Source organism: Pseudidiomarina woesei (genome assembly GCF_001418345.1).
GTDB lineage: Bacteria > Pseudomonadota > Gammaproteobacteria > Enterobacterales > Alteromonadaceae > Pseudidiomarina > Pseudidiomarina woesei.
Genome location: NZ_LIPW01000005.1, coordinates 57,672 through 149,313, shown reverse-complemented (window position 1 = coordinate 149,313; position 91,642 = coordinate 57,672). Strand labels below are relative to the sequence as shown.

Sequence of the window (91,642 nt, the reverse complement as noted above, 5' to 3'; positions counted from 1 at the left end):
GTACCGTTTTGCGCTTGAACGCTCAATTCACGGATACGTTGTAAGTTGTCGTTCACTTGGTTCAAAGCACCTTCAGCGGTTTGCGCGACAGAGATACCGTCGTTGGCGTTACGCTGTGCTTGGCTTAAACCAGTGATTTGTGAAGACATACGGTTTGCAATGGCTTGGCCGGCTGCGTCGTCTTTAGCGCTGTTGATACGCAGGCCTGAAGACAAACGCTCCATAGAAGTTGCTAATGCTGATTGCGACTTCTGTAGGTTTTGCTGACCAATCATCGAAGTGATGTTTGTATTGATAACTGACATAGTCTTATTCCTTCTGTTTCCAAAATAGGCTGGCGTTTACCGGCCGTCACATTCAGTTATCGGGTGAACCTACCGAAAGCTTTAATGTTTTTTTGAAATTCTTTTTTACAGCAGGCTAATTTTTGCTTAAACATTGGCATATGGCTGCTATATTAAGGGCAGCACGTTAAAGGCACCGAACGAAGTGCCGATAAATGGAACCAGAACATAACTAAGGAAAGGAGCATCGCGTGAGCGAGGCCGGTCAAGCAGCCCAAGCCGCTGAAAACGAATTTACGCCAATTAATAGCGTGGTTGAACTTGCGACATATTATGACGCATTAAGTCAGCCGGGCGTGGCTGTATTGACGCTAGTGGGCGCTGGTGAAAAAGACCATCCGGTGGTGCTGGTTGAGCAGCTAGAAGAAGATTACCTGCTGTTTGACCTTACCGCGATTCGTGATGTGGCCCCACCGCTGCGCCGCGGTGGTAAGTTTATTCTTTCTGGTTTTACCCCCGGTGGCTTAGTGCGCACCAACCCCATGTCTATTCGCGAGTTCACCACCGTAGAAAGCCGTTTGTTGGCGTATGCCGATTGGCCCACGGAAATTCATGTGAAGCAACGTCGCGCTAGTTTCCGCGCCAGTTTGCGTATAGGCATGAACGTGGGTGTGCATGTTCGCAGTAAAGACAATGACAAAGAAGAGCTAGTAGAACTGCAGGGCGACTTAAAAGATTTGTCAGCAACCGGCTGTTTAGCTGAATTTTTTATGCAAGATGGCGTGTCACGCGTATTGCCAGATATTGCCACCGAAATTGAATTGTATTTTCCCAACGGCACCTCGTTTGAAGTGAAGGCTAAGGTTCGGCATTTAAAAACCGACAATGATCGCCAGGTGCTTGCGGTTGGGTTTGAATTTGAAGATGTCAGTAAGCCGCAAGAGCGTGAAATTTGGGGCTATGTGCGCGAAATAGAACGCGAAGCCTCGCGCAGTGCGGGCAATGGCGATAGTCGCAGTGAGTCGGAGTTATTCCGGGTGCGCGATGAGAACGATAAAAAGCTCAGTCGCCGCCATGGCCACACGTATGCCACGCCCATGGCGAGAAAAATGGCGCGTATTGCTGGTTATCTTGATAGCCAAATGGTGGTGATGAAACAGGGCCAACAGGTGAACTCGTCGCAACTTTCACTGCATGCTGACCGTATTCTAGACATGTTAGAAGACGACCGCCAAGAAACTTTATTCTCGGTGCACTGTATTCATCGCGAGTCGCGTTGGGTAAAGCATGGCCTAGCGGTTGCGGTGCGTTTAGCCGATTTGCTTAACGCCGCAAAAATGCCGCGTGATTTGCGTAAGGCGGTAGTGGCAGCGGCTATGGTGCATGACTTAGGTAAAGGTACGTTACCTCCGGAAATTTGGCGGGCCACCACCTTAAGTACTGACGTTTACGAAGAAATGCAAAGCCACGTTGAAGCTATTCTAGAGAAGCTGGAAAACGTGAAGTGGCTAGCCCCCGTGGTACGCGACAACGTGATTGCACAAATAAATGAACGGCTTGATGGTTCAGGCTACCCCAATGGCTTGAAGGATAAGCAGCTAGGGCAGTTAGCACGCGCTGCTGCGGTAGTAGACGCGATTGATGCGATTCAGCGCAACCGACCCGATCGACCAGCCATGAGCCCGGTTGCGGCGGCGAAGTCAATGCAGACCCGTACTGATCAATTTGATGAGGCCTGGGTGAAACGTTATATCGCACATTTTGGCCCGTTACCGATTGGGTCGTTACTTCGCTTTGAAAAAGGCCAATTCGGTTGGGTTGTTGGTTTAGACGCGAAGAAACGCGTAAACCGTATTCGCATTTCTCCTCACAAACTTGCGCCGGATGACAAACTTGGTCCACCTATTGAAGGTGCAGCTTTGGCAGAGTTTGGTCGCATTCGCGATGTATTGGTGCCGGAAAGTTGATCTTTCGCGCCAACCGGCGTATCAAAAATAGTTAAATTAAAAACACTAAAGTTGAATAAATATTGGCCGATAAAAGAGAATAGGCGTGTTTTGCGTCGCTTTTTATCGGTTTTGAATTGAATTTATTCATGCAAACTGACTGATATAGAAATAGGGGTTAGCACCATGGCATCCATTGCAGCATTAGGTATCGGTTCGGGCCTAGACCTGAACGGCTTACTGACTCAGCTTGAATCGGCTGAGCGTCAGCGACTGCAGCCGTTGGTTGAACAACGGGCATCGTATCAGGCTCGTATTTCAGCTTACGGGAAACTTGAGGGCTCGTTATCAGCGTTGCAAACCTCGTTATCGTCGTTAGGTAAACCCGAAACATTTCAAGCGGTGTCGAGCGCGGTAGCCGGTGAAGGCATTACTGCAGCGGCATCGTCAACCGCAGTGCCGGGTAGTTATTCGGTAACTGTGAATGCGTTAGCGAAAGCCTACAGCAGTGCCACCGTAGGCATTGACGACAAAGCACGCGACCTAGGCGCAGGTTCGGTTAGCTTTACGCTTGGCGACGGCACCAGCCACACGATTGATATTGATGCAGGTTCGAGCTCGCTTGAAGACATTCGCGACGCGATTAACGCACAGCAAGGCGACGTGACAGCGTCGATTGTGAACGACGGTGACCCAACCAACCCGTATCGCTTGGCATTAACGTCTTCGAAAACCGGTACTGACGCGGCGGTTGATACGCTAGCGTTCTCAGGTTTTGGTACTGAATTAGCGACAGATGCAGGCTCGGTACAAACCGCGCAGAACGCATCGATTACGGTAAACGGCATTAATGTAAGCAGCCAGGGTAACCAAGTTGCCGATGCCATTCAGGGTTTAACCTTAAACCTTGAAGAAGAAGGTGCGACAGCAACAGTCAACGTCACGCGCGACGAAGAAGCCATTATGAAATCGGTGGAGACCTTCGTCAGTGCATACAACAATTTGCAAAACACCATTAAAGATTTAAGCAAGTACAACCCAGAAACCCAAACCGCTGGCCGGCTGTTGGGTGACAGTGGTTTACGCACGGTTGAAACCCGCTTACGGGGCATCTTCTCTGAGGCGGTGCAAGGTGGTGACTTAAATACCTTGTCTGAGCTGGGTATTACCCGCCAGTTAAACGGCACGTTAGAAATTGACAAAGAGAAGCTGCAAACCATCACTTCAGAACAGCTGGGTAAATTACAGCAATTCTTTGCGGGCGACGAAGATAACGGCATTGAAGGCTTCTCGTCGTTAGCAAACAAAACCGTGGAACAGTTGTTGGACGAAAACGGCCCAATTACCACCGGTACCGAGGGCATGAAGAGTGCCATTACGCGCTTAGAAGAACGTTACGCGCGTGAAGAAGTGAGTATTGCCCGTACGGTTGAGCGCTACAGAACGCAATTTGCACGCTTAGACAGCATGATTGCCAATATGAACTCAACGAGCAGTTATTTGACCCAACAGTTTGACGCCTTAAGTGCGCAGCTGGGGCAGAAGAAGTAATTAGGAGAATATGACAATGTACGGTATGCGAGGCGCAGCAGCGTATGGACGAGTTGACGTAGAAAGCCACGTGCTTTCAGCCAGTCCGCACAAGTTGATCAATATGTTATTTGACGGTGCTTTAAAAGCCATTAAAGCTGCCAAGTTACATATGGAGCAGAAAAACGTGCCAGCCAAAGCGCAGTCAATTGCTAAAGCGCTGGACATTGTGAATATGGGTTTAGCTGCGGCGTTAGATAAAGAAAAAGGCGGCGAGTTAGCCGAACGACTCGAGCAGTTGTATAGCTACGTTGCGGAGCTGTTATTGCAAGCCAACTTAAAAAACGACGTTGCAAAATTAGACGAAGCGGCAGAGTTGTTAGAGCAAATAGGCTCTGCTTGGAAAGAAATTCAACCACAGGTTGAAGGAGCGTAAGGCTCGTGGCCGCGCAACCGCAATTAAAAAGTGACTATTTAATGTCGCCGACGGAGGTCATTATGTCGTATCAGACGCTACTGGAGCATTCGAACAAAATGCTCGCCAGTGTGCGCAACGAAGACTGGGAAGCCTTAATCGAAACGGAAGTTGAGTACGTTCGTGAGGTTGAGCGGTTGAGCCACGCCGAAGCCGGAGTTGAGCTGTCTGAGGATCAACAGCTTAGCAAGTTACAACTTTTGAGCACCATCATGGATCAGGACCGTGAAATTCGGGAGCGCTTAGTCGCGCGTCGCACCATGTTGGAGCAAACGTTGCTCAGCATGCAGAAAAAGCAAAAGCTTGAGCACAGCTATCGCAATTGAGCAGCATAACGCCACTATTGGATACTCTGGTCCACCAGGTTGCTAAGCAACGTTCAACGGTGGACCTTCTTCCTCGCCACACCCTACCCGTGGCACCCATACAAGCTACAGCAAGTACCACCGAATTTAGCCAAGCTGGGCAACAAATTGCGCGTTTGGTGCAGTTAATTCAGTCATTTCAGCAGCAGTTATCAGCGCAGTTTTCACAAGGTTCTCAGTTAGGTAATCAGCCCGGTGCCCAGCAAATGGGCGGACATATAAAGCTTAACACGCCAATATTTCCTGCAACAACGCAGCTTGACGCATTAACCTTAATGGGCCGATTGCAGACAATTGTGAAAGACTCGGGATTATTCTACGAGGCGTTATTGGCGCGTTGGGCAGCCGAGAAAGTCCCATTCGCGCAGGTACGCCAGCAGCCACACAACCTCGGGCAATTTCGGGCTAACTCACCGCAAATTCAGCAGATTTTAGGCCAGCAACTTGAGCTATTAAATTCGGGTATGATTCGTGTTGATACAGAGTTGTGGCCGAACGCTCATTTACAGTGGCTTGTGCAACCCGACGTGAACCCATTAGTACAACGCTGGCGCGACGAACAACGGCGCAAGCAGGGCGAAGAGCCTGAGCCGCCGGCTTGGAGTAGTGAATTGAAACTAACTTTACCGAATGTGGGCGAAATTCGTGCGCAAATGCGGTTGTCACAAAAGCGACTTACCATGCAGTTACAATGCGCAGAGCCGTTGGTTGCATCATTAAAAGAAGCAACGTCAAGGTTATCAGCAAGATTGCGCTTGGGTGCGGGAGTGGAAATTGACGAGATTCCAGTATCGAGGTTGCCGCAATGAGTGATGAAAAGCCAAAAACACAAAAAGCGGTCGCGTTGCGGTATCAGGAATTTGAACCCGCACCAAAAGTTGTGGCAAAAGGCGAAGGTTTGATCGCGGATAAGATCATTGCGCTTGCAAACGAGCATAATGTGTTTGTGCACGATTCGTCGGAATTGGTCGATCTTTTGTCGCAAATTGATCTCGATGACTATGTACCGCAAACGCTTTGGCTTGTTGTTGCAGAATTGTTGATTTGGGCGAAGGGTGTTGACTCAAGTCATTGATTTATTGTTTTCAAGGATACATTAGTTAACGAAGAATAAACAATTCTGTATGAAATGTAGACTGTAAAGATTGATCATTTTTATTGACCAACAATGTTAAGATTTGCTAAAGATCACGTTAAGAACGAAAAACAATCAGCAGTGTTGGAGAAATGCCCCCATGAGTCACAGTAAAACTATTTCTGAACTTCAAGAATTAAACTTGAGTTACCTGATGTTGGTTCAGAAATTAATCGTCGAAGATCGTGATACCGCAATTTTTCGGTTAAAAATCGATGACGACCTTGCTGATCTCATCGCCGATATGTCATCGAAAGAATTAACGATGCTAGCGCGGCAGCCGCAAAGCTTATTGCAGCCAAATTTAGGTTCGGTAAGTCAGTTAAAAGCAATTTTAACTAATAAACGTGATACCGGAATGCAGGCAACTCATTTAGCTATGCATATGGCGTCGGCTTAATACTTAAGTACCAATAAGAAGAACCGTAAATGACCGCGAAGAAACTTCTTGAAGAACTGAACCAAGTGCAGCTTGCTATTGAGCTGATTGAGCTTGGTGCGCGTTTGCAAGTTCTCGAGTCAGAAGTGAGTTTGAATCGTGGCCGATTAGTTCGGTTGTATAAAGAAGTTGCAGGTAAGTCGCCGCCCAAAGGTATGCTGCCGTTTTCAACCGATTGGTTTATGACTTGGCAGCCTAACGTGCACTCATCGTTTTTCTACAACATTTATGCTCGCTTGCGTGAAGGCCAGAAACTTGAACGTATGCAGGCTTTTATTAAAGCGTACAAGCTGTACCAAGAGCATATTCAATTAAGCGGCGAAGAAGAAGTGCTGGCACTTACGCGAGCCTGGACGTTGGTTCGTTTTTTTGAAAGCGACATGTTCCAGTTGTCTAAGTGCAACTGCTGCGGATTAAATTTCGTCAATCACGCCCATACGCCAGACCAAGATTACATGTGTGGCGTGTGCCAACCGCCTTCTCGAGCGGGTAAGCCGCTCAAACAAAAATCTTCAAAATCTCGAAAAGAAATTTAAGTCTTAACCCTCAGCGCCGATATACTTCGTAGATGTGTTTTTAAAGAAAAGGAAGCGGCCGTGTTAATAGCAATCGGTTTTGTGGTAGTTATATTCTCCGTTTTTGGGGGCTTCGTGCTTGCCGGCGGTGCATTAGGGCCGATATTTCAGCCGCTTGAGTTATTGATTATTGGCGGTGCTGGTGTTGGTTCGTTTATAGCCGCAAATAACGGCAAAGCGATCAAAGCCACCCTGCAGTCGGTTAAACGCTTTAAGCGTTCCACCACCTACAACAATGAAACCTACCTTGAACTTCTAGCTGTCATTTACAAACTGCTTAACAAAATGCGCCGCGACGGTATGTTGGCCGTTGAACGCGATATTGAGAGCCCTGAAGAAAGCGCGATTTTTCAAGAGCATCCGGAAGTACTTGAAGACACCATGATGCTGAATTTCATTGCCGATTACTTGCGCTTAATGATCAGCGGCAATATGAACCCCCAAGAGCTCGACGAGCTTATGTTGCACGAAATTGAAACCTTTGAAGCCGAAGCTGAAATTCCAGGTGACGCCTTGCATAAAGTGGGTGATGCCATGCCAGCGTTCGGTATCGTAGCTGCGGTATTGGGTGTGGTACGCGCACTGAGTACGGCTGACGTGCCGCCGGACGTTATGGGAACCATGATAGCCCATGCTTTGGTGGGTACTTTCTTGGGTATTTTATTAGGTTATGGTTTTATCAACCCGCTAGCGAGTCGTGTTGAGCGTCAAGTAGCAGAGCTGGTAAAAACCTTACAAGTTATTCGCGTCACTTTGTTGGCCAGCATGCACGGCTATGCGCCGCAATTGGCGGTCGAATTTGGTCGTAAAGCATTGCACACTTCCGAGCGTCCAACCTTTACTGAATTAGAAGACCATGTTCGTGGTGCCAAAGCGGAGCAGTAACCATGGCTGAAGAACATCGCCCGATAATCATCAGACGCAAAAAGATAGTCAAAAAGCACCACGGCGGTAGTTGGAAAATCGCTTTGGCTGATTTTATGACAGCGTTAATGGCGTTGTTCTTGGTGATGTGGATATTGTCGATGTCGAGTGAAAAAGATCGGCAAAGTATTTCTGAGTATTTCCGCACGCCGCTTTTAGTTTCTATGGCGGGAGGCGAGCGTTCAAGTAATGCCGCAAATGTTATTCAAGGCGGTGGTGCAGACCCAACCCATATGGACGGCGAGCAAGCTCGTATTGATTTACGCCGGGAGTCACGGCCTGCTGATGTGCGTCGTCATTTTAATGAGATTCGCCGCCGCGTTGAGGCGGCTATAGACGCCGACCCAGTGCTCAAGGCGTTGAAAGCACAGCTTCGTTTTGATGTGACGCGCGAAGGCTTGCGCATTATGATGCTTGATACCGAAACCAAGCCCATGTTTGAAATTGGTAGCGACCGTATTGCGCCATATATGGAGCGCTTATTACGGACGTTAGCGCCGTTGCTTAACGAAATTCCCAATGAAGTTACTATAAGCGGCCATACCGACAGCTTACCTTACGCTGGTGGCGAGCGTGGCTATAGTAACTGGGAGCTTTCTGCTGACCGTGCGAACGAATCACGTAAAGCATTAATGGCCGGTGGTTTTGACCCAGAGCGTTTGCTGCTAGTGATGGGCGCGGCCGATAGAATTCCACTAGACGGCACTGAGCCTGATGACCCTCGAAACCGACGCATTACCATTGTGGTACACACGTTTGAGTCGGCTGAGTTTATTAAACGGCAAGGCTTTTTCCCACAAGACGAGCAAGAACTGGAAGCAAGTTTGGAGCCCGACGTTGGGCTGCTGACTGAACAGTTTCAAGAAGCCACTCGCGCAACCGACCAAACAAAACAGAAATAAGGGGTTCTAAACCCCTTTTTCGACCCTTCGCTATTGTTTGCCATACGCCATAATTGGTGACATGGCAGAAGAACAATCTCAAGATCAAGAAAAAACAGAAGAACCCTCCGCCCGAAGGCTACAAAAGTCGCGGGAAGAAGGTCAGGTCGCGCGATCACGCGAGCTGACCACTTTTGTGATCTTGTTTGGCGGCGTTTTAATGCTTTGGGCATTAGGTAGTGCCATGTATCAAAACTTGGGACTGGTTATGGAGCAGGCGTTTTTATTTGAACGCTTGCAGGTATCAGAACCAGGCCCCATGCTGCAGAACGTACTTGAGCTTGGCCAGTCAGCGTTGTTGTCGTTACTGCCTTTATTTGCGGTGATGATGTTACTGGCATTGGTCGCCCCCGCACTGTTGGGTGGCTGGGTGGTTTCTGCTAAAGCTATGGCCCCCAAACTAAGTAAGTTGAACCCGATAAAGGGCCTAAAGCGCGTGTTTTCAACACAGGCGCTGGCTGAACTTGGTAAAGCAATTGCCAAGTCGGTGTTGGTTGGTAGCGTATTGATGTTGTTTTTGTGGGATCAAAAAGCAAATTTCTTACGGTTAATGAGTCTTGAGGTAAAGCAGGCGTTAGGTGAAGCCATGAGTATGGCTGCACTTGCGTGCTTTTTGATGATTTTGACACTGCTGGTGGTGGTGGCGTTTGACGTACCGTTTCAGTTATTTACGCACACAAAGAAACTGCGGATGTCGAAAGAAGAAGTAAAACGCGAGAATAAAGAAACCGAGGGTGACCCTCATGTAAAAGGCAAAATTCGCCAACAACAACAAGCCATGGCGCGCCGCCGCATGATGAGCGAAGTGCCACAAGCGGACGTGATTGTAACCAACCCAACGCATTATGCGGTGGCATTAAAATACGATGATAGTAATATGGGCGCTCCGCGGGTTGTTGCCAAGGGCACCGACCTGGTAGCACAGCGCATACGTGAGCTAGGTGATGAACACAAAGTGCCACGCTTAGAAGCTCCACCGCTAGCCCGGGCACTGCATACGCACGTTGATTTGGGCCATGAAATTCCGGCGCCGTTGTATACTGCCGTGGCCGAAGTTTTAGCGTGGGCATTTCAGTTAAAACGCTCACGTGATGGCGCCGCAATAACGCCGCCCACCCCAACAAATATTACAGTTCCTGACGATTACGAGGTACCGGCATCATGAAATTAAGCATGAACGCGCTAGCAGGGAGCATGAGCTCGGCACGCTTGCAGGTGCTTGTTGGTCCCGTACTTATTTTAATGATTTTGGCAATGATGGTATTGCCATTACCGCCGTTTATTCTCGATTTTCTATTCACATTTAATATCGCGCTGTCGTTAATGGTGTTGCTAGTCAGTATGTTTACTGAAAAACCATTAGAGTTTGCGGCCTTTCCGGCGGTATTGCTGTTTTCAACCTTACTACGCTTGTCACTTAACGTAGCATCAACGCGGGTTGTGCTCATGGAAGGCCACAACGGCGGCGACGCAGCGGGTAAAGTCATCGAAGCTTTTGGCCAATTCTTGGTGGGCGGTAATTTTGCCGTTGGTTTGGTGGTGTTTCTGATTTTGGTAGTGATTAACTTCATGGTTATTACCAAAGGTGCAGGGCGTATAGCTGAAGTTGGCGCGCGCTTCACACTTGATGCGATGCCAGGTAAACAAATGGCAATTGACGCGGACTTGAATGCCGGTCTTATTGGTGAAGAAGAGGCACGTCGTCGCCGTCAAGAAGTAGCCCAAGAAGCGGAGTTTTATGGCTCTATGGACGGTGCGAGCAAATTTGTTCGCGGTGATGCCGTTGCCGGCATGATTATTATGGTGGTCAATATTATTGGCGGCTTAATGATTGGTGTTATGCAGCATAACATGAGCGCTGGCGCCGCTGCAGAAACCTACGTGTTGTTAACTATTGGTGACGGTCTGGTAGCACAGATTCCAGCGTTAATCATTTCAACCGCGGCTGGTGTGACCGTGTCGCGCGTGAACACCGAGCAAGATGTTGGTCAGCAACTCATTAAACAGTTATTCGTTAGCCCGAAAGTGCTGATGCTAGCCGCTGGGGTTATCGGTTTGCTTGGTTTAGTACCGGGCATGCCAAACTTTATCTTCTTGCTATTTACCGCCATGTTAGGTGGCTTTGCGTGGTATTTGCACAAGCAGCAAACCGCGCAAAAAGTTGCCGCTGCGCAGTCTGAGCAAGCTGCACCGGCGCCGTCGTTTAGTGCCCCAGAGGCGAGCTGGAATGATGTACAACTGGTTGATACCTTGGGTATGGAAGTGGGCCATCGGTTGATTGCTTTAGTGGATGATAACCAGCAAGGTGAATTGCTCGGCCGTATTAAAAGTGTACGCAAAAAATTCGCGCAAGAAGTCGGCTTCTTGCCGCCAGTCGTGCACATTCGCGACAACTTAGAGCTCAAACCCAATACCTATACAATTACCTTAAAGGGCGGCGAAATTGGTCGTGCAGAAATTTACCCAGACCGTTGGATGGCGATTAACCCTGGTCAAGTAACGGGGGATGTAGAGGGTATTGATACCACAGATCCAGCGTTCGGACTTCCGGCAAAATGGATAAATCAAGATCAGCGCGAGCATGCACAAATTTACGGATACACGGTGGTAGATGCCAGTACTGTGGTTGCAACGCACCTGAATCATTTATTGCAACGTTATGCGTCAGATTTGTTAGGGCGCCAAGAAGTACAGCAACTTGTTGACAAACTTTCTGAGGAAAACAAAGCCTTAGTTGAAGATGTGGTGCCGAAGTGTGTTACCGTGACCACCTTGCAGCGAGTGTTGCAGAATCTACTTGAAGAAGACGTGTCAATTCGCGATCTACGTACCATTTTTGATACTCTAGCTGAGTTTGAAGGGCAACAAGCCGACGCGCATGAATTAACAGCGCGTGTACGTTTGGCGCTAGGGCGAAATATTACCCAGAAGTGGTTCGGTGGTGAGCGCGAGCTACAGGTTATAGGTCTTGATGCATCGCTAGAAAACATGTTGTCGCAGGCCATGCAACAGAATAGCTCACTAGAGCCAGGCTTAGCCATGACGTTAAGCGAGCAAACGCAAAAGGCGTTGCACCATGCGGAAACCATGGGGCTGCCGCCGGTATTAGTGGTGCCACATCAATTACGTCCACTGTTGTCACACTTCTTGCGACGTCAGTTACGTGATTTAGTGGTATTATCACAAGCAGAAATTCCGGATGATAGAACCATTAAAGTTGTGAGTGTTATTGGAGGGTCACAATGACCATAAGGCGCTTTCGAGCAGCCAGCCATAAAGATGCGATGCGTAAAGTCCGTGATGCACTGGGCGATGATGCCGTTATTGTGTCGTCGCGAAAAACAGCGCAAGGCGCAGAGATTTTTGCAATTGGTGAGGGCGAACTTGCTTTATTGCATGAGAGCGAAGACGCGCCGAGCACCCCTGATTTTTCAGGGCTAGCACAACAACTATTAAGTGACGTACAAGACATGCGCGCTATGCTGCACCAACAGCAGGGCGAAAAAGTACCAGACGACAACCGTAAACGCTTGTATCGACAGCTTCGTGCTGGCGGTTATAGCGACCAGTTAAGTCGCCAGTTGGTGGCGATGTTGCCTTCGCAGCTTAATCATTCAAATAAAACCTTCCCTGAAGCGTTAAAATGGTTGCAGCAACAACTCGTGGCTCGGGTGTCCCATCAGTCGAATATGCAAGCCAATGATTGGGAGCTTTTGCAACACCAAGGCGTGATGGCGCTAGTAGGCCCAACCGGGGTAGGTAAAACCACCACCACCGCGAAATTAGCGGCGAATTATGTCATGCAGCATGGTAACGACAGCTTGTTGTTAGTAACCACAGACAGCTACCGAATTGGTGCCCAGCAACAGCTCGCCATTTATGCTGAGTTGCTTGACGTAGAAATGCATGCGCTTGCCGATGGCGATACGCTAGATGCGTTAGCGCAAAAAATGCAAGGAAAGCGACTAGTCTTGGTGGATACCGTCGGTATGAGCCAACGCGACCAGCGTCTAGCACAAAAAATTGCGGCGCTAAATAGCGAACAACATGCTCATACAACACGAATCGTGTTGTTGCTCAATGCTGCGGCACAGCAAGAAACTTTAGATGAAGTGGCGCGTATTTATCAGCGCATTGCTGCAGAAAGTGAGTTAACAATTAGTGATGCTATTCTTACCAAGCTAGACGAAACTGCGCGTTTGGGTGGGGTGTTGGACACAGTCATTCGTCATAAGCTGACGGTACAGGCGGTGTCGTCTGGGCAGCGCGTACCCGAAGATATTCAGGTGCCTGATATTGAACAGTTGGTGGCGGACTCTTTAGCTGCCGAAGTAAGCGACTCTATGCTTGCCGCGAGCGAATGGGAGCAGTCAACGGAGAAGCTTGAGCCTTCACACGTATTCACGCATGGTCATTTAATTCAGTCGAGCATGCAGGCGCTGCGAAACCAAATTCCGCATTTTAGCGAGCTGGTGCAGGCGCTTAAACAAAAAGAGCTACCTGAAAGCTGGCAAAACACGGCGTTTCCAGACGAATTGAATATGATTCGTTGGGCGGCGCCACAGCCTTTGCAGGGCTGGAACCATTTAACCCCGCATTTAGGGCTGAATAAACATGGCTTGCCGCTATTGCCACCGGTAATGCACGATAGCGAAGCCCCGGTGTTACCAGACATGGCATTGGCTCCGGTTCAGTTATTTGATTACCTACCGGAAACGGCGTTGTTGGATATTTTTTCCGAGCACCAAACCGGTTGGTTAGCGACCTTGAATGTGAACCACAAAGTACAAAGCCAAGGGCACACCCTTGTGGTGAGCGAGCTGGTTAAAAAGCACGGTATTCCGTTAAGCAAACACACAATTGTGTACCGCGGTGAGCGGCGTCGGCTTGAGCTTACGGTGGCCGCAGCTGAGTCTGACCAAAGTCAGCAGTTGTACCAAGTGGTGTATGGCGAGCTGCATGGCGGGCCAAGCAAAAACCCGATACAGCGTCGGTATTGGATGATGGATGGGCACTGCACCGCGGAACAAGTTGTCGAGCGGGTGCGAAGCATGATGCAGTTAGAAGAATATGCGCGATTAACGCGTTTTGCATGGCGCGCGATTGATAAGCAAAAGCTTGCAACACCAACGCAGTTAGCGCTAGCTGGCGCACTCGCCGCAGTTGCGATGCATGTGGAGTACCACAGCGCGCCGCAATTTGCGGGTTTGCGTGGGGAACTACTAAGTTTAAGCGGAAAGCGTGGGCGGGTTCAGGGTGATAAGCTAGTACCAGCAATTTTACACGTTATTCAAGCCTATGAGTCGTTAGTGGCTGCAGGCCGAGAAGTAGAGGCATAAGTTAAGCATGAGCGATCAGGCAGCGAGTTTGCGACAATGGGCGGCGAAGCGCAATGAAGGCGAGCCGGCCAATGAGATCATTTCGCAACCAGCGTCCGCAGAAACGCCACAAAAAAATGTTGAGCAAGTGGTGGTGTTAGGCTTGCCAAAATTAGACCAAGAGCAAGCAGCGAAAGCAGCAAATGTATTTCATCGCTGGGCAGAACATGGTAAGAAATGGGTAGGAGATGCCGAGCGTTGGCGTGTTATTCCGGTAAGCCAAGAGTATCCAGATTTGCCTAAGTTGGTGGGTACTTACTCGCGCTGGGCGGTCTGGGTTGACGATGATTTGGATAGTTTTATGCGAGTGTACCGTGCGTTGAAAACCATTCAATCGGTTGGAGGGCCAAAGCGCATTATTGCTTTACACCCGCCCATGGCGCGGCAAGGTTTATTGGCTAATGTTCAATACGTAGCACGGCATTATTTTAACATTGAAGTTTTGGTATTTTCGGGCTGAAAACTATGTACACAGCTGAAGGTAAGTTCAACAAAAACAGCATTATCGAACAGTATTACCCACTGGTTCGGCGGCAGGCTTTTAACTTAAAGGTGAAATTGCCGGCCGGCGTAGATGTGGATGATTTGATTCAAGCTGGCGTTGAAGGTTTATTGAGTTGTGTTGATCGGTTTGACCCCGACTCGGGCGTTGCATTTTCGACCTATGCCCATCAACGCATTCGCGGTGCCATGATTGATGAGTTGCGTAGTCGCGACTGGCTTCCGCGCAGCGTTCGCCGCAGTGGACGCGAGCTTGAGCAGACCATTCGGCGACTAGAGCAGCAACTTGGGCGTGTGCCTGAAGAGCGTGAAATTGCTACCGAATTGGGTATGGAGCTCAACGAATATTACCAATTATTGTTAGACACGAATAACGGCTTAGTGTTGTCGTACGACGAAGTGGTTACCGACACGCCTAATGCCGAAACAAATGGCGATGAAGAAGCAGAACCAGAGGCGCAAATAGGCGCTGCGGAACTTAAATCATTACTGGTACAAGCCATTGATTCCCTTCCTGAGCGTGAAAAATTAGTCATGACGCTCTATTATCAAGAAGAGCTTAACCTCAAAGAGATCGGTGCCGTACTCGATGTAACCGAGTCGCGGGTGTCGCAGCTGCATAGCCAAGCCATCAAGCGTATTCGCGCACGAGTTGCCGCTTAACCGCAATCAACGTTTAACCGACGTTTGTGACAAAACTAGAAGGTGCGTGATGAATAACTATAAATTAGAGATTCGCTGGGGTGTTATTTTTAGTGTGGCCATGTTGGTGTGGCTATTAATAGAACGACTGGTTGGTTTACACGATTCACTAATTCACCAGCATATGTTGTGGACGAATTTATTTGCAATTGTTGCCATAGCTATTTATGTGTTGGCGCTGCGGCAAAAACGAGCCCGTGAATTGCAAGGGCAGATGACTTGGAAGCAAGGCTTCATGTGTGGCGTTGGAATTACCATTGTGGTAGCTATTTTAAGCCCACTTACGCAATGGCTAGCACACAGCTTTATAAGCCCTCATTTCTTCAGCAATATGGCTGATTACGCAGTGCGTAGTGGTAATATGACAGAAGCACAAGCGCTTAATTATTTTAATTTACAAAGCTATATGATTCAGTCAGTTATCGGCGCCGTAGTGATGGGCGTGATTACCGCTGCAGTAGTGGCTTTATTTCTGCGCACACGCAAATAGGCAAGCGTTAAATTGGTGCAAACAGGGGCGCAAGTTTTCTTTACTGTGCTAAGGTTAGAGGACTATTAGGCAGGACAAGGAATTTACTGGTATGAAAAAATTAGTCTTAGCAGTTGCTGTTTCATCGTTAGTTGCAACCGGTTGTGCCAATATGACCAACGCGCAAAAAGGCGCGACTATTGGCGCTATCGCTGGCGCCGTTATCGGTAAAGGTACCGGCGACCATGACAAGAGTCGTTATGTTTGGGGTGCAGTAGCTGGCGCCATTGCCGGCGGCGCTATTGGTAGTTATATGGATAAACAGGAACAAGAGTTCCGTGATTCATTGGCCGGTAGCGGCGTAGAGGTTATTCGCGAAGGCGATAATATTCGCTTGCAGCTACCAAGCAACGTGACATTTGCAACCGACAGCTCAAGTATTGCACAAGGCTTTTATCCGGTACTTTCAGATGTGGGCCGAGTGTTAAATCGCTATGAAAAGACGACTATGTTGGTGGAAGGCCATACCGACAGTGTCGGAGACGCGAACTACAACATGCAGCTTTCTGAGCGCCGTGCCTTGTCAGTTCGTAACTACTTAGTTGGTGAGGGTGTTGATCAACGCCGCGTAACCACTGTCGGTTATGGCGAAACTCAACCTATCGCTGATAATAGTACAGCTGGTGGGCGTCAAGAAAATCGCCGTGTTGAATTGCGTATTGTGCCAAACCAAGCAGAGTAAAAAGGCTTAGTAGTAAGGGGTCAGTAGCGAGCCCCAATATTTTACTTAAAAAAAAGCCGCCGATTTTTAACGAATCGGCGGCTTTTTAGTAGCTGCTGCTCCTATATGCTTAAGCTGCAGCTATTTAGCTTTTGAGGCTTCGTTTACCAGTAACGCAATAGCGCCGTCGCCAGTTACGTTACAAGCAGTACCAAAGCTGTCTTGAGCCATGTACAGCGCAATCATGAGGGCAATTGCAGTTTCACCGAAACCCAGCATGGACCCTAATAGACCAACCGCAGACATAACCGCGCCACCTGGCACGCCTGGTGCCGCCAACATCACCACACCGAGCATTAAAATAAACGGCAATATAGTAAAAAACGAAGGGATAGCCAGTGAGCTATGCAAGAACATTACGGCAATGGTGCAGCTGACAATTGTAATGGTTGAGCCCGCCAAGTGAACAGTGGCGCATAACGGCACGGCAAAGTTTGCCACGTCATCGTTCACATCGTTTTCTTTAACACTGCGTAGCGTTACAGGAATAGTCGCTGCGCTAGACATGGTACCCAATGCAGTGAAGTAGGCGGGTAGCATATTTTTTATCAATTTCACTGGGCTAACGCCAGCTTTTAAGCCGGCAATAGTAAACATACTAATGATATACACCCAATGTAGCGCAACAGCTAATAGCAGAATGATACCGAAGGTTTGTAAGGTGCTAAAAACGGTACCTGCTGCGGCCATTTGCGCAAAAACACCCGCAATATAAAACGGCAGCAACGGAATAATAACCTTGCCCAACAGTAGCTCGATAATGTCGCGACCCTGATCACTTAATTGCTTAAGTTGTTCAGCGCGAGTACTAGCAATACCAAGGCCGAAAATAAACGCCAAAACTAGCGCTGTCATCACGCCAAATACTGGCGGCATGTCAATGGTCAAGAAGGGCTGTAAAGTGCTCTCTTGAGCGCTTGCGGTGGTTTTTGTAGCAGCGGTAAGCATAGGCACAATGAAGCTTGCTACAAAGTAGGCCAAAATACCGGCGACAATGGTCGAAAGGTAAGCAATACCGAGTGTACGCGACAGCAGTTTGCCAGAGTTCTGCGGTAGGCCAGCAATACCACTGGTTATGAAGAATAAAATTAATAGTGGAATGGTGAAAAACAGCAATTGGCCGAAAATAGCCTTAAAGGTAATCAGTAGCTGGGTAACCCAGTCAGGTAGATACAAGCCAATAAGCGTACCGGCAACAATGCCCAGTACTAGTTTGATAATTAAACCCATGGATGTTCTCTCGTTGTTGTTATGGTGAGGTTATTTGCCGATACAAAAACTACTAAAAATTCTGCCCAGTAAGTCGTCAGAGGTGAACTCGCCAGTAATTTCATTGAGGTGTTGTTGGGTAATGCGCAGTTCTTCGGCGAGTAACTCGCCGGCCAGGTTCATTTCAAGTTGCTCTTGGCCAATACTCAAATGCTCGCGCGCGCGCTCCAAAGCATCAAGATGACGACGACGGGCCATAAAACTGCCTTCGCTGGTCGCGGTATAACCAACACTGTGCTTCAAATGTTCACGCAATAGTTCAATGCCATGCCCGGTTTTGGCGCTTAGGTGTAGCACGGGAATGCCGCCAATGTCTTCAATAGCTACCGGCTCAGCGTTGAGGTCAACCTTGTTACGAATAACGGTAAATGGCAGGTCATCTGGTAGCTGCTCGAAGAATTCTGGCCAAATATCTGCTGGGTGAACGGCATCGGTTTCGGTGGCATCAACCATAAACAATACGCGGTCAGCGCCGCGAATTTCGTCCCAAGCGCGCGCAATGCCAATACGCTCAACTTCGTCAGGGCTTTCACGTAGGCCGGCAGTATCAATAATATGCAGTGGCATACCATCAATTTGAATGTGTTCACGAAGCACATCGCGTGTGGTACCAGCTATGGCGGTAACAATTGCTGATTCGCGCCCAGCTAATGCATTCAGTAAAGATGATTTGCCTGCGTTAGGGCGTCCAGCAATCACTACTTTCATACCTTCGCGCAACAAGGTGCCTTGTTTGGCTTGCACCATCACTTGCTGAAGACGATCAATAATGGCTTCTAAGTCGCCGGAAACTTTACCGTCGCTGAGAAAATCAATCTCTTCGTCCGGAAAATCAATCGCGGCCTCAACGTACATACGTAAGTGTATGACTTGGTCCACCAGTTGGTCTATTTCGTGCGAGAACCCGCCCTGTAGGCTTTGAAGTGCTGCTTTGGCTGCCTGCTCTGAGGTGGTGTCAATTAAATCAGCAATGGCTTCAGCTTGGGTTAAGTCTAGCTTGTCGTTTAAAAAAGCACGTTCGCTAAATTCGCCAGGTCGTGCGGGGCGCACATCTGGAAAGTCCAGAATTGCCTTAATGATCATATCAATAAGCACTGGGCCGCCGTGGCCTTGTAGCTCAAGAACATCTTCGCCAGTGAAAGAGTTTGGGCCCTGAAAGAAAAGCGCAATGCCCTCGTCGAGCACTGCGCCTTGTAGGTCTTTAAATGGTAAGTATTCGGCTTTGCGCGGCGCAGGGCAGTAGCCCAACATGCGCTCAGCGACAGTTTTTGCCGCAGGCCCGCTAACCCGAACGATACCGACACCGCCACGCCCCGGAGGGGTGGCTTGTGCAACTATGGTGTCGTTTGTTAGCTCTAAGTCCATTGGTTAGTAACCTAGGGTCGTTATTTCTTTTTGCGGCGTTCCATCATGCCTTTTTTCTCAAGGCCACGATAAATCCACTGCATTTGTCCAATGGTGATCAAGTTACTGCTCAACCAATAAAGTACCAAACCTGCAGGGAACCACAGGAAGAACACGGTAAAGATAACCGGCATATACTGCAGTAACTTCTGCTGCATTGGGTCGGTTGCTGGTGTTGGCTGCAGTTTCTGCATCACAAACATCGACACACCCATAAGAATTGGCAAGATGTAGTATGGGTCTTTTGCTGACAAGTCATTGATCCAGAGAAACAATGGTGCGTGACGCAATTCAACACTTTCAAGGAGTACCCAGTACAGCGCTAAGAAAATAGGTAACTGCAGAAGCATCGGTAAACAGCCACCAAGTGGGTTTACTTTCTCTTCTTTGTACATTTTCATCATGGCTTGCGACATTTTCTGACGGTCGTCACCGTAACGCTCACGCAACGCAGTCATCTTCGGCTGAATCATGCGCATTTTCGCCATAGACACATACTGCTTTTTAGTCAGTGGGTACAACAATGTCTTGATAATAATGGTAACGGCGATTATCGAAAGGCCCCAGTTAATGAGTACGCTTTGCACTAACTGAAGTAATTTGAAGATGGGTTGCGCCAACCACCATAAAAAGCCGTAATCAACGGTTAGGTTAAGATCTTCTGCTACCAAGGCCATGGCGTCTTGGTCTTTCGGGCCAACAAACAGTGTTGAACGCAATTCAGCTGTGGCACCAGGGGCAACGGTAGCGGTTGGGTACATCATGCCAATAATGGCCTGATCACCGCCAATAACCCGAGAAAACAACTGCTTGGTACCTTCGCCGCGCGGAATCCAGGCTGCCACAAAGTAATGCTCAAGCATTGCAACCCAACCTTTTTCGGTTGTACGGTTCAAGCGTTGGTCGCGCATGTCGTCAAAGGCATACTTTTCATAACGATCTTCGTCCCATGAGTAGGCGCCACCTTTGTAGGTAGGCATCATCATGTTGCCTGAGCCTTCAGTCATGACTTGCTTAAGCTGCGCGTAAAGTTGCACTTGTTTGTGCGTTGTGGCGGCGTTTTCAATGGTATAAACCACATCTACAGCGTAAGAGCCTTTATTGAAAACAAAGGTTTTTGTGATTTTGCTGCCGTCTTCTTGAGTAAAGTGCAAAGGTACTTCTAAAGTGTCGCCTTTTAACTCATAGCTGCTTTGTTCTACGTGGAACATTGGGCGGCCTTGGGCTGAGTCGGTACCATGTGCACCTACTAGGCCAGATTGGGCAATGTAGAGTTTGTTTGGATCTGCGTGAAGTAACTCAAAACGCTCTGGGCTATCTTGGGTTTGTGCGAACTGCAGTAACTGCGCGTTGACGACATCACCGCCGTGGGTGTCAATAACCACGTCTAACACGTCAGTTTTAACACGAACTCGCTGGCTAGTGCTTGCTGCTGCAGTAGTTGGCATACCAGCATCTGACGCTTCGGGTACAGCGCTATCAGTGGTTGTTGTTATTGAGCTCGCGCTAGGAACACCTGTGTCGTTAGTTGATGTTTGCGATTGTGCAGGTTTTTGTGTGCCCGCTGGTGCGGTATCAATGAGCCAATTTTGGTAGAGGAAAAAGCTAACGACCAAAAAAGCTATAAACAAGATAGAACGTGGCGAATTCATAAGTCCTTCGTCTCTGTTTTACTTTGATTCTTTGTTTCCGCTTCACATGGCTCAGTGCCTGGAACCGGGTCGAAGCCGCCGGGATGCCCCGGGTGGCATTTTAGAATACGCTTACTGGCTAACCAGAAGCCTCGCATCATACCATGCTTTTGGATTGCTTCGATGGCGTATTGTGAACAGGTTGGCGTAAATCTGCACCGTGGCCCTAACAGCGGACTAATAATCAGCTGGTAGAGGCGGATGAAGCCGATAGGTATTGCGCGCAACGCTTGCTTAATGTTCGCCATAAGTAATCCAAACGTTGCTGTAGCTCTTCTTGCGAAAGGTCAACAACACCGCTTTTGCCAATCACGATAATATCGAATGCCGGTATTTTATGCTGTTTTAACCGAAAACTCTCGCGAATCTTGCGTTTTATGCGATTTCGATCAACTGCGCGCTTGGCTCGCTTTTTTGAGAGCGTGACGCCAATACGAGGGTGGTCGAGATTATTTGGGGTAGCGAGCATGGTGAGTTCAGCTGTGACAGCTTTCACCGGGGGATTATCGAAGACTTTTTGAAAGTGCGCGGGAGTTAAAAGACGTAACTCCCGCCCGTAAGAGAGGTTCTGCTTCAATATTATGCAGACAGAACTTTACGGCCTTTGGCACGACGGCGAGCCAACACTTGACGACCGTTTTTCGTTGCCATACGAGCACGGAAACCGTGAGTGCGCTTGCGCTTCAATACGCTTGGTTGAAATGTTCTTTTCATGACGTTACTTCCGTATTCGGGTTACCTAAAAATTTAGAGCGCGAATTCTAACGGTTAAAAGGATCAAAGTCAACGGAAAAAGCTATCCACAAACAGCGAATAAGAATAGTTATTATTGTGGATAAAAGGGCTTAGCGTGTTGGGTAAATTTACCTGAAATGCTAGCGATCCTAGACCTCTTTTAGTACAATCAAATCAGTCCTGCAGGTACAAATTATAAAGGATCGGTTACGATCGATTCGAGACTGCACATAATTAAAGCAACATGCGACAAGAACGGGAGACAGGTGTGAATAAATCGCTTTGGCAATTATGCGCAGATAGACTGCAAAGCGAATTGACCGCTCAAAATTTCAATACTTGGATCCGCCCGTTGCAATCCGAAGTTGAACACGATGTTCTTACCTTGTATGCCCCAAATGCTTACGTTGTTGATTGGATCAAAGACAAGTACCTAAATACTATTAATGAGTATTTATCTGATCTTGCGAAAGAGCGTGGTGAGAAAAATCCGCGTGTTTCATTTCGTGTCGGAGGCGTTGAAAAGAAAGCTCTCGCCAATAATGTAAGTTCAGATTCTGCACGTGAGAACACCAGTTTAGGCGCGTCTGCCGACAAAACGGTTAGCCAACGTAGCAAGCGTGCAACCCCTTGGACGCAAACCGATGCTCCGGCACCGGCATTCGAGTCAAACATAGATGAAGAATATACCTTTGATAATTTTGTTGAAGGTAAGTCAAACCAGCTTGCGTTAGCGGCTGCTCACCAAGTGGCGGAAAACCCAGGCGGTGTTTACAACCCGTTATTTGTTTATGGTGGTACCGGTTTAGGTAAAACGCATTTGTTGCATGCTGTAGGCAATGCAATTCGTGCGCACAAAAAAGACGCTAAGGTTTTTTATATGCGTGCCGAACGCTTTGTTCAAGACATGGTGAATGCGCTAAAAAACGGTACCATAGACGAAATGAAGCGCTACTATCGCTCGGTTGACGCATTATTAATTGATGATATTCACTTCTTTTCGAACAAAAAGGGTACCCAAGAAGAATTCTTCCACACTTTCAATGCGTTACTTGAGGGTAATCAACAAATTATTCTCACCAGTGATTTGTATCCCAAAGAAATTGAAGGCCTTGAAGATCGACTGCGTTCACGTTTTGGTTGGGGTTTGACCATAGCTATTGAACCGCCAGAACTTGAAACCCGCGTGGCTATTTTAATACGAAAAGCACAGGAACGCGGTATTACGCTCCCACATGAAGTTGCGTTCTTTATTGCGAAACGGTTACGCTCGAATGTTCGTGAACTTGAAGGGGCACTGAACCGTTTAGTCGCAAACGTGAACTTAACAGGACGCCAAATTACGATTGATTTTGTGCGAGAAGCACTAAGGGATTTAATTGCTGCCCAAGAGAAATTAGTTACTATTGATAACATTCAAAAAACGGTTGCTGAGTACTACAACATAAAAATGTCGGACATGCTCTCGAAGCGCCGAACGCGTTCAGTGGCGCGCCCTCGTCAGGTGGCTATGGCTTTAGCAAAAGAGTTGACCAATCATAGTTTGCCAGAAATTGGCGATGCGTTTGGCGGACGTGACCATACAACGGTGTTACATGCTTGTCGTACAATTGCTAAGCTCAAAGACGAACAAAACGAATTAAAAGAAGATTACCGTAATTTAATCCGCACGCTTTCGGCATAAGATGTATAACAGAAAGTGGCAGGGACATAACAACAGGGGAATGTGGGCATGAAATTTTCCATCAATCGTGATGCTTTTTTAAAGCCACTTCAGGTTGTCAGTGGTGCTGTTGAGCGTCGTCATACTATTCCAATTTTGTCGAATGTATTAATTCAAGTTGAATCGGACTCAGTGCGCTTAACTGGTACCGATTTAGAGGTTGAGCTGGTTTCTTCGTGCACTATTGAGAGTGGAGAGCAAGGCGCAGTCACTGTTCCGGCTAAAAAGCTAGTCGATATTGTACGTAGCTTGCCAGATGGTGCGGTGGTTGAATTTAGCGCTTCGGCAGATAAAGCGATGATTCGCTCTGGTCGTAGTAAATTCACTTTGGCGACTTTGCCGGCGCAAGACTTCCCTAATATCGATGATTGGGATAGCGACATTCAATTAGTGACGAGCCAGGCGGTGTTAAAAGACCTCATGGAACGCACGCATTTCTCAATGGCAAACCAAGACGTACGTTACTATTTGAACGGCATGCTGTTTGAAACAGACGCCAATATTTTGCGCACTGTAGCTACCGATGGCCATCGACTAGCAATGAGCAGTTGCGATATTGGACAGCCTAACTTAGCTGCGCGACAAGTGATAGTTCCTCGTAAGGGTGTTATGGAGCTATTACGTTTACTAGATGACGCTGATAACGAAGTACGTGTTTTGATTGGGAATAATCATATTCGCGTTGAAACAAACGGTATTGGTTTTACCAGCAAGCTGGTCGATGGCCGTTTCCCTGATTATCGCCGTGTACTGCCTAGCGGGGGCGATAAAGTCGTTGTTGCAGAGCGTGATGTTCTTAAGCAGGCTTGCTCTCGCGCGTCTATTTTGTCGAATGAAAAATATCGCGGGGTAAGGCTTAACTTGAGTTCTGGTGAAATGTGTTTGACGGCAAATAACCCAGAGCAAGAAACGGCCGAAGAAATGTTAGAGGTTGAATACCAAGGAGAGCCATTAGAAATTGGTTTTAATGTGAGCTACCTCATAGATGTATTAAACACGATTCAAGGTGAAAAGGTAAAGTTGACATTGTCGACCTCTGACGCAAGCGGTTTAATTGAAGACAACGATGATAGCTCGTCATTGTATGTTGTTATGCCAATGCGACTGTAGTTGTGGCGTTATTAGCGTAGTATGTATTTAGAGTCGTTAGCCCTTACCACGTTTCGCAACTTTTCATCAGCGAAGATTTCGCCCGGTAAAAGAATTAATATTATCTCCGGGCAGAACGGCAGCGGCAAAACAAGTTTAATTGAAGCGATTTATTGTTTAGGTTTTGGTCGGTCGTTTCGGCCAGGAACTTTTCGTCAGTTAATACAAAATGAACAGCACAAATTTACTGTGTTCGCGCGAGTAACAGAGCAAAACGGTAGCCAACACCAAGTGGGCTACCAGCGCGACATAAACGGCGATGTGCAGTTACGTATTGACCAAACAAAAGAAAAACGGTTTTCAGCGCTTGCGCGTTTAGTTCCAGTACAGTTAATGACGCCCGAAAGCATAGATCTTGTTTTAGGTGGTCCGAAGGTAAGGCGACAGTTCATTGACTGGGGAGTGTTCCACGTGGAACATTCTTTTTATGGCGATTGGGTAAACTTTTCGAAGATACTAAAACAACGCAATAGCTTGCTTAAAATGAAACGCTTTCATCAAGAGCACCAATACTGGGACGAACAATTTGCTAGTTACGGTAAACGGGTTGAGCAGCACCGAGTTAATTACTTGGAAGAGTTTATACCCGTTTTACGTGAGCGATTAAAAGCATTTTTGCCGATGTACTCGTTTGATTTCTCTTTGAGGTCAGGCTGGGAGAAGGGCACAGAACTAAGCGATGCACTAGTAAAGCATCGTGATCAAGATTTACGTTATGGTCATTCAACGGTAGGGCCTCATAAAGCCGAGTTGAAGATTGTAGCGAATGGGGAAGATGTTCGGAATCTTCTTTCCCGAGGACAGCTGAAGTTATTGGTAGCTGCATTAAAACTAGTGCAGGGCGAATATCTTCAGCAGAAAACAGGCGTACAATGTATCTTCTTAGTTGATGATATAACGGCAGAGTTGGACTCTGGTAGCCAAGAAAAATTTTGCAATGCATTAGTTGCATCGAATTCACAGGTTTTTGTATCGGCTATTGATGGTAGCGAGGTTCATTCACTACTCAACATGGACGATACAAAGATGTTCCACGTGGAACATGGAACCGTCAAGGAACAATAGAGAAGCTGATTATGGCAGAAAACAATTACGATTCGTCCAGTATTAAAGTCCTAAAAGGGCTTGATGCAGTACGCAAACGCCCAGGCATGTATATCGGTGACACCGATGATGGTACTGGTTTACACCACATGGTTTTTGAGGTTGTCGATAACTCAATCGACGAAGCGTTAGCTGGACACTGTAAAGATATCTTGGTGACGATTCATTCCGACGGCTCTGTGTCAGTACGCGATGATGGCCGTGGTATTCCGGTCGACATTCACGAAGAAGAGGGCGTGTCCGCAGCTCAGGTTATTATGACCGTCTTGCACGCTGGTGGTAAGTTTGACGATAACTCGTACAAAGTATCCGGCGGTTTGCACGGTGTTGGTGTGTCAGTTGTTAACGCCTTATCTGACAAATTATTGCTGACCATTCAACGCCAAGGCCATATTTATCAGCAATCTTACAACTTAGGCGACCCAATAGCGCCAATGGAGAAGATTGGTGATACTGACAAAACCGGTACCGAAATTCGCTTCTGGCCAAGCCCAACAATATTTAGTGACATTGAGTTCCACTACGATATTTTAGCGAAACGCCTACGCGAGTTATCGTTCTTAAATTCCGGTGTTTCAATTATTTTGAAAGACGAGCGGAACGAGAGACAAGATCATTTCAAATACGAAGGTGGTATTTCAGCATTTGTTGCGTATTTGAATAAATCTAAAAACCCAATTCATCAAAACGTCTTCCATTTTACGAGTGAGCGTGATGATGGAATTTCTGTTGAAGTATCGATGCAATGGAACGATTCATTCCAAGAAGGCATTTACTGCTTTACCAACAATATTCCACAGCGTGATGGTGGTACTCATTTAGCGGGTTTCCGGTCTGCATTAACGCGTACCCTGAACACATATATGGAAAAAGAAGGTTTGAACAAAAAGTTCAAGACCAACGCAACTGGCGATGACGCGCGTGAGGGCTTAACCGCTGTTGTTTCCGTAAAAGTGCCTGACCCTAAGTTCTCGTCACAAACGAAAGATAAGCTTGTTTCTTCAGAAGTAAAAACTGCGGTAGAGCAGGCGATGAATGAGAAGCTCAGCGACTATTTGTTAGAGCAGCCAGGCGACGCCAAAATTATCGTTGGTAAAATTATTGATGCGGCGCGTGCTCGTGAAGCTGCACGTAAAGCGCGCGAAATGACTCGCCGTAAAGGTGCGTTAGACTTAGCCGGCCTACCAGGTAAGCTTGCTGACTGCCAAGAGAAAGACCCAGCATTATCTGAACTCTACATAGTGGAGGGTGACTCTGCGGGTGGTTCTGCCAAACAGGGCCGTAACCGCAAATTCCAAGCTATTTTGCCGTTAAAAGGTAAGATTTTAAACGTTGAAAAAGCACGTTTTGACAAAATGCTTTCTTCGCAAGAAGTAGCAACACTTATTACCGCACTTGGCTGTGGTATTGGTCGAGACGAATATGATCCCGACAAAACACGTTATCATCGCATTATTATCATGACCGATGCTGACGTCGACGGCTCGCACATTCGTACGTTGCTGTTGACCTTCTTCTATCGTCAAATGCCAGAATTGATTGAACGCGGCTATATGTATATTGCCCAACCACCACTTTATAAAGTGAAAAAGGGTAAGCAAGAGACTTACATTAAAGACGACCCAGGTTTGATTCAGTATTTAACCAGCTTGGCGTTAGATAATGCTTCTTTACACGTTAATAAGGACGCACCAGGAATTACTGGTGAACACCTTGAGTCACTGGTCAATGATTATCAGTTGGTGCAAAACGCGATTAGAATGCGATTATCACGCCGTATGCCGTTAGATTTTTTACAGCGCTTGGTATATGCACCGCGACTAACTGAGGAAAAGCTTAAAAATCAATCGGCTATGAACGAATGGGCCACCACTTTGGAAGGTGATTTAACCTCGCGCGAAGTGAACTCAGCGACTTACAAAATCACTGTGCAACATGACGAAGAGCGTGACCTCTATTTGCCTGTGGTGACCGTTCGCCGTCATGGTATTGATACGCCATACCCACTAAGCTTTGAGTTCTTGATGTCACGCGATTACGATCAGCTGGTTTCCATTGGTGAGAAAATCAATGGCTTGATTGAAGCTGGAGGCTTTGTACGCCGCGGTGATAAAGAGAAACCGGTAGAGGACTTTGTCGAGGCGGTTGAGTGGTTAATTAGTGAGTCTAAGCGCGGTATTTACATTCAGCGCTACAAAGGTTTGGGTGAAATGAATCCTGACCAGTTGTGGGAAACCACAATGGATCCTGAAACTCGCCGTATGCTGCGCGTGACCATTGAAGATGCCATTGCGGCAGACCAATTGTTTACCACGTTGATGGGCGATGATGTAGAGCCACGACGAGCGTTTATTGAAACGAACGCACTGAAGGTTGCGAACCTAGATGTGTAGTCGGCACTTAGTGGTCAACAAAAAAGGGAGCCTTTGCAGGCTCCCTTTTTCATTTTTGGAAACAAAGAAACAAGGTCAGTTATCAGTTAACCTGAATCTTATGCGTTTAGTTTAATTTAAAATCGAAATATCCGCAATTTGCAAAAACAACTCGCGAAGTTGATTCAATAAAGCTAAACGATTTTGACGAACCGCGTCGTCATCGGCGTTCACCATCACGTTCTCAAAGAATACGTCGACCGGCTGCTGCAAAGCTGCTAAGGCTTTCAATGCGTCCGCATAGTTGCCTTGCTGTAGCGCAGCCGAAGAGGCATCACGTGCCGCTATAATGGCTTTAGCGAGATCTTTCTCTGGGGCTTCAGACAACAAGGAATCGGTAACAACCTGCGGTAACTGCCCTTCAACCTTGGCGAGAATATTACTTACGCGTTTATTTGCTGCCGCTAATGCTTCGGCCTCTGGAAGTTCGCGGAAGGCCGTGACAGCATGTACACGTTGATCAAAATCAACCGGCGAGGTCGGTCGACGGGCTAATACGGCCTGAATAACATCGACCGCAATGCCTTGTTCTTGATACCACGCGCGGAATCGACCTAATAAGAAGTCAACCACGTCAGCTTTAACGTTATCTGCGGTAAGCATAGCACCGAAACTATCAATCGACACATCCACAAGCTTTTCTAGGTCTAAGCTACGGTAATTGCCTTCCACAATAATACGCAATAAACCAATAGCAGCACGGCGCAATGCAAACGGGTCACGGTCACCTTTCGGTACTTGGCCAATACCAAAAATACCCACCAAGCTGTCCAACTTGTCGGCAATTGCTACTGCAGCACCTGCTTTAGTCGCTGGCAGGTCATCGCCCGAGAACCGTGGTAAGTAATGTTCGAAAATTGCTTCTGCAACGCCTTTGGCTTCGCCATCGTGGCGCGCATAATGCATGCCCATGACGCCTTGCGTTTCAGGGAACTCCAGCACCATTTGCGACGACAAATCGGCTTTACACAATAATCCAGCGCGCGCCGCTACCGTGGCATCAGTTTCAAGCTGCTTGGCAATTTCAGCGGCAACTTGAGCAATGCGCGCTGATTTGTCCTTGATTGAGCCGAGCTGTTTTTGGAATAGAATATTGCCTAGACCATCTACGCGAGCTGCCAGCGTTGTCTTTTTGTCGGTTTCAAAAAAGAACTGTGCATCGGCCAGGCGAGGGCGAACAACTTTTTCATTACCTGAAATTATTTGTGCTGGGTCTTTTGACTCAATATTGGTTATAAAAATAAATGCTGGCAACAAATTGCCCTTGCCATCTTCTAACGGGAAGTAACGCTGATCGTCTTTCATGGTGACAATTAGTGGCTCTTTAGGCACCGCTAAGAATTTCTTGTCGAAGCTCGCTGAGAGGGCAATCGGCCATTCAACTAATGCGGTTACTTCGTCAATAAGGTCATTGTCTTCAATAACTTGCCCGTTGAGTTCGTTGGCCAACGACGCGATGCCTTCGACAATGCGTTGACGACGTTTGTCAAAATCGCCAATCACCCAAATTTTTTCTAACGTTGTTTCGTAGTCATCTGCATGCGCCAGTGTCGCACCTTGTGGTGCGTGAAAACGATGCCCCTGAATGTAGTTACCCGCCTGCACATCGAGCACGGTGCCGGCAATAACTGCGTCGCCAAACATCATGGTGACGGTTTTGACGGGACGAATAAACTGCGCGGTGCCATTACCCCAGCGCATTGGCTTCGGTATTGGCAGCTTTTTCAAGGCTTGGTTAACTAAGTCAGGCAACACTTCGGCTAATGGTTGGCCCTTAACTTCGGCTTTGTATAGCAGCCATTCGCCCTTGTCGGTTACTAAGCGTTCTGCGTCGGCTACGGTAATGCCATTACCGCGAGCCCAACCTTCGGCTGCTTTAGTCGCATTGCCGTTGTCATCAAAGGCAACATTGACAGCAGGGCCGCGTTTTTCTACAACTTTATCTTTTTGCTGAGCACTGAGTTCTTTTACCTGCACGGCTAAGCGGCGCGGTGACGCAAAAGATTTGACCGCAGCGAATGAAAACTCATTGTCATTCAATAAGCTGCTAAGGGCTTCGGTAAATGCTTCGCTAAGACCTTTTAGAGCTTTTGGCGGAAGTTCTTCAGTGCCAATTTCAACCAGTAACGTATTCTGTTGCACGGTTAAGCTCCTTGCTTGTTGGTTGTCGATGACTGCGCGAGCGAAAAGCCTAGTGCTTCTCGTGCGGCAAAATAGGCCTCTGCGCAGCCTTTGGCCATGGTACGGACGCGCAGAATATAGCGTTGACGCTCTGTTACTGAAATTGCGTGGCGTGCGTCGAGCAAGTTAAAGGCATGAGATGCGCGCATGACTTGCTCGTACGCAGGTAACGGTAGATTGTTTGCGAGTAAGTGCTCACATTCTTTCTCGCAAGAGTCAAAACGGGCAAATAAAACGTCAACGTCCGCATGTTCAAAGTTATAAGTCGATTGCTCGACTTCGTTTTGATGAAATACATCACCGTATAAAATCTTGCCGCGCGGGCCGTCGGTCCACACCAAGTCGTAAATGCTATCAACGCCTTGAATGTACATCGCTAAGCGCTCAAGGCCGTACGTAATTTCGCCGGCTACCGGCTTACATTCTAAGCCGCCAACTTGTTGAAAGTAGGTGAACTGTGTCACTTCCATCCCATTTAGCCACACTTCCCAACCTAGCCCCCAAGCGCCCAAAGTTGGTGACTCCCAGTTGTCCTCAACGAAGCGAATGTCATGGACCAATGGGTCGAAACCGAGCATTTCAAGCGAGCCGAGATAAAGCTCTTGAATGTTTGACGGTGAAGGCTTTAACAGTACTTGAAACTGATAATAGTGCTGCAAGCGGTTAGGGTTTTCACCATAGCGGCCGTCGGTTGGCCGGCGACATGGTTGCACATAGGCAAAGCTAGCTGGTTCTGGGCCAACCGAGCGTAAAAAGGTCATGGGGTGAAAGGTACCCGCACCTACTTCCATGTCGAGAGGTTGAACAACGGCGCAGCCTTGCTGTGCCCAATAATCCTGCAGAGCAAGTATTAGCCCTTGAAACGTTTTTACATCGTAACTAGCCATGCGTTATCTCGTGCTGATTTTTAATCCAAAGTGGCGTAAATTATACCCTGTGTTGGCGCGCGGATACAGGATACCTTGTTAAATGAGCGAAACAATTCAACGCTGTACCTGGTGCGGCACCGCAGAAGACTATGTTGCGTACCACGACAATGTGTGGGGACGCCCCGTTGCCGATAGCCAAGAGCTATTTGCCAAGTTGTGCCTAGACGGGCAGCAAGCTGGCCTTAGCTGGATAACTATACTGCGTAAGCAGGCTAATTATGAAGCTGCTTTTTGCAATTTTGACCCTGAAAAAATTGTACAACTACCACCATCGTACCAAGCCGAATTAATGCACAACGCTGGAATTATTCGTAATCGACTGAAAATTGAATCGATATTTAAAAACGCGCGCGCCTACTTGCGCTTGCGTGAGCAAGGTATCGACTTTAACCAATTTCTTTGGCAATTTAGCGATGGAAAGCCGCGAATCTTCGCCCGCAAGGGCGGCGACATACCCACATCAGACAGCGTTTCTGATAACATGGCGAAAGCCTTGAAAAAAGCCGGTTTTAATTTTGTCGGCACGACAATTTGCTATGCATTTATGCAGGCTGTCGGTATGGTCAATGATCATGTTGTTGACTGCCATTGTTACCAAAGCGTTTGCACTGAAATGCGTCAATTTTCCTTATAGATGAGTTTGATATGTTAGAAATAGTACTTGCCGATTATAGCAACCCGAAACATCGTCAAGCAGTGATCGATATGCTCGATGACTACGCGCAAGACCCAATGGGCGGTGGTGAAGCATTACCTGAAGCAACGAAAACCACGCTGATTGACGAAATGGCAAAGCGAGACTATGTTTTTTCGCTGCTCGCATTTAATGACGAACAACCCGTTGGGCTTGCCAACTGTGTCGAAGGTTTTTCAACGTTCGCCGCGAAACCTGTGATGAATATTCACGATATTGCGGTGATCAAAGACTTTCGCGGGCAGGGTATTGCGAAACGCCTACTTGAAGAAGTAAGCACCTTGGCGCAATTTCGCGGCTGCTGCAAGTTAACGCTGGAAGTGTTACAAGGCAATGAGCCGGCCAAAATCGCCTATGAGAAGTTTGGCTTTAAGCCATATCAGCTTGATGCCGAAATGGGCAAAGCCGAATTTTGGCAGAAATATCTGTAGCACGACCGTTAATCGTTAACGGTTATTCGAGGTGAGTGAATGAGTGAAACCACCAACGAGTTAGATACACTCGGATTGCGTTGCCCAGAACCTGTAATGATGCTGCGTGTGGCCATGCGAAAATTAGCGGTGGGTGACGAGTTGACGGTGATTGCAGATGACCCGGCAACAACGCGTGATATTCCGAGTTTTTGCCGGTTTATGGATCATGAATTAGTCAGCGCTCAGACCACTGATTTGCCGTACCGCTACATTATTCGTAAAGGCTCTTAAACTGCAAAAGCGATATTAGCTGTGAACAGCAAAAGCGATATTAGCTATTAGATAATGGATATTAGTTCAGCAGATATTAGGGCAAAAAAAACCGCTAACGGCGATGCCGCTAGCGGTTTTCTAATATCCGATATCCGATAGCTAATATCGAATTTGAACGGCTAAACGCGTTCGAAGACGGTGGCGATACCTTGGCCTAAACCAATACACATTGTTGCCACACCAAGCGTCGCGTCTTTGTTTTCCATTAAGTTAATCAACGTGGTTGAAATACGCGCGCCTGAGCAACCTAATGGATGGCCTAAGGCAATAGCACCGCCGTTCAAGTTAACTTTTTCGTCCATGACGTCCAACAGACCTAAGCCTTTAAGTACCGGCAATGACTGGGCAGCGAACGCTTCGTTTAGCTCCCACAAATCGATGTCGTTAACGCTCAAGCCAGCACGTTTCAAAGCTTTTTGGGTTGCTGGTACTGGGCCATAACCCATAATTGATGGATCACAACCCGCAACGGCCATCGCACGAATACGCACACGTGGAGTTAAGCCGAGCTCTTTGGCTTTTTCCGCAGACATGACCAAACAGGCTGCTGCACCATCTGACAATGCTGATGAGGTACCTGCTGTGACGGTACCATTGGCTGGGTCAAACACAGGGCGTAAAGCACCGAGGCCTTCAACTGTGGTTTCTGGACGAATCACTTCGTCGTGCTTAACCAGGTGTAAAATACCGTCGGCATCATGGCCCTCTAGTGGCAAGATTTCTTTGGCAAAGCGGCCTTCAAGGGTCGCTGCGTGCGCCCGCTGATGCGAGCGCGCTCCGAAAGCGTCTTGCGCAGCACGGTCAATACCAAACTTACGAGCCAATAATTCCGCTGTCATACCCATGCTACCAGCCGCACGCGCCACAGACTTGTTCATGCCTGGGTGGAAGTCAATACCGTGAGTCATAGGTACGTGGCCCATGTGTTCAACGCCACCGGCAATCATGATGTCGCCGTCGCCGTGCATAATTGCACGAGCGGCATCATGAATAGCTTGCATTGATGAACCACATAAGCGGTTTACGGTAACAGCCGATACCTGATGCGGAATGCCGGCAATTAACGCCGCATTACGCGCAATGTTAAAGCCTTGTTCTAGAGTTTGCTGAACACAGCCCCAGTAAATGTCTTCAAGTTCGTTAACATCAACTTGCGGGTTACGCTCAAGCAAGCCTTGCATGAGGTGTGCCGAGAGATCTTCAGCGCGCACGTTGCGGAACACGCCATTTTTAGAACGCCCCATAGGGGTACGAATACAATCGACAATCACTACGTCTTTCATAAATTCCTCCGTTAGCGCTGCGCTATTGATTAACCGGCCAGGTACGATTTGCCTGACTTAGCCATCTCACGCAGACCGTCGGTGACTTGGTACATTTCACCGAGGTGCGCATATTTGTCTGCAAGTGCAATAAAGTTCTCTAAACCAACCGTTTCTAAGTAACGGAATGGGCCGCCGCGGAATGGCGGGAAACCTAGGCCGTAAAGTAGCGCCATATCGCACTCAGCGGCACTGGCCACAATACCTTCTTCAAGGCAACGGACGCATTCGTTCACCATAGGTACCATGCAGCGCGCAATAATTTCGTCGGCTTCAAGTTGTTTATCTGAAATGCCAAGCATGTCATACACTTCAGGGGCTTTTTCTTTGGCGGGGCGACCTTTTTTGTCAACGCCATAATTGTAGAAGCCTTTGCCGTTTTTCTGGCCAAAACGCTCAGCGGCCGCTAGTTTGGCAATAGCGCTGCTGGTATCGCGCGGCATGCGGCTTGGGAAGCCATCAGCCATCACCACGGTACAGTGATCTGCAGTGTCAATACCCACCACGTCGCTTAAATAGGCAGGGCCCATCGGCCAACCAAACTGACGCTCCATCACTTTATCAATACCGGCGAAGTCGACACCTTCGTCAACCATGCCAGCAAAACCTGCAAGGTATGGGAACAACACACGGTTGACTAGGAACCCTGGGCAGTCGTTCACAACAATCGCTGTTTTACCCATGCGTGTGGCATAGGCGACCACAGCTGCAACGGTTTCTTCTGAGGTGTGTTCGCCGCGAATCACTTCAACTAAAGGCATTTTGTGCACAGGGTTAAAGAAGTGCATACCGCAGAAACGTGATGGGTCTTTTAAGTTCTTTGCCAAGCGATCAATAGAAATAGTTGAGGTGTTTGACACAATAATGGTGTCAGCATCAACAACGTCTTCCATTTGTGCCAGTACTTTGCCTTTCACGTCTGGATTTTCAACGACAGCTTCAACCACGATATCAACGCCTTTCACAGCGTCATCAAGCAAGGTTGGTGTAATTGACGACAATACTTGGCCCATTTTTTTATGGTCCATGCGGCCGCGCTCAACCAATTTGCCAAGAATTTTGCTAGCTTCTTTCATGCCTAAATCAAGGGCATCTTGGCGAATGTCTTTCATGACCACCGGCACGCCTTTATAGGCTGACTGATAAGCAATACCGCCACCCATAATGCCTGCGCCAAGCACAGCGGCACGCTTGATTTCTTTGGTCGCTTGTTTCGCTGCTTTTTTGGCTTTACCTTTCACCAATTGATCAGCCATGAAAATACCAACTTGGGCACGGCAGGCGTCGGTTTGAGTTAAACCAACGAAGGCTGCGTTTTCAGCATTCAATGCTTCTTCGCGGCCAAAGCGCGCACCGTCTTCTACCGCTTTAATTGCTGCATGTGGCGCAGGGTAGTGCTTGCCTGCTTGTGCCGCCGCCATTGCTTTGGCGGTAACAAAGGTCATGGTTGACTCGGTTTCATTGGCTTTCAGTGGCTCAAGTTTTGGTTGGCGTTTAGCCTTCCAGTTCAGCTCACCGTTAGCTGCTGCTTTGACAATAGACAGGGCAGCGTCACGTAGTTTCTCAGGCGCAACCACAGAGTCAACCAAGCCAATTTTTAAGGCGTCATCTGGTTTGTTATTCTTACCGGTGGTGATCAGTTCTAGGGCATTGTCTGGGCCAATAATGCGAGGTAAACGCATGGTGCCGCCGAAGCCTGGAATTAAACCAAGTTTTACTTCCGGCAAGCCAATTACAGCGGTGGTATCAACTACACGGTAGTCACAGGCTAAAGTTGCTTCGCAGCCGCCGCCTAGGGCGAAGCCAGCTACAGCAGCTACCGTAGGTACCGGTAGGTCTTCTAGCTGATCAAAAACACGCGAAGCTTTGGCAACCCAAGTCTTTGTTTGCTCAACATTAGCAAATAAAGTCAGGAATTCTGTAATATCTGCACCTACAATAAAGGTAGGTTTAGAACTGGTGACAATAACGCCGCGTAAGTCGGCAGTGTTGGCAAGCTTAGTTAAAGCTTGGCTGAATTCTTCCAAGGTTTTCTGGTCAAATTTGTTAACTGAGCCGGCGGCTGCAAATTGAAGCTCGGCAATACCGTCTTCAACAAATTCAACCCGAATGCTATCACCCTGATAAATCATGTTCGGTCTCCTTGAGCGGTTACTGATAATCAGATTGCTTTCGGTTAAAGTGGTTCTTATAGTCGCCCTAGAGTGTGGCCTGAATGGGCCAAATTTTCAATGATTTTTTAAACGTGCGTTTGAATTATGCTGAAGTTAGTTCAAAGTTTGCAAATTGGTTTGATGACCTGGTTGGGGTTGGTCGGGAGTAATGCGGCCGCAAATGTGCCTGCGACGCAGCAACTAAACCCACAACAGCAGCTTCGTGAACGCTTTATTGACACTGAGCAGCTGCTACAACGGCATGAGCTAAAAGAGTACAAGCTCATGCGGCCAACGCTTGATGGCTATATCTTGGCTGCTTATTTAGATGCACAATACTGGCAACGTTATGCGAAGTTAAGTGACGCTCCACAGGTGCGTGCTTTTATTCGCGAGCACCAGCATTCGCCGCTAGGTTGGCAAACGCGCCAAGCGTGGTTAGATAAGCTAATGGAAGAGCATCATTATGAAGCGTTTATGCATGACTACCAGCTGCCTGCAACCACAGCGCATCAGTGTTTCTATTTGTATTCTCAGTTGGCAACCGGTAGTGGAGATACCACGCCAATATTGCAACAAGTAGACGCGATTTGGTTAACTGGTGAGTCGTTGCCGGATGCGTGTGACCCAATACTAGAAGCTTGGACAAATGCAGGGCGAAGAACCGACGCAATGGTTTGGCAGCGAATAGCGCTTGCTGCTGACGGTGGCAAGCATCAGTTAATTCCTTACTTGCAAAAAATGCTACCACAAGGCATGCAGCCTTTAGCTGAGCATTTTAGGGCCGTGCGGCGCAACCCAAAGGCTGTCACGAATAAAAGCAAGTTGTCGGGGCAATACCCGCAACAAGAAACCGCAATAGTAGCCTACGGGTTGCGTCGGCTTATTTGGCAAGAGCCTGATATGGCGCTGACGTTTATCGAATCGCTGCCAACGCACATTACATTTACGGCGGAACAATATCGAGAAATACGGCAGACCTTTGCCACGGCACTGAGTTTAAAAGGGCATGATCATGCAAGCCGCTGGTTAGCCAGAATTGAACCGACCGAACACACCGACTCAACGTTACATTGGCAATTGGCCGAGTGGCTGCGCCGAGGGGCTTGGTCACAAATAGTTGGCTTGGTACCGCGCTTACCAGATAGCCAACGAGAAACCGATCAGTGGCAGTATTGGTTTGCGCGTGCGCTCAACGAGCTTGGCCACACTCATGTAGCACAGCAGGTTTGGGGGCGAGTTGCGCAGCAGCGTAGCTATTATGGCTTTTTGGCCGCCGCCAAGTTGAATCAACCGCTAAGTTTAGCGCGCGAAGCGCTTGAAATGATGCCGGAAGATATCAGCGCAGTACGGCAATTGCCTGGAGTGCAACGCGCAGCAGAGTTGCGTCAACTTGATCGTCAACTTGAAGCGCGACGCGAATGGAACGCACTGCTTGACCATACCACTGAAGATCAGCAACGTGCGTTAGCTATTATTGCCAGTGAATGGGAGTGGCATGATCAAGCCATTTATACGCTCGGCCGCATTGGCGCATTTGATGCAATCAGCCAACGGTTTCCCACTGCCTTTATAGACGAGCACTTGCGCTTTGCCAATGCTGCCAACATCGATGTGAACTGGGCTTTGGCGGTCTCGCGCCGCGAAAGTGCTTTTCGCAACGATGCGCGCTCGCATGCTGGGGCGTACGGGTTAATGCAGTTATTACCGAGCACAGCAAAGCTAATTGCTCGTAAAGACGTTACGCGCCTAGAGCTTTTTAACCCGAGTTATAACATTAGCTTAGGCACGCGCTACTTGTCGGACTTGCAGCGCCGCTTGGGTGGCAACTGGCTGCTAGCTACCGCCGCATACAATGCAGGTATTTATCGAGTTTATGATTGGTTACCGGCGCAGCCGATTGAAGCAGACCGATGGATAGAAATGATCCCTTATCATGAAACGCGCAACTACGTTAAGAATGTTTTGGCTTATCAGCAGATTTATCGTACCTTGCGAGACAACGACAATTCGCCCGATGTTTTTAAGCAGCTCGAGCCAATGACAATTGGTGTGATTTCATCGCCCCCTTAGCTGTAGCGAGAGTAAAATGGCCGGTTATCTTGTGCCCGTCAAGCACACCGTTAATGAAATAATTATAAAAAACAGCCGATTTATAGCATCGGCACAGGCCGCAGACAGTATGCAGGCGCATCAGCAGCACCTGCTTCAATGTCAGCATGCATGGCCCGACGCAAGTCATTACTGCACGGCAGCCATTGTGGCCGCACCGGGTAATAGTCAGGCTTATGCCATGAGCGACGATGGCGAACCTTCGGGCACCGCAGGCAAGCCAATGTTTCATGTTTTGCAAAGTAGTGGGTTGGGTGAAGTTTCGGTTGTGGTCACTCGCTACTTCGGTGGGGTAAAGCTTGGTACCGGTGGTTTACAGCGCGCTTATAGCCAAGCTGTGGCTGAAGTGCTTAAGCTATTGCCCACACAAGAAAAAATATTACGCAAACTGGCGTATATCAACTACGATTACGCTGATCAAAACGCTATTGAACATTTTATTAAGCGCTATGACAGTGAAATACTTGAACAAGAGTTCACTGAGCAAGTATCAATGCGCTTGGCCGTAGTTGCAGAGTCTGCACTTAGTCTGCAAAATGACATAAAAAACGCTACGCAAGGGCGCGTAGCACTAACCATAATAAACGGGGAAAACTAGTGCGCTTTCGCGGCATCCTTCGCATACTTGGGCTACTAATTTGTTTATTTAGCGCCACTCTAATACCGCCTGGTATTGTTGCGTTAATCTATGAAGACGGCGGCGGCGTCGCATTCTTGCTGTCGTTTATAGTCAGTATTGTCGTCGGATTTGTCGTGTGGTACCCCAATCGCAACGAACGTTCTGACTTAAAAGTACGTGACGGCTTTTTGCTTACCGTATTGTTTTGGACTGTTTTGGGCTCGGTAGGTATTTTACCGCTGTGGTTTACTGCCGAAGTGCCACTCTCAATTACTGACGCTGCGTTTGAATCATTTTCTGGCCTAACCACTACCGGTGCCACAATTCTTACCGGTATTGAGCATTTACCCCATAGTATATTGTTTTACCGCCAACAGCTGCAGTGGTTAGGTGGTATGGGTATCATCGTATTAGCGGTGGCTATTTTACCCATGCTTGGTATTGGCGGTATGCAGCTTTATCGCGCAGAAATTCCGGGCCCACTTAAAGACGCCAAAATGACTCCTCGTATTGCCGACACGGCAAAACACCTCTGGTACATTTATGTGGCATTGACCTTAGTATGCGCGGTGGCTTATAAGCTGGCGGGTATGGGCTGGTTTGATGCCATTGGGCATGCGTTTTCAACTATTGCTGTGGGTGGTTTTAGCACCTACGATGCCAGTATGGGCTATTTTGATAGCAGCACCATCAACACGATTTGCGTGGTGTTTTTGATTTTGTCGTCAATGAACTTTGCGGTGCACTATGCTGCCATTACGGGGCGTTCATTATGGGGCTACTTTAAAGACCCAGAAGTAAGAGGTTTTGTGTTTATTCAGGCGGTACTGATCATTATTGTTTTCATGACGGTGCTGGTTCATAAGGTTTTCGATAATACCGAGCTGGCATTCAACCAAGCCATGTTCCAAGCAGTGTCAATTAGTACCACGGCGGGCTTTGCAACCACAGACTTTGCTTCGTGGCCACTATTTTTGCCAATACTACTCATTTTTGCCAGCTTTATTGGTGGTTGTGCTAGCTCAACGGCTGGCGGGCTAAAAGTGGTGCGGGTGTTACTGTTATTTCGCCAAGGTGTGCGTGAGCTGAATCGTTTGGTGCACCCTCAAGGTATGTATTCGGTAAAGCTTGGTAAACGTATAGTGCCACCCCGAGTTGTTGAGGCTGTATGGGGCTTTTTTGCCGCTTACGCTTTGGTATTTGTGGTAATTATGCTGGGTTTGTTAGCCACTGGTCTTGACGACATTACCGCGTTTTCGGCAACTGCCGCATGTTTGAATAACTTGGGGCCAGGGCTCGGGGAAGTAGCAGCCAATTATGCCGGCATTCCAGATGCTGCAAAGTGGCTTTTAGTCATTGCAATGCTGTTCGGCCGGCTGGAAGTGTTCACTATTTTAGTGTTGCTTACGCCGACGTTCTGGCGCAGCTAGTAAGCGAGCGGCACAACAGCCAAGCGCTAGAAGAACAGGGCGCTTGGTTGGAATAAACGTTCTACTTCGCGAATATACTTTTTGTCAACCAAGAATAGAATCACGTGGTCATCGGCTTGCAAAACGGTGTCATCGTGAGCAATCAATACTTCGTTTCCGCGTACAATTGCACCAATAGTTGTGCCTGGCGGTAATTTAATTTCGTCAATGGTTTTACCAATGACTTTGGATGTTTTTTCATCGCCGTGGGCAATGGCTTCAATGGCCTCTGCAGCACCCTTTCGGAGTGAGTAAGCATTTACTATATCGCCTTTTCGAATCAGCGATAGCAAGGCCGAAACTGTAGCTCGCTGAGGTGACACTGCAATATCAATGACGTTGTCCTGCACTAAATCGACGTAGGCCTGGCGTTGTATAAGAACCATGGTTTTCTTAGCTCCAAGGCGCTTAGCTAACATTGACGACATAATATTAGCTTCATCGTCGTTGGTTACCGCAATGAATACGTCCATATCCTCAATGTGCTCTTCGGTGAGCAGGCGCTCGTCAGAAGCATCACCTTGCAAAATAGTGGTGTTTTGTAGCTGCTCATTGAGCATTTCGGCACGGTCGCTATCGCGTTCAATAAGCTTAACGCGATGATTTTCTTCCAGTAACGCTGCAAGTCCGGCACCAATATTGCCACCACCGGCAATCATAATACGGCGATATTGGTTTTCCAGCTTCTGCATTTCTTCCATTACCATGCGCACATAACGAGTGTCGGCAATAAAGAATATTTCATCACCCGCTTCGATAATGGTGGTGCCCATGGGTTTTATCGCTTGGCCTTGGCGGAAAATTGCGGCAACGCGAGTTTCCACGTTAGGCATGTGGCTCTTCAAAGTTGAAATAGCGTGGCCGACTAGCTTACCACCATAGTATGCGCGCACCGCAACAAGGCTAGCTCTGCCGCTAGCAAATTCCATAACTTGCAATGCGCCCGGGTAATCAACCAGTCGTTTTATGTATTGTGTTACTTGTTGCTCTGGCGAAATTAGGTGGTCAACAGGAATGTCGTCTTTATGGAAAAGCTTGTCTTTGTAATCGCTATATTCTTGCGAGCGAATACGAGCAATACGCTTTGGAGTGCGGTACAGCGTATAAGCAATCTGGCAAGCGAGCATGTTTGTTTCGTCACTTGGGGTTACCGCAATGAGCATATCAGCGTCTTCACATCCGGCTTGGCGCAGCACCCGTGGGTGTGAAGCTTCACCTTCAATGGTACGTATGTCGTGTAGTTCGGATAATGCCTCTAGGCGAGCCTTGTTGGTATCTACTACGGTGATATCGTTATCTTCACCGACCAGGTTTTCAGCTAGAGTGCCGCCAACTTGTCCACCACCTAGAATGACAATTTTCATGTGCGCTTTTCCAGTTTTGCGAAGTAAAAACCATCCCCGTTATGCTCACTTCCGGGTAACCATTGCCACTCTACGCTGCCTTGAGGGCTAGTTGCAACCGCTATGGCGTCGATATGGCGTTGCTTAAACGCTTCAATCTGTTGGCTATTTTCTTCAGGCAGTATAGAACAAGTTGCGTAAACTAAAGTGCCGCCGGGTTTTAGTGTTGGCCACAAAGCGTCAAGAATTCGTGCCTGTAACGCGGCAAGCTCCGCTATATCATCGTTGCGGCGTAACCACTTTATATCAGGGTGGCGCCGAATGACGCCTGTTGCCGAGCAAGGGGCGTCCAGTAAAATGCGGTCAAATAATTGACCATTCCACCAGTCATCCGGTGCTGTTGCATCTGCCGTTTTTACGTCCGCGTTTAGCTGCAACCGCGCCAAGTTTTCGTGCACACGCTCTAGGCGTTTGGCATCAGCATCAATTGCCATAACCTTGGCCGTGGGTTGTTGTTCTAAAATGTGGGCCGTTTTGCCGCCTGGCGCCGCACAGCAGTCGAGAATATTCTCGCCTGCTTGAGCCTCAAGTAACCATGCTGCGTGTTGTGCAGCAATGTCTTGTACCGACACCCAGCCATCACTGAAGTGCGGTAATTTGTAGACATCTATCGGCTCAGCAAGGCAAATCGCTGTTGTCAGTGGCGCGTCTTCGACCACCGCAATGTCAGCAGCGCGAAGTAGCTGCATGTAGTCGGCTCGATTGGTCTTTTGAGTGTTAATTCGCAGCCACATTGGCGCTTGTTCATTATTGGCCGTAAAAATACGTGTCGCTTGTTCCGAGTAGGCTTTTTCAATGCGCTCTGCAAGCCAGCGAGGATGGCCGTGAGCCAGCGCTGGTTTTTGCTCTAACTGCTTCAATAACTGTGGCAATTGCCGCTGAATATTGCGCAGTACACCATTAACTAAGCCTTTTTGTTTGGCGCGTTTGAGTACCAATGCAGCGTCGACGGTTGCGGACACGGCCGCGTGCTCGGCTGAGCCCATGTAGGCAAGTTGGTAGGCACCAACCAAAAGTAGTGAATGCAGTAGTTTTAATTCGCCTTTCAGTGGTTTCGTGAGTAACGAGCCCACCATGAAATTAAGTTGCGGTAAGTAACGCAGCACACCATAAGCTAAGGCTTGGGCCATACCGCGGTCTCGCGCCGTAAGTTGGCTGCTTAACGTGGGCAACACTTGGCTTAACGAACGCCCCTGTTCAACCACCTGAAAGATAGCTTGGGCGGCGACGGCTCTGCTTGCAGCTCCGGGACGAAGCGGTTGTTGAGTCATTCTGTTGTCTCGGTTACTGGGCTTGTCAAAACATGTCCCGGACTGAACCAGTCGGCGCGGCCATTCAGAAAGTCGGCTGCGGCCATCGGCTTTTTACCCGGTGGTTGTAACTGCAACAAGCGTAATGCGTGTTGCGCTGTTTGTATCACAATGCCGCTTTTATCCGCCTGAATAATGCTGCCCGCTTGCTGTTGGTTGCTGGGCACAACATCGGCTTGCCATACTTTCACCACATCGCCGGTTACTGTCGTTAGCCAGCAAATTGGCCACGGGTTAAAAGCACGAACCCAGCGTTCGAGCACCTCAGCGGGTTGATTCCAGTCTAGCTGGGCTTCTTCTTTGCTAAGTTTTTTCGCATAGGTAGCTAGGGCATTGTCTTGCACCGCAGCGTTGGCTTGACAGCTTTCTATATTGTGAAGCGTATCAACTAAAGCTTGTGGGCCTAGCACCGCGAGTTTGCTGTAGAGCGTCGCGGAAGTATCGGTAGCCTCAATGGTTAAGCGAGCTTCTTGAAGCACTGGGCCTGTATCGAGGCCAGCCTCCATTTGCATCACGGCAACGCCGGTTTCGCTATCTCCAGCCCAAAGTGCGCGCTGAATGGGTGCGGCGCCCCGCCAGCGCGGCAATAGTGACCCATGCACATTAATGCAGCCTAAACGCGGAATATCTAATACGGCTTGTGGCAGTAATAAGCCATATGCCACCACAACCATCACGTCAGCCGCGAATTCAGCTAGCTGCGCTTTGGCTTCGTCATTTTTAAAGTTGACGGGTTGCATCACTGGCAAGCTATGCCCTTCGGCTAATATTTTAACTGGGCTGGCTTGCAGCTTTTTGCCGCGGCCGGCTGGGCGATCAGGCTGTGTGTAAACCGCAACAACGTCAATTGCTGAGTCGTTCAAAAGGGCTTGCAAGTGGTCAGCCGCAAACTCGGGCGTGCCGGCAAAAACAACGCGTAACTTATTCATGCTAATGTTGGCTATCCTTTAGGCTTGAAGGCGCGCTTCTTTTTCGAGTTTTTTACGAATGCGGTCACGTTTAAGCGGCGACAAGTAGTCGACGAAAAGCTTACCATTAAGATGATCGATTTCGTGCTGAATGCAGATGGCGAGCAAGCCTTCAGCGGTTAAGTTAAACGACTCACCATGGCGATCAAGAGCTTGCACAGTGACTTTACCGGCGCGTTCTACTTTTGCGTAAACGCCCGGAAACGACAAGCAGCCCTCTTCATTGGTGAAATGGCCTTCTTGTGCTGTAATCTCTGGGTTAATAAACACCAGTGGCTCGTTCTGATCTTCACTGCAGTCAGCAATGAACAGACGCTTGTGAATATCGACCTGAGTCGCCGCCAAGCCGACGCCATTAGAGTCGTACATGGTTTCGAACATATTATCGATGTCGACACGCAGGGCATCGTCAACCGTATTAATTGGTTGTGCGACCGTGCGTAATCGTTCGTCGGGATATTTTAAAATTGTTAATTTACTCATAACCTTTCATTCGCTAGTTTCATCTTGCGTGATTTTAACGTAATTTGAGGATGAACACACGGTTTTACAACGGAGCACGACATGACTAAATGGCAACTACCGGCGATTGCATTAATCGGTTTTCTGCTGGTTTCACCTCTGCATGTTGTTATGGCGCAGTCTGAAACTCAACAAACCAAAGGCAATATTCTGCAACTTCGTGAAGGCGCACCCCAAGAATATGTGGTGAAAAAAGGCGACACGTTGTGGGATATCTCAGAATTGTATCTCAATGATCCTTGGTATTGGCCAGAGCTTTGGCGCATTAACGAAGGGGTTGCGAATCCACACTTAATTTACCCCGGCGACCGGTTGTTGTTGGTTTGGGTAGATGGCAAGCCGCAACTGACACGTAAAGCGCACAAAACTTTGTTGCCTGAAGGGCAAGTGAAGAGCAAAGATAACCCAATTCCGACCTTCTCGCGCGACATGCTGGCGCCATTGTTAACCGAACATCGGGTATTAACCGCTGAAGTGTTAGAAAATACGCCGCAAATTTTGGGTGATAATCGCGGCGCACCGCGTGTGAACGGTATGTTGCCGGTGTTTATTAAAGGCGATGTGGAAAAAACCACCTATAGCGCATTTACGCCGGTCGAACCCATTGAAGGTGGTGAGTTACTGCGTTACGTCGGAGATGTCACCGTGACGTACAATGCGGGCGAACTTGCTGAAGGTGAGTTAAGCCGAATACAACGAGAAATTCGCCGTGGTGACTATTTACTGGCTTCACAGCCGTTAAATATTCCAGACGTCATTGTGCCTGAATCAGGTGGGCAGCTTGACGGTCAGATTATTGCCTCATTGAATAATCGCAAAGAGCAAGGCCCATATGACGTTGTGGTGCTTAATCGCGGGCGTCAACATGGCGTTGAAGTTGGCCAGATGTATCAAGCCGTGCGCCCGGGTTCCACGCTATTTGTTGATGGCGAGGAAATAACCTTAGTGAACTACTACAAGCCAGCTGACCATATCTCGCGGTTGTGGCGCAACACGTTGCAGTTACCAGTGTCTGCGACAGCGCAAATGCTAGTGCTTGAAGTTCAGAACCAAACCAGCTTTGCCATTGTGGTTCGCTCACGCGAATGGATGAGCATTGGTGACTATTTTATTCCACTCAAACTCTAATTTTTCATAACTCACAAGAGAGGTTATCGGCATGGAAGCTGAAACCGCGAAGGCGCTACTTGCTATGGCGAGTGCGCCGAGCACCCATCGTAAATATTTACGTAGTTTAAGCTCAATTGAACAAATTTTTATTCGAGCTCCACTGCCCGCAGTGAACATTGCGCCGGCCTATGTTGAGCGCCTGCAGCGTTGGGCTGCACAACCCAATTGCCATGTCATTCATTTGCGCGACCAGCGCTACCCTGAGCAGCTTAAGCACATAAATGACCCTCCGCTGGTATTATTTGCTCATGGCGATTTAAGCTGCTTGCAGGCGCGCATGGTCGCTATTATTGGTAGCCGCAATGCCTCACCCGTGGGGCAGCACACAGCGAACCATTTTGCGCGAGGGCTTGCGCGGGTTGGGCTGGTGGTGAGTAGTGGTTTGGCAAAGGGCATTGACGCCGAGGCTCATCGGGCTGCCATGGCAGAGGGAAAAACTCTAGCGGTACTTGGCACAGGGCCAGATATTTACTATCCGCTGCACAATCGGCAATTGCAGCAGCAAATTATGCAAAGTGGTTTGGTCATTACCGAGTTTGCGCCGGGTATGCCACCAAAGAAGGATCATTTTCCCCGTCGCAATCGTATTCTTAGTGGACTAGCCGAACTAGTGGTTGTTGTTGAAGCCAAATATAAAAGCGGAACCTTAGTTACTGCGGCCTTGGCACGAGAGCAACAAAAAACGGTGATGGCAGTGCCCGGCTCGATATGGAACATAGCGCATAGTGGTTGCCATAAGCTGCTAAAAGAGGGGGCCGCCATTGCCACGACAGTGGACGATATTTTACAAGAGTTGAATTTGCCGCCAGTGCCTCCATCTTTAAAAGAAGTAAACGGCGCACAGGGTGCGCAAATAAATAGCTCGCGAAGCTTGGCAAACCGCAAATTGTTGGCTAATGTGGGTTTAGAGGTTACTTCAATCGACACTATTGTGGCACGCAGCGGACTACCGGTTGCTACTGTTACAGAACAGTTGGTGTTACTTGAATTAGAAGGGCATGTAACCTCGGTTACAGGTGGTTATATAAAAATGGGGAGGCGCTAACGATGTTTGATATCCTCATGTACTTGTTCGAGAACTTTATTCATTCGGACATGGAGGTTGTGGTTAATCATGACGAGCTTACCGATGAACTGACGCGTGCAGGGTTTCACCGTCAAGAAATTCACAAAGCTCTGGCCTGGTTAGAGCGCTTGGCTGACTTGCAAGATAGCCAAACGTTGCCATACGTGAATAAGTCGCCGAACAGTAGTACACGGGTCTTTACGGCCGAAGAAGTTGCACGTCTGGATTGTGCCAGTCGTGGGTTCTTAATGTACCTTGAAAACCTTGGTGTGTTAGACTTCGCCACACGCGAAATGGTTATTGACCGTGTTATGGAGCTAGACACTCAGCAATTTACGCTGGACGATTTGAAATGGGTGGTGTTAATGGTGCTGTTTAATGTACCAGGGCACGAAGACGCTTATGATCAAATGGAAGGCTTGCTGTTTGAGGAACCCGAGGGTTTATTGCATTAAATGACCGATAACTTTTTAGAGCCGCAGTCGCTGGGCGTGCCTTGCCCCCGGTGTGAGCGCGATCTGCAACTTAAAAAAGGCCGCTTCGGTCTTTATGTTGGCTGCAGTGGTTACCCCGACTGCGACTATATGACTGCCGCTGATTTTGACCCCGGCACAGATGCCGCCTGCCCAGCCTGTCAGCAGGGTAAGTTAGTGCAAAAAACGAGCCGGTTTGGCAATTCGTTTTATGCCTGCGACCAATATCCTCAGTGCAAGTACTCCGTTAATTTGCCTCCAGTGCAAGAGGCGTGCCCCAAATGTAAGTTTCCATTGCTGCTGAAGAAAAAAACCGCTGCGGGTGAACGCTGGATCTGCGCGGATGATTCCTGTGACTATAAATCTTCGATAAAATAACAGCCATTCAAAATATAACAACTAACCAAGAGAATAGTTGAATGACCGAACAAAATGACATGTGGCTTGCGGCTAAACAGGCGTTTCAGAATGCCGAGCTTTTGGCATATCCAACCGAAGCTGTTTTCGGGTTGGGGTGTGACCCACGGAATGAATTGGCGGTATCAAAATTACTAGAAGCTAAGCAGCGACCACAAGAAAAGGGCTTAATTCTACTGGCAGCTGACTATAGTCAGCTTATATCTTTTGTCGATGATGCAAAAATACCGCAAGACAAACGCTTTTCGGTATTTTCTCATTGGCCTGGGCCTGTAACTTTGTTGCTTCCCGCCGCGCCTCATGTGCCCGATTGGTTGCGTGGCGCCCATAATCAAATTGCTGTGCGAGTCACCGCGCACGAGCCAGCTCGCCAACTCTGTCGCGCCTTAGGTAGCGCCATTGTGTCAACCAGCGCCAACATTAGTGGTCAGCCATCGCTGTGCGAAGCTGCGGCCGTACGCGATGCTTTTGGTGACAAGGTTGCTTGGGTGATGGACGCACCGACCGGTGGTGCCAGTAAGCCTTCGCGAATCATTGACCCACTTACTCAACAAGTTTTTCGGGATTAATTATGCATGACTCTATGCTGGCGCAAGTCAACGAGTACTTGAAAGATTTACAAGACCGTATTTGTACGGCACTAGAACAAGCGGATGGGCTTGGAAAATTTGTTGAAGATTCTTGGCAGCGTCCGGGCGGCGGCGGTGGTCGTTCGCGCGTCATGCGCGAAGGGGCCGTGCTTGAACAAGGAGGTGTGGGTTACTCGCATGTGTATGGCGAGCAAATGCCGGCTTCGGCAACTGCTCACCGGCCCGAATTAGCCGGGCGCAACTTCAATGCGTGTGGGGTGTCACTTGTTATGCACCCGCGTAATCCTTATGTGCCGACTAGCCATGCAAATGTTCGATTTTTCATTGCCGAAAAACAAGGTGCTGAGCCGGTATGGTGGTTTGGCGGTGGTTTTGACTTAACGCCGTTTTACCCGTTCGACGAAGACATTAAACATTGGCATCAAGTGGCTTATGACGCTTTACAGCCCTTTGGTGAAGAGCTGTACCCCAAATTTAAACAATGGTGCGATGACTATTTTTGGCTCAAGCATCGCGGTGAAACCCGCGGTGTCGGCGGTTTGTTTTTCGACGACCTAAACCAACGAGGGTTTGAAGAAAGCTTCGCAATTATGCGCTCGGTAGGCGACGCTTATCTCAATGCCTACTTACCTATCATTGCACGCCGAAAAGACACACCATACGGCGAGCGCGAACGCGAGTTTCAGTTATATCGCCGTGGCCGCTATGTGGAATTCAACTTGGTATGGGACCGTGGCACCTTGTTTGGCCTACAAACTGGCGGCCGAACAGAGTCTATTCTTATGTCAATGCCACCGCTGGCGCGCTGGGAATACGGTTTTGAGCCAGAGCCTGGCAGCGCAGAAGCTAAACTTTATAGCGACTATTTGCGCCCTAGAGACTGGCTACAAGAGCTTTAATTGGTGTTAATCATGTGGTGCGCCAAGTTGGTAAACTGGGCGCGCAATTGAATCTTTAATAGGTCGTCTTGAACCTGCTCATCAAGTACTTGGTACATGCACAGCAGCCACTGGTCACGCATACGCTCGTCAATTGAAAAGGGCATATGGCGAGCCCGCAAACGAGGGTGCCCGTATTTTTCCTCAAACAATGCTGGGCCGCCGAACCAGCCACTTAGAAATTCAAAAAACTTCTCACGAATAGCATCTAGCGGTTGCGGATGCATTGCCAATAATTCTTTTGCGCGCGGGTCGTGCTCCATGACATCATAAAAACCGTTAGCTATTGCACGCACGGCGCTCTCGCCGCCAAGTTGTTGATAAAATGTTTGCGGCCCAGTGGCGCGCTGGCTACTTTTGAGGAAATTAAACATGGCGTTTTTTACAGTATTTGGAAATCCGGTTGCACACAGTTTGTCACCCCAAATTCATGATGCATTTGCCGCGCAGCATGGTTTGGGCATACTTTATACGCGCAGTTTAACATCGGCGGGCCAGTTTCGTCGCGCAGTCAGTGATTTCTTTTATTGCGGCGGTGCCGGTGCGAACGTAACCGTACCTTTCAAACAGGCTGCTTATGAGTTAGCTACCCACCTTACAGCGCGAGCGGCAAAAGCGCGAGCGGTGAACACGCTCATTCCTTTGGGGCTTGGCCAGCTACTTGGCGACAATACAGACGGAATCGGCTTAATCACCGACTTACAGGTGAATTGTCACCAACAACTTAATCAACGGCAGGTGGTTTTGCTGGGCGCGGGAGGCGCCGCGCGCGGTGCTCTGTATGCGTTGTTGGAGCAGCCGGTGGCATCTATCACTATTGTGAACAGAACCACAGCGCGCGCTGAACAGCTTGCGCAAGACAGCCAAGACAGCCGTGTTACTGCTTGCACCTTTGATGCATTAGCGATACCCAAAGGTGCTTTGGTAATCAATGCAACCAGTATTTCTTTAACGGACAAGTCAGCAGCGGCGTTATTGCCGATAGCAGCGGCCGAACTCGGTAAGGCTGACTGTGCGTATGACATGATGTATGGCGCTGAGCCCACGGTATTCATGCAGCAAGCGCAAAACGCAGGGGTTAACAATGTGTTTGACGGGCTCGGTATGTTAGTCGAGCAGGCTGCAGTTGCATTTAAACTCTGGCATGACTTGCAGCAGGTGAACACCCAACAAGTTATAGAACAGTTGCGCGCACAACTAAACGGGTAAAGGGTTTCAATGGAGATTAGTCGCGTAAAATAATATTAGGACTTAAATCAACATCGCCCTCATGGTTGACCGTGGCAAACTCGCTGCCGCGGCGCACAACCGCTAACGGGCCATCGTCGGTGTTGCGAATAAAGGCGAGGTCAAAACCGAATTTTTGTAATTGGTACACGCCAAATTTCTGGTCCATGGATAACCGTTCCCACCATTCAGTTTGGTTTAAAGCGATGCGACGACGCTCGAAATCCTCGAGTTGGCGCAGCTCTTCTTTGGTTAGGTTCATCGTTTCTGTTTCCATAACACCACGTTTTGTTTGGCTGGATAATTTATATACTATGCGAAAATACGTCGCGAGCAAATATATCAGTAGCTAGTAAACATTAGTTCACATTGCTTTTGCAAGAACTATGACAAGCAGTATATAGAAAAACTTAATCAATGTTGATTCCTTTTGCGCATATAGTCGTCAGCGAACGCGCAAAAATTGTTCTAAAAAATTTCAATTTGGTACTGGCAATCAACCAACAATGTGTTAGTCTTTCTGTTCGATTCAAATTGAATCAAAAAGCTCGCTCAAAAACATGATCCTCATGTTGGCGAGGGCAAAAATCAGTTTCCACAGCTGATACAAAATAAGAATAAAACGCAGTTAGGGCTTCAGGATTTCTTCGAACCCCTTGTTTTTCAAGACATTTAGAAAAATCAGCACGCCAGAGATCAATGATCTTTAACTGGCGGGATTTATCGTTTTCAACAGACTTATCCACAGCGTATCCACATATTGCCAAGCCCCGTGAGTAGCGAACAAAAGCTAGCTATGGCATGCTAGCGCAATCGCAAATACCTGAGATTTACAGCATGTCGCAAACATCTTCGAAAGCACCATTGACGGTTCCAGAAAATCCGTTTGTTTTGGTTGACGGCTCTTCCTATTTATTCCGTGCATTTTATGCACCGCCACATTTGACGAATTCGGCTGGAGAGCCCACTGGCGCAATTTACGGCGTAGTAAATATGCTGCGTAGCTTGTTGAAAAAGTACAAGCCGTCACATATGGCGGTGGTGTTTGATGCGAAAGGCACAACTTTTCGTAACGACATTTACGCCGAGTACAAAGCCCATCGCCCACCAATGCCTGATGATTTGCGCAGTCAAATAGCGCCACTGCACAAAATTGTGCAAGCCCTAGGTTTGCCCTTGTTATGCATTGATAACGTAGAGGCCGACGATGTTATTGGCACGCTAGCTCAGCAGGCTAGCGCTGAGGGGCGCTTCACGCTAATAAGTACTGGTGATAAAGACATGGCGCAGTTGGTAAACGATCATGTCATGTTAATTAACACCATGACCGACACCTTGTTGGATTACGACGGAGTGGTGGAAAAATATGGCGTGAAACCCGAGCAGATGATCGATTTGCTGTCGTTGATGGGGGATAGCTCTGACAATATTCCAGGCCTGCCGAAAGTTGGGGAGAAAACCGCCTTAGCCATGTTGCAAGGCATGGGCTCAATTGATGCAATGTTGGCCGACCCTGAGGCAATTAAAGAACTTGGTTTTCGTGGTTCGAAAACCATGCCGGAAAAGCTTGAAGAGCACAAAGATACGTTGCTGATGTCGCGCGAATTAGCAACCATTAAGTTAGACGTGCCGCTCGATTTTAAGCCGGACGAGCTGACCATTCAACCAGCCGATACCAACCAACTTATTGAATTATATAAACAATGTGAGTTTCGTCGTTGGTTAGCAGAGGTGTTAGAAGAGGGTGCTGCTAGCGACCAAGCGTCGGGCCATGAACAGCCAGCACAAGCACTAGTAGAAACCGCCGTAAGCCACGATGGTTATGAAGTTGTGACAACTCAAGAGCAGCTTCATAAGTGGATAAAAGCCCTAGAACAAGCCGAGCAGTTTGCGTTTGATACCGAAACCACCAGTTTGAACTATATGGAAGCCGAGTTAGTTGGACTGTCGTTTGCAATTGAGCCAGGCCGCGCTTGTTATATTCCAGTAGCACATGACTATCCTGGTGCGCCGGACCAATTAGACCGAGCCGATGTGCTAGCTCAGCTTAAGCCGTTATTGACCGACAGCAAACCAAAACTCATTGGCCAAAACCTCAAGTACGACAGCCATATTTTGCGTAGTTATGACATTAATCTCGGTGCTATTGCCAATGACACTATGCTGGCTTCGTATGTGTATAACAGCACAGGCTCGCGACATGACATGGACAGCCTGAGTTTGCAGTACCTAGGTCATAAGCCCATTGCATTTGAAGACATTGCCGGCAAAGGCGCGAAACAAATTACCTTCAACCAAATTGCGCTAGAGCAGGCGGCGCCTTATGCCGCCGAAGATGCTGACGTGACGCTGCAGCTACATTTGAAGTTATGGCAAACAGTTAGCGCTGAAAAGTCGTTAATGCACGTGCTCGAAACCATAGAGTTGCCGCTGGTGCCCGTGCTAGTAGATATGGAGCAGCATGGCGTACAAGTAGACGCGCAATTGTTAGCACGGCAAAGTCATGAAATAGCGATGGAGCTGCAAAACTTAGAAAAGCAGGCTTATGATATTGCCGGCGAAGAATTTAACTTAAGTTCGACCAAACAGCTGCAGCAAATTTTGTTTGAAAAGTTACAGCTACCGATACTTAAAAAGACGCCCAAGGGCGCCCCTTCAACAGCTGAAGAAGTATTGCAAGAATTGGCGCTCGACTATCCTTTACCGAATGTGATCATGAGTCACCGTGGTTTGAGTAAGCTCAAGTCGACCTATACCGACAAGTTACCTAAAATGGTGAACCCGCGCACGCAACGCATACACACGTCGTATCATCAAGCGGTGACAGCGACAGGGCGGTTATCTTCAAGCGACCCGAACTTGCAAAATATTCCAATTCGTACCGAAGCGGGTCGACGTGTGCGAAAAGCTTTCACGGCGCCTGATGGCTACAAAATTATGGCCATAGACTACAGCCAAATTGAATTACGGATTATGGCGCATTTGTCAGGTGATAATGCGTTGGTTGATGCCTTTTCGAAAGGCCGAGATATTCACAAGGCCACCGCTGCTGAAGTATTTGGTGTACCGTTAGAGCAAGTAACCAGCGAGCAGCGCCGTCGCGCGAAAGCCGTTAACTTTGGTCTTATTTACGGCATGTCTGCGTTTGGGTTGGCTCGGCAGCTCGATATTCCGCGCCAAGAAGCGCAAGACTATATGGACAAATACTTCGACCGTTTCCCTGGTGTTTTGAAATATATGGAAGCAACGCGGCAGCAAGCGAAGCGAGATGGCTATGTGGAGACCATCTATGGTCGCCGCTTACAATTGCCAGAAATTAAATCGCAAAATGGAATGCGCCGCAAAGCAGCAGAGCGGGCTGCAATTAACGCACCTATGCAAGGTACCGCGGCGGACATTATCAAGCGCGCCATGATAGCTGTGCATCGTTATTTGCACGAGCAGGTGCCCGCCGATGATGTTTGGATGATCATGCAAGTGCACGATGAATTAGTATTTGAGGTTCGTGAAGACAAGGTAGTGGACTATAAAAATAAGCTTGTTGAAATTATGGAAAACGCCGCTGAACTGAAGGTTCCGTTAATTGCCGAAGCTGGTGTTGGCGATAATTGGGACGAGGCTCATTAAAAAATTTGAATTTATCAAAATTTTTTTTGAACTAATTTTTGAACAGCCAGTCTGAACATGTGAAAGGCGCATTAAATGAACTCGGTTCGTTTGTCATTACCTTTCTGAGATGTTCTCTCCCTGGATTGTAAGAACTTTTGCCCGGCTTTATGCCGGGCTTTTTCTTTTCTGCGCACGGCGGTTGGCAACAAAAACGCCGGTTAAAATAGCCGCCATGCCAATGGCGTGCTCGGCGAGAAACGGTTCGCCATCAATCACGCCAAGTATAAGCGCCACTATGGGAATTAAATAGGTGACTGAGCTCGTGAAGGTGGTATCTGTTATTTTTACAACTGTATTGAAAATAACTAATGCCATTGCGGTGCCAACCACCCCAAGCAAAAGAATAGCCGAAAGTGAAAAATAAGAGTCAGGTTGCGTAGCAAGCTGCTCAATGAACGGGGTTGCGGCCAGTAAATAAATCAACGCCGGCGGCGCTACTAAAAACAGGCTAACCCCGGTAATGGTTAGCGCGCCTAGGTCGGGAATATGGTGCTTGATAAGGTTAAGGTTAATTCCGTAACAAACCGTTGCCAATATAATGAGCAACGCATAAGCATTAAATTGAAAGTCACCGTTGGCATTCGCGGTTATTAAAATGACAGTGCCGGCCAACCCAATGAGAACACCAACCCATTGTTGTAGCGCGACTATCTGTTGAAAAATCAGTACACCAATGAGCAATGTCGCAAGCGGGGTAAAGGTATTCAGAACGCCAGTGACGCCACTAGGAAGCTGTGTTTGTGCGAAAGCAAATAAAAATGCCGGAATAAAACTACCAACGAGCCCAACCGAAATTAGTTTTGGCCAGTGATGCCGTTGCACGATTCTAAATCGACGCATTAAAAATGGCAGTAACACGAAACCTGCCGAGGCAATGCGGATGGCAGCGAGTTGATCGGGGCGAAAGGCAATTAGGCCTTTTTTAATGAGAATAAATGAGCTGCCCCAAATCATTGCGAGCAGCAACAATAGTAACCAAGCTTTTAGTGGAGGTGCTTCACTCTGCTGCATCGGCGTTAACCGTTGCATCTGCTGGGGTGTTCAGCCAGTTGGAAAGAATAACCTCAACTTGAGGTAGACCTAATTTATTGTGCGACGAGAACATTTCTACCTGAACACCATCACCAAACACTAACGCGGCTTCACGAGCCTGTAGCAGCGTGCTTTTACGCTGGCTAGGCTTTAACTTATCGGCTTTGGTTAGCAACACCAGCACCGGAATACCGCAGTCGGTTGCCCAATGCAGTAAATCCTGATCGGTGTCACGGTATGGGTGACGAATATCCATCAATAATACAAGGCCACGCAACGACTGACGTTTCTGTAAGTATTCGCTAAGCGCCAAGTTCCATTTTTCTTTTACCGCCAACGGCACTTTGGCATAGCCGTAGCCTGGCAAATCGATTAAGCGTTTACCTTCAGTAACTTCAAACACATTAATAAGTTGCGTGCGGCCAGGCGTTTTACTGGTGCGCGCTAATGCTTTTTGGCGCGTAATAGTATTTAATGCGCTTGATTTACCTGCATTGGAGCGACCAGCGAACGCAATTTCGACGCCGGCATCGTCAGGCAACTGTCGAATATTCGCAGCGCTCGTGATAAATTTTGTGGGTTGAAAGTTCAACGTGGTGTTCATAGACGTGTTTAAGACCTCAATTGAAACCACATAGTATCATGATTAGACGTTTAATCCTTACAACTTTTGTGTAAAATAGCGTCTGTTACAACATCCAGAGCAGAGATATCGATCATGAAAAAAATCGCAATGTTCGTCGGCCTGTACCTTGGCTTAACAGGTGTCGCTATGGCAGCAACCGGTGACGCTGAAGCAGGACAACAAAAAGCAGCGGTATGTAGCGCTTGTCACGGGCCCGATGGTAATGCGCCATCAGACATGTATCCGAAAATTGCCGGCCAGCATGAGGGCTACCTGTTCAAACAGTTAAAAGATTATAAGCTTGCAGCTGAAACTGGCGGCGAGCAAGGCCGTGTTAACGCCATCATGCAAGGTCAAGTCATGATGCTGAGTGAGCAAGACATGGCGGACTTGGCGGCGTATTACGCTTTACAAGAAATGGAAGGCGGTAGCGCCCCTGAAGACGTGATTGCTGCTGGCAAGAAGCTTTTTGTTGCCGGCGATGAGTCTCGCGGCATTGCGGCTTGTGCGGCTTGTCATGGTCCGCGTGGCGACGGTATGGCATTGGCCAACTTCCCAGATATTTCTGGTCAACACGCTGCTTATACCAAAGCCCAGTTAGAATTGTTCCGCAGTGGTGAGCGTGCAAACGACATGAATAACATGATGCGCGACGTGGCTAGCAAGCTAACTGACAAAGATATCGAGATTCTTTCGCAGTATATTCAAGGCTTGTACTAAGCAGAAAAAGGCAGCTTTCGCTGCCTTTTTTGTTTTTTTGTTGCAAAAAAACAGTCACAAAATCGCTCTGTTTACGCGGACTTGGACAAAAAGTAATAAAGAAACTCGTTTTTAGAACATAATAATCATTGATAATTTGCCACGAATAAGTACATTGAATGCCATTGGATTTTAGCGAAGCCACGTAGAATAAGGCTTAGCTAAGTTAAGAATTAAAATCCAGGGAATAAAAACACGGCCAGGAGGCCGCCTTTTAACCAAGCACAATAATAAGAACAGAGCTTGAGTTAATGCGCTTTAACTAATAACAATAATAATAAAAAGCTCACGGACGTTATAATTAAAAACATGGAAGATAATGACAACCGTTCTCGAAATCGCACGTGCGCTGTGTGAAAGATTGAGAATAAATCAGGCGATGGAAACATCGCCTTTTTTATTGTCTGCAAGATCAGGTAAACTATGTGCTAGTTTCAAATTCACCTGTTCTGGAAGCACACATGACTCGCGTCAAAAAGACTCGCAAAACTGGCCCACTTGCTGCGGCCAAAAAAACTCAACCTGAATGGGAAAAGCCAAGCCGCGCGAAAGCGCCGGCTAAAGCGCCGCACAAAAATAAGGGGCGTAAACCGGGTAGCCGCTTCAATGTTAGCAATGATCAGCGGCAATCGTCAGGTGCAGCCGGTAGGCAGGCGTCAGAAGACCCACGGTTCGGTAGTAAAAAGCCTATTCAACTTATCCATCCTGACCAGTTAGAAGAAGCGACTAAGCCTGCGTTTGACCGTAAGGCAGCTTTGGCTGAGCTAAATGCCATTGAAAACGATGAGCGCTTGCAGGCGTTGCTTGACCGTGCGGACGAGGGCGATGAACTTTCTGCCAACGAAGCACGTTATGTTGAAGAGCGCACAGAACGCTTTGCACAACTTGCTGACCAATTAGGCATTGAAATTGACGACAGCGATGATGATTTCGATGACCTAGAATTTGACAACGAATTTGAGGGTGACGATGACAGATAGCAGCTTGCCATTGTGGGCTTGGATTGCAGCATTAGTCGGCATTGTAATTATTTGCGCGCTAGCGTTTTACGCGGGGCGCCTGTTAGGGCAGCTAAAACAGCAGAACCAACGCCGCGACGATGCCTTAGCAAAGCGCAACGAAAACCTGCATGAAAGCATAGTGACTATCGCCAAAGCCATGGACCAAGGCCAATGCCCGTTGTCTGAAGGTGCTTTGCGCTTAGTGGTGCTGCTTGACCTGCGCGTTGAGTCCGTTGAGGCTAAATATGCGGCTCGTTATCCGGCGTTGCACGACATGTATGAACGTATTAAACACATGCCTACGCATGAAGCACGCAAGCAATATCCTAAACAAGAAATCCGTAAAATGGATAGTGAACGCGAAGGGTATGAACAAGAACTGGAAGACGTCATTTTGCAAGACGTCCGCCAGCTGCTGAAAGACTTTGGTTAAGTTATTGCTTGTAAACTTTACCGTCTTTGATAACCAAGTTGACGCCGCTGAGCAATTCAATATTGTTTAGCGGGTTACCTTCAACGGCGACGACGTCCGCACGTTTTCCTACTTCAATTGTTCCAATATCGTCCACACCTAATAGTTTCGCCGCTTCCGCTGTTGCACTGCGAATCGCTGTCAAAGGTGGCATGCCAGCTTCTACCATGTAAATAAACTCACGATAGTTTTCACCGTGATCGAAAACCCCGGCGTCGGTGCCAAACGCAATTTTTACCCCAGCTTTGTATGCCTCAGCGAATGTTGACTGAATTTTAGGGCCAATTGCAGCCGCTTTCGGGCGTACAATATCAGGGAAGAAACCATCGATTTTCGCCCGATCGGCCACCGAACGACCTGCAGTGATGGTTGGCACGAAGTACACATTTTTTTTCTTCATCGCTGTCATTACTTCAGCGTCCATATAGGTACCATGCTCGATAGAGTTCACGCCCGCTGCAATTGCGCGCAACATGCCCTCTTTGCCATGCGCATGAACGGTCACCTTCATGCCATAGTCTTTGGCGGTTTGAACAACTGACTCCAGTTCATCTGTCATAAATTGGGGATTCTGCCCACTTTTGGCAACACTCAAAACGCCCCCAGTTACGGTCAGCTTAATAAGGTCTGCACCGTCTTGATAACGGGCGCGAACCGCTTCACGGGCCTCGTAAGGGCCATTTAAAACACCATCTGCAGGGCTTGGGCTTTCATAAAGACCTTTATATGCACCGTTAGTGGGGTCAGCGTGGCCACCGGTTGTCGCTAATGATTTGCCGGCGGTATAAATGCGCGGGCCTACAACTTTGCCGGCATTAACCGCGTTACGAAGCGCGATACTGGCGTTGTATGAGTCGCCTAAATCTCGAACCGTGGTAAAACCGGCCATAAGTGTCTTATTGGCGTAATTAACAGCATCTAAAGTAACGTCAGCAGCGCTGTGGGTGAACTTGTGCATATAGCTACCGGGGCCTAACTGCGACGTTAAATGAGTATGCATGTCTATAAAGCCAGGCATGACAGTACCTTGTCGACGATCGATCACTAAATCGTTCGCTGTCGGTTCCTTGAACCCTTTTTCAATGGCGGTTATTTTCCCGTTATCAATAACAATGGTCATATCCGTTTTCGGATTTGCTTGGGTGCCATCAATAAGTGTACCCGCATAAACCAAGGTATCAGCGTGGCTGACACTGGTAAATCCAAGTGCCACGGTCAAGGTAAGTAAACGTCGCATGGTTAATTCCTTCCTGAGCTATTTGTTATAGTTTATTTAGCTTACACCATAGCGATCGGATCACTATGCGGTCAACGTATATGGTGGCCATTAGGCGCTTTTTCTCGCTTTACTAACGCAGAATAGCGATAAATTGGTATACTAGGCGTCTAAATCAGCCAAAGGTTTCTGCTTTCATGTTTAATCGTATTCGAGAAGATATCAAAAGTGTTTTTGCGCGAGACCCAGCTGCGCGCAATGCCTTTGAGGTATTAACGACTTACCCAGGGCTCCACGCTATTTGGTGGCACCGTGTAGCACATCGCTTGTGGCTTTGGCGTTTGCTTTGGCTAGCGCGGTTTGTATCTACTTTGTCGCGGTGGTTTACAGGTATCGAAATTCACCCAGGAGCACGCATTGGGCGGCGTTTCTTCATTGATCATGGCATGGGTGTTGTTATTGGTGAAACCGCAGAAATTGGTGATGATGTAACTATTTATCATGGGGTTACGCTTGGCGGCACAAGTTGGAATCATGGTAAGCGCCATCCAACGCTAAAAAACGGCGTGGTTATTGGTGCAGGTGCGAAAGTGCTCGGGCCTATTGAAGTAGGAGAGAACGCCCGTATTGGCTCTAATGCAGTGGTGGTAAAAGATGTTCCCGCAGAGGTGACCGTGGTCGGTATTCCAGCGCGTGTAGCCAGTGCAACGAAAAGTAGTAGTGAAGTGCAAAAGCGCCGCGAGCAAATTGCGAAGCAATACGGCTTTGATGCTTATGCTATTTCCGCCGATAACCCTGACCCTGTGGCAACTGCAATTGGTCGTATGCTAGACCATGTTCATGTTCTTGACCAAAAGGTTGCTGACTTATGTTGTGCGGTTAATAAACTGGGGGGCAGCGTTTGTGAGGAGATTCCAGAAGTACAGCTTGACGATATGGACTTTGTGACCGAAGAGCAGAAGGCCGCAGAACTGCGCCAAAAATCAGGCCAAAAGGCAAAGCAAAAGGAAAGCCAGAAATAAAAAAGGCCGCTCAATGAGCGGCCTTTGGGAATTCTTCGCTAGAAGAAACGTAATTACATAGGAACTACGTTAGAAGCCTGTGGGCCTTTAGGACCTTGCTCAATAGTGAACTGAACAGTTTGGCCTTCAGCTAAGGTTTTGAAACCGTCTGATTGGATAGCTGAGAAATGTACGAATACGTCAGCGCCTTGCTCTTGCTCGATGAAACCGAAACCTTTAGCTTCGTTAAAGAATTTTACTTTACCAGTTACTGTAGACATGCTGTGATTCCTCGTAGTGCATGTGAAAATCTAGGGTATTGCTAATAAAAATTACGTGTAGTACTTGGGGACTTACAAAACGAGGTACAGCAATAGACTTCGTAACAGGCCACAATTAGACAGCCGAATTTTTTCTAGCGACCGTCAGTATACGCTGATCTTACTTACTGTCAATTAAAGAATTATTAACGCCCCGACAAGATCTAGCCGCGAATCCAATTCTTGGTAATGTGACGGAACTGGTCTGTGCCTGAACGATGCAGCCATTCATAGGCTGCCATTTCTGACGAAATAATGACCACCCCTTCTTGGCGCATACGCTTTAACGCTGTTTGCTTATCACTGTCGCGGCGTGAGCCTACAGCGTCTTCCACCACGAACACTTGGTAGTCGTCGGCCATTAAATCGAGCGCCGTTTGCAAAATACAAACGTGAGTTTCCATGCCCACCAACACCACTTGTGGGCGCGATATATCACTGAGAGCATTGACAAAATTTGGTTCTTGCATGGCGCTAAAGTGCAATTTTTCAACTACTTGAGCATTTTCAATCACACCCGCTAAGTCATCAACACTAATACCTAAACCCTTTGGATATTGTTCTGTGACTAAAACAGGAACATCCAACTCATTAGCAATTTCCCCAAGCCAGCGCATACGCGCAATCAACAAGTCACGTTGGTGAATAACCGGTGCCAACTTCTCCTGAGCATCGACAATAACGAGAACGCTTTGATCAACTTGCATGAGCATGGGGTTGCTTCCTCTAATTACTTTTGTTTAGTTTGAACGCCAGAGTTTATGACTTGATTATGCCGTAAACATATTGCTATTCCTAATGCTACGCTATAGTTTGAAGACCGTATGTTAAACTTTGGTCCTTATTCTAAGGCTCCCTGTGTCAGAAGGATGCTGGCCATGACCGATAAATCGGCCGATACGTTACTGCAAAATTTCCGCAATAAAGTAACTCGCAACATGGTGTGGGCGGGTGCGGTGACGTTGCTAGGTTTAACCGGGGCGCAACTGTGGCTAAATCATTATTTGCAGGCGGCGGTCATGTTCACCGCGGCCATAGTGTTTGCGGCCATTGCCTACACATTTCGTGCGCAACGTATTCCAAATTACTGGCGGCTACTGTTTATGGTGCTGCTGACCGCTATCTGTGCAATGTCCATTAAACAAAACGGCGTTATTGGCATTTACTGGGCTTACCCATTATTAGTTTCTAGTTTTTTTATGTTTCGTGATGGTTATGCCATAGCCCTAGCCATGACAATTACTGTAGCCATCAGCGCTGCGGCAATTTCGTTTATGGAGCTGGATGATGCGTGGCGTATCACGGCGTCGTTGAGCGTAATTCTAGTTTTGGGCAGTGTTTTTGTGGTGATGCTTGGTCGAATGCAGCGTTTATTGCATCAGCTGGTTATTACCGACACCTTAACGGGGTTGCAAAACCGCCACAGGCTAACCGGGGTACTCAATGAGCTGCTTGCAAGTTTCAAGCGCTACAATAGGTCCGCGAGTTTGCTAATGCTTGACTTAGACCATTTTAAGTTGCTCAACGATAAATACGGGCACCTTTTTGGTGACCAAATGCTAAAACAACTTGCTAAGCGATTAAAACAACGGCTACGCGTGAACGATCAGTTGTTTCGAGTAGGTGGCGAAGAATTTTTAGTGGTATTGCCGGAAACCGATTTGTCAGAAGCCGAAAAGGTTGCACAAAAATTGCTTTCGACGGTGGCGGATGAACCCTTTGACGGTAAAGATGTACAAGTGCATTTAACAGTGAGTATTGGTGTTGCGCAGTTACGGGCTGAGCAGTCTTGGGCTGAGTGGATAAACAGTGCCGATACTGCTTTACTTGAAGCAAAACGCAAAGGCCGCAACCAAGTATGTGTGGCTGAAGGTTACACGGAAATTTAACTATGAACACAGCATCAGCCGCCTACCCCTTAGGCAACCTTAATTTATGGCAGCAATTTCGCCTTGTAGCCATGCGCACAATTTACTTTGGTGTTGGGCTTGTGGTGTTGGTATTGGCTGGCATTTTAGTTGCGCAGTCGCGCTGGCTAGAAGCCGGTGCGTTAACTTGTGTCGCTTTAGCTTTCATTCTTACCGGAGTTATTTATCGCAATGAACTTGCGCCTCAATGGATAAACTTTCTATTTATTTGTGCATTAGGAACCTTAGTCAGCGTGTCGATGACATCAACAGGTATGATGGGGGTTTATTGGATGTACCCAGTGCTGGCGATGGTCTTCTTTATGTTTGATAAGACCATTTTTGTGCTGGTCATTATGCTAATTTACGCGCTTTTTGCGGCCGTAATGTACAATTTTTTACCGTTTGAATACGCTTGGCGTATTGGCCTGTCGATGTTAGTACTAATAGGTGTCGGTGGAGTGTTTTTGATGATGATGAGTTACATGCAGCGCAATATTACCAAGCTGTATGCAACCGACCCGCTTACTGGCTTCTACCGTCGCGACTATGTGAACGACATGCTACAACAATCGTTGCAACAGGCCGAGCGCAGCGTGCAACCGGTGAGCCTTATGATGCTCGATTTAGACTCATTTCGCAGTGTGAACGATAAATTTGGCTACATGTTTGGTGATGAAGTTTTAAAAGAAACTGCGAAACGAATCATGCGTTACTGCCGTCACAATGACATTGCGCTGCGTAGCGGTGGCGCCGAGTTTTTGATTATTTTCCCGAATACCGATATTAAGCAAGCCGCTGTTTTAGCGGGTGAAGTTCTTGATGGTTTGCGTCATGAACCGTTCGCAATTAAAAGCATGATGACAACAGTGACAGCAAGTGCCGGAGTGGCTCAATGGCGTAAAGGCCAAAGCTGGGGTGATTGGTTAGAGCGAGTGGATGCGGCGAAAGACAAAGCAAAAAGCGATGGACGGAATCGATTGAGAATTGCTCAATAAATTTGCACCAAAGGCTTGTCACCGTTACAATTCGCTGCTTTAAAAACACCTAGTCGCTCATGTAATCACTCATGTAGCAAACACGGAGCAAACAATGGCACCTGTTCTTATTCTCATGGGTTCGCAATCCGATTGGCCCGTTATGCAGCAAGCAGCACAAATGCTTAAAGATCTCGGCGTTGAATGGCGCGCAGAGGTTGTGTCTGCTCATCGTACCCCTGATTTATTGAAAACCACCATGGAACAAGCCGAACGTGACGGTGTGCCAGTGGTGATTGCTGGCGCAGGTGGAGCAGCGCATTTACCAGGCATGCTCGCAGCATTTACCGCAATTCCTGTGTTAGGTGTTCCGGTTCCAAGTAAGCAACTCAAAGGGCTTGATAGTTTATTGTCAATTGTACAAATGCCCAAAGGTGTTGCCGTGGGTACATTGGCGGTAGGCCAAGCTGGCGCAGCGAATGCCGGGTTGTTGGCGGCACAAATTATTGGTTCGTTCGATGCTGCTGTTCGTGAACGTGTGCATGCATTTCGTGCGGAGCAACGCGAAAAAGTGATGAATGGCCCCAAGTTGGAGTTACCGGACGCATGAAAATTCTGTTCGTCGGTGATGGGCAACTTGGCCAAATGTTAGGTGCTAGCGGCATTGGACACGGACATGAATGCCTATTATTTAGTACCCGAACTAATACCGTTAAGCCTTTAAGTGCACAGCTCGACTTATCGATGAGTCTAGCTGATGCCATTGCTTGGGCAGACGTGGTGAGTTGGGAGCATGAAGATATTCCGGCGGATATATTAGCCGCCGCACACGACAAATTTTTAATGGACCCAGCTCGCATTAAAAGTCTAACTGACCGTCGAGCCGAGAAAAAACTGTTTGATGACTGTCGGGTTGCAACGTCACCTTGGCAGACATACCGAGACGCCGACGAACTGTTAAAAATACTAAACCAAGCAGAACAACCCCTAGTACTTAAAGCTGCCCGTGGTGGGTATGACGGCAAAGGCCAATGGCGTTTTAAATTAGCAGATAACCCAGCTGAGCTTGCGCAGCAAGCCGGCCAAGCGCCTGGCATTGCTGAACATATGATTCCATTTGAGCGCGAAGTGTCGTTAGTGGGTGCGCGGAGCAAAGACGGTAGCATTTGTTGCTACCCATTAATCACCAACGTGCACGACAAAGGAATTTTGAGTTATAGCTTAGGTGCTATAGACCCAGTTGATGATGCGCTTCAGCAACAAGCGGAAGACGCTTTTCGCCGGTTAACCGATGCACTAAATTACGTTGGCGTTTTGGCGATTGAATTTTTTGTTGTAAGTGATGGCAAGCAAAGCCGTTTATTGGTAAACGAAATAGCACCACGGGTTCATAATTCTGGTCATTGGACTATGACCGGCGCGAACTGCAGTCAATTTGATCTGCACATTCGCGCGTTGACCGGCATGCCATTACCATTATTACGGCTAGAACCAACACTTATGCTCAATGTTATCGGCGCAGACCAAATTCCTGCAGGTTTGTGGCACCACCCAGATACTCAATGCCACTGGTATAACAAAGAGCCGCGGCCCGGTCGCAAAGTCGGCCATGTAAACATTCGCACCGCAAACCGCGACACCGCGATAAAATGGGTAGCGCAATGGGCAGAAAAATTGCAGGTTCTGGCCGACTAGGCCAGAACCTCATGTAGCCATGTATTGATGGCTTGCACCTGCTCAGCGCACACTTGGTGCTGCATGTTGAAGGTTTGGTAGTGTACCGAGTACCCTTTCTGTTGTAGCCAGGTATAAGCTTGCGTGCCTAAGCTTTCTGGTACGACTGGATCTTGTTTGCCGTGTTGTACCAAAATGGGTATCGACTGGTTCGCTGAATTAAGCACAATAGAGTCTTTCGTTGCCAAATAAGTTGATAAAGCCAATAACCCACACAGTGGTTTTGTGTAAGTCAGCGCGGCCTCATAAGCAACAGCTCCACCTTGAGAGAACCCTGCTAAGATAATATTCTCAGCGGCAATACCGCGCTTAATTTCGCGCTCTATTAGCTGATGAACAGCGCTTGCTGAAGCGCGTAGTTGGGTTTCGTCTACTTCTCGGTCAATCGACATATTTAAAATATCGTACCAAGCCGGCATGCGCATACCGCCATTAATAGTGACTGGAATTTGTGGTGCATGAGGGAACACAAAACGTACCGCTGCGGGCGGTGTTAAGTGTGGTACCAGCGGCGCGAAGTCATTGCCGTCGGCGCCCAGCCCATGCAGCCAGATAATGGCATGTGTTGCTGTTTGGTCAGGTTCAATTTCTACACAAGGTAAATACGACATTAATACTCCAATTTAATCGTCTTTATGGTTTCTATTCTTACCTAAGCCGCCACTTATCGTCATTTGCATGGCGTCTGCGGGAGACATATCAAGCGTCTCGACGCTGCTACGCGGTACGATGATCATATAGCCGCCGACGTTGTAGCTCATTGGCAAAAATACCGCAATGTGGTCGTCGTCAAGTAATGCTGATAAACGATCATCTTTTTGTCCTGGCTTTTTCGTGACGATGCCAATAAGTTTCACGTCTGCACCGGGCAGGGAAACGCGTACGACCGACTCATCCGAAAAGCTTTTGCCCGACATTAGGTCAAAAACATCAGTTATGGTGCCATACAAACTACGCAGTAAAGGCATTTTCTCCATGATATTGCCGGGAAACTGCCAAACTTGGTTGATAAAACGCCAGCGGGCACTGAACCCCACAACCATGGCAATGACAATGAAGCTCAAAAAGGCAAGCCCCGGGAAATAATACTTATCGCCCAAAATAGATTCCCAAATGGGGCGAAGCCAAGTTTCAATAGTCACTAAAAACCAGTGAACCAACGCAATGGTCACCACAATTGGTAGTAGAATCGTTAAGCCTTTCAGTAGATACTGTATGACACGTTTCATGGTAATAGTCTCAAGCTGTTAGTATGTATAGCTTAACGTTTTTTGGGGTGGATTATGAAGTTATTTGGTAGTTACACGTCACCTTATGTGCGCCATTGTCGGATTGTTTTGGCCCAGTTGCATCAAGACTTTCAGTTTATTCCAACCGACTACACGCAAAGTGCCCAACAATCTCCGACCAAGCGAGTTCCTTTTTTGCAAGATGGTGAGGTGATGCTGTACGATTCAGCATCAATTATTCGTTACGCGCGTGAACAAGCTCAGCAAACAAGCGAGCAGAGCGTCGAAGACTTTGATCTGTTTTGTATGGTCAACACGGCACTGGATGCCACAGTAAACGTATTTTTGCTTGAACGAGACGGCATTACCGGAGAGCACAGTCAATATATTGTGCGCCAACACGAGCGAGTAACAGCGATTTTGCGCGAACTTAATCAACGCCAATGGCCACTTGAAGGGCCTTACACCGATGGTCAGTTACGACTTGCTTGTTTTTTAAGTTGGGCGCAGTTTCGTGAGCGCATTCACGTTGCTGACTATGCTCAATTACAACAATTTTTGCGTGCGTTAAACAGCCAACCTTGGTTTGCGAATACGCACCCAGCATTAAGTTAAAAATAACCATTAAGGGGAGTTAACCAGCATGAAATATTTTGTCGCGGCGGCAAGCGTTGCTTTGTTAAGCGCTTGTTCACCACAAAAAGACACCCATACGGAGACGGCGGTGGACGCTAAAATAACCTACCCGATGACGGTGCGCGGAAATGTGACTGATGAGTATTTTGGCAACGTTGTTGCTGACCCTTATCGTTGGCTTGAAGATGACCGTTCAGCAGAAACAGAGGCTTGGGTAAAAGCACAAAACGAAGTGACCTTTGAGTACCTAGAGCAGATTCCTTATCGCGACCAAATTAAAGAGCGATTAACCGAATTATGGAACTACGAGAAAGTTGGCGCACCGTTTAAAGAAGGTAAATACACGTACTTTTATAAAAACGATGGCTTGCAAAATCAGTACGTGGTTTATCGTACTGACGAACAGGGCAACACCGAGGTGTTTTTAGACCCGAATACCTTTAGTGAAGACGGTACCACCTCGCTGGCGACACTGAGCTTCTCGAAAGACGGTTCGCTGGCCGCTTATGCCATTTCTGAAGGTGGTAGTGACTGGCGCAAAATTATTGTCATTGACGTTGAAACCAAAGAACAACTTGAACCAACCTTGGTTGACGTTAAATTCAGTGGTATTTCATGGTATGGCAATGAAGGCTTCTATTACTCAAGCTACGACAAGCCTGAGGGCAGTGAGCTGTCGGCCAAAACCGATCAACACAAGCTTTATTACCATAAACTAGGCACCTCACAAGCCGATGATGCGGTTGTGTTTGGCGGTACCGAAGCCGAAAAGCATCGTTACGTGGGTGGCCAAGTCACCGAAGACGACCGTTATTTAGTGATTACCGCAGCGGTTTCTACGTCTGGCAACAAACTGTTTTTGAAAGATCTAAGCAAGCCGGACAGTGATTTAGTCACTGTCCTTGATCACACCGACTCTGACACCTATGTGATTGATAACCGGGGCAGCAAGCTGTTCATGGTCACCGACTTAGACGCGCCCAACAAACGCGTGGTCACGGTGGATGCAAGTAACCCGCAAGTAGAAAACTGGCAAGACCTTATTCCAGAAACCGAAAATGTATTAAGCCCAGCAACGGGCGCTGGCTATATTTTTGCAGAATACATGGTTGATGCCATTGCGCAGGTTAAGCAATACACCTATGACGGCGAGTTGGTTCGCGACGTTGAGCTACCTGGCGTAGGCAGCATTGGTGGCTTTAGCGGCAAGAAAGACGAAGAAGTGCTTTACTACACCTTCACCAACTACAGCACGCCGGGCACTATTTATGCCTTTGATGCTGATGCCGGTGAGTCATCCGTGTATGCCGAGTCAAAAGCCGAATTTGACAGCTCAGCTTATGAGTCTAAGCAGGTTTTCTATAGCTCAAAAGACGGCACCAAAGTACCCATGATCATTACCTATAAAAAAGGTATTGAGCTTGACGGTACTAACCCGACAATCTTGTACGGCTATGGCGGCTTTAATGTCAGCTTAACCCCTTCATTTAGCATGACTAATGCTATGTGGCTTGAACTGGGCGGTGTTTATGCGGTTGCTAACCTACGCGGTGGCGGTGAGTATGGCAAGAAGTGGCACGACGCCGGTACGCAAATGAAGAAGCAAAATGTATTTGATGATTTCATTGCAGCCGCTGAATACCTGATTGCCGAAAACTACACATCTAGTGAGAAGCTTGCTGTACGTGGCGGTTCTAATGGTGGCTTGCTGGTCGGTGCGGTTATGACACAGCGCCCAGACTTAATGCAAGTTGCGTTACCAGCTGTGGGTGTACTTGATATGCTGCGCTACCATACCTTTACTGCTGGCGCTGGTTGGGCATATGACTACGGCACCGCAGAAGACAGCGAAGCAATGTTCGAATACTTGTATGGCTACTCACCGGTGCATAACGTGAAGCAAGGTACACACTACCCAGCAACCCTAATCACCACGGGCGACCACGATGACCGTGTTGTTCCTGCGCACTCATTTAAGTTTGCAGCAGAGTTGCAAGCCAAAGATGCTGGAGCGAATCCGCAGCTCATTCGTATTGAGACCAATGCTGGTCATGGTGCCGGTACACCGGTTTCGAAAACCATTGAGCAGTATGCTGATATCTACGGTTTCACCTTGTGGAACATGGGTATTAAGAAAATTTAAGCTTGCTAGATTCAACCAAAAGAAAAGCCCCGAAATTTGCTTCGGGGCTTTTTTAGTTATTAAGATTCCTGGTTTTGTTCAGGGCCGTGAATAATTTCCACAGTAATTGCGCCTTGCTCAATGGCGCCAGGCAAATCAGTTTCTAGTTGCTTTTGCACTTCGTTAAACGGCTTATTTAATGCCATCACGCCCCAAGCTTGGTTGCGGCCATGCATTTTACCGGCGTAAAGCACCATGTCTGCAAGCTGTAGGGTTTCTTCCCAGTCCATTTGGTTTTCGTTAAGGTCAGCAAACGGATAGCTGATAAAACCAGCAGTCGCGCTTACCCAAATGTCTTGGTCGCCGGCTTTAATTGGCGTAGACGCAATGACATCGAGCATGCGCTTAGCCATGATTGGCATTTTTGACGCTTCGGTGTTGCTTAGGTAAATTAAGAACTCTTCACCACCCCAGCGTACCACCATGTCCGACTCGCGAGACACTTGAAGTAGGCGCTTAGACACTTCAATCAGTACGTCATCGCCAGCTGCGTGCCCTAGGTTGTCATTAATCCGTTTAAAATGATCTACATCCATTAACAGCATAGCGTCGTGAGACACCTCATGCGGTGCTCGCAATTTATTCTGCAACGCACGGCGGTTTAGCAATCCGGTTAGCGGGTCTCGTACCGACTGCTCAGCTAGCTTACTGTTTGCCACTTTAAGCTCGCGGTTACTACGACGCGCAGCGCGGTAGGCAAAGGCGACAAAAATCATGGCAAAAATCGCAACAATAACTAATAGCAGCAAAATGGTGCGCTTCTGGCTTTCGTTTTCGATGAGCTGCTGATTAAGCTCATTTTTCTGCGATAACAACTCAATTTGCATGGCTTTGTCTTTGCTGTCATACAAGTTTTGTAATTCAGCGATGCTTTTCTGCTGTTCATTTTGGTAGGCTTTCTCACGCAGCTCTCGTTGCTCGATAAGCACATTTACAGCTTCATATTGCTGACCAATATGCACTAAAGCCTCGGCGTACTCACCTAACAAACCTTCAAGCTCGGCAGGCGACCAAGTTTCACGAGCTGGCTCGACAACCTCGCGCATTTCACGCAAACCTTTTTCAATATCACCCAAAAAAACATCAACATAGCCGAGATTAAATAAAATAACTTCAGGGTCGTAAGCATCAGCGTTTAGTTGAGCGAGGTTGTATGCGCGCTCTAACACTTGGCGTGCGCCAGTGTAGTCACCCATACGTATATCAATATCGCCAATGTTATTCAGCGCACTAATGTAGGTATTTAATTGCTCAGGGTCGTCTTGAACCCGCGCAATGACTTGTTGATATAAACTAAGCGCGGTGTCGTAATTTTTACGCGACGTTTCGAGGCTTGCTCGCTCGAATAAAATATCCACTTCATATTCGTCGAGCAAATTGTTGCTGTCGGCCAGCTGCAGAGCTTCGTCCAGCTGCTGCAATGCTAGGTCATAGCTTTTCTGCTGGTTATAAAGCGTGGCGATGCGTGTTTTGGTGGTAATTAATCGCGTTAGCGTGCGGCTATCGTTACTTTTTGCCACCGCATCCGCGGCATAAATGAGGTGCTCCAAAGCACGATCAAACTGGCTGCGTTGCTGGTAAATATAAGAAGCTAAGTTGTTCACAAAATATAGAACGCGTGGCGAGGTCGCTTGTTCTAACGGTACTAAAGCATCGTTTAAGTTGGCAAGCGCCTCAGACACTTTACCTTGCATAACTAGCAACAATATTTCCGTTGCCGCAACATCAGCAATAGCGTCAGGTAGTCGGCTTACCCGAGCGATTTCTTTTACTTCTTCTATTTGTTTGACAGCTGTCTCAATATCCCCAAGATAGCCGTGAGAAAGGGCGATATAGTTGAGGGTACGAACGCGTGTCATTAAAGGCGTTTCGGGTGTTAATGAAGCCTCGATTGCAAGTAGATTCTGCATCGAGTTTTCACTATTGGCTTGATTCAAGACTTCATCAAGCTGACTTTCTATAGCGGCATCTACCGGAGGAATAGAGACCTCTTGTGCATAAGCGGTGGTTAAAACCACGCTTAAAAGCAACACAATGATCAGATTATTTTTAGGCATCAGCCCCCCGACATAAAAACTGCAATTCAGTATATACATTGACATATCTGGTCGGACTTGTAATGCCTTATGCGATGAGCTGCAAAATATGAGCGTTTGCAAGAGCTGATGTTAACCAGATGTTTAGTCGGTCGATAATAACCCAGTTTTTAGGCAAATGTAACAACTTGTAACACTGAAAACTTGCACAACGACAGTGGCGTCGTATAGTTATATTTCCATTATTTTCGGAACCATAACAATGGCCTTAAAAAATCGCTTTTATGTGAGTGGGTTAACACTTACAGCATTGTTGCTTGTGGGGTGTAATCCACAGCCAACGGTAGACACATCGGCGCAAGCACCAGTTGCTGAGCAACGTCCATTTATTGTCGAGTCGCCACAAGGTAATCGCCAAGATCCTTATTATTGGCTACGTGATGATAGCCGCACTGACCCAGACGTTATTGCGTACTTGGAGTCTGAAAATGCCTATTATGATGCGTATCGGGAAAAATATACTGATTTAACGAAAACCTTAGAGCAAGAAATTATTGGGCGCATTAAACAGGATGACAGCTCGGTTCCGTATCAAAAGGGCGATTATTTATACGCCACTAAGTATGAAGCAGGAAAAGAATACCCAATCTACGTACGTACCGACGCCCAAGGCAACGAGCAAGTGATGCTTGACGTGAATAAGTTGGCTGAAGGACAAAAGTACATGGCCGTCAGCAACTGGTCGGTAAGCCCTAATCAGCAGTTGCTAGCTTATATGGTTGATAATACTGGCCGGCGGCAATATGAATTACGTATTCGTGATTTAACCACCGGCGCAGACTACGCGCAGACGTTATCTGGTTTGTCGGCTGCCATTGCTTGGGCGAAAGACAACAAGACCTTGTTTGTGATTGAAAACGACCCGCAAACCTTATTGTCGACACGTGTTCTCAAATACCGTCTAGGTCAGCCGGCAGAAAGCGCTGAGTTAGTGTACGAAGAAACAGACAACACGTTTTATATGTACGTCAATAACACGACTGACGGTGAATACGTGCAAATTCATCTTGATCAAACCGTATCGACCGAAGTTCGCGTGTTAGATGCCGATACACCCGATGGTGAATTCAAAGTACTTGCGCCGCGCGAGCGGGATTTTCAATACAGCGCGGATCATATTGATGGCCGTTGGATTATACGGACGGATTTAAATGCGCCTAATTTTCAGCTGATGGAAGTCGGCCATGACAATATTGGCGACAAAACCAAATGGCAGCCGTTGGTCGCGCACAAAGATGATGTGTTTATCCAAGACTTTGCGGTGTTCTCAAACTACCTAGCTATTAATGAGCGCAGCGAAGGCTTGCGCCGCATTCGCATTGTGCCTTGGAACAGTGAAGAGCAAGCGCAGTTTATTGCTTCCGATGAAGCGGCTTATGTCACAGGTTTTGAACGCAATCTGCAGCAAGATACAGATATTTTGCGTTATACCTATAGCTCGTTGACCACGCCTTCAACGGTTTTCGCCTACAACATGGCGACAGAGGAACAAGAAGTTCTTAAGCGAACCGAAGTGCCAAATTACGACGGTAGCTTGTATGAAACCGCTCGTACGTGGGCGACAGCTGGCGATGGTACGAAAATCCCGGTCTCGTTACTTTACAAAAAAGGCTTTCAACAAGACGGCACCGCACCGCTTTACCAGTATGCTTACGGCTCATATGGTTCAAGTTCTGATCCATATTTCCGTTCAACCATTTTCAGTTTAGTGGACCGTGGCTTTGTGTATGCTATTGCCCATATTCGTGGTGGCCAAGAAATGGGCCGCGCATGGTATGAAAATGGCAAAATGCTAAACAAAATAAATACGTTTACCGACTTCATTGAAGTAACTGAACATTTAGTTGCCGAAAAATATGCGCACCCAGACAAAGTGTTTGCTATGGGTGGGAGTGCCGGCGGTCTGTTGATGGGCGCTGTGGCCAATATGGCCCCAGAAAAATACCGTGGAATGATGGCCCATGTCCCCTTTGTTGATGTGGTAACCACCATGCTTGACGAAAGCATACCTTTAACCACCAACGAATTTGACGAATGGGGAAATCCAAAACACCAGCCTTACTATGATTATATGCTGTCGTACTCACCGTATGATCAGGTGAAAAAACAAGACTACCCAGCTATTTTGGTAACGACTGGTTTACATGACTCGCAGGTTCAATACTTCGAGCCGGCGAAGTGGGTAGCGAAGTTACGCGCTCATAAAACCGATGCGAACCCGTTAATGTTCAAAACCAATATGGCGGCGGGGCATGGCGGGAGTAGCGGGCGCTTCTCACGTATGAAGGAAGTGGCTGAAGAATACGCCTTTATCCTGAACTTACTGCAACAGCGCTAACAGCTAGTAGATATTAGATATTAGCGAAACAAAAAGGGCGGGATCTGCTAGCAGATTCCGCCCTTTTTTAATATCCAATAGCTAATAACTAATATCGCCTTTGCTTTCAGATTACCATTGAGCGCTGTGATATACGTTTTGCACGTCATCACAGTCGTTCAACATATCCAACAGCTTTTCCATTTGCGCAATATCTTCGTCACTTTCAAGTTGCGTTGTTAACTGTGGCAAGTACTGCACCTCGTCAACCTCAAATTCAATGCCTTCCATCGCTTCTTGCAGTGCCTGTTTCGCTTTATGCGCTTCGGTATGAGGCGCAAACACGGTAATAAAGCCGTCATCGGCTTCAATGTCGGTCACGTCTACGTCCGCCATCATCAGCGCTTCAAGCACAGCGTCTTCGTCGTCACCGGCAAAGCGCAAAATGGCACAGTGATCAAACATGTGTGACACGCTGCCCGGAGCGCCAAGCTTACACTTGGTTTTGGTGAAGCAGTTACGTACTTCACCAATGGTGCGGTTCGGGTTGTCGGTTAGCGCATCAACCATGACCATGCAGTTACCAGGGCCGAAGCCTTCGTACATGGCTGGCGAGTAATCTTCACCGGCACCGCCTTTGGCTTTATCAATGGCTTTTTCAATAACGTGAGCCGGAACTTGGTCCTTTTTAGCGTTATCAATCAAGCTACGCAGTTGTAAGTTCGCATCGGGGTCAACACCGCCTTGCTTGGCAACCACATAAATTTGGCGACCATATTTGCTATACACTTTACTTTTTGCTGCAGCGGTTTTTGCTATCGACTCTTTTCGGTTTTGATACGCGCGACCCATAAAATTGCTCTCGCTTTGTTCTAATGAAAGATAAGGTTGGCAATTTTATACCCAGTTACAGTTGATAATCCAGTTTTAACCAATAAGTACGACCTGGTTCATTGACTTGGGTTATTTGTTCGTAGCCGGAAACGGCTGCACCAGCAGTACTTAAGTGTTCGGCAAAGGCCTTATCAAATAAATTGTCCACCCCAAAGCTTAGTCGCCAGTGCTGACCAAACTTGCGATGAGCGTTTAGGGCTAGGGTGCCAAACCCCGCGGTTTCTTTAAAATCGCTGCCGGCGATATTACCCTGGCCAATGGCAACGCGGTGCTGATTGGCAACCACACGCCATAAGCTTGCGACAGTCCAGTCTTGCACTTTATATTCAGCGCCCAGCTTAAGTTCCAATGGCGGTTGTTGGGCAAGTGGGCGGTGGTCGGACAAATTGCTACCGTGGGTATATGCAAGGCTAGCGTCAAGCAACCACAACTCACTGGGACGATAGCTAACTAACACCTCACCACCAAAACTCTCAGTATTCACAGAGCGCACGGTGTTTGGTTGCATCTGCGGCGCGTCTTCAATAAGAATATAGTCGTCAACATTGTTATAGAACGCGCTGACCACCACTTCGGTTAGCGCAACACGATAGTGGTAACCAAGGTCTAGTTGGTGGGTTAGTTCTGGCGCAATGTGAAATGCACTGGTAGAAGTTGCAGATTGATTGTTGTTACCAATAAGCTCCCAAAAATCTGGGAAGCGTTCGGCGCGGCCTACGCCAACATACAACTGGTGGTCGCCAATGTTGATCTCACTGCGCACAAACGCGCTGGTTAAAGCGTCATTGCGCACTGCTCCACGAGTGACACTCTGCGGGCGCAAATCTTTAGCCTCCCACCAGTCAACGCGAACCCCGCCAAGTACATTGACGGTGTTGGTTAGCGCATAGCTAGCTTCAGAGAACAAACCAGTTTGTTGAACAATGGCATCATCAATACGGGGTTTGTCTTGGTACGGCATCATGGATTGGTTCATGCTGACACGCTCACGATGGCTATGGTACTGATGATCAAGGCCAGCCTGAAGCTTTACCCATAAGTTAGTGTCAATCGTTGCCACCATGCGGCCGCCGCGACTGTAACGGTCGGGATTGCGCGCGGTCTTATTCGGCATTCTCATGGTGGGCCTAAATTCGCGAAGGCTGTAGTTATCCATAACGTGGTCAACGTAGCCAAAATAAACTTGGCTATCGAGCTCAGCAAGCCAGTTGGTAACATAACTCTCGCGCCAACGTAGGCTCGCGCTGGTGCGATCGAACACAGCGCCATCCATCATGCGATCAGCATAAGCGGCTTCCGCGCCACTTTGCCCTAAAGTAAGCAGCACAACAGTGTCTTGGTCCGGTGTCCAACCAAGCTGTGTATCAACACCCCAGCGCTGGTAAGCACTATTGATAGGTGTACCGTTACCATCTCGATAGTCATCGCTTTCGCTATAACTGGCGTTAATACGCCAAAATCCATTGTCATTGCCAGCTAGGTAATCGGCATTTCCGTCAATGCGACCAAATGAACCGATAACTGTGCTGACTTCGCCAGGGCTAGCTTCAGGGTCAAACTGGTAGCTCTTACGCTCAAACAATACGGTGCCAGCCGCTGGTCCATAAAGTACAGTTTGTGGCCCTTTAATAACACGAATTTGATCATAATTTTGCGGGTTAATATAAGCTGTGGGTGGGTCCATACGGCCACTGCAGCCGCCAAGTACCATTTGGTCGTCACTGCTAATGGTTAGGCGTGAGCCTGCTGCGCCACGAAATACCGGGTCACCGCTGGTACCGCCTTTGCGGATGAGATTAAAGCCAGGAATAGCCTTCAAATAATCGGCACCGTCTTGGGCTGGCAGCGGTTGTTGTGGTGCTTTGGGGTCTTTCACTAACTCAATGGTATTGAGTGGGCGTGCGCCTGTCACCACAATGCGTTCAAGTGGTGGAGTGTCGGTTTGGCTTAAAGCAAGTGCGATAGATAGTGATAACAACATGGTTTGTACTCCAATACAGCCGATGTGGGCAATAGATGGAGGCATTATCAACACATTGATTTAAAAAGTGATGTGGCAAAATGTCGCAGGTGGAAATCTTGCCAAACTGATGCATACTTAAGAGGTACTTAAGAAGGAGCTAAACCACGTGACCATTCGGGATATATTCGGTGCATTGGCATTGCTGTTAGTCACCCTAGCCGGCAATAGCTTTATTTGGCTCAACGGCGCTGCAACGAACCCCTATGCCGTATTAATACTGGTGCCGATGGCAGCGGCAATGCTGTTGTTACCCTTTCGCTTAGCATGGTTGGTTATCGTGGTTGGTGTATTAGGGCAGTTGCTGCAGTTACAAGCCCCACTACCTACTCATCACCAGATGGATACCCACTATAGGGCAATGGTATTTGGCCAGGTTTTCGCCGCTTTGTTGCTTGGCGTCACGTTACATATTTTGCGTATACGTATCGTGCGACAACAGCAAGCTATTCGAGCCTTACATCAACGCCAGCATCGCGATGAGCAATTGGTCACTATTGGCACCGCTGCCGCACAGTTCAGTCACGAAGTGGCAACGCCAATTCAAACCATACAATTTATGCTTGAAGATGCGCGCCAACGGTATCCAAACGATGAAGACTTACAACGCGCTGAGCAGCAAATACGGCGCATTCATAATTTACTGTTGGACTGGCGACAGGTAGCCGAAGATGTACGCGTTAATAGAGTACTAGAAATTCAAGTCAATGAGTTGATACAGCAAGTGCGTGATGCGTTGCTTATCGCGCGCCCAGATATTCGTGTCGAGTGGCATGACAACGAATACCCAGGCTGGGTGGTTCATGCGGATAGAACACTGATTCCGGCATTATTAAGCCTGCTACACAATGCCGCTGACGCCGCACCTCTAGATAGTAAAATTGATGTAGCAACCGCATGTGGTGATGATTACTGGCATATGAAAATTACTAACGAAGGCACTCCCTTAGATGCGCTGCGAGCGAGTGGGTTAGGCAAAGAATTGTTACCGAGCAGCCGTGGTGTTGGGGCCGGAGCCATGTTGAGCTACGCGACCTTTGAACGCTTCAATGGAGATGTAAGTTGGCGCGCAGAGAATGGTTTCACGGTAACCGAAGTGCGCTTGCCAGTGACCCATGCCACGGGACAAGAACATGAATGATACGGTGCTTATTATTGATGACGATATTCAGTTGTTACAGGCCTTGTGCAGCCGATTAGAGAGAGCCGGGTTTAATGTGGTGACAGCAGCTACATTAAACGAGTTAAACAGCACAGAGTTTCCTGCAATTCAGCATGTTTTATTAGACCTCAAGTTTGGTGAAACCAACGGTCTTGAGCTTATTAAACCGCTAAAACAACGGTTTAAACCCGAAAGCTTAGTGATTCTAACCGGGTATGCCAGCATCGCAACTTCAGTGGCGGCCATTAAAGCTGGCGCCACCGACTATTTAGCTAAGCCAATTCAAACGCAGGTTTTGCTCAACAGCTTAGCAGCTGATGTACATCAAGAAACTGAACTGAGTGACCAGCCATTATCACCTGCCCAACTGGAATGGGAACATATTCAACGCGTGATGCATGAACACCAAGGCAATATTTCAGCAACAGCTCGAGCTTTGGGTATGCACCGCCGTACCTTGCAACGCAAGCTAAGTAAGCACTCACCAATAAAAGACTAAGTGCAGAGGAGAGGAACATGAAACGGTTAATTCTAATGGTATTTTTATTCAGCACGTCAGTGCTCGCTGATGACCAACAACGTATTGAGCAGTCGCGACATTTAGCGATGGAGCTTGGCCAAAAATTGAGTTCTGAACTAATGGTTGCCATGAAAGCTGAAGGTGCTGTGCATGCTATTTCCGTGTGTAACGAGCGGGCGCCCGAAATTGCCGCGGGCCTAAGTCAAAATAATAACGCACGGGTTGGGCGTACTGCATTGCGAGTTCGAAACCCGAACAATGCCCCCACGGGTGAACACAAAGCCGTAATGCAATATTTTCAAGCGCGTTTGGCGAAAGAGCCAAACACAGTGCCGGAAGTATTATTTACAGCAAGCAATGGCGAACAACATTACATGCGGGCTATTCCAATGCAGCCTCAATGTGCAGCCTGCCACGGCAGTAACATTGCGCCTGAGGTACGCAACGCCATTGCGCAAAAATATCCAAACGATCAAGCTACAGGTTTTGAAGTGGGTGATTTACGCGGTTCATTTTTAATTCGTTGGCTTGCCGAGTAAGATCTATAGATTCGATGTAAACAAGGAGATTGTTATGGCTACCGATGCTGTTCAAGTAAGAGCATTTCTTGATGACGATAGCGAAACTTTCAGTTATGTGCTGTACCACGAGACCGAACGGCAAGCTGTGGTGATTGACCCTGTACTTGATTTTGATTACAAATCGGGCCGCACGCATACGAATGGTGCGAAACGCTTGGTCGACTTTGTAAAAGCTGAAAACTTGTCAGTTGCGTGGGTGCTAGAAACTCACGCTCATGCAGATCACTTGTCAGCTGCACCCTTTGTTAAAGAACAGGTGGGCGGCAAAATAGGCATTGGCGAGCACATTAAAGACGTGCAGCAGATTTTTAAAGACGTATTTAATTTAGAAAAAGAATTTTTGCCAAACGGGCATCAGTTTGATCATTTGTTCACTGATGGCGAGACCTTTCAGGTTGGCTCCATGCACTTCGAAGTGATGCATACGCCCGGCCATACACCAGCTGACTTGTGTTATATCGTTAACGGCAACAAGGTGTTTGTGGGCGATACATTGTTTATGCCCGATGTCGGTACCGCGCGATGTGATTTTCCCGGCGGCAGTGCGACCACTTTATACCGGTCAATTAAAAAAATCTTGGCACTGCCCGAAGCCACCGAAATTTATATTTGTCACGACTACCCACCCGAGGGCCGTGAACATGAGTACAAAACTACAGTGGCGGCACAACGTCGCCATAGTAAGCATGTGCATGACGGGGTCAGTGAATCTGAATTTGTTAGAATGCGCGAAGAGCGTGACGCCACCCTTGAAATGCCGCGCTTAATTTTGCCATCTATACAAGTTAACATTCGCGCAGGTAACATGCCGCCAGCTGACGCTGACGGTAAGGTCTATTTGAAGTTGCCAATTAATCAATTGTAATTGGTGAGCGACCTATTAATCAGCGCAATTAAGGAATCTGGTGAGTCATTTTACTTCTGCAATCTTTTGGCTAGGTGCGCTAGCAGCGCTGACACCTTGGGTGAGTGCGCCTATAGCGCTGGTGCTCGGTTTTTTAATGGCTAGTTTTAAATGGGTGCCCGCCGCGGTAAACACCAATGCCTGGACAAAAAAACTGCTCGCTGTAGCCATTGTAGCACTAGGGTTTGGTGTGCAGCTTGATGTTGCCTGGCAAGTCACAGGCAACTATTTGGGCCTTATGGTAGTGAGTATCGCGGTTACCCTAATCGCGGCATTGCTCCTGGGCAAGGCTTTCAAGGTTGACACACCGACGAGTCATTTAATTGGCTCGGGCACCGCAATTTGTGGCGGTAGCGCTATTGCTGCCGTAGGGCCGGCTATTCGTGCTCGAAGTGACCAAATGGCTCTCGCATTGGCTAGCGTTTTTACCTTAAATGCCATTGCTTTATTAGTGTTCCCTGTTATTGGTCGCGCCTTGGGGTTAAGTGACGAACTATTTGGTGCTTGGGCAGCTATTGCTATTCATGACACATCATCGGTCGTGGGCGCTGCACAGGCCTATAGCGACGAAGCTTTGCAAACGGCAACGACCTTAAAACTTGCACGCGCCTTGTGGATTATTCCGCTCGCTTTGCTTTCAGCACTGGTATATCAGCGCTTTTCTGGCGACAGCACCAAAACCAAACTAACCGTGCCTTGGTTTATTGGTGGTTATATTGTCGCCATGATTATTGCCACGTTTTTGCCTCAGTTTGGCGAGCTGTATAACGCAGCTTTTTCAGCGGGTAAAAAGCTACTCGTACTAAGTTTGTATTTGGTTGGCGCTAGCATTACCGTTAGCCGTTTGCGCGCGGCGGGGCCAAGGCCGCTGCTGCTTGCTGTAGTGTTGTGGGTATTAATTGCGCTGTTGTCGCTGGGGTGGCTTACAATATTAGCTAACTAAGCGCCGCAAGGGCATAAGTATGGAACTGAACCTGGCAAGTTTAGTCCTATAATATAAGTGCAGAGGCTTAAGGCGAAAGGAATAACATAGAGCGAATTAATCTTGAGCAAGCTTATATTTAAGCTCATGATCGTAGGCGAAAACTGCTTCACGAATCATCGAATATCAAACACCTATGAAGGAGTATGTGATGGGATTACGTATTGGCGATATCGCACCAAATTTTAAAATTGAAACCACCAAAGGCGAAATTGACTTTCATGAATGGTCAAAAGGCTCTTGGGTTTTTTTCTTCAGCCACCCAGCAGACTATACCCCGGTATGTACCACCGAAATGGGGCGCACAGCACAACTGAGCGATGAGTTTGCGAAGCGCAATGTGAAGTCACTTGGCCTGTCGACCGACACGGTCGAAGAGCACAACGGCTGGATCAACGATATTAACGAAACCCAGAACACCAACGTCGGCTTTCCAATTGTAGCTGACAAAGACAAAAAGGTAGCAGGGTTGTATGGCATGATTCACCCAGGTGAAAGCGAAACCGCAGCGGTGCGTTCGGTATTTATTATCGACCCGAACCATAAAATTCGTTTAACCATGACTTACCCAATGGCAGTTGGTCGCAACTTCACCGAAATTTTGCGCGTGATTGACGCCTTGCAAACCGGTGACCAATACGGCGTGGCTTGCCCAGCAGACTGGCAAGTAGGTGGCGACGTGATTATTCCACCGAGTGTGTCGATGGAAGACGCTGAGAAAAAATTCCCACAAGGGTTCAAGACGGTTAAACCATATTTGCGTTACACTAGCGTAAACAAATAACCAGCTAACCATGAATGATTGCGACCGCTTACTCGACAGACTTTGACACCTTGTTACCCGCACTTGAGGCGTGGGTAACACAAGCCGAACGTGAAGCGGCGCAAATTTACCGGCAATTACCACGCCAGCAACAATATCTTGCTGGCCGTGGCTTATTGCGGCGGTTGGTTTGCGAAACCTGGCATTGCGCCGCTGGCGCAGTGTCAATTACTCGTCAAGAAAACGGTGCACCGCTTTTAACTGTAGGCGGAAACGTTTGGCAGTGTTCTATAAGCCATACCAAAGGTGCTGTGTTAGTCGCGGCGAGTCCAGAATTTGTGGTGGGCGTAGACGTTGAGCTGATAAAACCAAGAAAACGCTTGGCCGATTTAGTGAGCCAATATCAGCATGGTTTTTTTGCCGATGTGAATGCTGAAAACTGGTCGCAATTTTATCAGCGCTGGACCCTAGCTGAAGCAGTCACCAAAGCCGAACAAGGTTTGCTCCTCAATACACTCAAACGACCAGTGGCTAATTATGGCCAGCAGGCTGTTCACCAGTGTGAGCAACAGTTTATGTTTTGTTGCTACAGCGCAAAATGCAATAAAATAACCCTAAACAAAGCTATTTTTTAAACGTAAAACTATTTGAATTTACGTTTCAACCCATTGAAAAAAAGTTAAAATAGTTATACTTTTGTCGGATCTTAACAAGGATAAATTCGATGAAAGTACAATTCATAATAAGCGCAATCGCGTCAGCATTGGTTATGGCCGGTTGTGCCAGCCAGTCTCCCCAACCTCAAGTAAGTAAGCCACCGGTTAATAAGCAGCAACAATTGGAAGCTCAGCAGCAAGCTATTGCTGAACAGCCAATTGAGTTAGCGCTTAAACGCAAAATTGCAGTGGGCCGCTTAAGTAATGAAACAAACTATGGGCGAAGCTTGTTACGCGAAGCAACGCAGGGTCGAGATGATCAAAAAATATCCGACATGTTCACCCAGGCTATTGCTAATACGAACAAATTCCAGATTTTTGAACGCCCTGATATTGCCGCCTTGCAAGCCGAGCAAAATTTGACGGCACAAAGCGCCGAAATAGTTGGCGTTGACACATTGGTTGTCGGTTCATTAACTGAATTTGGCCGCTCTAATGTCGGTGAGCGTGGGTTCTTTTCAACTAGCGCCAAGCAAGAAGCAACAGCAACCGTTGATTTACGCCTAGTTGATACCAAAACGGGCCAGATTATCGCCTCGGTTTCTGGTACTGGTAGTTCATCGCTTGAACAATCGCGCACCATGGGGTTTGGCTCGGTGGCGGGCTATGACGGTAGCTTAAACGACCAAGCTATTGGCGCGGCGGTAAATGCCGCAGTTGAAAAAATGACCGCTATGTTGTTACAAAAGCCATGGTCGGCAGACATTTTAGCCGTTGAAGAAGGCCAGGTTTTCATTAGCGGCGGTGAAGCCCAAGGGGTGAAGGCCGGCATGACCTTTGCAGTCATGACTAAAGGCAAACGTATTAAGTCTAAAACCACCGGGTCATATATTAGCTTGCCCGGCGAAAAAGTGGCTGAGCTGAAAATAACCTCGTTGTTCGGTAGCTCAGAGCTTGACCAAGGTGCCGTAGGTACCATTACTTCCGGTAGTATTGCAGGGCACGCTGTTGAAACCCTAGAAGTACAGGAGTTGAAACCATGAAACACAACATTTTAATCATGGCAGCGGTGTTGGTTACGGTGGTTAGCCTTACTGGCTGTGCGAAGCACCCAACAAAAATGACCACAGTTGTGAATGACGCGCCAACAGTAAATTTTAATGTAGCTGACAGTACGGGATTAAGTTTGTGGGTGGATGGTGTTTCTTATGGTCCGCTTGAACAGTATCAATACCCAAACAAATCAGTTGAGTTAATCAGCGGTGAACACCGCATTGAAATTCGTCGTGGTACTTCAGTCATTTATTCAGAAAAGCACTATTTTAGTGAACAAACCCATCGCACGTTGGAGATTAACCCGTGATGAAATTGAAGTTAATAGGCTGCGTGATCGCAGCATTGCTGTTAGCTGGTTGCGCTACGAATAATAATTTATACCAGTGGGGAAATTACGAGGACACATTGTTCGCGCACTTTCATGAGCCCGAAGTGAAAGAAGAAATGCTAGCCTCGTACATTGCTTTTTTAGAAAAAAGCCAAAACAAATCAAAGAAAAAAGTAGCCCCTGGTCTGTTTGCTGAAGCGGGAACCTTCATGCTTGAAAAGGGCGATGCCACCGCAGCGGTGCGCTTTTACGAGCTTGAGCGCAGTTTATGGCCAGAAAGCGAACCGTTAATGACCATGTTGATTCAAAACTTAAAAGCCCGAGAGCAAACTGTACAGGAGCAAACGCCATGAAAAAACTTATTTGCTCAAGCTTGTTTGTGATGTTTGCACTAACCGGCTGTGTTGCCAAACAGGATTTAAGCTACCTTGAACCGCTACATGATCGGCAATTGCGTTCATTATTAATAGCGCCAGTTAAAAACGAAACAATTGACGTCATGGCACCTACCTCAGTACTTGCGACATTACCGTTTTCTTTAGCTGAAAAGGGCTATTACACATTTCCGGTAAACACAGTAAAAGTGCTGCTAGAAGGTGAAGGCTATTATGAGCCTGCGGAAGTACACGCGGCGCCGCCGGAAAGTCTTGCCTCATTATTTGGTGCTGACGCTATCTTATATGTCACCATTCATGAGTGGACCTCAGAATACATCTTGCTAGCCACCACGACCAAAGTTGATTTTGAGTACAAGATAGTCGATAACTCTGGGCAGTTGTTGTGGCAAGCCCGTAAAGAGCTCGCATATTCACCGCAACAACAAAATAGCACCGGAAACCCGCTGGCAGATCTTGTTGCTATGGCAATAACCGCAGCTATTGAGCGTGCAGCGCCAAATTACCTGCCGTTAACGCGAATGGCCAATGGCCAAGTGTTCAGTGGGCCGCAAACTGGGTTGCCGCCAGGGCCGTATAGTCCAATTTATGGTGAATACTACAAAAAAGTCGCAGAGCAATCGGTGAACCCAGCTGCCAACTAAAAGTATATATTTTGGTTATAAATTTAAAAGCGCGCTCATTCAAAGCGCGCTTTTTTAATGGTAACCTGCAATTTATTAATATTTCTTAGTGTGTGAGAAACCTATGACTCCAGAACAAGCCCGTCAACTAGTTGATATGCAAATTGCATTTAACCAAGTCATTGACCCATCGTACCCAGAAAATCCGCAAGTAAAACGAGATGATATCAAAGCAATTCTAGTTGAGCTTGGCGAGTACTTTGAACATACCGCATACAAATGGTGGAAAAAGCAGACTGCAGATTGGGCGCAGGCCAACATGGAGTTAATTGATATTCTGCACTTTGCTATTTCTGACGCTATTGAAAATGCTTACGTTGAACAACACCAAGCTCCTGCAGACGCGGTTGCACAATTGATTTTTAATGGGGCTGCGGCGAATCAGACTATCACCGACGGAAAAGAATTAGTTGCTGCGTTAGCGCAAGATGGAACACCAGCGAAGCCATTGCAATGTGGCGCTGTGTTTTTCAATAAATTAATGGCAGCCCTAGTTGACGCCTACGGTGACGCAAATACGGTTTATTTAACGTACGTTGGTAAAAATGCACTGAATAATTTGCGCCAGCAACGCGGCTATAAACAGGGCACCTACATTAAAATGTGGCAAGGTCGCGAAGACAATGAAGTTATGATGGCGCTGTTAAGCGAGCATGAGTCTAAAGTTATCGCCGCAGAGCAGCCATTGGCCTATGCACAGGCTTTGCTGCTAACTCATTATGATGAGCACATTGACGTCACTACGGCCTAGTTATTGAAACACCAGTTGGCCACCATCGTAATGCAAAATAAGTTGATTATTTTCGATCGAAAAACGATTAACGGTGGCTAACTGCTCTAAATAAGTATTTTCAACGGTCATTTCTGTAGGACTACACATCATTTTAGTGGCTGCCATGCGCTCAAGGGTTAGTCTTTCGCCGGTTAATCGGTAGCCTCCGAAAAAGCGATTGCAGCCGGCGTACCCGCTCACTTTTCCATCGTTCATAAAAGTAATAGTAGGTGCTTGAGTTAAGCCTGTGTTGGATAGCTCCCATGTACCACCGGCTAATAGCTGCCGCGGCTCACCAGCGCAGCCGCTTAGTTCAGTATTGTTGTGCACGAGTGTTGCTGCATAAGGGTATGGCATACCAGACATGCTATCAGTACAAGGTTTGGCTTCAAGCGTTAAGCTTGAATTTTCATCAAGTTCGATGTCCCATTGACCTGTTTCTGAGCTTGATGATACCGAAACTTGAGTAAAGTCGAGATCACCGGAAGGGCGGCGCAAGGAGGCGTTCAGGCCTTTGCGATGCAACAGCCAAAAAGGCTCATTGCCGCGAGCACTTAACTGTTGAGGTAATGCGCCCTGCTTTAGGCAAAGTGGGTAAATGTCGTTGTCGATGATTAACTGCCCTTCGTCGCCTTTAGTCCAGAACTGTGCATTGTTGTCGGGGTTAAAATATCGAGTGCCGGAAGCCGCAGGCTCAGACACAAATGTCAGTTGCTGATCATTGACTAACAGCGTTAACTGTTTGGCTGAAAAGTCTGCGGTTATCGGTTGGGTACCACAATTGTACATAATGACTTTGTCTTCAGTTGCCGGGCTACAGGCAACTAAAACGGTTCCGGTTATTAAACTGGTTATTAATAAGCGAGGTGACATCATCACTAGTTCCTTGGTTTTACGCAGACAACTGACTAAACCTATGACTGCATAAAATTGGCATAATTCATTTTTTCGATTGTTTTGTTACCGGACGAGCCATAATCACGTCGCGTTGGGCATCGTCCCCCAACTGAAACACCTGCTCACCCACTTCGCTAAATTGGTACTTCTTATAAAATGCGATGGCGCGAGGATTATGCTCCCAAACACCTAACCAAACCATGTCGTGATGAGCTTGTTCAATACGCTGCAATGCCGTGCGCATGAGGTCATGAGCCACGCCGCGGCCGTGCCAATTCGCTAAGACGTACAGACGCTGAATTTCAGCCGGGCTAGTAGCTGGAACACTGGCTGGAGAAGAACCAAAGCGCAGTTGAACAAAGCCAATAAGATGTCCCTCATGAGTGGCGATTAAAGTAAGCCCTTGTTGATCATTTATTTCAGCTAATTGCAGTGTCGGGCTAAAGTGGCTTGCACAATAAGCATTCATGTTTTCAGTACTGTTGGCTTCACCAAAAGCCTCAATAAAGGTTTGTTGGGCAAGAGCAGCAAGGCGCTCTGCATCGTCCTCGGTAGCTGTTCGAATATGAGCAACGGAGTCTTTGCGCAATGCTTGCGCATCTGCAGAGCGGAGATAGTTCTTATTAGTACTTTCTTCGTGTGTCATTAGCACCAAGGTAAGATAAATTTTAGTCGGTAATGACATGACAACACCAAGCGCACTTAGCGCTGCGCCGAGAATAAAGCCCTGGTGACCTATGTCGTCACTGGCAAAAGTAGTGGCTAATACAATATGTCCGACGATGAGCAGAGTAACGCCGGTAATCATGATCGATTTTAAAATTTTGGTTTGACTGCGTTCATTCATAGGATGCCCTGAAAAGTCATAGCTAACATTCTGTTGAGCCTGTGATTATGCTATACAAAGCAATAGCGAATACCAATAGCAATTCCGATTTAATCACAGAGTGGCATTTATGGCTCAGGCAGAACATGTATTAACCGTGAATACTTTACGCATCATGCTGTATGCGTGCGTTGCGTTTACCGTGCTATTCGGTATTGGCGTGTATGGTTTTTTATTATTTGGTAGTTCTTGGCTACAAGCCATTTATGGCACCGTTAAATTGGTACTGGTAGACGCCCCAGATGCTATTTTGCAAAGAGGCAACTGGGCGCTTGTTGTTGCTGCGTTTACACTGCCATTATTTCCCGCAGCGGCAATATTGAGTTTATTAGGGGCTGCGGCAGGTGTGCAATGGCAACTTCTGCGGGTGGTGGCTAAGCCGCGACGTCATGTGTTTTTGGGGGCCGGGAAAATGGCTGCAAGTGTCGCGCAAACGTTAGGCGCTCGCGGCGAAAAGTCGCTCATCGCTATCGACCAAAATATTGAGGGGCAACATGCGCTCTCCATTGCTGCGCAAGCAGGGGCGTTGGTGTTGCAGCATGATGTGAATAACAGCTTACTACTTCGCAAATTAAGGCTACAACGGGCTGACACCATTTATGTTTTTACCGGCGATGATCAGCAAAATTTGGTTATTGCACGAAAGGTTATTCATCAGCTAAAGAATGCAAGAAATTCGCCGCGCCTAGTTATTAATATTGAGTCGGCCAACGTATTAAGTTTGGTCACCGAAGAAGAAAGTTTTAGAGCTTATCAGCGAAGAGCAGAGTTATTGTGGTTTTCTGGGCCACACCAGAAGGCGCGCGAAATAACCAAACGGTTTCCTATTCGGCAAGTTTCATCGCAACAGCAGCCAGGGCCGGTGCATGTGGGAATAGTTGGGCAGGGCGCAGATGCAGAAGCTTTGTTGCTGCAATTGGCAAAACAAAATTCTGTATTACGTGACGAACGTTTACATATCACGCTGTTAGGTAGCGACCCTCAACGTTTTGCAGCATTTATGTTGAACTATCCCATGCTCAGCACAGCTAATTCGGACCCGGAATACGGCGGTGTCGCACCAAATATTCAGCTGAATTTTATGCAAATTGGCGATGCTGGCGTCACACCGCAGGTTGTACGTGCATCAATTAAAGCGCAACAAAATGAACCCTTCCAAGTGGTCTATATTATTGAGCCCAACGATTACCAAGCCATTACTGAAACAGTACGTCTGTGTCAGGTGATGACCGCCATGAACATGACTGCCCGCGTGGTGACGTGTATAGCAGGTAATGAGTTTGAGTCACTTGCCCAGGTTCACAAAGCAGTAGCACATTTTGGCGCAGCACTGGATAAAGTAACTTGGTTTCATGCGCTGGCCGACTTATTTGACAGACACGAGCACTACCCTGGCGAGTTGTCTGATATTTTTGGGCTATTGGTGCACAGCGCGTATCGGGCTATTTATACTGAGCCCCCGCTGCAGGCTCACCAGGCAAATTTGCAAACAGAGTTTGAACAGCGCTTGCACCGTGTTGCTGCGGCGGCTAAGCATGAGTGGCTGACGCAACTACCAGAAGCATTCAAAGCCTCTAGTCGTCAAAGTGGCGATCATATTTTCGTAAAACTGCGTGAACTTGGGTTTCAGCTGAGGCTGCGAAAGCCAAATGACGAAGCTGGTATTGAAGCCGGTTTATTGGGTGAGCTAAACACCGCAATTAGTGAACATATTGACGCCTTGCTTCGACTTGAGCACACACGCTTTACCAATGAACGCTTACTTGACGGTTGGCTATTCCATGTAAGCAATGACAAGTCACTAAAGTTGAATAAAACCCTTATTCCGTTTGCTGATTTGTCACCACATGAAGTTCTTAAAGACGAAGTGATTATACGGGTAATGCCTGTGCTTTTGCGCCACCCGCATGTACAACAATATTATGTGTTGAAGAAAATCTAATTAGTCGCTAAATAAGCGTCAATAGTATCGGTTATTTGTTTGTCCAACGGTTCAATTTTACTCGCGAAACTCGAAATCTGCTGGCCATCTGCAGACACCACATATTTGTGGAAATTCCATTGTGGGCTGGCGTTTGCAGCTGCACTTAAGGTTTTGAAAACGTTGTTTGCATTACTGCCGAGTACAGCGGTAGTTGCCATCATAGGAAAGGTTACCCCGAAGTTTACAAAACAAACGTCGGCGGTTTTTTCTTCGTCAGCATGTTCTTGCTTGAAGCTGTCTGATGGAAAGCCAAGAATAACAAAATCTTGATTACTGTATTGCTGATAGAGCGCTTCAAGCCCTTCAAATTGCCCTGTGTAACCACATTGGCTTGCGGTATTCACTACCATAACAACTTTGCCTTTGGTTAACTCGCATAAATCGTGGGTGTCTTTGGAGTGCAGCGCACGCATGCGCTCGTCAAATACCGCCAAGCAACCTTGAGTGGTATCGGTAAAGCTTTCATTGGCATTAGCGGCAGGGATAACATGCTTAGCCGTTTGCCCAGGAATGGCAAAATACAAGGTGAAGGCGCCAATAACCAGTGCAAGCACTAAAATGACACGGCGCATCATGGCTTTTTTAACGGTTTGAGACATGGCTGCTTTCCTTTAATGACATGGTAATGAAACATAGCATGATATCGATAATAATAGTCGACTCGGCACGAAAACGATCACTTAACGAAATACAAGTTTCTTTTGTAAACCGTAACTCAGCAGGAAAACGACGATTTCTGCAATGGGCTTACCTATAAACGGTGAAATACCTACCCACGTAAACCCCTTGGTTAAGGCGTAATTACACAGAACCAGTATGGCTGCAAGTACAGCGTACTTAGTGGCGTCGGTTACTAATGCTCCACCTGGTTTAAATACCCATTGGCGGTTTAAGGTGAAATTGAAAATTCCAGAAACTAAACGAGCTAAGGCTAAGGCTAGTAAAATTTCACCGGTAAAACCGTAGACCAAGGCAAATAGCCCATAATCTATCGCTGCAGACGCAATACCAACTCCGGAAAACTTCAAAAAGTTCTTATAAATAATAATCGAGTCTTGCAGTGGCTTAAAATGGCTTGAATTATTGCCCGGCTCATAAACGGTCGTAATAGTTGTTGACTGAAAGGTAAGGTCGCGACGCTTGGCGATGATGAGCATATCTAGTTCAAATTCATAGCGATTGGACGGCAACTTTATAAGCTCGTCAAATATCGCGTTAGGAATGCCTCGCAATCCAGTTTGAGTGTCAGGAATTTTGATGCGTAAGCCAAGCGCAAAGGTATAGCGGGCAAAGGTGTTGCCAAGCCAAGAGCGAAACGGAATATGTTTCGCTTTAAAATCACGACAACCAAGCCAAAGTGCCTGTGGTTCCTGTGTAAACGCTTTGGCGACTTTAATAATGTCTTGGGGTAAATGTTGACCGTCGGCATCAGCGGTTATTGCTCCGCAGCTGTCGGGCAAATTTTCTTGTACCCAGCGCAGTCCAGTTTTCAACGCAGCGCCCTTACCGCGATTTTCTGGATGGTTGAGAATTATAAGGTTCGGTTCGTTAGTTATGGTGCTAAATATAGCTGACGACTCACTACCGTCATTGACTATGATGAGCTTGGCAAAAGCTGAGCTATATTGCTGCAACTCATTAATAACGTCGACCAAGCGTTGGTCTGGGTTGTAGGCCGGAATAATAAGTGCAGGTAATTCATCTTCTGTGTGCTGGTGCATAAGGGTTACCATCCTAAAATACGCGGCCAAACCGCTTTGCTGCCGTCTGCTTTTAGCACGGTATATGAATGGTGCATGGCTGCAGTAGCGCAGGCATGATTGGGTAATACTCGCAGTTGTGTGCCGATAGGAAACTGTGACGAGCTTATGTGATCAGGCAATTCAATAACACCATGCTCTTGGTTCACTTGCGTAACATGGCAATCGTTTAATGGTTGACCTATATTGTCGCAAACCAAGCCGTAGCCAAAGTCGCAATGCTGTTTAGCGGTGCCACGATCACGAGACAAAGCCATCCACCCCGCATCAATAAGTAGCCAGTTTTTGGGCGTGTTATGGCCAATGACCGAGGTAACTACCGACATAGCAATGTCATTCAGCTGACATACCCCAAGGTTGTACATAACAAGATCGAAAGTGGTGTAAACGCCAGCGCGAACCTCGCTAATACCCTGAAGGTCTTCGGCAAAATGAGCGGTGGGTGTTGAACCAACGCTTAGCAGAGGGCAGGCCAGGCCGTGCGCCTTGAGTTGTTGCGCAGCAACTTTTACCGCTTGGCATTCTTGTGCTGCGGCTTGGCGAATCTCATCGCTATTTTGGGCGCTGTATGAGCCACCGGAGTGGGTCATTAAACCTGTTAGCGTTACTCGGTTGTCATGCAGCATTTGTGCAATTGCAAAAATTTGCGGGTCATGCGGCGCTAAACCACCCCGGTGGTCATCGCAGTCTATTTCAATAAAAACTGAGAACGGCACTTTGTGTTGTTTTTGGTAGTCAATAACCGCTTGGGCTTGAGCTTTAGTGTCGAGCAAAATGTGCAGCTTTACGCCACTTTCAATCAGCCGTGCAACCCGAGCAAGCTTCGCCGGAACAATGCCAACGGCATACAGCAAATCGGTACAGCCCGCTTGCGCAAAAGCCTCGGCTTCCGCAAGCGTCGACACCGTTGCGGGCGCGTGAAAGTTTGGCAATATGTATTTTGCGGCATCTACCGAACGCAAGGT

The 91,642-nt window shown here is 47.7% G+C and carries 92 protein-coding genes (1 of these 92 running past the window's edge); 59 read left to right on the top strand and 33 right to left on the bottom strand.

Annotated elements, in window-relative coordinates:
• On the bottom strand, positions 1-305 hold a 305-nt coding region (locus tag ASC40_RS09180; protein ID WP_483826415.1), incomplete at its 3' end, for a flagellin N-terminal helical domain-containing protein.
• Between the two features lie 230 nt (positions 306-535).
• Here ASC40_RS09180 and ASC40_RS09175 point away from each other — a divergent pair.
• The 17 genes from ASC40_RS09175 to ASC40_RS09095 all read left to right on the top strand — a co-directional run bounded on the left by ASC40_RS09175 (position 536) and on the right by ASC40_RS09095 (position 16,406).
• Positions 536-2,251: an HD domain-containing phosphohydrolase gene (locus tag ASC40_RS09175; protein WP_055439504.1), complete on the top strand. Its 1,716-nt coding sequence runs from the start codon at positions 536-538 to the stop codon at positions 2,249-2,251.
• 165 nt (positions 2,252-2,416) lie between these two features.
• The gene (gene fliD, locus ASC40_RS09170) at positions 2,417-3,781 is read left to right on the top strand and encodes a flagellar filament capping protein FliD (protein ID WP_055439503.1); all 1,365 of its coding nucleotides are present in this window, start codon (positions 2,417-2,419) and stop codon (positions 3,779-3,781) included.
• Between the two features lie 10 nt (positions 3,782-3,791).
• On the top strand, positions 3,792-4,196 hold the full coding sequence (gene fliS / locus ASC40_RS09165) for a flagellar export chaperone FliS (RefSeq protein ID WP_055439502.1): 405 nt from the start codon (positions 3,792-3,794) through the stop codon (positions 4,194-4,196).
• A gap of 5 nt (positions 4,197-4,201) precedes the next feature.
• Positions 4,202-4,561 carry a flagellar protein FliT gene (locus tag ASC40_RS09160; protein ID WP_055439501.1) on the top strand — a complete coding sequence of 120 codons (360 nt, stop codon included), beginning with the start codon at positions 4,202-4,204 and terminating at the stop codon, positions 4,559-4,561.
• A gap of 59 nt (positions 4,562-4,620) precedes the next feature.
• Entirely contained in the window at positions 4,621-5,409 is a 789-nt protein-coding gene (gene fliK / locus ASC40_RS09155) for a flagellar hook-length control protein FliK (RefSeq protein WP_141656136.1), read from the top strand.
• Positions 5,406-5,675, top strand: coding sequence for an EscU/YscU/HrcU family type III secretion system export apparatus switch protein (locus ASC40_RS09150; RefSeq protein ID WP_055439499.1), 270 nt, complete (start codon positions 5,406-5,408; stop codon positions 5,673-5,675). Before fliK ends, ASC40_RS09150 begins: the two co-directional genes overlap by 4 nt.
• A 160-nt stretch (positions 5,676-5,835) precedes the next feature.
• The gene (locus ASC40_RS09145; RefSeq protein ID WP_055439498.1) at positions 5,836-6,135 is read left to right on the top strand and encodes a flagellar transcriptional regulator FlhD; all 300 of its coding nucleotides are present in this window, start codon (positions 5,836-5,838) and stop codon (positions 6,133-6,135) included.
• A 29-nt stretch (positions 6,136-6,164) separates the two neighbouring features.
• Complete coding sequence (gene flhC, locus ASC40_RS09140) at positions 6,165-6,710, top strand: flagellar transcriptional regulator FlhC (protein ID WP_055439497.1); 546 nt, start codon at positions 6,165-6,167, stop codon at positions 6,708-6,710.
• 60 nt (positions 6,711-6,770) lie between these two features.
• Positions 6,771-7,634, top strand: a complete 864-nt coding sequence (gene motA, locus ASC40_RS09135) for a flagellar motor stator protein MotA (RefSeq protein ID WP_055439496.1) — start codon at positions 6,771-6,773, stop codon at positions 7,632-7,634.
• A 2-nt stretch (positions 7,635-7,636) separates the two neighbouring features.
• Positions 7,637-8,575: a flagellar motor protein MotB gene (motB, locus tag ASC40_RS09130; RefSeq protein ID WP_055439495.1), complete on the top strand. Its 939-nt coding sequence runs from the start codon at positions 7,637-7,639 to the stop codon at positions 8,573-8,575.
• Between the two features lie 61 nt (positions 8,576-8,636).
• The gene (gene flhB / locus ASC40_RS09125) at positions 8,637-9,779 is read left to right on the top strand and encodes a flagellar biosynthesis protein FlhB (protein ID WP_055439516.1); all 1,143 of its coding nucleotides are present in this window, start codon (positions 8,637-8,639) and stop codon (positions 9,777-9,779) included.
• Entirely contained in the window at positions 9,776-11,860 is a 2,085-nt protein-coding gene (gene flhA / locus ASC40_RS09120; RefSeq protein ID WP_055439494.1) for a flagellar biosynthesis protein FlhA, read from the top strand. Before flhB ends, flhA begins: the two co-directional genes overlap by 4 nt.
• Positions 11,857-13,953, top strand: coding sequence for a flagellar biosynthesis protein FlhF (locus tag ASC40_RS09115; RefSeq protein ID WP_055439493.1), 2,097 nt, complete (start codon positions 11,857-11,859; stop codon positions 13,951-13,953). The genes flhA and ASC40_RS09115 overlap by 4 nt, the downstream gene beginning before the upstream one ends.
• Before the next feature lie 7 nt (positions 13,954-13,960).
• Positions 13,961-14,452 (top strand): hypothetical protein, encoded by a 492-nt coding sequence (locus tag ASC40_RS09110; RefSeq protein WP_055439492.1) that lies wholly within the window; start codon positions 13,961-13,963, stop codon positions 14,450-14,452.
• A gap of 5 nt (positions 14,453-14,457) precedes the next feature.
• Positions 14,458-15,156, top strand: coding sequence for an RNA polymerase sigma factor FliA (locus ASC40_RS09105; protein WP_055439491.1), 699 nt, complete (start codon positions 14,458-14,460; stop codon positions 15,154-15,156).
• A 49-nt stretch (positions 15,157-15,205) separates the two neighbouring features.
• Positions 15,206-15,685, top strand: a complete 480-nt coding sequence (locus ASC40_RS09100; protein ID WP_055439490.1) for a DUF4199 domain-containing protein — start codon at positions 15,206-15,208, stop codon at positions 15,683-15,685.
• Positions 15,686-15,776: 91 nt separating this feature from the next.
• A complete protein-coding gene (locus ASC40_RS09095) occupies positions 15,777-16,406 on the top strand; it encodes a YiaD family glycine zipper/OmpA-like lipoprotein (protein ID WP_055439489.1) in 630 nt (209 codons plus the stop codon).
• Positions 16,407-16,526: 120 nt separating this feature from the next.
• Here the strand turns inward: ASC40_RS09095 and ASC40_RS09090 are convergent, their stop codons facing one another.
• The 6 genes from ASC40_RS09090 to rpmH form a co-directional block, all read right to left on the bottom strand.
• On the bottom strand, positions 16,527-17,675 hold the full coding sequence (locus ASC40_RS09090) for a dicarboxylate/amino acid:cation symporter (RefSeq protein ID WP_055439488.1): 1,149 nt from the start codon (positions 17,673-17,675) through the stop codon (positions 16,527-16,529).
• 30 nt (positions 17,676-17,705) lie between these two features.
• A complete protein-coding gene (gene mnmE / locus ASC40_RS09085; RefSeq protein ID WP_055439487.1) occupies positions 17,706-19,079 on the bottom strand; it encodes a tRNA uridine-5-carboxymethylaminomethyl(34) synthesis GTPase MnmE in 1,374 nt (457 codons plus the stop codon).
• 20 nt (positions 19,080-19,099) lie between these two features.
• Positions 19,100-20,770: a membrane protein insertase YidC gene (gene yidC, locus ASC40_RS09080; RefSeq protein ID WP_072243427.1), complete on the bottom strand. Its 1,671-nt coding sequence runs from the start codon at positions 20,768-20,770 to the stop codon at positions 19,100-19,102.
• Positions 20,767-21,057 carry a membrane protein insertion efficiency factor YidD gene (gene yidD, locus ASC40_RS11795; RefSeq protein WP_072243426.1) on the bottom strand — a complete coding sequence of 97 codons (291 nt, stop codon included), beginning with the start codon at positions 21,055-21,057 and terminating at the stop codon, positions 20,767-20,769. Before yidD ends, yidC begins: the two co-directional genes overlap by 4 nt.
• Positions 20,994-21,305 carry a ribonuclease P protein component gene (rnpA, locus tag ASC40_RS09075; protein ID WP_425415074.1) on the bottom strand — a complete coding sequence of 104 codons (312 nt, stop codon included), beginning with the start codon at positions 21,303-21,305 and terminating at the stop codon, positions 20,994-20,996. Before rnpA ends, yidD begins: the two co-directional genes overlap by 64 nt.
• Positions 21,306-21,388: 83 nt before the next feature.
• Positions 21,389-21,523, bottom strand: a complete 135-nt coding sequence (gene rpmH / locus ASC40_RS09070) for a 50S ribosomal protein L34 (protein ID WP_055439485.1) — start codon at positions 21,521-21,523, stop codon at positions 21,389-21,391.
• Between the two features lie 289 nt (positions 21,524-21,812).
• Here rpmH and dnaA point away from each other — a divergent pair, with 289 nt between their 5' ends.
• From dnaA to gyrB, 4 genes are read left to right on the top strand one after another with little or no spacing between them, the layout of a single operon-like run.
• Positions 21,813-23,228 carry a chromosomal replication initiator protein DnaA gene (gene dnaA / locus ASC40_RS09065; protein ID WP_055439484.1) on the top strand — a complete coding sequence of 472 codons (1,416 nt, stop codon included), beginning with the start codon at positions 21,813-21,815 and terminating at the stop codon, positions 23,226-23,228.
• A 48-nt stretch (positions 23,229-23,276) separates the two neighbouring features.
• A complete protein-coding gene (dnaN, locus tag ASC40_RS09060; protein ID WP_055439483.1) occupies positions 23,277-24,377 on the top strand; it encodes a DNA polymerase III subunit beta in 1,101 nt (366 codons plus the stop codon).
• Positions 24,378-24,398: 21 nt separating this feature from the next.
• Positions 24,399-25,481, top strand: a complete 1,083-nt coding sequence (recF, locus tag ASC40_RS09055) for a DNA replication/repair protein RecF (RefSeq protein ID WP_055439482.1) — start codon at positions 24,399-24,401, stop codon at positions 25,479-25,481.
• An 11-nt stretch (positions 25,482-25,492) separates the two neighbouring features.
• Positions 25,493-27,913, top strand: coding sequence for a DNA topoisomerase (ATP-hydrolyzing) subunit B (gene gyrB, locus ASC40_RS09050; protein ID WP_055439481.1), 2,421 nt, complete (start codon positions 25,493-25,495; stop codon positions 27,911-27,913).
• Between the two features lie 111 nt (positions 27,914-28,024).
• Here gyrB and glyS read toward each other — a convergent pair whose 3' ends face one another.
• Positions 28,025-30,094 (bottom strand): glycine--tRNA ligase subunit beta, encoded by a 2,070-nt coding sequence (gene glyS, locus ASC40_RS09045; protein WP_055439480.1) that lies wholly within the window; start codon positions 30,092-30,094, stop codon positions 28,025-28,027.
• A gap of 2 nt (positions 30,095-30,096) precedes the next feature.
• Positions 30,097-31,020: a glycine--tRNA ligase subunit alpha gene (glyQ, locus tag ASC40_RS09040; protein ID WP_055439479.1), complete on the bottom strand. Its 924-nt coding sequence runs from the start codon at positions 31,018-31,020 to the stop codon at positions 30,097-30,099.
• 82 nt (positions 31,021-31,102) lie between these two features.
• Between glyQ and ASC40_RS09035 the strand changes: the two genes are divergently transcribed.
• Genes ASC40_RS09035 through tusA form a run of 3 tightly spaced genes read left to right on the top strand, consistent with a single transcriptional unit; the run spans position 31,103 to position 32,460 of the window.
• Positions 31,103-31,696, top strand: coding sequence for a DNA-3-methyladenine glycosylase I (locus tag ASC40_RS09035; protein WP_055439478.1), 594 nt, complete (start codon positions 31,103-31,105; stop codon positions 31,694-31,696).
• 11 nt (positions 31,697-31,707) lie between these two features.
• The gene (locus ASC40_RS09030) at positions 31,708-32,187 is read left to right on the top strand and encodes a GNAT family N-acetyltransferase (protein WP_055439477.1); all 480 of its coding nucleotides are present in this window, start codon (positions 31,708-31,710) and stop codon (positions 32,185-32,187) included.
• A 39-nt stretch (positions 32,188-32,226) separates the two neighbouring features.
• Positions 32,227-32,460 (top strand): sulfurtransferase TusA, encoded by a 234-nt coding sequence (tusA, locus tag ASC40_RS09025; protein ID WP_055439476.1) that lies wholly within the window; start codon positions 32,227-32,229, stop codon positions 32,458-32,460.
• 161 nt (positions 32,461-32,621) lie between these two features.
• On the opposite strand, the gene fadA is transcribed toward tusA, so the two are convergent.
• Positions 32,622-33,785, bottom strand: a complete 1,164-nt coding sequence (gene fadA / locus ASC40_RS09020) for an acetyl-CoA C-acyltransferase FadA (protein WP_055439475.1) — start codon at positions 33,783-33,785, stop codon at positions 32,622-32,624.
• Between the two features lie 29 nt (positions 33,786-33,814).
• Complete coding sequence (gene fadB / locus ASC40_RS09015) at positions 33,815-35,956, bottom strand: fatty acid oxidation complex subunit alpha FadB (protein ID WP_055439474.1); 2,142 nt, start codon at positions 35,954-35,956, stop codon at positions 33,815-33,817.
• Between the two features lie 126 nt (positions 35,957-36,082).
• On the opposite strand from fadB, the gene ASC40_RS09010 reads away from it, so the two are divergent.
• Genes ASC40_RS09010 through ASC40_RS09000 form a run of 3 tightly spaced genes read left to right on the top strand, consistent with a single transcriptional unit; the run spans position 36,083 to position 40,138 of the window.
• Entirely contained in the window at positions 36,083-38,050 is a 1,968-nt protein-coding gene (locus tag ASC40_RS09010; RefSeq protein ID WP_055439473.1) for a transglycosylase SLT domain-containing protein, read from the top strand.
• A gap of 16 nt (positions 38,051-38,066) precedes the next feature.
• Positions 38,067-38,687 carry a YigZ family protein gene (locus tag ASC40_RS09005; RefSeq protein ID WP_055439472.1) on the top strand — a complete coding sequence of 207 codons (621 nt, stop codon included), beginning with the start codon at positions 38,067-38,069 and terminating at the stop codon, positions 38,685-38,687.
• Positions 38,687-40,138 (top strand): TrkH family potassium uptake protein, encoded by a 1,452-nt coding sequence (locus ASC40_RS09000; RefSeq protein WP_055439471.1) that lies wholly within the window; start codon positions 38,687-38,689, stop codon positions 40,136-40,138. The genes ASC40_RS09005 and ASC40_RS09000 overlap by 1 nt, the downstream gene beginning before the upstream one ends.
• Positions 40,139-40,164: 26 nt before the next feature.
• Here the strand turns inward: ASC40_RS09000 and trkA are convergent, their stop codons facing one another.
• The 4 genes from trkA to def are packed head-to-tail and all read right to left on the bottom strand — an operon-like array spanning position 40,165 to position 44,341.
• Positions 40,165-41,541 carry a Trk system potassium transporter TrkA gene (gene trkA, locus ASC40_RS08995; protein ID WP_055439470.1) on the bottom strand — a complete coding sequence of 459 codons (1,377 nt, stop codon included), beginning with the start codon at positions 41,539-41,541 and terminating at the stop codon, positions 40,165-40,167.
• Positions 41,538-42,851 (bottom strand): 16S rRNA (cytosine(967)-C(5))-methyltransferase RsmB, encoded by a 1,314-nt coding sequence (rsmB, locus tag ASC40_RS08990; RefSeq protein WP_055439469.1) that lies wholly within the window; start codon positions 42,849-42,851, stop codon positions 41,538-41,540. The genes trkA and rsmB overlap by 4 nt, the downstream gene beginning before the upstream one ends.
• Positions 42,848-43,819, bottom strand: coding sequence for a methionyl-tRNA formyltransferase (gene fmt, locus ASC40_RS08985; protein ID WP_055439468.1), 972 nt, complete (start codon positions 43,817-43,819; stop codon positions 42,848-42,850). The genes rsmB and fmt overlap by 4 nt, the downstream gene beginning before the upstream one ends.
• A gap of 18 nt (positions 43,820-43,837) precedes the next feature.
• A complete protein-coding gene (def, locus tag ASC40_RS08980) occupies positions 43,838-44,341 on the bottom strand; it encodes a peptide deformylase (protein WP_055439467.1) in 504 nt (167 codons plus the stop codon).
• Positions 44,342-44,422: 81 nt separating this feature from the next.
• Between def and ASC40_RS08975 the strand changes: the two genes are divergently transcribed.
• The 6 genes from ASC40_RS08975 to hemF are packed head-to-tail and all read left to right on the top strand — an operon-like array spanning position 44,423 to position 48,995.
• Complete coding sequence (locus tag ASC40_RS08975; protein ID WP_055439466.1) at positions 44,423-45,508, top strand: LysM peptidoglycan-binding domain-containing protein; 1,086 nt, start codon at positions 44,423-44,425, stop codon at positions 45,506-45,508.
• A gap of 31 nt (positions 45,509-45,539) precedes the next feature.
• Entirely contained in the window at positions 45,540-46,595 is a 1,056-nt protein-coding gene (gene dprA, locus ASC40_RS08970; RefSeq protein ID WP_055439465.1) for a DNA-processing protein DprA, read from the top strand.
• 2 nt (positions 46,596-46,597) lie between these two features.
• On the top strand, positions 46,598-47,071 hold the full coding sequence (locus ASC40_RS08965) for a DUF494 family protein (RefSeq protein ID WP_055439464.1): 474 nt from the start codon (positions 46,598-46,600) through the stop codon (positions 47,069-47,071).
• Positions 47,072-47,467 carry a DNA topoisomerase family protein gene (locus ASC40_RS08960; RefSeq protein WP_055439463.1) on the top strand — a complete coding sequence of 132 codons (396 nt, stop codon included), beginning with the start codon at positions 47,072-47,074 and terminating at the stop codon, positions 47,465-47,467.
• 41 nt (positions 47,468-47,508) lie between these two features.
• The gene (gene tsaC, locus ASC40_RS08955; RefSeq protein WP_055439462.1) at positions 47,509-48,075 is read left to right on the top strand and encodes an L-threonylcarbamoyladenylate synthase type 1 TsaC; all 567 of its coding nucleotides are present in this window, start codon (positions 47,509-47,511) and stop codon (positions 48,073-48,075) included.
• 2 nt (positions 48,076-48,077) lie between these two features.
• Complete coding sequence (gene hemF / locus ASC40_RS08950) at positions 48,078-48,995, top strand: oxygen-dependent coproporphyrinogen oxidase (protein WP_055439461.1); 918 nt, start codon at positions 48,078-48,080, stop codon at positions 48,993-48,995.
• Here hemF and ASC40_RS08945 read toward each other — a convergent pair.
• The gene (locus ASC40_RS08945) at positions 48,992-49,408 is read right to left on the bottom strand and encodes a group II truncated hemoglobin (RefSeq protein WP_055439460.1); all 417 of its coding nucleotides are present in this window, start codon (positions 49,406-49,408) and stop codon (positions 48,992-48,994) included. The two genes, hemF and ASC40_RS08945, sit on opposite strands and share 4 nt — an antisense overlap.
• Here ASC40_RS08945 and aroE point away from each other — a divergent pair.
• Positions 49,407-50,243, top strand: coding sequence for a shikimate dehydrogenase (aroE, locus tag ASC40_RS08940; RefSeq protein WP_055439459.1), 837 nt, complete (start codon positions 49,407-49,409; stop codon positions 50,241-50,243). The genes ASC40_RS08945 and aroE overlap by 2 nt on opposite strands.
• 16 nt (positions 50,244-50,259) lie before the next feature.
• Here aroE and ASC40_RS08935 read toward each other — a convergent pair whose 3' ends face one another.
• The gene (locus ASC40_RS08935) at positions 50,260-50,538 is read right to left on the bottom strand and encodes a hypothetical protein (protein WP_055439458.1); all 279 of its coding nucleotides are present in this window, start codon (positions 50,536-50,538) and stop codon (positions 50,260-50,262) included.
• Between the two features lie 262 nt (positions 50,539-50,800).
• Complete coding sequence (locus tag ASC40_RS11875) at positions 50,801-51,007, bottom strand: hypothetical protein (protein WP_141656135.1); 207 nt, start codon at positions 51,005-51,007, stop codon at positions 50,801-50,803.
• A gap of 91 nt (positions 51,008-51,098) precedes the next feature.
• Between ASC40_RS11875 and polA the strand changes: the two genes are divergently transcribed.
• Positions 51,099-53,888: a DNA polymerase I gene (polA, locus tag ASC40_RS08930; RefSeq protein ID WP_055439514.1), complete on the top strand. Its 2,790-nt coding sequence runs from the start codon at positions 51,099-51,101 to the stop codon at positions 53,886-53,888.
• Positions 53,889-54,035: 147 nt separating this feature from the next.
• Here polA and ASC40_RS08925 read toward each other — a convergent pair whose 3' ends face one another.
• Both ASC40_RS08925 and yihA read right to left on the bottom strand, forming a co-directional pair.
• Complete coding sequence (locus ASC40_RS08925) at positions 54,036-54,941, bottom strand: DMT family transporter (RefSeq protein ID WP_055439457.1); 906 nt, start codon at positions 54,939-54,941, stop codon at positions 54,036-54,038.
• Complete coding sequence (yihA, locus tag ASC40_RS08920; protein WP_055439513.1) at positions 54,928-55,566, bottom strand: ribosome biogenesis GTP-binding protein YihA/YsxC; 639 nt, start codon at positions 55,564-55,566, stop codon at positions 54,928-54,930. The genes ASC40_RS08925 and yihA overlap by 14 nt, the downstream gene beginning before the upstream one ends.
• A 114-nt stretch (positions 55,567-55,680) precedes the next feature.
• On the opposite strand from yihA, the gene ASC40_RS08915 reads away from it, so the two are divergent.
• The 3 genes from ASC40_RS08915 to ASC40_RS08905 all read left to right on the top strand — a co-directional run bounded on the left by ASC40_RS08915 (position 55,681) and on the right by ASC40_RS08905 (position 57,780).
• Positions 55,681-56,307 carry a c-type cytochrome gene (locus ASC40_RS08915; protein WP_055439456.1) on the top strand — a complete coding sequence of 209 codons (627 nt, stop codon included), beginning with the start codon at positions 55,681-55,683 and terminating at the stop codon, positions 56,305-56,307.
• Between the two features lie 500 nt (positions 56,308-56,807).
• Positions 56,808-57,326, top strand: coding sequence for a Der GTPase-activating protein YihI (gene yihI / locus ASC40_RS08910; protein WP_055439455.1), 519 nt, complete (start codon positions 56,808-56,810; stop codon positions 57,324-57,326).
• Positions 57,316-57,780: a DUF2489 domain-containing protein gene (locus ASC40_RS08905; RefSeq protein WP_055439454.1), complete on the top strand. Its 465-nt coding sequence runs from the start codon at positions 57,316-57,318 to the stop codon at positions 57,778-57,780. Before yihI ends, ASC40_RS08905 begins: the two co-directional genes overlap by 11 nt.
• 1 nt (position 57,781) lies before the next feature.
• Here the strand turns inward: ASC40_RS08905 and ASC40_RS08900 are convergent, their stop codons facing one another.
• Positions 57,782-59,056 (bottom strand): metal-dependent hydrolase family protein, encoded by a 1,275-nt coding sequence (locus ASC40_RS08900; RefSeq protein WP_055439453.1) that lies wholly within the window; start codon positions 59,054-59,056, stop codon positions 57,782-57,784.
• 176 nt (positions 59,057-59,232) lie between these two features.
• Here ASC40_RS08900 and cysE point away from each other — a divergent pair, with 176 nt between their 5' ends.
• Positions 59,233-60,057, top strand: coding sequence for a serine O-acetyltransferase (cysE, locus tag ASC40_RS08895; protein WP_055439452.1), 825 nt, complete (start codon positions 59,233-59,235; stop codon positions 60,055-60,057).
• A gap of 53 nt (positions 60,058-60,110) precedes the next feature.
• On the opposite strand, the gene ASC40_RS08890 is transcribed toward cysE, so the two are convergent.
• Both ASC40_RS08890 and ASC40_RS08885 read right to left on the bottom strand, forming a co-directional pair.
• The gene (locus tag ASC40_RS08890) at positions 60,111-60,317 is read right to left on the bottom strand and encodes a cold-shock protein (RefSeq protein WP_055439451.1); all 207 of its coding nucleotides are present in this window, start codon (positions 60,315-60,317) and stop codon (positions 60,111-60,113) included.
• 203 nt (positions 60,318-60,520) lie between these two features.
• Positions 60,521-61,069, bottom strand: coding sequence for a hydrolase (locus tag ASC40_RS08885; RefSeq protein ID WP_055439450.1), 549 nt, complete (start codon positions 61,067-61,069; stop codon positions 60,521-60,523).
• 165 nt (positions 61,070-61,234) lie between these two features.
• On the opposite strand from ASC40_RS08885, the gene ASC40_RS08880 reads away from it, so the two are divergent.
• The 4 genes from ASC40_RS08880 (at position 61,235) to ASC40_RS08865 (ending at position 64,935) form a co-directional block, all read left to right on the top strand.
• Complete coding sequence (locus ASC40_RS08880; protein ID WP_055439449.1) at positions 61,235-62,245, top strand: GGDEF domain-containing protein; 1,011 nt, start codon at positions 61,235-61,237, stop codon at positions 62,243-62,245.
• Between the two features lie 2 nt (positions 62,246-62,247).
• Positions 62,248-63,261: a GGDEF domain-containing protein gene (locus tag ASC40_RS08875; protein WP_055439448.1), complete on the top strand. Its 1,014-nt coding sequence runs from the start codon at positions 62,248-62,250 to the stop codon at positions 63,259-63,261.
• Positions 63,262-63,355: 94 nt separating this feature from the next.
• Positions 63,356-63,850, top strand: a complete 495-nt coding sequence (gene purE / locus ASC40_RS08870) for a 5-(carboxyamino)imidazole ribonucleotide mutase (RefSeq protein ID WP_055439447.1) — start codon at positions 63,356-63,358, stop codon at positions 63,848-63,850.
• Positions 63,847-64,935, top strand: a complete 1,089-nt coding sequence (locus ASC40_RS08865) for a 5-(carboxyamino)imidazole ribonucleotide synthase (protein ID WP_055439446.1) — start codon at positions 63,847-63,849, stop codon at positions 64,933-64,935. The genes purE and ASC40_RS08865 overlap by 4 nt, the downstream gene beginning before the upstream one ends.
• Here ASC40_RS08865 and ASC40_RS08860 read toward each other — a convergent pair.
• Positions 64,932-65,585, bottom strand: a complete 654-nt coding sequence (locus ASC40_RS08860) for an alpha/beta hydrolase (RefSeq protein ID WP_055439445.1) — start codon at positions 65,583-65,585, stop codon at positions 64,932-64,934. The two genes, ASC40_RS08865 and ASC40_RS08860, sit on opposite strands and share 4 nt — an antisense overlap.
• A 12-nt stretch (positions 65,586-65,597) precedes the next feature.
• Entirely contained in the window at positions 65,598-66,203 is a 606-nt protein-coding gene (locus ASC40_RS08855; protein ID WP_055439444.1) for a DUF502 domain-containing protein, read from the bottom strand.
• 54 nt (positions 66,204-66,257) lie between these two features.
• On the opposite strand from ASC40_RS08855, the gene ASC40_RS08850 reads away from it, so the two are divergent.
• Both ASC40_RS08850 and ASC40_RS08845 read left to right on the top strand, forming a co-directional pair.
• Positions 66,258-66,818 (top strand): glutathione S-transferase family protein, encoded by a 561-nt coding sequence (locus tag ASC40_RS08850; RefSeq protein WP_055439443.1) that lies wholly within the window; start codon positions 66,258-66,260, stop codon positions 66,816-66,818.
• 28 nt (positions 66,819-66,846) lie between these two features.
• Positions 66,847-68,982: a prolyl oligopeptidase family serine peptidase gene (locus ASC40_RS08845; RefSeq protein ID WP_055439442.1), complete on the top strand. Its 2,136-nt coding sequence runs from the start codon at positions 66,847-66,849 to the stop codon at positions 68,980-68,982.
• A 59-nt stretch (positions 68,983-69,041) separates the two neighbouring features.
• Here the strand turns inward: ASC40_RS08845 and ASC40_RS08840 are convergent, their stop codons facing one another.
• Complete coding sequence (locus tag ASC40_RS08840) at positions 69,042-71,078, bottom strand: GGDEF domain-containing protein (protein ID WP_055439441.1); 2,037 nt, start codon at positions 71,076-71,078, stop codon at positions 69,042-69,044.
• Positions 71,079-71,319: 241 nt separating this feature from the next.
• Between ASC40_RS08840 and ASC40_RS08835 the strand changes: the two genes are divergently transcribed.
• Positions 71,320-73,455: a S9 family peptidase gene (locus ASC40_RS08835; protein ID WP_055439440.1), complete on the top strand. Its 2,136-nt coding sequence runs from the start codon at positions 71,320-71,322 to the stop codon at positions 73,453-73,455.
• Positions 73,456-73,566: 111 nt separating this feature from the next.
• Here the strand turns inward: ASC40_RS08835 and ASC40_RS08830 are convergent, their stop codons facing one another.
• Positions 73,567-74,286, bottom strand: coding sequence for a YebC/PmpR family DNA-binding transcriptional regulator (locus tag ASC40_RS08830; protein ID WP_055439439.1), 720 nt, complete (start codon positions 74,284-74,286; stop codon positions 73,567-73,569).
• A 55-nt stretch (positions 74,287-74,341) separates the two neighbouring features.
• Positions 74,342-76,309 carry a TonB-dependent copper receptor gene (locus ASC40_RS08825; RefSeq protein ID WP_055439438.1) on the bottom strand — a complete coding sequence of 656 codons (1,968 nt, stop codon included), beginning with the start codon at positions 76,307-76,309 and terminating at the stop codon, positions 74,342-74,344.
• Positions 76,310-76,457: 148 nt separating this feature from the next.
• Between ASC40_RS08825 and ASC40_RS08820 the strand changes: the two genes are divergently transcribed.
• The 12 genes from ASC40_RS08820 to ASC40_RS08765 all read left to right on the top strand — a co-directional run bounded on the left by ASC40_RS08820 (position 76,458) and on the right by ASC40_RS08765 (position 85,129).
• The gene (locus ASC40_RS08820) at positions 76,458-77,489 is read left to right on the top strand and encodes a sensor histidine kinase (RefSeq protein WP_055439437.1); all 1,032 of its coding nucleotides are present in this window, start codon (positions 76,458-76,460) and stop codon (positions 77,487-77,489) included.
• On the top strand, positions 77,482-78,009 hold the full coding sequence (locus tag ASC40_RS08815; protein WP_055439436.1) for a response regulator transcription factor: 528 nt from the start codon (positions 77,482-77,484) through the stop codon (positions 78,007-78,009). Before ASC40_RS08820 ends, ASC40_RS08815 begins: the two co-directional genes overlap by 8 nt.
• A gap of 17 nt (positions 78,010-78,026) precedes the next feature.
• On the top strand, positions 78,027-78,569 hold the full coding sequence (locus ASC40_RS08810) for a Tll0287-like domain-containing protein (RefSeq protein ID WP_055439435.1): 543 nt from the start codon (positions 78,027-78,029) through the stop codon (positions 78,567-78,569).
• Positions 78,570-78,603: 34 nt separating this feature from the next.
• Positions 78,604-79,476 carry an MBL fold metallo-hydrolase gene (locus ASC40_RS08805; RefSeq protein WP_211256877.1) on the top strand — a complete coding sequence of 291 codons (873 nt, stop codon included), beginning with the start codon at positions 78,604-78,606 and terminating at the stop codon, positions 79,474-79,476.
• Positions 79,477-79,516: 40 nt separating this feature from the next.
• Complete coding sequence (locus ASC40_RS08800) at positions 79,517-80,458, top strand: YeiH family protein (protein WP_245622250.1); 942 nt, start codon at positions 79,517-79,519, stop codon at positions 80,456-80,458.
• A gap of 190 nt (positions 80,459-80,648) precedes the next feature.
• Positions 80,649-81,281: a peroxiredoxin gene (locus tag ASC40_RS08795; RefSeq protein WP_055439434.1), complete on the top strand. Its 633-nt coding sequence runs from the start codon at positions 80,649-80,651 to the stop codon at positions 81,279-81,281.
• A gap of 14 nt (positions 81,282-81,295) precedes the next feature.
• A complete protein-coding gene (locus ASC40_RS08790; protein WP_055439433.1) occupies positions 81,296-81,895 on the top strand; it encodes a 4'-phosphopantetheinyl transferase family protein in 600 nt (199 codons plus the stop codon).
• Between the two features lie 89 nt (positions 81,896-81,984).
• The gene (locus tag ASC40_RS08785; RefSeq protein ID WP_055439432.1) at positions 81,985-82,959 is read left to right on the top strand and encodes a CsgG/HfaB family protein; all 975 of its coding nucleotides are present in this window, start codon (positions 81,985-81,987) and stop codon (positions 82,957-82,959) included.
• On the top strand, positions 82,956-83,279 hold the full coding sequence (locus ASC40_RS08780; protein ID WP_055439431.1) for a hypothetical protein: 324 nt from the start codon (positions 82,956-82,958) through the stop codon (positions 83,277-83,279). The genes ASC40_RS08785 and ASC40_RS08780 overlap by 4 nt, the downstream gene beginning before the upstream one ends.
• A complete protein-coding gene (locus ASC40_RS08775) occupies positions 83,279-83,653 on the top strand; it encodes a DUF4810 domain-containing protein (RefSeq protein ID WP_055439430.1) in 375 nt (124 codons plus the stop codon). Before ASC40_RS08780 ends, ASC40_RS08775 begins: the two co-directional genes overlap by 1 nt.
• Positions 83,650-84,339, top strand: a complete 690-nt coding sequence (locus ASC40_RS08770) for a DUF799 domain-containing protein (RefSeq protein WP_055439429.1) — start codon at positions 83,650-83,652, stop codon at positions 84,337-84,339. The genes ASC40_RS08775 and ASC40_RS08770 overlap by 4 nt, the downstream gene beginning before the upstream one ends.
• Positions 84,340-84,442: 103 nt before the next feature.
• A complete protein-coding gene (locus ASC40_RS08765) occupies positions 84,443-85,129 on the top strand; it encodes a dUTPase (RefSeq protein ID WP_055439428.1) in 687 nt (228 codons plus the stop codon).
• Here the strand turns inward: ASC40_RS08765 and ASC40_RS08760 are convergent, their stop codons facing one another.
• Positions 85,130-86,026: an META domain-containing protein gene (locus ASC40_RS08760; protein WP_055439427.1), complete on the bottom strand. Its 897-nt coding sequence runs from the start codon at positions 86,024-86,026 to the stop codon at positions 85,130-85,132.
• 64 nt (positions 86,027-86,090) lie between these two features.
• A complete protein-coding gene (locus ASC40_RS08755) occupies positions 86,091-86,894 on the bottom strand; it encodes a GNAT family N-acetyltransferase (RefSeq protein ID WP_141656134.1) in 804 nt (267 codons plus the stop codon).
• 109 nt (positions 86,895-87,003) lie between these two features.
• Between ASC40_RS08755 and ASC40_RS08750 the strand changes: the two genes are divergently transcribed.
• Positions 87,004-88,875, top strand: a complete 1,872-nt coding sequence (locus tag ASC40_RS08750) for an NAD-binding protein (protein WP_055439426.1) — start codon at positions 87,004-87,006, stop codon at positions 88,873-88,875.
• Here ASC40_RS08750 and ASC40_RS08745 read toward each other — a convergent pair.
• The 3 genes from ASC40_RS08745 to ASC40_RS08735 form a co-directional block, all read right to left on the bottom strand.
• Entirely contained in the window at positions 88,872-89,516 is a 645-nt protein-coding gene (locus tag ASC40_RS08745) for a glutathione peroxidase (protein WP_055439425.1), read from the bottom strand. The two genes, ASC40_RS08750 and ASC40_RS08745, sit on opposite strands and share 4 nt — an antisense overlap.
• A gap of 81 nt (positions 89,517-89,597) precedes the next feature.
• Positions 89,598-90,638 carry a bifunctional glycosyltransferase family 2/GtrA family protein gene (locus tag ASC40_RS08740; RefSeq protein ID WP_055439424.1) on the bottom strand — a complete coding sequence of 347 codons (1,041 nt, stop codon included), beginning with the start codon at positions 90,636-90,638 and terminating at the stop codon, positions 89,598-89,600.
• Between the two features lie 5 nt (positions 90,639-90,643).
• Positions 90,644-91,642, bottom strand: the 3' portion of a protein-coding gene (locus tag ASC40_RS08735; RefSeq protein WP_055439423.1) for an alanine racemase. It continues 138 nt past the right edge of the window; 999 of the gene's 1,137 nt are visible here — the last part of the coding sequence; its start codon lies off the right edge, out of view; its stop codon occupies positions 90,644-90,646.

What these genes read in the sequence shown, in the direction of transcription:
- fliD (WP_055439503.1), top strand. Translation starts at nt 2,417, where the DNA reads ATGGCATCCATTGCAGCATTAGGTATCGGTTCGGGCCTAGACCTGAAC.
- fliS (WP_055439502.1), top strand. Translation starts at nt 3,792, where the DNA reads ATGACAATGTACGGTATGCGAGGCGCAGCAGCGTATGGACGAGTTGAC.
- ASC40_RS09150 (WP_055439499.1), top strand. Translation starts at nt 5,406, where the DNA reads ATGAGTGATGAAAAGCCAAAAACACAAAAAGCGGTCGCGTTGCGGTAT.
- ASC40_RS09145 (WP_055439498.1), top strand. Translation starts at nt 5,836, where the DNA reads ATGAGTCACAGTAAAACTATTTCTGAACTTCAAGAATTAAACTTGAGT.
- flhC (WP_055439497.1), top strand. Translation starts at nt 6,165, where the DNA reads ATGACCGCGAAGAAACTTCTTGAAGAACTGAACCAAGTGCAGCTTGCT.
- motB (WP_055439495.1), top strand. Translation starts at nt 7,637, where the DNA reads ATGGCTGAAGAACATCGCCCGATAATCATCAGACGCAAAAAGATAGTC.
- flhB (WP_055439516.1), top strand. Translation starts at nt 8,637, where the DNA reads ATGGCAGAAGAACAATCTCAAGATCAAGAAAAAACAGAAGAACCCTCC.
- flhA (WP_055439494.1), top strand. Translation starts at nt 9,776, where the DNA reads ATGAAATTAAGCATGAACGCGCTAGCAGGGAGCATGAGCTCGGCACGC.
- ASC40_RS09115 (WP_055439493.1), top strand. Translation starts at nt 11,857, where the DNA reads ATGACCATAAGGCGCTTTCGAGCAGCCAGCCATAAAGATGCGATGCGT.
- ASC40_RS09110 (WP_055439492.1), top strand. Translation starts at nt 13,961, where the DNA reads ATGAGCGATCAGGCAGCGAGTTTGCGACAATGGGCGGCGAAGCGCAAT.
- ASC40_RS09105 (WP_055439491.1), top strand. Translation starts at nt 14,458, where the DNA reads ATGTACACAGCTGAAGGTAAGTTCAACAAAAACAGCATTATCGAACAG.
- ASC40_RS09100 (WP_055439490.1), top strand. Translation starts at nt 15,206, where the DNA reads ATGAATAACTATAAATTAGAGATTCGCTGGGGTGTTATTTTTAGTGTG.
- ASC40_RS09095 (WP_055439489.1), top strand. Translation starts at nt 15,777, where the DNA reads ATGAAAAAATTAGTCTTAGCAGTTGCTGTTTCATCGTTAGTTGCAACC.
- ASC40_RS09090 (WP_055439488.1), bottom strand. Translation starts at nt 17,675, where the DNA reads ATGGGTTTAATTATCAAACTAGTACTGGGCATTGTTGCCGGTACGCTT.
- mnmE (WP_055439487.1), bottom strand. Translation starts at nt 19,079, where the DNA reads ATGGACTTAGAGCTAACAAACGACACCATAGTTGCACAAGCCACCCCT.
- yidC (WP_072243427.1), bottom strand. Translation starts at nt 20,770, where the DNA reads ATGAATTCGCCACGTTCTATCTTGTTTATAGCTTTTTTGGTCGTTAGC.
- yidD (WP_072243426.1), bottom strand. Translation starts at nt 21,057, where the DNA reads ATGGCGAACATTAAGCAAGCGTTGCGCGCAATACCTATCGGCTTCATC.
- rpmH (WP_055439485.1), bottom strand. Translation starts at nt 21,523, where the DNA reads ATGAAAAGAACATTTCAACCAAGCGTATTGAAGCGCAAGCGCACTCAC.
- dnaN (WP_055439483.1), top strand. Translation starts at nt 23,277, where the DNA reads ATGAAATTTTCCATCAATCGTGATGCTTTTTTAAAGCCACTTCAGGTT.
- recF (WP_055439482.1), top strand. Translation starts at nt 24,399, where the DNA reads ATGTATTTAGAGTCGTTAGCCCTTACCACGTTTCGCAACTTTTCATCA.
- gyrB (WP_055439481.1), top strand. Translation starts at nt 25,493, where the DNA reads ATGGCAGAAAACAATTACGATTCGTCCAGTATTAAAGTCCTAAAAGGG.
- glyQ (WP_055439479.1), bottom strand. Translation starts at nt 31,020, where the DNA reads ATGGCTAGTTACGATGTAAAAACGTTTCAAGGGCTAATACTTGCTCTG.
- ASC40_RS09035 (WP_055439478.1), top strand. Translation starts at nt 31,103, where the DNA reads ATGAGCGAAACAATTCAACGCTGTACCTGGTGCGGCACCGCAGAAGAC.
- ASC40_RS09030 (WP_055439477.1), top strand. Translation starts at nt 31,708, where the DNA reads ATGTTAGAAATAGTACTTGCCGATTATAGCAACCCGAAACATCGTCAA.
- tusA (WP_055439476.1), top strand. Translation starts at nt 32,227, where the DNA reads ATGAGTGAAACCACCAACGAGTTAGATACACTCGGATTGCGTTGCCCA.
- fadA (WP_055439475.1), bottom strand. Translation starts at nt 33,785, where the DNA reads ATGAAAGACGTAGTGATTGTCGATTGTATTCGTACCCCTATGGGGCGT.
- fadB (WP_055439474.1), bottom strand. Translation starts at nt 35,956, where the DNA reads ATGATTTATCAGGGTGATAGCATTCGGGTTGAATTTGTTGAAGACGGT.
- ASC40_RS09010 (WP_055439473.1), top strand. Translation starts at nt 36,083, where the DNA reads ATGCTGAAGTTAGTTCAAAGTTTGCAAATTGGTTTGATGACCTGGTTG.
- ASC40_RS09005 (WP_055439472.1), top strand. Translation starts at nt 38,067, where the DNA reads ATGGCCGGTTATCTTGTGCCCGTCAAGCACACCGTTAATGAAATAATT.
- trkA (WP_055439470.1), bottom strand. Translation starts at nt 41,541, where the DNA reads ATGAAAATTGTCATTCTAGGTGGTGGACAAGTTGGCGGCACTCTAGCT.
- rsmB (WP_055439469.1), bottom strand. Translation starts at nt 42,851, where the DNA reads ATGACTCAACAACCGCTTCGTCCCGGAGCTGCAAGCAGAGCCGTCGCC.
- fmt (WP_055439468.1), bottom strand. Translation starts at nt 43,819, where the DNA reads ATGAATAAGTTACGCGTTGTTTTTGCCGGCACGCCCGAGTTTGCGGCT.
- def (WP_055439467.1), bottom strand. Translation starts at nt 44,341, where the DNA reads ATGAGTAAATTAACAATTTTAAAATATCCCGACGAACGATTACGCACG.
- ASC40_RS08975 (WP_055439466.1), top strand. Translation starts at nt 44,423, where the DNA reads ATGACTAAATGGCAACTACCGGCGATTGCATTAATCGGTTTTCTGCTG.
- dprA (WP_055439465.1), top strand. Translation starts at nt 45,540, where the DNA reads ATGGAAGCTGAAACCGCGAAGGCGCTACTTGCTATGGCGAGTGCGCCG.
- ASC40_RS08965 (WP_055439464.1), top strand. Translation starts at nt 46,598, where the DNA reads ATGTTTGATATCCTCATGTACTTGTTCGAGAACTTTATTCATTCGGAC.
- ASC40_RS08960 (WP_055439463.1), top strand. Translation starts at nt 47,072, where the DNA reads ATGACCGATAACTTTTTAGAGCCGCAGTCGCTGGGCGTGCCTTGCCCC.
- tsaC (WP_055439462.1), top strand. Translation starts at nt 47,509, where the DNA reads ATGACCGAACAAAATGACATGTGGCTTGCGGCTAAACAGGCGTTTCAG.
- hemF (WP_055439461.1), top strand. Translation starts at nt 48,078, where the DNA reads ATGCATGACTCTATGCTGGCGCAAGTCAACGAGTACTTGAAAGATTTA.
- aroE (WP_055439459.1), top strand. Translation starts at nt 49,407, where the DNA reads ATGGCGTTTTTTACAGTATTTGGAAATCCGGTTGCACACAGTTTGTCA.
- ASC40_RS08945 (WP_055439460.1), bottom strand. Translation starts at nt 49,408, where the DNA reads ATGTTTAATTTCCTCAAAAGTAGCCAGCGCGCCACTGGGCCGCAAACA.
- ASC40_RS08935 (WP_055439458.1), bottom strand. Translation starts at nt 50,538, where the DNA reads ATGGAAACAGAAACGATGAACCTAACCAAAGAAGAGCTGCGCCAACTC.
- polA (WP_055439514.1), top strand. Translation starts at nt 51,099, where the DNA reads ATGTCGCAAACATCTTCGAAAGCACCATTGACGGTTCCAGAAAATCCG.
- ASC40_RS08925 (WP_055439457.1), bottom strand. Translation starts at nt 54,941, where the DNA reads ATGCAGCAGAGTGAAGCACCTCCACTAAAAGCTTGGTTACTATTGTTG.
- yihA (WP_055439513.1), bottom strand. Translation starts at nt 55,566, where the DNA reads ATGAACACCACGTTGAACTTTCAACCCACAAAATTTATCACGAGCGCT.
- ASC40_RS08915 (WP_055439456.1), top strand. Translation starts at nt 55,681, where the DNA reads ATGAAAAAAATCGCAATGTTCGTCGGCCTGTACCTTGGCTTAACAGGT.
- yihI (WP_055439455.1), top strand. Translation starts at nt 56,808, where the DNA reads ATGACTCGCGTCAAAAAGACTCGCAAAACTGGCCCACTTGCTGCGGCC.
- ASC40_RS08905 (WP_055439454.1), top strand. Translation starts at nt 57,316, where the DNA reads ATGACAGATAGCAGCTTGCCATTGTGGGCTTGGATTGCAGCATTAGTC.
- ASC40_RS08900 (WP_055439453.1), bottom strand. Translation starts at nt 59,056, where the DNA reads ATGCGACGTTTACTTACCTTGACCGTGGCACTTGGATTTACCAGTGTC.
- cysE (WP_055439452.1), top strand. Translation starts at nt 59,233, where the DNA reads ATGTTTAATCGTATTCGAGAAGATATCAAAAGTGTTTTTGCGCGAGAC.
- ASC40_RS08890 (WP_055439451.1), bottom strand. Translation starts at nt 60,317, where the DNA reads ATGTCTACAGTAACTGGTAAAGTAAAATTCTTTAACGAAGCTAAAGGT.
- ASC40_RS08885 (WP_055439450.1), bottom strand. Translation starts at nt 61,069, where the DNA reads ATGCTCATGCAAGTTGATCAAAGCGTTCTCGTTATTGTCGATGCTCAG.
- ASC40_RS08880 (WP_055439449.1), top strand. Translation starts at nt 61,235, where the DNA reads ATGACCGATAAATCGGCCGATACGTTACTGCAAAATTTCCGCAATAAA.
- ASC40_RS08875 (WP_055439448.1), top strand. Translation starts at nt 62,248, where the DNA reads ATGAACACAGCATCAGCCGCCTACCCCTTAGGCAACCTTAATTTATGG.
- purE (WP_055439447.1), top strand. Translation starts at nt 63,356, where the DNA reads ATGGCACCTGTTCTTATTCTCATGGGTTCGCAATCCGATTGGCCCGTT.
- ASC40_RS08865 (WP_055439446.1), top strand. Translation starts at nt 63,847, where the DNA reads ATGAAAATTCTGTTCGTCGGTGATGGGCAACTTGGCCAAATGTTAGGT.
- ASC40_RS08860 (WP_055439445.1), bottom strand. Translation starts at nt 65,585, where the DNA reads ATGTCGTATTTACCTTGTGTAGAAATTGAACCTGACCAAACAGCAACA.
- ASC40_RS08855 (WP_055439444.1), bottom strand. Translation starts at nt 66,203, where the DNA reads ATGAAACGTGTCATACAGTATCTACTGAAAGGCTTAACGATTCTACTA.
- ASC40_RS08850 (WP_055439443.1), top strand. Translation starts at nt 66,258, where the DNA reads ATGAAGTTATTTGGTAGTTACACGTCACCTTATGTGCGCCATTGTCGG.
- ASC40_RS08845 (WP_055439442.1), top strand. Translation starts at nt 66,847, where the DNA reads ATGAAATATTTTGTCGCGGCGGCAAGCGTTGCTTTGTTAAGCGCTTGT.
- ASC40_RS08840 (WP_055439441.1), bottom strand. Translation starts at nt 71,078, where the DNA reads ATGCCTAAAAATAATCTGATCATTGTGTTGCTTTTAAGCGTGGTTTTA.
- ASC40_RS08835 (WP_055439440.1), top strand. Translation starts at nt 71,320, where the DNA reads ATGGCCTTAAAAAATCGCTTTTATGTGAGTGGGTTAACACTTACAGCA.
- ASC40_RS08830 (WP_055439439.1), bottom strand. Translation starts at nt 74,286, where the DNA reads ATGGGTCGCGCGTATCAAAACCGAAAAGAGTCGATAGCAAAAACCGCT.
- ASC40_RS08825 (WP_055439438.1), bottom strand. Translation starts at nt 76,309, where the DNA reads ATGTTGTTATCACTATCTATCGCACTTGCTTTAAGCCAAACCGACACT.
- ASC40_RS08815 (WP_055439436.1), top strand. Translation starts at nt 77,482, where the DNA reads ATGAATGATACGGTGCTTATTATTGATGACGATATTCAGTTGTTACAG.
- ASC40_RS08810 (WP_055439435.1), top strand. Translation starts at nt 78,027, where the DNA reads ATGAAACGGTTAATTCTAATGGTATTTTTATTCAGCACGTCAGTGCTC.
- ASC40_RS08805 (WP_211256877.1), top strand. Translation starts at nt 78,604, where the DNA reads ATGGCTACCGATGCTGTTCAAGTAAGAGCATTTCTTGATGACGATAGC.
- ASC40_RS08795 (WP_055439434.1), top strand. Translation starts at nt 80,649, where the DNA reads ATGGGATTACGTATTGGCGATATCGCACCAAATTTTAAAATTGAAACC.
- ASC40_RS08790 (WP_055439433.1), top strand. Translation starts at nt 81,296, where the DNA reads ATGATTGCGACCGCTTACTCGACAGACTTTGACACCTTGTTACCCGCA.
- ASC40_RS08785 (WP_055439432.1), top strand. Translation starts at nt 81,985, where the DNA reads ATGAAAGTACAATTCATAATAAGCGCAATCGCGTCAGCATTGGTTATG.
- ASC40_RS08780 (WP_055439431.1), top strand. Translation starts at nt 82,956, where the DNA reads ATGAAACACAACATTTTAATCATGGCAGCGGTGTTGGTTACGGTGGTT.
- ASC40_RS08775 (WP_055439430.1), top strand. Translation starts at nt 83,279, where the DNA reads ATGAAATTGAAGTTAATAGGCTGCGTGATCGCAGCATTGCTGTTAGCT.
- ASC40_RS08770 (WP_055439429.1), top strand. Translation starts at nt 83,650, where the DNA reads ATGAAAAAACTTATTTGCTCAAGCTTGTTTGTGATGTTTGCACTAACC.
- ASC40_RS08765 (WP_055439428.1), top strand. Translation starts at nt 84,443, where the DNA reads ATGACTCCAGAACAAGCCCGTCAACTAGTTGATATGCAAATTGCATTT.
- ASC40_RS08760 (WP_055439427.1), bottom strand. Translation starts at nt 86,026, where the DNA reads ATGATGTCACCTCGCTTATTAATAACCAGTTTAATAACCGGAACCGTT.
- ASC40_RS08755 (WP_141656134.1), bottom strand. Translation starts at nt 86,894, where the DNA reads ATGAATGAACGCAGTCAAACCAAAATTTTAAAATCGATCATGATTACC.
- ASC40_RS08750 (WP_055439426.1), top strand. Translation starts at nt 87,004, where the DNA reads ATGGCTCAGGCAGAACATGTATTAACCGTGAATACTTTACGCATCATG.
- ASC40_RS08745 (WP_055439425.1), bottom strand. Translation starts at nt 89,516, where the DNA reads ATGTCTCAAACCGTTAAAAAAGCCATGATGCGCCGTGTCATTTTAGTG.
- ASC40_RS08740 (WP_055439424.1), bottom strand. Translation starts at nt 90,638, where the DNA reads ATGCACCAGCACACAGAAGATGAATTACCTGCACTTATTATTCCGGCC.